Below are 112,125 nucleotides of genomic sequence, written 5' to 3'. Positions count from 1 at the left end.
GACTACATCGCGTTGCTCAAGCCGCGGGTGATGTCGCTGGTGATCTTCACCGCGCTGGTCGGAATGGCGATGGCGCCGGGGCATTTCCATCCCGTGCTGGCAATCACCTCGCTGCTCTGCATCGCGGTCGGCGCCGGCGCCTCCGGGGCGCTCAACATGGCGCTCGAAGGCGACATCGATTCCAAGATGTCGCGGACGGCGAACCGGCCGATCCCGCGCGGCCGCATCACCCGCCCTGAAGCGATGGCGTTCGGCATGACGCTCGCCTTCTTCTCGGTGATGACGCTCGGCATCCTCGTCAACTGGGTCGCGGGCGCGCTGCTCGCCTTCACCATCTTCTTCTACGTCGTGATCTACACCATGTGGCTGAAGCGCTGGACCGCGCAGAACATCGTGATCGGCGGCGCCGCCGGCGCGCTGCCGCCGGTGGTGGCCTGGGCCGCGGTGACGGGCACGGTCGACGTCGAGCCGCTGCTGCTGTTCGCCATCATCTTCTTCTGGACCCCGCCGCATTTCTGGGCGCTGGCGCTGTTCCGCTCCGACGACTACGCGCGCGCCGGCATTCCGATGCTGCCCAACGTCGCCGGCCCCGACGCGACGCGCCTGCAGATCCTGCTCTACACCATCGTGCTGATCGCGGTCGCCGCCGCGCCCTGGGCGCTCGGCTATTTCGACGCCGTCTACGGCGTGGTCTCGCTGATCCTCGGTGCCGGCATGCTGGTGCTCGCCATCAACGTCTATCTGCGCCGTGAGCGCAGCCAGTCGCTGCGCGCGACGCGCAAGCTGTTTGCCTTCTCGATCCTGTATCTGTTCGCGCTGTTTGCGACCCTGCTGGCCGAGGTCGTGTTCCGCGCGCTGGCTCCGATGGTTGGGGGCGCATGATCACCGCGATGGCCGACAAACGCGAGCCAGAAGGAATCGTCCTCACCGAGGCGCAGCAGAAGAGCCGCCGTCATCGCTCCATCGCCATCGCTTTGGCGCTCGGCGTGCTGGTGGTGCTGTTCTTCGCCGTCACCATGGTCAAGGGGCCGGCAGTGCTCGTGCGGCCGATGTAGGAAACATGGATCACCAGCGGACCATATCGCAGGACGTCAGCGCCAAGCCGGGCCATCGCAAGCCGGGCAAGGCACGCGGGCTGGGCCGCGATGTGGTGGTTGCTTCGATCTGCGGCGGCGTGGTCGCGCTGATGGTCGGCGCCTCCTACGCGGCGGTGCCGTTCTACAACTGGTTCTGCCGCGCCACCGGCTTCAACGGCACGACGCAAGTGGCGACCTCCGCGCCGGCCACGGGCCCGATCGCGCGGAAGATCTCGGTGCGCTTCGATTCCAACGTCGCGCCCGGCCTGCCCTGGAAGTTCGAGCCGGAGCAGAGCGAGATCGAGGTCAATATCGGCCAGGTCGTGACGGTCTTCTATACCGTGACCAACCAGGCGGCGCGCGCCACTGCAGGCCAGGCCGCCTACAACGTCGCGCCGCTGACGGTCGGCGCCTATTTCCAGAAGATCAACTGCTTCTGCTTCACCGAGCAGACCATGGCGCCCGGTGAGAAGCGCGAGATGCCGGTCGTGTTCTACGTCGATCCGGCGATCGCCGACGACCGCGAGAACGACGGGCTGAACACGATCACGCTGTCCTACACGTTCTATCCGGTGCGCGATCCGGTGGTGAAGCCGCTGGCATCGGGCGAGGGCGACAAGCGCAAGGGAAATCTTTGACCGCAGGGCTCACGCTCAGGCGGTCGGACACAAGGGGATAAGTGCCTGACAGGCACGGGATTGAGGAGAGAGACGGAAATGGCCACGGCGCACACCAAGCATCACGACTATCATCTGGTCGATCCCTCTCCCTGGCCGGCGGTCGGCTCGCTCTCGGCTTTCATCATGGCGGTCGGCGCCATCGCCTGGATGCACCACATGTTCTCCGCGGCGCCGATCGTGTTCGGCGTCGGCACTGTGGGCGTGCTCTACACCATGGCGAGCTGGTGGGCCGACGTGATCAAGGAAGCCCAGTACAAGGGCGACCATACCCGCGTCGTGCAGCTGCATCACCGCTACGGCATGATCCTGTTCATCGCCTCCGAGGTGATGTTCTTCGTTGCCTGGTTCTGGGCTTACTTCAACGCGGCGCTGTTTCCGGCCGATGCCGTTCACGCCACCCGTGACGCCGTGTTCGGCTGCGGCCTCGGCACGCAGCCCGGCGCTTGCGCGGTCCCCGGCACCTGGCCGCCGAAGGGCATCGAGACCTTCGATCCCTGGCATCTGCCGCTGCTGAATACGCTGATCCTGCTCACCTCAGGCACCACCGTGACCTGGGCGCACCATGCGCTGCTCGAGAACGACCGGCAGGGCCTGAAATACGGCCTGATCCTCACCGTCGTGCTCGGCGCGCTCTTCACCTGCGTGCAGGCCTATGAATACAGCCACGCGGCGTTCTCCTTCGCCGGCAACGTCTACGGCGCGACGTTCTTCATGGCGACCGGCTTCCACGGCTTCCACGTGCTGGTCGGCACCGTCTTCCTGCTGGTCTGCCTGTTCCGCGCCTATGCCGGCCACTTCACGCCGAAGCAGCATCTCGGCTTCGAGTTCGCCGCCTGGTATTGGCACTTCGTCGACGTGGTCTGGCTGTTCCTGTTCCTCTGCATCTACGTCTGGGGACGCGGCGCCGAGACCATGGCCCACGCTGCGCACTGAGCCGTATCGAAGCGATCGGGAAGGGCGGCCGCAGGGCCGCCCTTTCGTTTTCCGGCCGCCGGAAGCTTCTCCGGAAACTGTGATAGAGTCCGTCCTCATGAACGACAGTGCCGGCACACCCCAGTCCGAAACCACGGTCCTGCAAAGCGCGCTGCGCGGGCTTGCCTGCAGATGCCCGCGCTGCGGCCAGGGCAAGCTCTACGCGGGCTTTCTGACGCTCGCGCCCGCTTGCGACCGTTGCGGGCTCGACTATGCCTTCATCGATTCCGGCGACGGTCCGGCGATCTTCATCATCATGCTGGCCGGCGGCATCGTCGTCGCCTGCGCACTCATCGTCGAAGTCAAATACCAGCCGCCATACTGGCTGCATGCCGTGCTCTGGCTGCCGCTGATCCTCGCCACCACGCTGTTGCCGCTGCGCTCGATGAAGTCGCTGCTGATCGCGCTGCAATTCCATCACAAGGCGGCGCCGGGCCGGTTGGTCGATCGCGCGAAATGACCGAGCCTGCGCGCAAGGCCCGCGTGACCGGCTTCGCGCTGTTCACGCTGTTCCTGACGGCCGTGTTCGTCGCCCTCGGTGTCTGGCAGCTGCAGCGCCGCACGGCCAAGCACGAGCTGATTGCGGCACTCACCGAGCGGATTGCGGCGGCGCCCGTCGCGCTGCCGCCGTCCGCGCAATGGGCCGCGCTCAATCCCGCCCGCGATGAATTCCGCCGCGTCAGCTTCACCGCGACTTACGCAGCCCTGCCCGATGCGATGGTCTATTCCTCCGGCTCGGCAGTGCGCAAGGACGCCTCCGGCCCGGGCACCTGGGCGTTCCTGCCGGCGCGGCTTCCCGGCGGCGAGATGCTCGTGATCGACGCCGGCTTCGTCGAGAATACGATGCAGGACCGCGGCGTCGAGGATCGCGCGGTGAAGAAGCTCGTCACGGGCGAACCGGTGTCGCTTACCGGCTATCTGCGCTTTCCCGAGGCGCCAAGCTGGCTGACACCGGCGGAGAATCGCGACAAGCGGCTCTGGTTCGTGCGCGATCATCTGGCAATCGCAAGCGCGCTGGGCTGGGGTGCGGTTGCGCCGTTCTATATCGATCTCGAGCAGCCCGCGCCGGCGAACGGCATTCCGCGCCCGGGGCCGCTCGTGGTGAATCTCAAGGACGATCACCTGCAATACGCGATCACCTGGTTCACGCTCGCGGGCGCGGTGTTGATCGCATTCGCGGTCTGGCTGCGAGGACGGCGGCAGAGTTCCGTCACTCCGTAGATTCCCTGATGTGGAACCCGGAATCGCCCGGACTTTATTATTCAGCGGACATTCACGAGTGTGGTCCTAAGCCGTCTTCAAGATTTCTCGCGGCAGACAGGATTTCGGCGTGAGCGATTTCGATCAGATGGGAATTGTCGTCGACTGGGTGGATGCCTGTCGGAGAGGCGATCTTGCGACGCTGCTCGACCTCTATGCCGACGATGCCGAGCTCGAATGCACGTGCAACGGCACGGAACGCTATCGCGGCCGCAGCGAGCTTGAAATCTATTGGCAGCCGCGGCTCAGCACCTTCTCGCTGGCTGGCTTCGGGCTGGAAGAGATCCATCCCGCGTCCCACGGCGTCGACCTCGAATATTCCGTCGCCGGCGCGCTGCGCATTCAGGCCTCGTTCCGCTTCAGCCCGGATGGCAAGATCCGCAGCACGCTGTGCGAGCCGGCGCGACAGAATGCGCATCACGGCTGCGCGTGCTGAACTAGCCTGGTGCTGGCGCGTCCCGCATCGTCTCCGCCGGAAGGCGACAGCGCACGTAAGTTCGCTCATCCACGCGCAACAGCGATAGCGATCCGCTGAGCGCGCGCACGCGCTCGTGCATGCCGGTCAGGCCGCGGCCGAAGACATTGCCCGCAGGAAAACCGCCGCCGTCGTCGGAAATCTCGACGACGAGCGTCTTGTCGGCGACCGTCGCCTGCACATGGGCGTTGCCGGCGTTGGCATGTCGCAGCACGTTGGTCAGTGCCTCCTGGATCACCCGATAGACGGTCTGCGCCAGCGGTCCGCCGATCCCGCTGAGATCGGGATCAATCGCGTCCGTCAGGACGATATGAGGTGCCTGCTTGCGAAAATTCCGCAGCAGCGTCTGTACGCTGCTCGAAAGGCCGAGTTCCTCGATATAGAGCGGTCGCAGCTGGTCGAGGATGCGGCGGTTGGTCTGCTGCAGTGCCTCGACCGATTGCAGCAGGTCCTGTGCCGAATTGCCGAGATGTCCCTGCGGCTGGGAGGCCTCGCTCAGCGCGATCGTGCCGGCGCGGATGCTGAACAGCAGGGGGCCGAGCTCGTCATGCAGCTCGCGGGCGAGATCGCGCCGCTCGTCATCCTGGAGCGACACCAGGCGGTGCATCAGATCGCGATTGTCCTGGCTCAAATGCGCCAGCGTTGCAGCCAGCGCATTCGCCTCCTCGCAGCTCTGCCGGATTTCCGGCGGGCCCCCGACCGGTATCGGTCTGGTGTAGTCGCCCCGTCGTATTCGCGTGAGACCTTCGCCGAGATCCTGCAGGGGGCGCAGCACCGATCCCGACAAGACATAGGCAATCGTGCCGATAAGAACCATGAGCGCGGCGAGCAGGCTGGCGAGCGCTAGAAGGCCAATCCATTTCTCGAACAGATCGGCCGACAGGTCCTGCAGAAATACGATGTCGCCAACGCGCTTACCGTTGATCATCACCGGAAATGCCGTGTCCATGTTGGGAACAGCGAGAAGGTCGATGAACCATTGCGGCACGCCATGCGGCTTGCGCAGGTCGTCCTTCGCCGGTGGCGCGGGACCTGCTCCCAGGCGGCGGAATTGGATATCGGAGGAGGTGTCCAAAGAATGGACAAAGGCGTCGAGGGTCTGCCGCGGATTGTCCGAAGCGCTCAAGGCGTTGTTGAGCGCGGCGGCGACCGCCTCCGTCGAACGCCGTCGCGGCTCGCTCTCCTCCGCCAACTGGCCGGTCGCGAAAACCTGGAGCAGCACGCCGCCCAGGACCAGCGCCGCGAGAAAACTGGCGCCGAGCGGGAGAAACAATTGTGTCCGGAACGAAAGTCGGTGCCACATTAGGTCAATTCTAACGCGCATCGGCGGAATTTGCTCTTTCCATTTATTCCCGCCGGTCTAAGAGTCGAGAAAACAGAGAGTGCGCGATGCAAGATACCGCCAAGCTGGCGACAAGGGTCCTGATCGTCGACGACCATCCCGTGGTGTTGTCCGGCTGCCGCACCCTGTTCGCATCCGACCATTCAATCCGCATCGACGAGGCGACCGACGCCAAATCCGGGCATCGCGCCTATGTCAGCAAGCGGCCCGACGTCACCGTGATCGACATCAGCCTGCCCGACGTCTCCGGTTTCGAGCTAATGCGACGCATCCGCAAGGATGATCCCGACGCCAAGATCATCATGTTCAGCATGAACGACGATCCGGCCTTCGTGGTGCGGGCCGTCGAGCTCGGGGCGCAAGGCTATGTCTCCAAGGGCGACGACCCCAGGATCCTGCTGAAAGCGGTGCGCAAGGTGGTGGCGGGCGACAATTTCATCTCACCGCAGCTTGCGGAAGCCGTGACGTTTTCCGGCGCGGCGATCAAGGCCAACCCGGCTTCGCAGATGACGCCGCGGGAGCTCGAAATTCTCCGCTTGCTCGGACGCGGCGACAAGATCGTCGAGGTCGCCGAGGCGCTCGGCATCTCCTACAAGACCGTCGCCAACACCACGTCCCTGCTCAAGCAGAAGCTGGGCGCCAAGAACCATTCCGACCTGATCCGGATCGCAGTGGAAATCGGGTTGAACTGACCTTTGCCAGCGACCGAACCGGCTGCTTCAGGATGCAGCGGTTCGGCCGACGGATCGACGCCGCCGCTGGCCGGGCAATGCATGGACAACGGGCTGACACCCATCCGCCGACACAATGGGCCGAGGCTGTATTCGTTCCCATGGCTCATGCGGGAAAAAGCGGAATTCATTGCCGAGATTGGGCTGTGCCTGCGTCGGACGAGCCCTGAGCCGAGTCGGGAAGAATAGGAACATTTTCGAGACGTGCGGTTTTGGCCTTGACGATTTCGTGACAGGCGACGAAAGCTTGCCGGAACAGTTTTGAGGGGCGACGACGCCGACGAAGCAAACCGGTCTGCACACAACGACAGACCTTCCAAGAGAAGGGCTGCGGCAATGCCGCAGCCCTTTTTCATTGGGCGAGGGGAAGGCCGGAAGCGGTTTCCCGATGCCGCAAAACACTCTATGGTGGCTCAAAGCCTCTGGCTGTTGACAAGTAACTACGTAGAATCAAAGGCTTAAGGGTCGAGCTTCGGACCGGCCGGCCTTTGGAGGGCAGTTTGACTCGTTATATCTCGACCCGGGGCGAAGCCCCCGAACTCGGCTTTTGTGACGTGATGCTGACCGGCCTTGCCCGCGACGGTGGCCTGTATGTGCCGGCGGCGTGGCCGCAGCTCCCGAGCGAGACGATCGCCGGCTTCTTCGGCCGTCCCTATTGGGAAGTCGCGGTCGACGTGATTCGTCCCTTTGCCGGCGGCGAGATATCGGACGCCGAGCTCGGGCGCATGGCGAACGAGGCCTACGCCACCTTCCGCCATCCTGCGGTGGTGCCGCTGCGCCAGATGTCGCCGCACCAGTTCGTGCTGGAGCTGTTCCACGGTCCGACGCTCGCCTTCAAGGACGTGGCGATGCAGCTGATCTCGCGGCTGATGGACCACGTGCTCGAAAAGCGCGGCCAGCGCACCACGATCGTGGTCGCGACGTCAGGCGATACCGGCGGCGCCGCGGTCGAAGCCTTTGCCGGCCTCGAGAACGTCGATCTCATCGTGCTGTTTCCGCACGGCCGCATCTCAGAGGTGCAGCGGCGGATGATGACGACGACAGGCGCGGCCAACGTCCATGCGCTCGCCATCGAAGGCACCTTCGACGACTGCCAGGCGCTCGTGAAGGGGATGTTCAACAACCATCGCTTCCGCGATGCGACCTCGCTTTCCGGCGTCAATTCCATCAACTGGGCGCGCATCGTCGCCCAGGTGGTCTACTATTTCACCTCCGCCGTCGCGGTCGGTGCGCCGGCGCGCGCGGTCGATTTCGTCGTTCCCACCGGCAATTTCGGCGACATTTTTGCCGGCTACGTCGCCAAGCGCATGGGGCTGCCGGTGCGCACCCTGCGCATCGCCGCCAACGTCAACGACATCCTGGCGCGCACGCTGAAGACCGGCATCTACGAGGTGCGCGAGGTGCACGCGACGGCATCGCCGTCGATGGACATCCAGATCTCCTCGAACTTCGAACGGCTGCTGTTCGAGGCCGGCCGGCGCGATGCCGCCGGCGTGCGCCGCCTGATGGAACAGCTGAAGCAGTCCGGGCGCTTCGTGCTGCCCGATGCGACACTCGCCGCGATCCGCGAGGAGTTCGATGCCGGGCGCGCCGACGAGACCGAGACTGCGGCTGCGATTCGCGCTGCCTGGCGCGAAGCCGGCGAGCTGGTCGATCCCCATACCGCCGTGGCGCTCGCCGTCGCGGACCGTGACACCACCGATACGAGGGTGCCGAGCATCGTGCTCTCCACCGCGCATCCGGCCAAATTCCCCGACGCCGTCGAGGCGGCCTGCGGCCAGCGGCCGCAACTGCCGGCCTGGCTCGACGGCCTGATGACCAAATCCGAACACATGAGGGTGATGAAGAACGATCAGGCCGAGGTCGAGCGGTTCGTGCTGTCCGCCAGCCGCGCCGCAAAGCAGGGAGTTGCCGGATGAGCGTCGAGATGTCCAAGCTTGCCTCCGGCCTCACCGTCGTCACCGACGAGATGCCCCACCTCGAGACGGCGGCGCTCGGCGTCTGGGCCGGTGTCGGCGGACGCGACGAGAAGCCGAACGAGCACGGCATCTCGCATCTCTTGGAGCACATGGCGTTCAAGGGCACGACCAAGCGCTCCTCGCGCGAGATCGTCGAGGAGATCGAGGCGGTCGGCGGCGACCTCAATGCCGGCACCTCGACCGAGACCACGTCCTATTATGCGCGGGTGCTGAAGGCCGACGTGCCGCTCGCGCTCGACGTGCTCGCCGACATCCTCGCCAATCCCGCCTTCGAGCCCGACGAGCTGGAGCGCGAGAAGAACGTCATCGTGCAGGAGATCGGCGCCGCCCAGGACACGCCCGACGACGTCGTGTTCGAGCATCTGAACGAGCTCTGCTATCCCGACCAGCCGATGGGTCGCTCGCTGCTCGGCACCGCCAAGACGCTGCGCGCCTTCAACCGCGACATGCTGCGCGGCTATCTCTCGACGCATTATCGCGGGCCGGACATGGTGGTGGCGGCGGCCGGCGCGGTCAATCACGCCCAAGTCGTCGCCGAGGTCGAAAAGCGTTTTGCGAGCTTCGAGGGGACGCCGGGGCCGAAGCCGCAGGCCGCTCAATTCGGCCAGGGCGGCACCAAGGTGGTGCATCGCGAGCTCGAGCAGGCGCATCTGACGCTGGCGCTCGAGGGCGTGCCGCAGTCCGATCCGTCGCTGTTCTCGCTCCAGGTCTTCACCAACATCCTCGGCGGCGGAATGTCGTCACGCCTGTTCCAGGAGGTGCGCGAGAAGCGCGGCCTCTGCTACTCCATCTACACCTTCCACGCGCCCTACACCGACACCGGCTTCTTCGGCCTCTATACCGGCACCGATCCCGCCGACGCTCCGGAGATGATGGAGGTCGTGGTCGACATCATGAACGATTCGGTGGAGACGCTGACCGAGGCCGAGATCGCCCGGGCCAAGGCGCAGATGAAGGCGGGTCTGCTGATGGCCCTGGAGAGCTGCTCCTCCCGCGCCGAGCAGCTTGCCCGGCATGTGCTGGCCTATGGACGGCCGCAGACGGTGCAGGAACTGGTCGCCCGGATCGATGCCGTCAGCATCGAATCGGCGCGGGACGCGGCCCGTGCGCTGCTGTCGCGCAGCCGGCCAGCGGTTGTCGCTTTGGGCAGCGGCAGGGGTCTGGACACGGCGGTGTCTTTTGCGGAAGGATTGACCCGGGCGCGCGCCAAGGCGCGGCTGCATTAGGAGCCGCGCGCGGGCTGCCTCGCCCCGGGAAGCATCACCATGGCCCTCTTTCGCCTGCCATCCAGTGGACCCGCCGCCCTCGCGCCGCGCGGCAACGGGCTGCTCCTGCGTGCGCCGCAAATGTCCGACTTCCTGCAATGGGCGCATTTGCGCGAGACCAGCCGCGACTATCTCACGCCTTGGGAGCCGATCTGGCCGTCTGACGATCTCACCCGGTCCGGCTTCCGCCGCCGCCTGCGCCGCTATGCCGAGGACATCGCCGCGGACCGCTCCTATCCCTTTCTGATCTTCCGCGAGCTCGACGGTGCCCTGGTCGGCGGCATCACGCTCGCCAATGTCCGGCGAGGCATCGTGCAGGCCGGTACCATCGGCTATTGGGTCGGCCAGCCCTATGCCCATCGCGGCTACATGACGGCCGCACTGCGGGTGCTGCTGCCGACGCTGTTTGGCGAGCTCAACCTGCACCGGGTCGAGGCCGCCTGCATCCCCACCAACGCGCCGTCGATCCGGGTGCTGGAGAAGTGCGGCTTCTCGCGCGAGGGCCTGGCGCGCCGTTATCTCTGCATCAACGGGGTCTGGCAGGATCACCTGCTGTTCGGCCTGCTGCACGAGGATTTCCGCGGCTGAGCGGCCGTCTGGTGCGGCCGAGTCCCCCTTTTTGCTGCCTTGGGTTCGCCGATTTTGGCGATATAACCGCGTGCCGCGGCCGGCGATCGGCCGGGCAATTGTCATGGAGTACGGGCGTCGATGGTGCAGGAGCTTCGGTCATCGCGGAATGCGTTGCGACTGGGAACGGGGATCGCACTGGCGTTGTCGGTTGCGCTGGCGTCTGTCTCGCCTGCGGCGGCGCAGTCATTGAGCGACCGCTTCAAGAGCCTGTTCGGCGGCAAGTCCGACGAGCCGGCCGAGCCGAAGCCGGCGCCTGCGCCCGGGCAGCCGGCCGAAGACGACCTCGATTGCCCGCAGGTCACGGTGCGCGCGGGGGCCTCGACCTACGCGGTCGGCGCCAGTGGCAAGCCGGCCGTCGGCAATGACATCCGCTTCCAGGCCTCGATCACCAAGATGGCGCGCGAATGCTCCCGCAGCAGCGCTGGCATCACGGCCCGGATCGGCATCCAGGGCCGCGTCATCGCCGGCCCCGCCGGTGCGCCTGCCTCCGTCGAGGTGCCGCTGCGCATCGCCGTCGTGCAGGGCGGCGTCGGCGAGAAGGTGATCGCCTCGAAAGCCTACCGGACCACGGTCGCGATGTCGGAAGGCGGCAGCGTGCCCTTCACCTTTGTCGCCGAGGATCTAGCCTATCCGACACCGGCGCCCGCCGTCGCCGATAACTACATCTTCTATGTCGGTTTCGACCCGCAGGCGCTCTCGCCCGAACCGAAGGCGCGGAAGAAGAAGTAACCTGAGGTCTTGCGGCAATCTCAGCTGTCATTGCCCGCGAAGGCGGGCAATCCAGTATTCCAGAGGCCGCGGTGCTTGAACCGAGAAACCTCGGCGTACTGGATCACCCGCCTCCGCGGGTGATGACACCGCGATTGTGGATGCTGTTACCCGACAAACAAAAAAAGCCGGCGCTCATCGCGCCGGCTTTTTGATTGGGTGAGGCAAATTCCTCAGTTCAGCTTCTGCCGGACTTCGTTGATGCCCTTGGCGAGCAGGTCGTCGGCAACTTGGCCCTTGACCGATTGCGACAGGATGGTCGAGGCAGCCTGGACGGCGGCTTCCGCGGCTGCCGCGCGGACGTCGGCCAGTGCCTGGGCTTCGGCCAGCGCGATCTTGCTCTCGGCGGTCTTGGTGCGGCGGGCGACGAAGTCTTCCATCTTCGCCTTGGCGTCGGCAGCGATGCGCTCGGCTTCGGCCTTGGCGTTGGCGATGATGTCGGCAGCCTCGCGCTCGGCCGTGGCACTGCGCGCCTTGTAGTCGGCGAGCACCTTGGCCGCCTCCTGCTTCAGGCGTGCGGCGTCGTCGAGCTCGGCCTTGATGCGGGCGGCGCGATGATCGAGCGCGGTCATCGCCGACTTGAAGACGCCGAGATAGCCGAACACGATCATCAGGATCACGAAGGCGACGGCGACCCAGGTTTCAGGATCGAAGAACATCTCGACTAACCCTTCAAGGACGCGTCAACGGCGGCATTGACCGAGGCGGCATCCGGAATGACCCCGGTGAGCTGTTGCACGATCTGGCCTGCCGCGTCGGCCGCGATGCCGCGGACGTTGCTCATGGCGGCCGTGCGAGTCGAGGCGATGGTCTTCTCCGCCTCGGCGAGCTTGGCCGTCAGCTGCTCTTCCAATGCCTTGCGTTCGGCGTCCGCCTGCGCATTCGCCTTGTCGCGGGATTCGTTGCCGATCGCCTGCGCCCGCGAACGCGCCGAGGCGAGCTCGCTTTCATAGGCCTTCAGCGCAGCTTCGGACTGGTCCTTCAGCTTCTGCGCCTCGCCGAGGTCGCCCTCGATCTTGTTCTGGCGTGCTTCGATCGCACCGCCGACCTTCGGCAGCGCGAGCTTGGACACGATCACGTAAAGCAGGACGAAGAAGATCGCGAGCGACACCAGCTGTGAAGCAAAGGTGCTGCTCTCGAACGGCGGAAAGCCGCCGCTGTGATGACCGCCATCGGCTTCAGTGTGGGCACCTGCCGCCGGTCCTTTTGCCCCGCCATGACTCTCGGCCATGGAGTACTCCTGTTGCTGTCACGCGCCGCTTCGGATGAAGCGGCGCGGAAGAAGTCGTTCCTTTAGAAAACGAACAGCAGAAGCAGCGCGATCAGCAGCGAGAAGATGCCGAGCGCTTCGGTCACGGCGAAGCCGAAGATCAGGTTGCCGAACTGGCCCTGAGCGGCCGAGGGGTTGCGAACGGCCGCTGCGAGGTAGTTGCCGAAGATCACGCCCACGCCGACGCCCGCACCGCCCATGCCGATGCACGCGATGCCCGCGCCGATAAGTTTTGCTGCTGCCGGATCCATTTTAGACTCCTTGGAAGAAAGATTGGGTTGTGGGTGGAAATTCCCCGGACCGCTCAGTGTCCCGGATGAATGGCGTCGTTGAGGTAGATGCAGGTCAGGATCGCGAACACGTAAGCCTGCAGGAACGCGACCAGGATCTCGAGCGCGTACAGCGCGACCGTGAGCGCCAGCGGCAGCACGCCGCCGACCCAGCCGATGGCGCCGAGCGAGAAGCCCAGCATGGCGACGAAGCCCGCGAACACCTTCAGCGCGATGTGGCCGGCCAGCATATTGGCGAACAGACGAATGCTGTGCGAGACCGGCCGCAGGAAGAACGACAGGACCTCGATGAACATGACCAGCGGCAGGACGTAGCCGGGGACGCCGTGGGGAACGAAAATCTTGAAGAACTTCATGCCGTTCTTGGCGACGCCGTAGATCAGCACGGTGAAGAAGACCAGCAGCGCCAGTCCGGCGGTGACGATCAGGTGGCTCGAGACCGTGAAGGTGTAGGGGATGATGCCGACCAGGTTCGAGACGCAGATGAACATGAACAGCGAGAAGATCAGCGGGAAGAACTTCATGCCTTCCGCGCCGGCCGTCGAACGGATGGTCGAGGCCACGAACTCGTAGGAGATCTCGGCGACCGACTGCAGGCGCCCGGGAACCAGCTGCGAGCCGCTGGCGAGCATCAGGATCGAGATGATCGCAACCGCGACCAGCATGTAGAGCGACGAATTGGTGAAGGCGATCGTGTGATTGCCGATATGGCCCAGGGTGAAGAGAGGCTCGATGTTGAACTGGTGGATCGGATCGATTTTCATCGGCGCGGCATCTCTTGGTCTGCCGGACATGCCGGCGGGTCTCGGTCTGCCGGCCGGGCCGGCCCGTACCGGCGAGGCCGGCACGATCATTCCTCTCCTGGTGGACCAGCTTACGAACCACCGCGCCTGTTTTGACCCGCGCCTGCCGATCTCACCACATTCACCACGCCGGCGACGAAGCCCAGCAGCAGGAACACGATGAATCCGAAAGGCGACGTCGACAGCAAACGGTCGAACCCCCAGCCAATCCCCGCTCCGACAGCGACACCGGCGACCAACTCGGAGGATAACCGAAAACCAAGCGCCATCGCCGAGGCTCTGGCCGCTTTGTCTCCATCGTCACCTGCGGGTTGCTCGGTCTTGGCCCTTCGGTCGCGAAATTCGGACAACCGCTGATCAAGATTTCCGAGCCGATCGGAAAGCGCGGCTTCCTCGGACGATTTATCGCGATCTCCATCTTCGCCGTGTCCCGTGCCCTGTGTCATGCAACGAAGACCCGAAACGCTGAATGGAAATTACGCCCGTCACCCTCAAAAGCCGCGCGGACCATACTGATGGCCCATAATCAAGTCAAGCCAAGTCACGATTGCGTCGCTTTCAATTATGTCTTTGATTTTCTTGACGATATTGACGCGCGCAGCAGCGCTGCACACAGCGTGACGCCGCACCGCAGCAGGTCTGCTCATGATCTGCGAATGCAGCCGTGCTTTCGCCGCGCTGGTGGGATCAAAGAAGCCGTCGCGTTCGTTGATTTCAGGGGCGGGTTTTTTGGCGGCGGATTGCCGGCTCAAGGGTGTAGACTTGCACAGCAGCCCAAGCACCGCCGGGGCGGAGACAATGAAGAGACCTGCGACGTCATCCACGACATCATGGCTCGCGGCGGCGGCCGCGGGGATGGTCGTCAGCGGCGGCCTCGTGGCCGCGCAATCGGCGCCCGACGGCGAAAATGGCCGCTACAGCATGACGCCCATTCCCGAGGGCGTGCTGCGGCTCGACACGCGCACCGGCACGGTATCGACCTGCACCAAGAACGGCGCCGGCTGGGCCTGCTACGCAGTGCCTGACGAGCGGACGGCACTCGATGCCGAGATCGGCAGGCTCCAGGCCGAGGTCGAGAAGCTGAAGGGACAGCTCGCGGCGGGACCGCCGGTGTCGGGCAAGATCGACGAGGCGCTGCCGAAATCCGATCAGCTCAAGAAAGCCGAGCCCAAGGTCGCCGAGGGCGAGCGCAAGATCGAGATCCCGCTGCCGAGCGACAAGGACGTCGACCGCGTGATGTCGTTCCTGGAAAAGGCCTGGCGGCGGCTGATCGACATGGCCAACCGCGTGCAGAAGGACGTGTCAGGGAAGATTTGACGCGTGACGAGCTGCCGTAGGGTGGGCAAAGGCGCAAAGCGCCGTGCCCACCACCTTGACATCGTCACGCGGAATGGTGGGCACGCTTCCGCCTTCGCTCTTCGAGCTACTGCGGACAAGCCGCTTTGCCCACCCTACGGCAGCTTCCCGAGTTGAGAGACCCGCCATGACATCAGCCAGATCCGTCAGACGCTCCGCACCGTCGTCGGTGCAGGCTACCACCGTCACATCGTCGCTGCTCACCGTGCAGACGCCCGGCCGCGGCTTCACCGATCTGACCAGCGAGGCCGCGAAATTCATCGCCGAGGCGCACGCAGGTGAGGGCGCGTTGACGCTGTTCATCCGCCACACCTCGGCCTCGCTGACGATCCAGGAGAACGCCGACCCTTCCGTGCTCGTCGATCTCACCACGGCCCTGTCACGGCTCGCACCGGAGAACGCCGGGTGGACCCATGACACCGAGGGACCCGACGACATGCCGGCCCACATCAAGACCATGCTGACGCAGACGTCGCTCCAGGTCCCGGTCCTGGACGGCAGGCTCGCGCTCGGCACCTGGCAGGCGATCTATCTGATCGAGCATCGCAGCCGCCCGCATCGCCGTGAGATCGTGCTGCAATTCATTGGCAGCAACCGCTAACCAGACAAAGCAAAACCGGCCGCGGAGACCGCGGCCGGTTTCGTGTCGTCGATCTCTGCTTCGGATCAGGTCGCCTTGATGTCGACGTCCTTGGTCTCCGGCAGGAACAGGAAGCCGATCACCACGGTAATCGAGGCGAAGATGATCGGGTACCAGAGGCCGGCATAGATGTCGCCGGTCGAGGCCACGATGGCGAAGGCGGTGGCGGGCAGGAGGCCGCCGAACCAGCCGTTGCCGATGTGGTAGGGCAGCGACATCGAGGTGTAGCGGATGCGGGTCGGGAACAATTCGACCAGCATCGCGGCGATCGGGCCGTACACCATGGTGACGAACAGGACCAGGATGAACAGCAGGCCGATGATGGCCGCCACCTGCGGACGGAAGATGTCGAGCGGGTGTGACATCTTCACGATGCCGGCGTCACCCGCCTTGGGATAGCCAGCCGCCTGCACCGCGGCGAGAACCGCCGGGTTGCTGTCCTTGGCGTTGGCGTAGGGCACGTCCTTGCCGTTGACCACGACCTTCACGCCCGAGCCGGCCGGACCCGGCGTCGTCGCATACTTGACCGACGATTGCGACAGGTAGGCGCGCGCGGTGTCGCAAGGCGCGGTGAAGACGCGGGTGCCGACCGGGTTGAACAGATCGCCGCAGCCGGCGGGATCGGCCACCACCTCGACCTTGACCGACTCGATCGCCTTCTCCAGCGCCGGATTGGCGTTGGTGGTGATCATCTTGAAGATCGGGAAGAAGGTCAGCGCCGCGATCAGACAGCCGCCGAGGATGATCGGCTTGCGGCCGATCTTGTCGGACAGCATGCCGAACACGATGAAGAAGCCGGTGCCGAGCAGCAGCGACCAGGCGATCAGCAGGTTGGCGGTATAGCCGTCGACCTTCAGGATCGATTGCAGGAAGAACAGCGCGTAGAACTGGCCGGTGTACCAGACCACGCCCTGGCCCATCACGCCGCCGAGCAGGGCGAGCAGCACGAGCTTGCCGTTCTGCCAGTTGCCGAAGGCCTCCGTCAGCGGCGCCTTCGAGCCCTTCCCTTCCTCCTTCATCTTCTGGAAGATCGGCGATTCGTTCAGGCGAAGCCGGATCCAGACCGAGATGCCGAGCAGCAGCACCGACACCAGGAACGGAATGCGCCAGCCCCACGCTGCGAAGTCGGCCTCGCCGAGCGCGGTGCGGGTGAACAGGATCACCAGCAGCGACAGGAACAGGCCGAGCGTCGCCGTGGTCTGGATGAAGGAGGTGTAGAAGCCGCGCTTGCCGTTCGGCGCATGCTCCGCGACGTAGGTCGCTGCACCGCCATATTCGCCGCCGAGCGCCAGGCCCTGGGCGAGGCGCAGCGCGATCAGGATGATCGGAGCCGCGATGCCGATGGTGGCCGCGTTGGGCAGCAGGCCGACGATGAAGGTCGACAGGCCCATGATCAGGATGGTGACGAGGAAGGTGTATTTGCGGCCGACAATGTCGCCGACGCGGCCGAACACGATGGCGCCGAACGGACGCACCAGAAAGCCCGCGGCAAACGCCAGCAGCGCGAAGATATCGCGGGTTGCCGGCGGATAGGCCGAGAAGAACTGCGCGCCGATGATCGAGGCGAGCGAACCGTAGAGATAGAAGTCGTACCACTCGAACACGGTACCGAGCGAGGAGGCGAGAATGACGAACCGTTCGTCCTTCGTCATCCCTCCCGCGCCTGCTTGAGACACAGCCATTGTCGACATGTTGAGTCGCTCCCCGAAATACGTTTCCTCGCGCCCCCAGAATGTCCGGACGTGCCGGATCAGCCCAGGTCTTGACCACAAGGTAACATCGGCGTGAAACCCGCCCCAATACGACTTTCGGCCTTGCGCACTGGCGCTGTGGTATCCGGGGCCGGTGCGCAAGCGCCGAGACCAGGGATTAACCCCTTTGCAGCAAAGGGATAATGTGCACTTGCATGCCACGGCCGCTCGGGGAAGAATTGACCCGCCCGGGATCTGTTCGCCGACCCGGCGCGAACGACAGCAAGAGAACGATGAACGCTCCTTCTAGCCACCTCGTCATCGCCGATGATCATCCCCTGTTCCGCGATGCGCTGCGGCAGGCGGTGGCGGGCGTCCTCCCCTCGGCCCGGATCGACGAGGCCGGATCCTTCGAGGACCTGACCAAGCTCCTGGAACAAAACTCCGAGGTCGACCTCGTCCTGCTCGACCTCTCCATGCCCGGGATCTCCGGCTTTTCCGGCCTGATCTATCTGCGCGCGCAATATCCGGCGATTCCGGTCGTCATCGTCTCGGCTTCCGACGACAGCGCCACGATCCGCCGCTCGCTCGATTTCGGCGCGTCCGGCTTCATCCCCAAGCGGTTCGGGGTCGAGACCCTGCGTGACGCCATCCTCAAGGTGATGGAAGGCGACATCTGGGTTCCCGCCGATACCGACCTCTCCGCCGCCGCCGACCCCGACATGACGCGCCTGCGCGACCGCCTGGTGACGCTGACGCCGCAGCAGGTTCGCGTCCTCATGATGCTGTCGGAAGGTCTCCTCAACAAGCAGATCGCCTACGAGCTCGGCGTCTCCGAGGCCACCATCAAGGCCCATGTCTCGGCGATCCTGCAAAAGCTCGGCGTCGAGAGTCGGACGCAAGCGGTGATTGCCGCCGCGAAGATCGCCGGCGGCCAATGGAAGCAGGGCACGCCGACGGGGTGAGCCGCTACAGCGTGGTCAGAAGCAGGTTGGCCGCTCTGATATCCGCCGTCTCGGAGCCCTCGGCAAAGCCCTCGAGCGCCGATTGGAGCCATCGCTTCGCCTCGTCGCGCTGCCCGCGTTCGGCAAACAGCCCGGCGAGATCGATCGCGGCGCGCAGCTCCCACGCTGTGGCGCCTTGGCGGCGACACAGATCCAGCGCTTGCATCAAGTAGACCTCTGGTTGCTCGGCTCTCGGCTCTGGCAGGTGCAACAGGACCTTGGCCTTCATCCGCAGCAACTCGGACATGTAAAGATGATCGCCGCTCTGAGCGACGAGGCGGATCGCATCGTCGATCAGGCGCGCGCTCTGCTCGATCTGTCCAAGCGCCAGCAAGCCATGAACCAGCGCGATGTTGAAGGTGGTGGTGAGCAATTCGTAGCCGGCCTCGTGGAGCTCGCATAGGCAAGCCTTGATCGTCTCGACGCCATGTGCGGCGTCTCCCCGCCGGATCGCCAGTTCGCCTTTCACGCCGCGGCCCACCACGAGATAGGGACCCATCGATCGAGATTCGGCATGCGCGATGAACTGGTCGATGCGCTGTTCCGCGCCGTCGAGATCACCGTCCCAGAGCGACATCGAGACCGCCCAGATCAGCGCGATGCAGAGCGTGATCGGATGCTCCATCTGCGCGGCTTCAGCCACCGTCTGTTGCGCCAGCTGCCGCGCGTCCGCGGGCCGGCCCTGCAACCAGAGTTCGCGCGCCAGCGTGATGCCGGCCCGGTTGCGATGGTCGAAGCCATGGATGGTGCTGATTCGTTCCGCGCCCGGCCCTTGCCATGCGACCTCCAGCATCTTCAGCGCGTCGCGGTGCTTGCCGGCCAGATGAAGCGAGACCCCGAACAGCGAATGGGCGAGGACGATCGAGCCGGGATCGCCGAGCGGCTGCGCGACCGCAAGGCTCTGCTGCGCATAACCAAGCGCAGCGTCGAACTGCCCCATCCGTTCGTGGAAGATATGCATGCGGCCGAGCAGCTGGAGCTGGTTCGGCGCGTCGCCGCGCGCCTCGGCGATCGCAAGGCTCCGGCTCAAGGCCACGCGCGCCGCCTCGCTGCCGCCGCGCGTGAACATCAGGGTCAGTCCGAGGGCGGCCTGGATGTGCATTTCGGCGGCGCTGCCGCGCGCGGACGGGGTCATCGCAAGCAGTGCCCGTTCCGACCAGCGCCGGCATTCGACCAAGAGCGACATCGCGAGGAAGATCGGCGCTGCCGCGGCGGCGAGCGCAATGCCGTCGTTGGCGTCGCCGCCCGCGCCAAAGCACCAGTCCAGCGCGGCACGCACGTTGTGGAGCGCGGAGAAGTGGATCGCCCGTTCGTCGGCGTTCGGTGTTGCCGCCCATGTGCTGCCGGCCTGCTCCAGCCATCGCCGGTAGTAGGTCGCGTGGCGGGCGGCGAGCGCGGCGTCGTTCGGCTCGATCTCGAGCAGATAGGCGCGCGTGGTATCGAGCAGACGGTAGCGCATCATGGCGCCGATCGGCCGTGGCGCAACCATCGATTTGGCGACGAGACTGTCTATGGCAGCGAACAAGCGGGAGCGGTCGGCACGTTCATCTGGGACGACCTCGAGGGCCGCGTCGATGGTGAAGTGACCCACGAAGACCGCGAGCCTCCGCAGCACGAGGCGCTCAATGTCGGACAGCAGCCCATAGCTCCAGTCCAGCGTCGCCCGCAACGTCTTCTGCCGCGGCGGCGCGGTGCGCTGGCCCTGCCAGAGCAGATTGAGACGCTCGTCGAGCAGCGCGGCCGTCTGCTCCAGGCCGTAAGCTTCGACGCGGCCGGCGGCGAGCTCGATCGCCAGGGCCATGCCATCGAGATTGCGGCAAATCCTCGCGATAGTCGCGGCGTTGGTATCGTCGAGCGTGATCTGCGCGCCGCCGGCCGTGGCACGTTCGAGGAAGAGCTGAAGCGCGGAATAGGTCTGCGCAGCCGCCGCGGTCAGCCCGGCACTGTCAGGCGGAACGGCGAGCGGCGCCAATCGATAGACCTGCTCGCCCTCGACGCGCAGGGCTTCGCGGCTGGTGGCGAGAATGTGGACATCCGGCGCAGCGTGGAAGATCGCCGAAGCCAGCGGTGCCGCCGCGGCGATGACATGCTCGCAATTGTCGAGGATGAGCAGCATCCGCTTGTCCCGGAGATGCGCGAGCAGCGCGGGCAGGGGATCGTCGGTCTCGGCCGGCAAGCCGAGCATCAGCAGGATCGAGGTGATCACGAGATCGGGATCGCTGAGCGCGGCAAGGTCGACGAAATGCGCGGCGTCGGAGAACGCCGCGAGCAGGTCGTGGGCGATCGCGACCGCGACGGCAGTCTTGCCAACGCCGCCCGGACCGACGATCGTGACGAAGCGGGAGGTGAGAAGCTTGTCGGAGATGGCGGCGACCGCCTGGTCGCGTCCGACCATCCGCTGCAGCCGGTTCGGCAGCTTGACCGGCGGCAATTCCATGGACGGGGGCGAGCGCCGCGCTGCCGGAAGCTCCGTCTGGGAGATCGGCGCCACGAAGCAATAGCCGCGCCCGGAAAGCGTGGCGATGTATCGCGCGCCGTCCTTGCCGTCGCCGAGCGCCTTGCGCAGAGCGGCGATGTGAAAGCGCAGACTGGCCTCTTCGACGGTGATGCCGGGCCACACCAGGGCCATCAGATCCCATTTGCTGACGACCTCGTTCGGCCGCGACATCAGCGCGATCAGCGCGTCGAAGGCCTTCGCGCCCAGCGGCACCGCGACGCCGTCGCGCGTCACGAGCCTTTCATGTGGCGCTACGGTGAATGGTCCGAACGAGAGCCTTGGCCCGGCCGGCGTGGTCATCGCGAAATCTTGCTCATTTGCGAACCGGATAGCCAGAGGGCAGCCATCCGGCAAGGCCTGCGTTGCATCGGCATCAGACCACGTTTGCAGGCCTCGCAACAGCTTCTGCGCCGGCCTCACAATTTCTCACAAGTCCAAACGGGTTTCCGGAGCACGTCGCTGCTAGTCAGGTGCGCGACGGCAAGGAGCTCTCCATGACAGAAACGGCAAAACTGCTCTACACGGCCCGGACGCACACCAACGGCGGCCGCCACGACGGCATGTCGCGCAGTTCCGACGGTCGCCTCGACGTCAAGCTGTCGCCGCCGGGCGGGGCCGGCATCGGCACCAATCCCGAGCAGTTGTTTGCGGCCGGCTGGTCGGCCTGCTTCGAAGGCGCGATGGAACTCGCCGCGCGCAAGCGGAAGGTGATGCTTCCCAGGAAAAGCGCGATCGATGCGGAGATCGATCTCGTGCTCGACGAGGGCGCCTACTCGCTGAGGGCGCGCCTCAATGTCAGCCTGCCGGGGCTCGACCCCGAGATCGCACGCGGCATCATCGATGAAGCGCATCAAACGTGCCCCTACTCCAAAGCCGTCCGCGGCAACATCGACGTCACGATCGCGCTGATCTGACGCACCATCATCAACCACGACGAGGTCACACCATCATGAAGCAGATCATCGATCAGCACCGCCGCCAGTTTCTCGGCATTGCAACGGGAGCCGCCGCCGTCGGTCTCGGCATGGTCGCGTTCGCTCGTGCCGAGACGGAACCGCAGCGAACCTCCGCATCGAATACATCCTTCGGCGCGATTAGGCAGATCGATGCCGGCGTTCTCAACGTCGGCTATGCGGAGGTGGGGCCCTCGAACGGTCCGGTGGCGATCCTGCTGCACGGCTGGCCCTACGACATTCACGCCTTCATCGACGTCGCGCCGCTCCTGGCGAAGGCCGGCTATCGCGTGATCATCCCATACTTGCGCGGCTACGGCACGACGCACTTCCTCTCCAGCGAAACGCCGCGCAACGGCGAGCCTGTGGCCATGGCCGCGGACATCATCGCGCTGATGGACAAGCTCGAGATCAAGAAGGCCGTGGTCGCCGGCTTCGACTGGGGTGCGCGCACCGCCGACATCATCGCCGCGCTGTGGCCGGAGCGTTGTCGGGCGCTGGTATCGGTCAGCGGTTATCTGATCTCCAGCCAGGCTGCCGGCAGCGTGTCGTTGCCGCCGCAGGCGGAGCTGCAATGGTGGTACCAGTTCTACTTCGCGACCGAGCGCGGCCGCGCCGGATACGAGAAGTACACGCACGATTTCGCTAAGCTGATCTGGAAGCTCGCCTCGCCGCAGTGGAAGTTCGACGACGCCACCTTCAACAGGAGCGCGGCGGCGCTCGACAACGGGGATCATGTCGCGATCACCATCCACAATTACCGCTGGCGGCTCGGGCTTGCCCAGGGCGAGGCGAAATACGAGCACCTCGAAAAGAAGCTGGCTGCAGCTCCGCAGATCGAGGTGCCGACGATCACGATGGAGGGCGATGCCAACGGCGCGCCCCATCCCGACCCCAGCGCCTATGCCAGGAAGTTCTCGGGCCGATACGAGTTTCGCCTGATCACCGGCGGCGTCGGCCACAATCTGCCGCAGGAAGCGCCACAAGCCTTCGCCAAAGCCGTCATCGACGCCGACGGCGCCTGATCGTTCATGCAATGCCTCGGTCCAGCTTGGCTGGACCGGGGATGTGCCGCGATCCAACTAGAAGAAACCTCATGCCATCTATCGAAGCTGAAAAGAAAGAGCACTCCTACGTCACGGCGATCACGCTGGCCGTGCTCCTCCTGGTCGTTCTCCTGACTTGCGTGCCGTATCTGGTCTCGATTGCTCTTGCCGAGGGGCCTCCGCAAAATACCGCGGACGCCTCGCCGATCTTCGGCGTCACCATTCCGCCCGGCTACAAGCAATGGGAGCTGATCGCTCCGGCCGAGGAGGCCGCCCCGCTCGACGAACTTCGCGCTGTCGTGGGCAACCAGACCGCCATCGACGCCTATCAAGCCGGCAAGCTCCCATTCCCGGACGGCACCATCCTGGTCAAGCGCGCCTGGAAGCGCAAACAGTCGCCGGAGTTTGCGTCCGCGACCATTCCCGGGGCCGCCACAACGGTCCAGGTGATGGTCAAGGATTCCAAGAAATATGCCGCAACGGGCGGCTGGGGCTTTGGCCGCTTCATCGACGGCAAACCGGTCGACGAGGCCCAGCACCGCACGTGCTGGGGCTGTCACGAAGCCCGCGCGAGGAGCCGCGACTACGTCTTCACGCGGCTTGCGCCCTGAGCGCAGCTTGGCCGCGCAATCATTCCGCCCCCACCGTCTTGTGCCATCATCCACTCTCTTCCTTGCTCGGTTCGGGCTCGAAGCCCATGCAACTGTTCGGGTTGAGGAAGACACCGGATCTGTCCCACGCTCCCGGACAGGCTCTCAAGGCCTTTGAGCACGGTCGGGCTCAGATCCAGCGACGGGCGGTTGGTCAGAACCGCCCGTTCGCGTTTTTTGGCATAATTTGCAGACACAAGAGCACGGCATAAGCCGTCCGACCATCGCGCAGGAAGGCCGTGTGTTCGGCTTCACCTGTATGCTGCTGTGCGGTTCTTCCTGCGTGTGCATTTCGCGCAGCGGACCGCGGGTGCCAGCCAGCACCCGGCCTTCCCTGCGCCCTTTCTCCAAGAGGGCGCGACGAGAAGCGCAAAACTCGGGCGAAACGCGCCGCGAGAAGGCGAAGCCATGTCTGCGAGTCGAGATGCTGGTTTGAGGACGACAACGGCTGCTCCGTCATTGCGAGCGCAGCGAAGCAATCCAGACTGTCTCCGCGGAGGGGTTCTGGATTGCTTCGCTGCGCTCGCAATGACGATCTCGAGAGAGCAGTGCGTCTCACTCCGCCGCCACCATCTGCTGCGTGCGCCACTGCCCAAGGAGAGCACGCAGCGAAGCCGGCTTCACCGGCTTGTTGAGCACCGCGATCTTCTCGTCGCGCGCGGCGACCTGCACGGCGGGGCTGCGATCGGCGGTGATCAGGATCGCGGGGATGCCGTCGCCGAAGCGGCGGCGGATCTCGCGGATGGCGGCGATGCCGTTGCCGCGATCGAGGTGATAGTCGACCAGGAGGCCGGTGACGCGCCGTCCGGCGGTTTCGATGGCGGCGATCGCCCCTTCGGGATCGGCGACCGCGATCACCTCGGCGTCCCAGGCCTTGAGCAGCGTGCGCATGCCGTCGAGGATCGCCGCATCGTTCTCGATGCAGACGATCAGCGCGCCCGAGATCGGCGTGCGCGCCAGCGGCGTCGCGCTGGTCACGGCCGCGGTGTGGGTCACCGCCTTCGCCGTCGGCACCGTCACGGAGAACACCGAGCCGCCGCCGGCATTGGCCTCGATGGCGATGCCGTGATTGAGCACGCGTGCCAACCGTTCCACGATCGAGAGCCCGAGGCCGAGACCGCGCGCGATCCGCGCACCCTGCTCCAGGCGATGGAATTCCTTGAAAATCTCGCCGCGCTTGACCGGGGGGATGCCGACGCCGGTGTCGTAGACGCAGATCTTGAGCGAGGCGCCGCGGCGGCGGCAGCCGACCAGCACGCGGCCGCGCGGGGTGTATTTGATCGCGTTCGAGATCAGGTTCTGCAGCAGCCGCCGCAGCAGCAGGCGGTCCGACTGCACCGGCAGCGAGCAGGGCACGAAGGCGAGTTCCAGGCCCTTGGCGCGCGCGATCGGCGCGAACTCGATTTCCAGCGAGCGCATCAGATCGGCCATCTTGAAGCTCGAGATCGAGGTCGTCATCGCGCCGGCATCGAGCCTGGAGATGTCGAGCAGCGCGCCGAGGATTTCCTCGATCGCCTGCAGCGATTCGTCGATGTTCTCGACCAGCCGCGTCTCTTCGCCATTGTGCTGGCGTTCGACGAGGCTCGTGACGTAGAGCCGCGCCGCGTTCAGCGGCTGCAGGATGTCGTGGCTGGCGGCGGCGAGGAAACGCGTCTTGGAGATGCTGGCGTCCTCCGCCGCGCTCTTGGCGAGGGCCAGCTCGGAGTTCAGCCGCGTCAGCTCTTCGGTGCGGTCGCGCACGCGCTTTTCCAGCGTCGCATTGGCGCGCTCCAGCGCTTCCGCGGCTTCGAAGGTGGGCGTGACGTCGGTGAAGGTGATGACGAAGCCGCCGCCGGGCATGCGGTTGGTGAGCACTTCGATCACCATGTGGCGCTCCGGCAGGCGCTCGAGATAAGGCTCGCTGTCGGTGGTGTAGGCGGCAAGGCGCCGCTTCAGCAGGGCCTCGCGCTCGAGCGGATCGTTCGGATCGCCGAGGCCGATGAACTCCAGGATCTCGTGCAAGGGCGTGCCGAACTGGATCAGATGCAGTGGCACATTGAGGAGATCGCCGAACTGCCGGTTGGAGCAGATCAGTTGCAGATCGGCGTCGAACACCGCGATGCCCTGGCGCACATGGTTGAGCGCGGTCTGCAGGATCTCGCGGTTGAAATGCAGCGCCGCGTGGGAATCGTCGAGCAGCTTCAGTGCGGCCTTGGCGGAGACCGTTCGCTTGCGCAACAGCAGCGACATCACGAGGCGGGAGGAGGCCGCGCCGATCGAGGAGGCAATCAGGTGCTCGGCGTGTTGCAGCAGCTCGAAATCGGCGGGCGCACCGGGCTCCAGCCGCACGTTGCGCCGGGCCGAGAAGGCCTCGAAGGATTGCCGCGCGCGGTCGGGCCCGAGATATTGCGCCACCGTGGTCTGGATGTCCTGCACGGTGACCGTGGTGCGCCAGCGCCGGAAGCTCGGCGAGATCGGTGCGAGCGTATTGGGCACGAACAGATCGGCCTGCAGCAGCTCGATGGAGGACGGCCGGCGCGCCAGCGACAGCAGCACATAGGTCAGGATGTTGAGCGACAGCGACCAGATCACGCCGTGCATGAGGGGCGGCAGGTCGGCGCCGAACAGTGCCTGCGGCCGCAGCGCCTCGATCCCGAACGGGCCGTGCTGCAGCAGCAGGATGCCTGATGTCGAGGAATCCATGAAGCTCGGCATGAACAGCGTGTAGAGCCACACCGCAAAGCCGACCAGCATGCCGCCGATCGCCCCGCGCGCGGTCGCGCGCCGCCAGAGCAGCCCGCCGAAGAAGCTCGGGGCAAGCTGGGCAATGGCGGCAAAGGAGAGCAGGCCGATCGCCGCGAGCTGGGTGTTGCCGAGCGCGCGATAGTAGAAATAGGCCATCACCATGATGGCGAAGATCGCGAGCCGGCGCGAGCGCAGCAGGAAGTTGCTGAAATCGGCTCCGCCGGCGCGCCCCTCCGGCCGACGTTTCAGCACCAGGGGCACCACGAGGTCGTTCGAGACCATGATGGAGAGCGCAACGCATTCGACGATCACCATGGCGGTCGCCGCCGACAGTCCGCCGACGAAGACGGCGACGCTGAGCAGGTCCGCGTCGCCCTCGATCGGCAGGGCAAGCACGTACATGTCAGGGTCGGCCGCGCCGAACGGGAAGGTCACGAGGCCGGCGAGCGCGATCGGGATCACGAACAGGTTGATGGCAACGAGGTAGAGCGGGAACAGCCAGCGCGCGCGGCCGACCTCGGCATCGCTGGAATTCTCCACCACGCTGACGTGAAACTGGCGCGGCAGCAGCATGATCGCGCACAACGACAGCAACGTCATGGTCAGGAAGTTGCCGATCGACGGGGAATAGTTGATGGCGCGCACCGCTTCCGGCGTCCTCATCGCACGCTCGATCAGTTCATGCGGCGAGAACATCCAGAAGGTGACGAAAATGCCGGCGGCGAGAAAGGCGACCAGCTTGACGATGGATTCGGTCGCCACCGCCAGCATCAGGCCGTGCTGGTGCTCGGTCGCGTCGGTCTGCCGCGTGCCGAACAGCACCGCGAAGGCCGCCATCGCCAGCGTCACCATCAGCGCCATGTCGCCGAGGATCGGGATGTGCGAGAAAGCCTGGTCTTCGCTCAGGATCGTGCCCAGCGAGGAGGCCACCGCCTTGAGCTGGAGCGCGATGTAGGGCACCGAGCCGATGATCGCGATTGCGGCGACGGTCGCCGCCACCGCCTGGCTCTTGCCGTAGCGGGCACCGATGAAGTCGGCGATCGAGGTGATGTTGTGGGCCTTGGCGAGCTGGATGACGCGGCGGAGCACGCCGGCCCCTAGCCCGATCATCAGGATCGGACCGACATAGATCGCGAGGAAGTCGGTCGAGGTGCGGGTGGCGAAGCCGACCGAGCCGAAGAAGGTCCAGGACGTGCAGTAGATCGCCAGCGACAGCGGATAGATCAGCCCGGAGGCGCGGCCGCGCCCCGCCGGCGAGCGGCGGTCGCCATGGCTCGCCACCAGGAACAGGAAGCCGATATAGCCGAAGGCGGCGGCGATCACGCCCCAATCGTGCAGCATGGGTCGGGGGGCTTTCTCCCTGGGCGCCGGCGGCGCGCGAGCTCATTTTCCCCGTAAATCTAGCGCGTTGAGCGGACGCAAGCGACAGCGAAATGCCCGGCGCGCGCGGGAACTGCGGGCGTCGTTAAGCGGTGGAGCGAGCTGTCCGCTCTCTTACCCTCCCCTGGAGGGGGAGGGTCGATCGCGCGCAGCGCGAGCGGGGTGGGGTGATCTCTCCGCTCGGGCAGTTTCGGATGTGGAGAGACCGTCACCCCACCCCGTCTCACATTTCGCTCCGCTCCATGTGAGCCGACCCTCCCCCTCCAGGGGAGGGTAAGAAGTAGCCCTATTCCGCTGCCAGCGACTTGGCGCGCAGCGGCAGGCCGAGGCGGTCCCACACTTGCAACAGCGCTTCGGCGAGCTGATCGATCAGGCCGTCGTCATGATAGGGCGAGGGCGTGATGCGCAGGCGCTCGGTGCCCTTGGCGACGGTCGGATAGTTGATCGGCTGGATGTAGATCCCGTGCTCTTCCAGCAGCAGGTCGGAGGCCTGCTTGCACTTCTCGGGATCGCCGACGAACAGCGGTACGATGTGGGTGTCGCTCGACATCACCGGCAGGCCGGCGGCATTGAGGATCGCCTTGACGCGGGCGGCGCGGTCCTGGTGACGCTCGCGCTCCCAGCTCGACGTCTTCAGGTGCTTGATCGCGGCGGTCGCGGCCGAGCAGACTGCCGGCGGCAGCGCGGTGGTGAAGATGAAGCCCGGCGCATAGGAGCGCACGGCGTCGATGATCTGGCCGTTGGCGGCGATGTAGCCGCCGAGACAGCCGAACGCCTTGGCCAGCGTGCCCTCGAGAATGTCGATGCGATGCATCACGCCGTCGCGCTCGGCGATGCCGCCGCCGCGCGGGCCGTACATGCCGACGGCGTGGACTTCGTCGACATAGGTCATCGCGCCATATTTCTCGGCGAGATCGCAGATCCTGGCGAGCGGCGCGACATCGCCGTCCATGGAATAGAGGCTCTCGCAGACGATCAGCTTCGGCCGATCGGGACCGGCCGCTTTCAACAGCTCTTCGAGATGCGCAACGTCGTTGTGGCGGAACACGATCCGCTCGCAGCCGGACTGGCGGATGCCCTCGATCATCGAATTGTGGTTGAGCTCGTCCGACAGGATGAGGCAGTTCGGAATGAGCTTTGCGATGGTCGGGATGCCGGTCTGGTTCGAGACATAGCCCGAGGTGAACAGCAGCGCGGCTTCCTTGCCGTGGAGATCGGCGAGCTCGGCTTCGAGCTGCACCAGCGGATGATGCGTGCCGGCGATGTTGCGGGTGCCGCCGGCGCCGGTGCCCACGCGCGTGGCGGTCTCGACCATGGCGCCGACCACCTTCGGGTGCTGGCCCATGCCGAGATAATCGTTGGAGCACCAGATCACGACGTCGCGCTTGCCCTTGGGCGAGTGCCAGACCGCGTGCGGGAACCGGCCGGCCGTGCGTTCGAGGTCGGCGAACACGCGATAACGCCGCTCGGTGTGGAGACGATCGAGGGCGGAATCGAAGAATTGGGCGTAATCCATCGGCAAAACCTGCAACGGAACCTGACCAAGGGGACGCATCTACTTAGAGCTTTTCCAGCTCTAATGTCTATGCGCTATCCCACATTTGGATCTGTGGAGCATTTGGGCAAAATGCCCTATCCGGCGCGTCGCAGTTTGATCCCGATCAACCCTGCGCGACATATAATGCTGCTCTGCACCATCTGCCGGGCGAGGATCCGGCCCCTCGGCCTCTCGTCTTCCGTCGCGGCCCGGCACGCGCTTTCCTTGCTCAACCAGGTCTTCGAAAGGGCCCTTCCATGAAGCGCGTGATGATCCTCAACGGTCCCAACCTCAACATGCTCGGTATCCGCGAGCCGCACATCTACGGCACCACGACGCTCGCGGAGGTCAACGCGAGCTGCGAGGAAGCGGCTGCCAAGCTCGGCCTCAAGCTTGCCTTCCACCAGTCCAACCATGAAGGCGTGCTGGTCGATCTGATCCAGTCGGCGCGGCAGGACGCCGATGCCATCGTCATCAATCCGGCCGGCCTGTCCTTCACCTCGGTCTCGATCATGGACGCGATCAAGACGTTCGAGGGCCCGGTGCTGGAGGTCCACATCTCCAACATCCACGCCCGTGACGAATATCACCGGCACTCCAAGATCTCGTTCGTGGCGACCGGCGTGATCTGCGGGCTCGGGCCGTTCGGCTACGTCGCGGCGCTGCACGCGATCGCGAATATGAAGTGAGGTGATTGCCGCGGGGGTGGTCTACTCCCTCGCCCCGCTTGCGGGGAGAGGGTTGGGGTGAGGGGGACTCTCCGCGGGGACGGTGAGAGTTGGACTCGCAGACCCCCTCACCCGGTCGCTTCGCGACCGACCTCTCCCCGCAAGCGGGGCGAGGTGAAGAAAGAACTCACGTCGTCCGAAACTGCAGCACGCCGTCCTGCATCTCGGCCGTGAGGCGGCCCTCGACGATCATGTAGTTGACGTGGGCGACGAGCTCGCCGGCGGCAAAGCCCATCTGGTGCTCGTCGAGCACGTGCTTGTTGAACACGACAGGCACCAGGGCGCGCGAGGTTTGCGGCACCTCGCGGCAGGCTTCCGCGATCAGGCGGCAGCGCTCCTCGTGGTGGTCGGCGAGCTGCTTGATGCGGGTCTTCAATCCGTAGAACGGCACGCCGTGGCCGGGCAGCACCAGCACGTCATAGGGCAGCGTCGTGGTGAGGCTGGCGAGCGAGGCCAGATATTCGCCGAGCGAGTTCTGGTCGGGCTCGACCGCCCAGACGCTGACATTCGGCGAGATCTTGCTCAGCACCTGGTCGGCGGAGAGGAACAGCTTGTCGTCGGCGCAATACAGCATCACCTGGTCGAGCGCGTGGCCGCCGCCGGTGATGACCTTGAAGCGGCGCGTGCCGATCACGACGTCGTCGCCATGCGAGATGCGGCGGTAGGACGGCGGCAGCACCGAGACGCGCTTGAGATAGTCCTGGCCGCGGCCGAGCAGCTTTTCCGTGAGCGACTCGTCCATGCCATGGCGGCGGAAGAACAGCCGCTGCGCCTCGCGCCGCTCCTCGGTGCCGCGGTTCTGGTGATAGACCGATTGCAGATATTCGACCTGCGACATCACCAGCGGGCAGTTGAAGCGCTCCACGATCCATCCGGCGAGACCGACATGGTCGGGGTGCGAGTGGGTGACGATCAGGCGCGTGATGGTGACGCCCTTCAGCGGGCCGTCGAACAGCTTGGTCCAGGCCTCGATCGTCTCCTCGTTGCCGAAGCCGGCATCGATCATCGCATAGCCGTCGCCATCGGCGAGCAGGTAGATGTTCACGTGGTTGAGGCGAAACGGCAGCTTCAGCCGCGCCCACAACACGCCGGGCCTGACCTCGACCACCTGTTCGGGGCCGGGATGCTGTTCCCAGGGGTAGCGCAGGGCCTCGGCCGAGGACGGCGCGGTATCGGTTTTTGAGCTCATGCTACCGGCTTAAACCCAGCGCGCGCGGGGCGCCAGCCGAAAAAGGATGCTGGGCGGCGACCGCATGGCGGTCATACCGAGGAGGGTTTTTCCGTGATGTGGGACGGTCGTGCCCAATACTCGCTGCACCTCTCCCGCTTGCGGGGGAGGTCGGCGCGTAGCGCCGGGTGGGGGCTCTCTCCCCACGGGGATAATTCTCGGGATGCCGCGAGTATCCCCTTGTGGAGGCACCCTCACCCCAACCCTCTCCCGCAAGCAAGCGGGAGAGGGAGCGCAGCCTCAATGCCGCGTGCCTACGCCGCCCGCATGTCGTTGAGGAAGGCGTCGATCTCCCCGCGCAGCATATCGGCCTCGCGCCGCAGCGCGTCTGAGGCGCCCAGCACTTCGGTGGCCGCAGCGCCGGCTTCGGCGGACGCGGTGGAGACGCCGACGATGTTGCTGGAGACCTCGCTGGTGCCGCCGGCGGCATGCTGGATGTTGCGGGCGATTTCGCGCGTGGCGGCGCCTTGCTCCTCGACCGCGGCTGCGATCGTCGTGGTGACGTCGTTGATCTCGCCGATGATCCGGCCGATGCCCTGGATGGCGCCGACCGCGGAGGTCGTGACCTCCTGCATGCTGGCGATCTGGGTGCGGATCTCGTCCGTCGCCTTGGCGGTCTGGCTCGCCAGGCTCTTCACCTCGGAGGCGACCACCGCGAAGCCGCGGCCGGCCTCGCCCGCGCGCGCCGCCTCGATGGTGGCATTGAGTGCGAGCAGATTGGTTTGCGAGGCGATGGTCTGGATCAGGTCGACGACGACGCTGATGCGGCTTGCGCTGTCGGCAAGGCTCTGCACCGTGGCGTCGGTCGCTCCCGCTTCGTCGACCGCCTTCTTGGCGATGCCGGCGGAAGTCACGACCTGGCGGCTGATCTCCTGGATCGAGGAGGACAGCTGCTCGGTGCCGGCCGACACGGTCTGCACGTTGACCGACGTCTCTTCCGCGGCGGAGGCGACCGCGTTGACCAGCGCGTTGGACTGGTCGGCGGTGTTCGACATGCTCTGCGCCGTCGATTGCATCGAATTGGCCGATTGCGCCAGATTGTCGAGCGCGGAGCGCACCGTGCTTTCGAACTGGGCGATCTTCGCTTCCATGCGCGCGGCACGCTCGGCCTTGGCGATACGGTCCTTGTCCTGCTCGCTCGTCAGCGCGCGGGTCTCGATCATGCTCTCCCGGAACACCTGCAGCGTGTTCGCCATGACGGAGATTTCGTCGTTGTGATTCTTCGAGCGGTAGATCTCGGTTTCGAGATCGCCGTTGGCGAGCAGCTGCATCGACTGTTGCAGGGCGCCGATCCGGCGCAGGATGTTGCGGCCGACATAGAGCCAGACGAACAGCGCCGAGCCGACCAGCATCAGCGCGCCCAGCGCCAGCATGACTGAGGTCGCGAGCGAAATCTCCTGCCGCGCCTGGAAGGTCGAGGTGTTGGTCTCCTTCTGCACGCCTTCGACCAGCTGCTGCACGCTGATGCCGAGGCCGACATTGAGCTTGCGGGTCTCGTCCAGGATGGTCTGGCCGTAGTCGATGGAATCGAGCTCCTTTTCGCGCAGATTGAACACGCCGGACTTGCCGGTGCCGAGCGCGAGCAGCTTTTCCGCGGTGTCGCGCAGCATCTTGTTGCCCTGGTTGTCCGGCAACAGATCGAGGTTCGACCGCAGGCGGCCCTGCGCCGTCTTGAATTCCTTCTGGATGTCATCGAGCTTGTCGCTGGTGCTCGCCGAAAGCGCCGCGCTCATGTTGGCGGCCGCGAGATTGCCGCTGGCGACGACGTTGCCGAGCTGACCGACGGTCTGCGCGGCGTCGTTCGCATCTGCGGCGGACAGGTCGGCTGAACCGAGAATGGCATTGACGCGGGTCTGCGCGTCCAGCATCGCCGGGCTCGCTGCGCCGACGAAGGCGCCCTGCGCGTTGCGAAGCGCGTCATATTGCTTCTCGTGCAGGGCCGCGACGTCGAGCCGTTCGCGGGCGGCCTTGGTCAGGCTCTGAGCCGCCTCGTTGATGCTCTTCATCGTGTCGCTGAGTCCGGAGACGACGCTCTTGTCGCCGCCGAGCTCGATGATCTCGTTGAGCTTCTGCTGCGTTTGCTCCTGCAATTCCCTGAGCTTCTTGGTGCGTTCGTTCAGGGCGTCTTCGCTTTGCGCCGCAAGCAGGGCCGGTCCCTGTGCCGCGAGGCTCGCACTCAGCGCCGACAATTGCAGGCTGGCGGAAAGGCGCGGAATGTCTCGTCCGCTCAGTTCAGAAATGCGTCCGCCGAGATTCTGCAGCGCAAGGCCTGCGCCGGCCGCGATCACGAGGCCCATGCCCGCGATGACCGCGAAGGCCGCGAACAGGCTGCCGCGCACGCCCCATTTCGGCATTTTGAAACGCGGCTTGAAACGGCCGAGACTGAAACGGATGCCCATCGAAATTCCCCCACGCCCTTGCTTATGTTTTGTGGCCGGGAGTATCGGGCGGGGCGGTTAAAAAATCGCAATTGCTGCAACCGGTTGCGCGCGTTCCGCACAGCGAAAAAAGAAGGGCCGGCAACGTCGCCGGCCCCTCATCGCGATAACGTCTTGCTAACGATCAGTAGCGCGCCACAGCCGGGCTTGCCCAGTTGAAGCGGTAGTTGACGCCCGCCTTGAAGGTATGGTCGTCGGTGGTGAAGCTGCCGGTGCCCGCGAGCGGACCGCCGGTGAAGCTCGCCTCGCCGAAATTGTAGTACTGGTACTCGGCCTTGGCCGACCAGTTCGGGGCGAACATGTATTCGAGGCCGGCGCCGACGGTGTAGCCGTTGCGGTGATCGCCCGTGATGACGAAGGCGGTCGGCACGCCGCCGACGGTGACCTTCTCGTTGTTGTCCGAATAGGCGTAGCCGCCCTTCACGTAGACCAGGCCGGGACCCCAGGTGTAGCCGACGCGGCCGGTGATCGAGCCGAGGCCGCGCTGGTCGTTGGTGTAGGCGATGCCGCCCGGGAACACTGCGCCGACGCTGCCGGAGAGCCAGGAATACTGGCCTTCGACGCCGACCACGAAGTTGGGGTTGAACTGCCAGTCCGCACCGACCTGCACGCCGCCGAGGAAGCGGCCGTTGCCGTTGTTGCCGGTGGAGAGGCCGTTGAAATTGTTGTCGCTGGAGAACGCACCGCCGACATGGGCGCCGAGATAGAAGCCCGTCCAATTGTAGATCGGCGCGGCGTAGGCCGGCGCGGGCGTCTTGTAATAATTGCGGTTGCCGAGATCGGCGCCGACGGCCGGCGCAGCCGCGCCCAGCACGAGCAGCGCCACGGTCGCAAACAGAATCTTCTTCATGGTCTTGAACTCCAACACGTAAGGTCCCCGGCAGGCGCGTTCTCTGCGCCGCATTGGTTTTGCAGATAGCTCGCTTTTGACGAAAATGCTGTCACATCCGTGGCACAGCGAGACCCAACGTAACTTGTTGGGGTGCAAATGATTTTCGTGCTTAATGGCGACTTAAGAAGTGGTGAAGAAAGGCTTAACGGCGCGCCTTGTCGGTAACTTGCGCGCGTCTTGTGTTAACCAAGGCGCCGCCGCGCCTCATCGCGCATCTGCGCGCGAAAGGCGGCGCGCTTCGCCGGCCTGTCTTCCTCACGCACGTCGTGTCGATCGAAGATGTCGAACTTGTCCAGGATCGGATAGCGCTCGCTCGCCATCGCGAGCACGCGCAAGATCCTGGTCGCCTCCGGCGTCGGGCCGCTGACCTCCCAGCGCCGGATGGTGTCGGCGCCGCTCGTTCCCGGCAAACCGCAAAGCTTGGCCATGTCGGCCGCGCTGAGCTTGCGCTCGAGGGCATCGGAGAGGTCGTTGCGAAGCTGCTTCAGTTCGGCGCCGGTCATGCTTGCGTCCAGGGAAGTCACTGAAAGCAATGCACTAGCGCTGATTCGGGTCCATCCGAAGGCGGCCGAGTGCGCCGCGCCGCGGCACCTCCGTCCGCTCGCGGAGTTATGAAGGCAGACCCATGGAAATTTCCCGATCCATGAACACTTGGCATATCGGGGTGCGTAGCGTGCGAAAGGATCAGCCATGAAGACAGTCAGACTTGCCATCGCCGCGCTCATCACTACCGGACTTCTTGCCGCGCCTTTCGCGGCTGAAGCAAAAAAGGTCCGGTCGAGCCGGCATTACAGCACTGGCGTGATGGCGCCGACCAATAGCGGAGCCGGAGCGCCGGCCGCACAGCCGGGGGCGTCGTATGGATCGTCCGGACAGACGGTCGGCACCGTCACCGCGCCGTCGGTCGGATCATACAATTGGCCCTCGGTCGGCGTGACCAACTCGGTTCCGACCTGGAGCAATACCACGAGATAGAAAGGGCTCCGGGTAAGGCGCAAGCCACTGGCGGATCAACGCATGCCGCGCGCCGATCCCGAGAGCAGGTAAAGCGCGATCAGCAATGTTGCGACCGACAGCATCGTCGTGATCGACACCGTGGCGGCAACCAGCTTTTCCTCGACCTTGTGCTCATGCGCGAGGACGTAGACGGTTTTCGCCGTCGGCACGGCCGCGCAGATGACGGCCGCAACCGTGTAGAGAGGGGTAAGGCCGATCATGACGGAAAGTCCGTAGACGATGAGCGGCATGACCACGAGTTTCACCGCCGCGAGCGCAAACGACGCTTTCAGGTTGGACCTCAGGCCCTCCACGGAGAGACCGAGCCCGATGGCAAACAGCGCGCACGGCGTGAGCGCGGCAGCGATCATGTTGAGGTAGGCCGCGACCGGTGCCGGAATCGGCAGTCCCGTCACCGCCCAGGCGAGGCCGATGAGCGTCGACAGCACCATGGGATTGAGCAGGATTTGCCTTGCCAGTCCCGTGGAGTGCACGGAGGCTCCGCGTGCATCGTGCTTTTCCAGCAGGATCACCGTGATCGGAAACATCACCGCGGCAACGAACACCGTCGCGACTGCCGCGGGCAGCACGGCGGGTTGACCGTAGATCGCATGCAGGATCGGTAGCGCGACGAATCCGGTGTTGGTCATCGCCGCTGCCATCCCATGGATGGTGCTGCTGGCAAGATCGTGTGTACCGCCTGCGCGGACCGGCAGGAACACGAGCGCGAAGCAGATCAGCGAGCCGCCGCCGAATGCGAGCAGAAAGCGCCATTCCAGGAGATTGCGCGCCGGCTCCTGGGCGATCGTGACGATCAACAGCGCCGGCATCGCCACGTTGTAGGCAAAGTGGACCAGGGCATCGGCAAGCGAGCGCGAGAGATAGCCAAGCTCGCCTGCGAGCCAGCCGGTGACGATGATCGCGAAGACCGGAAGAACGAGACTGGCGACTTCCATCCGGCGTCCCCCTTGCTGCGAACGGCCGCAACGAGAGGTTACTCCGGGGATGGAGTGCCGTCACTGCCCAACGTTCAGCGAGGCGCAGGCTTGGTGCCGTGTCCCGGACGCGCGAAGTGCCGTGTCCCGGACGCGCGAAGGTTAGCCGGGGCCCATCGCGAACGGCTTACTCCGCCGAATCGAGACGTCCGGGCCTAGATCCCGCGGCCGGTCTGTTGACCGATCACGCAGCGCCATGCCGCAAGGCGCTCCGCCGGATGCTGGTTCATCCATTCGGCGAGCTGCGGCGCGCCCATCAGGCACGACTGCACCGAGACTTGCGCGAAGTCCGACGTGGTGACGATCTGCTCGTGACAATTGGAGGGAGAGGCGAGGCTGCAAAGCACGGCGATGATCTTGATCACGATACGTTACCCCCGTCGCGGCCGATGAACGGGCGGCCGATCGCCGGCTTTCCCTGGCCGTCGTTGGCCGGATCGGCCGGCGGGAAGATGCTGTCGTAGATCGCGCGTGCCTCCTCGATGAGGCGTGCTCGCTCGCGCTCGGATTTTGAGACAAATCGAATAACTTCGCCCATGTTGGCTCCGAATATCAGTGTGAGTCCGTCATGAGATGACGTCGATCATTTCAATCGTCATCTATGGTGCCGCCTTCGGCTTTGAAGCGGCAGGCCCGGTCACGACCGGATAAAAAGCGCGTGACTGCGCTGTGCGATTCCCAGCATCCCGGCGTGTCTCATTTGCTGGGTTGTGAAGCTGCCCACCACGTCACGTTCGTTGTACGGCGGCAGCCGCGACGAGCGAGTATTGGCGTCAACTCACCCCTTGCCGACATGAGCAAGGATGGTCTCACAAAAGCAAATGCTGCTGGATCGAATAGGTTTCTCCCGCTCAGCGTGCAAGTTTTTGGAACCATCACGGAGATCGATGAACGAACACGCGCCGTCTCAGGCCGCCGGCGCGTGCTCCTTCCGTCCGGGCACGGCTGCGAGCAACTCGCGCGTATAGGCATGCTCGGGCGCGGCGAACAGTTGTGCAGTCGGCTTCAGCTCGACGATGGCGCCGCGCTGCATCACCGCGATGCGGTCGCAGATCTGGGCCGCGACCCGCAGATCGTGGGTGATGAACAGCATCGACAGGCCGAGGCGCGCCTTGAGATCTTCCAGCAGCTTCAACACCTGCGCCTGCACGGAGACGTCGAGTGCGGAGACGGCCTCATCCGCGACGATGATCTCCGGCTCGAGCGCGAGCGCACGGGCAATGCCGATGCGCTGGCGCTGGCCGCCGGAGAATTCGTGCGGATAGCGTTCGAGCGCGCCGGCGTCCAAGCCCACCATTTTGAGGAGATCGCGGGCGCGGTCGAACGCAACTTTCGGATCGAGGCCGGCTGCAATCGGGCCGTCGGCGATGATGTGGACGATCTTGCGCCGCGGATTGAGCGAGGCGAACGGATCCTGGAAGATCATCTGGATGCGATGGCGCTCGGCACGCAGCGCCTTGCCGGACAGAGACGTGAGGTCGGTCTCGCCGATCCGCACCGTGCCGCGGTCGGCTTCGATCAGCCGCATCACCAGGCGCGCCACCGACGATTTGCCCGAGCCGGATTCGCCGACGAGGCCGAGCGTCTCGCCCTTGAGGATGTTGAAATTGACCGCACGCGCCGCATCGACGCGGCGATCCTCGCGGAACCAACCGCCGGACGTGACATAGGTCTTGTCCAGCCCGATCACATCGACGGCCCTGGCCCGATCGTCGAGTGGCTCTCGCGGCGGCGGATCCATCGAGGGCACGGCGGTAAGCAATGCCTTGGTGTAGTCGTGCTGCGGCGCGTTGAAGACGACTGTGGCCGGTCCTTCCTCGACGACCTTGCCATGGCGGAGCACCACGACCTGGTCGGCGATATCGGCAACCACGCCGAAATCATGGGTGATGAACATCACCGCCATGTTGCGGCTCTGCTGGAGATTGCGGATCAGCTTCAGGATCTGGGCCTGCGTGGTGACGTCGAGCGCGGTGGTCGGCTCGTCGGCGACCAGCACCGCCGGCTCGAGCGCGAGCGCCATCGCGATCATGGCGCGCTGGCGCTGGCCGCCGGAGAGCTGGTGCGGATAGGCGCGGACGATGCGCTCGGGGTCGGGCAGGCCGACCTCGCGTGCCAGCGACAACGCCTTGGCGCGCCGCTCCTTCGGCGTGAGCAGGCCGTGGGCCTCGAACATCTCCGCCATCTGGTCGCCGATCCGCATCAACGGATTGAGCGCGGTCATCGGCTCCTGGAAGATCATCGCGAGCCGTCGGCCGCGCAGATCGCGCCAGCCGTCGTCATCGAGCTTGAGCAGGTCGCTTCCCTCGAACTGGATCTCGCCCGAGGCGACCGACACCGTGTCCGGCAACAGGCCCATCAGCGCATGCGCGCACATCGACTTGCCGGAGCCGGACTCGCCGACGACGCAGACGATCCTGCCGGGCTGCAGATCGAGCGAGACGCCGTCGACCGCGAAGGGGCGCTCGGCGCCCTTGGGCAACGCGATCCGCAAGTTCTTGATGGAGACGGCGGGCGAGGCGGTCATCGTCAGCGGCCCTCCCGCGACAGGCGCGGATTGAGCGCATCGTTGAGGCCTTCGCCGATCAGGTTCAGCCCGAGCACCGAGATCAGGATGGCGACGCCCGGAAACACGGTGATCCACCAGGCCTGCCGGATCACGGTGCGGCCGGCGCCAACCATGTAGCCCCAGGAGATCAGATTGGGATCGCCGAGGCCGAGGAAGGACAGCGAGGATTCCAGCAGGATCGCGGTCGCCACCATCAGCGAGGCCAGCACGATCACGGGCGACAACGCGTTGGGGAGGATTTCGCGCAGGATGATCCAGCTGTTGCTCTGGCCGGTGACTACGGCGGCCTGGACATATTCGCGCGTCCGCAGCGACAGCACCTCGCCGCGCACGAGGCGGGCGACCGGCGGCCAACTCACCACCGCGATCGAGGCGACGATCGAATAGATCGAGGGCTGCAGGATCGCGACCAGCACGATCGCGAGCGCGAAGCTCGGAATGGTCTGGAAGAACTCGGTGAAGCGCATCAGGGCGTCGTCGACCTTGCCGCCGAAATAACCGGCCATGGCGCCGATCGGCACGCCGACGATCAGCGCCACCAGCGTGGAGACGAGGCCGACCAGAAGCGAGACGCGGGCGCCGAAGATCATGCCGGCGAAGATGTCGCGGCCGAGCGCGTCGGTGCCGAGCGGCACGGTCGAGAGCGTGAACGGCGGCAGGAACGGCCGCTGGACCATGCGCCAGGGCGAGTTCGGGAACAGCATCGGCCCGAACACCGCGACGGAGACTGCGACCAGGAGGATGACGAGCCCGATGACGCCGCTCGGGCTCCTCAGCATCGATTTCCAGAACTGTTTCATGAGGCGTATTCGATGCGCGGATCGACCAGGCGATAGACGAGGTCGGTGACAAGGTTGAAGATCAGGACCATGGCGGAGCAGATCACGAACACGCCGAGCAGCAGATTGTAGTCGCGCTGCAGCAGGGCGTCGTACATCAGCCGCCCGATCCCGGGCCAGGCGAACACGGTCTCGGTGATGACGGCGCCGCCGATCAGCGTGCCGGAATGCACGCCGGCGAGCGTCACCACCGGCAGCAGCGCATTGCGCAGCACGTGGCGGCGCTGGATCACGGCGTCGCTGAGGCCCTTGGCGCGCGCGGTCTTGACGAAGTCGAGCCGCTTCACCTCCAGCATCGAGGCGCGCGTCATGCGGGTGTAGGTCGCCATGAAGAACAGGCCGAGCGTCATTGCCGGCATGATCAGGTGCTTTGCGACATCGACCGCATGGGCAAGGCCGGTGAGGTTGGCGCCGACCGTCTCGTAACCGAAGCTCGGTAGCCAGTCGAAGGTGACCGAGAACAAGAGGATGCCCATCAGCGCCACCCAGAAGATCGGCATGGCGTAGAAGATCAGCGCGAACACGGTGATGCCGGTGTCGAGAAAGGTTCCGGCAAAGCGCGCGGCGAAGGTGCCGCAGAGGATGCCGAGCATCAGCGAGATCGCGAATGCCGTCAGGGTCAGGAGCAGCGTCGCCGGCAGCCGCTCGCCGATCAGCTTCGCAACCGGTGCTTGCTGGCGGAAGGAAAAGCCGAGGTCGAGGCCGACGACGCCCTTGACGTAGATGAAGAGCTGCTCGGGCAGCGGCTTGTCGAGGCCGAACTTCTCCCGGAGCTGCTTGACGAAGACCTGGTCGCTGGCCCCGGCTTCGCCCGCCATCACGATCGCGGGATCGCCGGGCGCCAGGCGGATCAGGAAGAAATTGAGGACGACGATCGCGAGCAGGACGATCACGCCCTTGAGGATACGCTGGGCGACGAAGGAGAGCATGATCAAACGGCGATGATATCGGGGTGGCCGCAACCGCAGCGGCGGTGCGCTCCCTCTCCCGCTTGCGGGGGAGGGCAGGGGAGGGGGTGCTTCCGCAAAGGGATTGCCAAGAGGAGAGAGCCCTCACCCGCTACGCTCTTCGAGCGTAGCGACCTCTCCCGCAAGCGGGAGAGGTAAGGGGAGTTCGGAGCGCCTGCCGTCACTTGTCGAGCCATGCGTCCTTGAAGCCATCGTTGACCCCGATCCCCGTGGTGATCAGGTTCTTGACCTTGCAGCGCGTGATGGTCGGGAATTGCAGCTCGAGCATCCAGGCCACCGGCACGTCCTCGACCAGGATCTTCTGCGCCTTCTCGTAGATTTCCTTGCGCTTGGAGTCGGGCGTCGCCACCGCGCCGTCGGCGAACAGCTTGTCGATCTCAGGGTTGGAATAGCCCTCGACGTTGTTGAAGACCTGGCCCTTGGCGATGTTGCTGGAGATGTAGTTGCGCCCCACGCCGAGCGCGGGGTCGCCGTACTGGTAGAGATAGGTGAAGGCGATGTCGTAATCCCAGTCGCTGATCTTCTGGTTGCCGCCGGCAACGTCGGTGGCGATCGTCTCGATGGTCATGCCGACGTCCTGGAGATTCTGCTTCACGGCTTCACCCCAGCGCTGCCAGGTCTCGCCATAGGCCAGCGGCAAAAGGCGGATCTTCTCGCCCTTGTAGCCGGCTTCCTTCAGCAGCGCCTTGGCCTTGGCCGGATCGTAGGGATACTTCTTCACGTCGTCGGTGTAGTACTTGATGGTCGAGGCCGACGGGCCGGTGGCGACCTTGCCGAGCCCGTTCCAGATCACGTCCTTGGCGAAGTCGCGATCGACCGCATACATGATCGCCTGCCGCACCCGCTTGTCGGCGAGCGGACCCTGGCGGTTGTTGAGCCACAGCCAGGCCAGCGGCGAGAAGAATTCCCAGCCGGCGCCGGTGACGCAGGTGTCCTTCAGCTTGGACAGGCGCGGCACGTCGAAATTCTCGACCGAGCCGCCGGGCAGCACGTCGACCTTGCCGGTCTCGTACGCCACCGAGCGCGCCGCGGCGTCGGGAATGATCTGCCAGTAGATCTCGTCGAGGTAGGGCTTGCCCTTCTCGTGGTAGTTCGGATTCTTGACCAGGCGGATGAACGAGCCCTTCTGCCATTCCTTGAACATGAAGGGCCCGGTGCCGATGGGCGCGTTGTTGTAGGGATTGGTCTTCCAGTCGGTGCCGTCGTAGAGATGCTTCGGCACCATCGGCATCGAGCCGACCTCGAAGATGCCGAGGAACGGGCCGAACGGCTGCTTCAGCGTGAACACCACCGTGTAATCGTCCGGCGTCTCGATCTTGTCGACCTGCGCCAGATTGGTGCGGGCGCGCGCATGGGTCTGCTTCAGCATCTCGATCGAGAACAGCACGTCGGCGGCGGTGAAGGGCTTGCCGTCATGCCAGGTCACGCCCTTCTTCAGCTTGAAGGCGTAGGTCTTGGCGTCCTCGCTGACGCTCCAGCTCTCGGCAAGCTCCGGCAGCGGGTCGAGCTTGGGGCTGTAGCGCAAGAGGCCTTCGAAGATGTTGCCCGAGACCATCTGGACCGGGCCGTTCTGGACCATCGCAAGCATCAGGCCCGGCGGCTCGGGTTGGATCACGGCATTGATCACACCGCCCGTCTTCGGTTCTTGTGCCAGCGCAGGGGCCGCAAGGCCGCAAGCCAGGAGGAGACCAAGCAACACTCGTTTTGGCATGTCGTATCTTTCTCAAGCGAGACCGGCCGCAAGCACTTCGCAGGCGCCCTGGCGCGCAAAGCGACGGTCGGTCCATCCCAGTCCCCATCCGCCATCGAGGCTCACACAGTCCCGTTCGGCGCGGCAAGATGAAAGTCGCGACAGTGCGCGCACAAAAAATGTACAGCGCGTCCTGTTTTGATGAGTTGGGCTTGTATTGCTGGGCGTCCGTCACGTTCGTCGTGCGTCGACATGACGGCTGCGAATAGCGACACAGCGTCGCGGCATGGCGGCGGCGAGAGCGCCCTCGCGCTTACCCGCCAGGGCAAGACGTCTCACCGCAACCCGGCGCGGCGGAATCCCTCCAGATAGTGGTCGCGATCTCGCTCGTCGGCCCACGGCAGCTGCGTCGCGATCCAGTGCAGCGAGATGCCCGGCTGGGTGCGGCGGAGCTCTCCGAGTGCCATGTCCGCAAGCGCGCCATCGCCGGACATGCCGGCGGAGACGGCGAGCACGCGGTAGGCGCCGGTGAGGTCGCCGCGGTGCCGGATCGCCTCGCGAGCGAGCGCGATGGCCTCGCCATAGCGCCGCTCGGTGAAGCGCGCATAGGCGGCGATGCCGTGATAGATCGCCAGTGACGGATCGCGCGGTGACAGCCGGATCGCCTTTTGCGCGGCCTCGAACGAGTCGTTCGAGCGTCCGGCATAGGACAGCGCCAGCGCGTAATAGCCCTGCGCCAGCGAGAAGTTCGGATTGAGCGCGAGCGCCTGCTCGAATTCGGACAGCGCGTCTGTGAGCCTGCGGGTCGAGAAGCAGACGCTGCCGAGCGCGGCATGCGCCCAGGAATCCTCGTGGTCGCAGCGCACCGCTTTGAGCGCGGCGGCTTCCGCGGCCGGCGCAACCGCGGCGAGCTCGACCCAGCCGAGATGCACGCCGAACATGTCGTTCACGGCCAGCAGCGACAGCGCCTGGCCGTAATTCGGATCGATCGCGATCGCGCGCGCGAGCAGCGCCTTCGCGGCCTCGTGATCCTGGCGCGTCACGCGCCAATAATGCGACAGCGCGCGCATCAAGAGGTCCCAGGCGTCGAGGCCCGCCGGCGGCTTGCGATGGCTGCGGAAATTCTCGGCCGCGTGGATCTGCGGCTCGATCGCCGCGGCGATCGCGTTGGTGATCTCGTCCTGCACGGCGAAGACATCGACGAGCTCGCGGTCATAGCGCTCGGCCCAGAGATGGCTGCCCGAGACGGCGTCGTTGAGCTGTGCGGTGATGCGCACGCGGTTGTTTGCCTTGCGCACGCTGCCTTCGACGATGTAGCGGACACCGAGCTCCTCGGCGATCTGCCTGATATGGACCGCACGCCCCTTGTAGGTGAAGGAGGAGTTGCGGGCGATCACCATGAACCAGCGCTGCCTCGACAGCGCGGTGAGGATGTCCTCGCTGATCCCGTCGCCGAGATAGTCCTGGGCGGGATCGCCGCTCATGTTCTCGAAGGCGAGTACGGCGATCGCCGGGCGGTCCGCCGCGCGCGGGGGAGCGGGCTTGGCTTCCGTCCGCGCAGGCGACGCCGCCACCTCTTCCCGGACCTCGCCGACGAAACGAAAGCCCTTGCGCGGAATGGTCTTGATCAGGCGCTGGGTCGCACCGTCATCGCCCAGCGCCTTGCGCGCGGCGTTGATCCGGCTGTTCAGCGCGGAATCCGACACGATCCGGTCGTTCCAGATCTGGCTGATCAGGTCATCCTTGCTGACCACTCGCGCCCGTTGCGCGACCAGATAAAGCAGCAGATCGAACACTTGCGGCTGCAACGGAACGATCGTTCCCTCGCATGTGAGCTCCCGAAGGTCACCGTCCAGCACGTTGTTTTCAAAGCGAAATCGCACGTTTTCGTCGTCTCAAGCAAAAATCAAAGTCGTCTCAGGCGAAAATCAATCGTCTGCAAAGCCGCGGGACGTCCGATCCGGCACGGTGCGAAGACCAAACCGTGTCGATGCCTCGGCACAACGGAGCGTTCTATGACCCAACTCGATCACCAGGTTCATTCCATCGGCCCGGAGATTACGGGCTCTCGCATTTTCAGGTTCATTGCCTTTCTGTACGGAATTGCGGCGTATCTCGTGTTTTTCGTCACCATTCTCTATGCGATCGGCTTCGTCATGGGGGTGATGGTGCCCAAGACCATCGACACCGGTGCCGAAGCGCCCGTCGTCCGCGCGGTCCTCATCAATCTGCTGCTGATGTCGCTGTTCGCGGTTCAACACAGCGTGATGGCGCGCCAGCAATTCAAGGATTGGTGGACGCAGTTCGTCCCCAAGCCGGTCGAGCGAAGCACCTACGTGCTGTTCGCGAGCCTGTCACTGCTCCTCCTGTTCTGGCAGTGGCGTCCGCTGCCGTCGGTCATATGGAGCGTGGAGAACCCCGATCTTGCCGTGACACTGGTCACGTTGTCCTTCGCCGGCTGGGTGCTGGTGTTCACCTCGACCTTCATCATCAACCATTTCGAATTGTTCGGCCTGCATCAGGTGACCAATCATCTCGTCGGCAAGGAGATGGAGCCGCCGCGCTTCAAGACGCCGCTGCTCTACAAGTTCGTCCGCCATCCGATCTATCTCGGCTTCATCGTCGCGTTCTGGGCGGCGCCGGTCATGACCGCGGGTCATCTTTTGTTCGCGGCCGTGACCACGCTCTACATCTTCGTCGGCATCGCGCTGGAGGAGAGCGATCTCGTCGATCTCTTCGGCGACGAGTACCGGCAGTACAAACAACGCGTCTCGATGCTTATTCCCTGGCGCCGATCGGTATAGTCTCGGCCAAGCCACGCGCGTCCAATCGAAAGAAGGGCGCGCGGGGCGCCGATGCGCAATAACAATCCTTCAGAAAAACGGAGAGGTTCCAGATGAAACATGTCGGAAACTGCTTCTGCGGCGCGGTCACGGTCGAGGTCACGGGCGAGCCGGAGGCGATGGGCTATTGCCATTGCCGCTCCTGCCGCTCGTGGTCGGGCGGTCCGGTCAACGCCTTCAGCCTGTGGAAGCCGGAGGCCGTGCGCATCACCGAAGGCGCTCAGAATGTCGAGACCTTCGCCAAGACGCCACTCAGCCAGCGCAAATTCTGCAAGCAGTGTGGCGGCCATCTCATGACCAACCATCCGCCGCTCGGTCTGGTCGACGTCTTCACCGCCACCATCCCCACGCTCGCGTTCACGCCCGGAGTTCACGTCAATTATGCCGAGACCGTGCTGCCGATGCGCGACGGCCTGCCCAAGCTGAAGGATTTTCCGGCCGAGTTCGGCGGCAGCGGCGAGATGATGCAGGAATAGCGGCGCGCCTTCGGCATTTATCGAGAGGGCGGCAGAGCGCCGCCCTCTCTGTCTTCTCCCAAGAGAGGGGCGAACGACTAGCCGCCGCGCGATTCAACCACCTTGCGGCAGGAGTCCGAGAGCTTCGACTTGTTCTCGCGCAGGCAGGCATTCATCTGCGGCGGCTTGCCGATATGCTCGGCGCAGAATTTGCTGGCGTCGCCGCGGCAGGCCATTTGCTCCTGGACGGATGGACCGGACTGCGCCGCAGCGGGTAGGGCGGCAGCTGCGAGCAGCAGCGCGGCAAGAACCGAAATCTTCATGAAGCACCTCTTTGCAATCGTCGTTGGTCCCGACCGGGATCAATCGGGCCGGACCATCTCGCAAGGCCCGGCCGCGGGTCCATGCCATGTTCATGGCACCGGCCAGTCCTCCCGCCCGCGGTACCCCCATCTTCATGGCATGTATCCGCGCGCCCACTTTTGTCATTCAGGCTGCACCTCGGCTGCGAAACCCGGTGATTGCATCGGGACGCCGAACGGGAAGCAGGAGAGCAAGAATGTCGAAGAGAGCTGGAGCGCTGGGCGCAAGGCTGACGGTCATGGCGCTGACGGTCATGGCGCTGGCGGGCGCGGCGATGGTGTCGCTGGGCACGAGCCCGGCGCAGGCTGTGGTCTATTGCAAGACCGTCGGCGTGCCGAAGGGCTGCGTGGTGCGGCCGACTGGCGCCGTGGTGGTGGGAGCGCCGGTCGCGGCGGCGGCGGTCGCAACGCCCGGCGTCGGCGCGCCTGGCGTCGGCGTGCGCGCGGGAACGCCGATGAATCGCGGCGGCCCGGTCAATCGCGTCGGCGTGCGCTGATATTCTCCGTTCGATTGAATTGATTGGATCGCTTCGGGCCAACGGGGCCTGCGGACGAACACCCCCCGTCCTCCGCAGGAAATTTTAACCTGGCCCGTCCCCTCTCTCCGTGCGCCCCACACGTTCGGGGAGGGGGCCTTTCAGCCCGCGGCCATGTCGCCGTCGGGAAAACGCTGCGGCAATTTCAGCCGCACGCGCGTGCCGGAGGAATCAGACGTCAGGTCGAGCACCGCGCCGCAGCGCGCGGCGCGGCTTTTCATGTTGCGCAGGCCGCGCGCGGTCTGGCCGGTGCCCGCGGCCTCGCCATTGCCTGTCAGCGCAAAGCCGCTTCCGTCGTCCGTCACGCTGATCACGCCGTACGGCCCCTGGCCTGCGTCGAACGTGTCGATAGTGACTGCGATGCGGCGGGCCTGCGCGTGCTTGACCGCATTGGTCACGGCCTCGTCGAGGATACGCACGATCTGGATGACGTGCCATGGCCTCAGCTCGGGATGCAGCGGCAGGCCCTGCGGCGTCGCCACGCGCCACTCGAGTGCGATGTCGTGCGGCCGCAATTGGGCCGTCGCGCGCTCGCGCCAGGAGCCGAGCGCGAGCATCAGGTCGCCGCCAATGTCGTCCATGGAATCGATGACGAGGCGCAGATCCTTCAACGCCGCGCGCGCGGCGTCCGTGATGGTCGCGCCGACGCTGCCACGCTCGGACAGCGCGACGATGCTCACGAGCTGGCCGCCGAGACCGTCATGCAGGTCTCGCATCAGGCGCGTGCGCTCATTGGCGAGCGCCGCCGCGCGGGCGCGCTCCTCCTCGCGGGCAAAGCTCGCCTTCAGCCGCTCCTCGGCTTCGCGCACGCGCGTCACCAGCTGGCCGGCAAAGCTGTCGACCTGGTTCAAGGCGCGGGCAAAGCGCCAGGTCAGCCCGGCGCCGATCGCGACCAGCATCGCCGAATAGGACAGGCGCGAGACGAAGATGCGATCATTGCTCGCGATCTCGAGCACCGTGAGCATGTCCTGGGCCCAGCAGACCAGCACGATGGTCACCGCGCAGCCGATCGTGAAGCTCGCCGCGTCCTGCCGCCGCACCACCGCCGTGGCCGTGACGCAGGCCATCAGGAACAGGCAAATGCCGACGGTGGGAATGCCGAGGACCAGGAACAGGATGCGCGGCAGCGGCGGGCCTCCGATCAGCCCGACCACGAACACGACGATTCCAGGCACGAACAGCAGCGTGGCGTAACGCGGCCAGCGCCAGCCGAAGAACAGCACGCCGAACGCGACGACCAGCGCGCTCTCGATCGGTGCGGAGGCCAGCAGCACCGCAGCCAGCCGCGAGACCGTGGCCGGCGGCACCGGCGGCGGCGCGAATGCCTGCGCCACGCCGAGCACCATCGCCGCGGCAAGCACGCCGTAGACCGGTTCGTGGCGCCGCATCAGCCACATGATCGCAAGGATGACGGCCAGGATCGCCTGCCAGGCGGAGAACACCACCGGCAGCGTGACGAACAGCAGCGTGCGCGTCTCATGGGCCGGGCGCAAGGCGGCATCCGGCCCGAGATAGACGGTGTCGAGGAAGCCCTTGAGCGGTCCCCACACGAAAAGCCGCACCGTGATCTCGTTGGCGCCGTCGCGCAGCAGCGAGGCGGGGATGGCTGCGATCTGCGGCGTGTTGCGATCGGGCCGGTTGGCGTTGGCATCGCGCCGGGAGTCGAGCACGACGACGCCGTTGACGGCGACCTCCACGGCATTGCTGAAGCGCGGCAGGTACACCGACCAGCCCGAGGCCGCATCGCCGCTCCGGAATGTGAAGGTGCCGGTGTAGAATGGCGGGTCGGCCAGCGCGTAGCGCGACGAGGTGAAATGCGGCAGCGTGACGGGGCGCGTCAGGGCGTCCTCCCGCGCGGAAAAATCGCTCACCGCGTAGTCTTCGGGATCGCTCGGCTGCAGCAGCCGAAGCCCCAGGATCGTGACGATGACGATCAACGCCTGCAGCAGCAGATATGGCACGAGACGCGACGCGATCAGGCGGCGCCGCGGGCGTGCCGGTGCCTTCGTGGGTGCTTTGGCCGCGATGTCGCTCACAGCTTGATCAGGCCCTGCTGCACCGCCTCGAACACCGCCTCGCTGCGCGTGTGCACCTCGAGCTTGCGATAGATGTTCTTGATATGGCCGGGCACGGTCTGCTTGGACAGACCGAGATGGCTTGCGATCTCGGCATAGCTGAAGCCTTTGGCGATGCCCCAGAGAATGTCGATCTCGCGCGGGGTCAGCCTCGCCGTGTTGAGCGCGGGGCCGGGCGGCGGCTCCGCTGAACTCTGCGCGGCACCTTGTGTCCGGCGCACGATGAAGCGGGCGATCGAGGCCGAGATCGGCGAATGTCCGGCGACCAGGTCGCGCACGGTGGTGGCGATGTCGGTGGGGAAGGCGTCCTTGAGCAGGTAGCCGGTGGCGCCGACCGTGATCGCGGAGATCACGCTCTCCTCGTCGCCGAGCGCGGAGATCACCATGATCTCGGTGTCGGGAAAGCGCTGCCGCATCTCGCGGATCAGCTCGATGCCGTGGCCGTCGGGCAGCCGCAGATCCGTCAGCAGCACGCGCGGCGCGCCGGCGGCGAGGGCCTGCCGCGCCTCCGCGAGCGTACCGGCGCTGCGCACCTCGTAACCGGCCTTGGCCAGCGCATCCTGCAGCCGCCAGCAGGTCGGCGCATCGTCCTCGACGAGGAGGATGGTGATGGCGTCACCCGTCTCGCCCTGTTCGGTCATGTCCATGGTCCCGCGACCCGCGTGTCCCCCGCGGCGCCAGGCAAGTCTAACCGCAGCGCGAAGGCCGCGACACCCATAATCATGGGGGCGGCGATAACTTGGTCCCGCGTCAGGCACGCATGCACGGTCCTAGGATTGCGCCTAAGCTAGAGCGCGGGCTCATAATCCGCGCTGGACTTGGGGTGCGTATGACGTCCGCTCTGCCTCCGGCACCGCCCCATTGCGGCATCTCACCAGATGTCCGAGTCGGGACAACAGGCGACATCATTCGATCACCTCGTCAGCTTGGGCGAGCAAGGTGGGCGGCACTGTAAGGCCAAGGGCGTTCGCAGTCTTGCTATTGATGACAAGCTCGAACGTGGTTGGTTGCTCGACGGGAAGATCGGCAGGCTTGGCGCCCTTCAAGATTTTGTCCACGTAGGTGGCGGCGCGTCGGAACAAGACGACGAAGCTCGCACCGAACGACATTAAGCCTCCATCCTTCGGAAACTCGCGAAGTCCGTACACGGCCGGAAGTCGGTGAGCGGCAGCGAGAGCAATGATGCGGGGTCTATGCACAATAGTCAGAACGTCATCGAAGACGATGAGAGCTTGGGCGTTGCCTCCTGTGGCAGCGGCGAACGCCGCATCAAAATCCTCCGGCCGTCCCACTTCGAGAGGTTGTAGCGATACGCCCAGAGTGCGTGCCGCCACCTCAGCGGTCCGCCAGAAGGTGGCGTGGATAGAGACTGTCGAGTTCTTCATCACAGCGATCCGCGCAAGGCCTGGCGTCATCTCCTTCAGGAGTTGCAGACGCCTTGCGATCATTGCCTCATTGAAATAGCTCAGCCCCGTCACGTTTCCTCCGGGTCGCGCCAAATTTTCCACGAGCCCAAGTCCAACCGGATCGGCCGCCACCATAACGATGGGGATTGTGTGAGTAGCGTTCTTGGCCGCTATGGCAGCTACGCTGTTGCCCGCCACCAGCACATCCAATTTGAGACCGATAAGCTCGGTCACCAGGCCGGGGAGCCGCTCGGCACGTCCCTCGGCCCAGCGCACCTCCAGCGCGATAAATCGACCCTCGACGTACCCTAGTTCGGTAAGCCGCTGCCTGAATGCCGCGAAGATATGTCCCATCGTGGCCTCATCGGCGCCGGCAATGTACCCGACCCGCCGAACCCTTGCCGGCTCCTGCGCGCCCACCGCGACAGGCCATGCCGTAGTGGCCGTTGCACGGCCCAGGAGTGCCATGAATTCTCGTCGCCGCATGCTCTCCCCCGTCGACAACAAGCAAATCCTAACACGTCCTCTTGCCGATCAGACAGTGGGCTTGAGGCTGGCGGGCTATTCGATGACTTCGTCGGTAAGGGCAAGCAGCGTCGGCGGAATTGCAACGCCGAGCGCGTTTGCAGCCTTCAGATTTATCGCGATCTGATCCTTGGTGTGAAATTCGACGGGCAAATCTGCAGGAAAAGCCGCCGATCACGCTCAAGCCGGGGGACTTCCGCTTTCTCTTCGGAGCTGACGGTCATGAGTACACACCCTAGCCCGGCTTACGAAAGATCGACTCGCGGCGGCGGATATCGCCGCGCCAGGACCGATAGCGACAGCGGCCGTTCGTCTTCCGGCAGCTCCAGATAGGCCAGCACGAGTGGCCGCTTCCAATCGCCGACGCCGAAATCCATCGCCGTCCATTTCTGCGGCTCGGGCCCTTCGAGCCCCCGGACCCAGACGAAGTAGCGGGGGAGGTCGTCGGCGTCGGTGCCTCTCGTGCGTGTTCTGGCCATCGAAGCTGTCCGCTGCGTCAAATCGTTTCCGCAGGATATAGGGATTGGCGCGGGGAAGTCGAATGGCCCCGGTCGCGTAATCCTCCTCGTCATTGCGAGCGCAGCGAAGCAATCCAGAGTGTCGCCGCGGAGGCATTCCTGGATTGCTTCGCTGCGCTCGCAATGACGATGTGGAGACAGGCGGGCCAAGAAGACGCTCCTGGGCCCGGCCGATAATTCCCGCCAGGAGCACCTTCTGACCGCCTGTCGCATTGTCCTAAGATATTCTGCTTGACCGAAATTCGGAAATATCGTATATGCGTCGGCATCCTGGCCCAAGGATAAGGGGCGTTTCGCGACCGTCACGATACGCGGGCCGGGTGGCGGTGGACGTGGAGTTCATCGGCGCGCCAGCAATTGCAGGGCGGGTTTGGCCCGTGAGCGGTTGAGCAGCGCGCACACGACCGGTGCGTTCCGCGTACGGCAAAAGCGTGTCGTCCTGACGCCCGGGGTCTGTGCGTCAAGGCTTGCGGTGGTGAGGCGGCCCGACCGGGTGCGCGCATCAGTCATCCGCAAGGCGACGGGGGCAATAGTGCATCGCTCCCCGGGGAGAGCGCGCCATAAGCCGTCAAACCACTGCGCAGGGAAGGCCGGGATGTCCAGGCTGCCCTGTATGCCGCTGTGCATCCGTCTTCGCGCAATCTGCGCACAGCGGACCGCGGGTGCCAGCCGGCGCCCGGTCTTCCCTGCGCCCTTTCCGATGAAGGGGCGTCGAGAGCAGCGCAAAACTCGGGTGTGATGCGCCGCGAGACTGGAGAGGTGTGTCTTGAGTAGTTCGAGTTTGCTGAAAATGCGTCAACGGCTGGCAAGCACAGAATCCCCGTCGGACGTGGGAATAGGTCCGTCGCCTCAGCCCTTCTCGTCCCATGCTCACAGCTTCAGCTCAGGGCGTGACCGGCCAATCCGTAGACCCACGGCTCGTTTTCCTTTCGGTTCAGGAATCGCCGTCCCTTGGACATGGTTGTGACCGTGTCGTTCATCCCGAGGCGGCTCTGTTGAAGAAAGTCCGCAAACAGACCGGTCTGCTCCCGCGTATCCACGCGGGCGAACCTTCCGGCGAGATCCTTGAGATGCACGGCCGCAAGATGGATCGCGTCAGAATCATTGCTGGCAACGATCGGGCCAATCACATGACCGCGCCCGAATTCGCGCTTCATGGAATAACCGACGGTCGCACCGCCACGGCGCAGGACGCAGATTGACGCACCTTCAGAAAGCAATGCAAGCAACTTCTGACGGCTGGCTCCAAACGCGCGTTCGTCCAGTGCCGCGATCTCTCCGATGTTCGCCGTGGACAGCGAGCTCAATTCGCCCTCCAGGGTCGGCACCGGCGGAGTTGGTGAGGCGACCTCACCTTGCCACTGATACACGGTGGCTTCCTTCGTGAACCCCAGCGACAGATAGAGGTGATAGGCGGCGTGGGTTGAGTTGAGGGTCAAATTCCGGTCGCGACACCGCTCGAAAACCTGCTCCATGAGCCAGCGGCCAGTCCCCTGAGCCTGGGTCCGAGGCGATGTGATCACCAGGCCAATGGTCGCGAATTCGCGGTCACATGGGAACCACATCGCGCTGCCGAAGACGCGTCCAATACCATCGACGGCTACGATGCCCTGACCTGCGCGGCGCAAGAAATCCCAATCCTTGGGTCGATGCGGCCAGCCAACGCCGGTCGAGAGGGCGTGGAGCAGCGTCACATCAACGTCGTTGATGTCCTTCGCGGCCAGCTCAAAGGACTTCACGCGTACCGTTCGTCCCATCTCGACTCGTCCGTTTCTTCGCGGGGTGCCAATCGGCCGCACATCGCGCCTTTTCTCTTCCGCAACAATAGGGTAGCGGCGTATTTCGCCGCACTATTGCACGAAAAGCCAGCAGGTTTCCCCTGTTTGGGCTTTCTTTTCGAAATCTTCGGCCTGTATTGCAACGTAATTCGGCAGGGAAAGCTCCGGCGTGCAGCTACCCTCTCGGTGTTCGGCAAGAAACTGTGCCGGCAGAGCGGATCGCCGGGAATCCCCAAGAAAGTCTTGCAAGGCTAATCGCTCTTCCTGGCGTCGTCGACATGCCGAGCGAGGCGGAGGCGTGCATCGATGGCATTTCTTTTCAATTCTGATGCTGCCAGGGGGGCAGTCTTCCGCAAGGCCTTTGCGTGCGAGCTGCCTGACCTGGAATTTTACCATTGCAGCGAATCCATCGACCCGGAAAAGATACGGTACCTGCTGACCTGGAACGTGCCCGACGATGTCTCGCGTTTTTGTAATCTGGAGGTGCTTTTTTCCATCGGGGCTGGCGTTGACCAGTTCAAGCCGGAAACCATACCCGAGCAGGTGAAGCTCGTGCGCATGGTCGAGGATGGCATCATACGCATGATGCAGGAATACGTCGTCCTTGGTGTGCTGACGCTCCATCGCGAGATGCTTGCGTATCAGGAGCAGCAGAGACGGGGCCTATGGCAAGCGCTTGCAACGTCCCAGGCTACCGATCGGCGTATTGGCTTCCTCGGCCTTGGCATGCTTGCGCAAGCTTCGATCGACCGCCTGAAGCCGTTCCAGTTTCCACTCGCCGCGTGGAGCCGCAGCGAAAAAACTGTCGAGGGAGTCGCTTGCTTCCATGGCGACGACCAGCTTGGCGACTTCCTGCGAGGAACGGATATCCTCGTCTGTCTTCTTCCCCTGACGGAGCAAACGAGCGGCATCCTGAACGCAAGGCTTTTCTCGCTTTTGCCAGTCGGAGCGAGGCTGCTGCATGTCGGCCGCGGCCCGCAGCTTGACCAGGGCGCGCTCATCGAGGCACTGGACAGCGGGCATTTGGCAGCAGCGATGCTCGACGTCACCGATCCCGAGCCGCTGCCGGAAAATCATCCACTTTGGTGCCATCCGAAGGTGATCATCACGCCGCATATCGCGTCGGTGACGCAACCGCACACGGCGGCACAATCCGTCATAGAGAACATCCGGCGCTACCGCGCCGGACGAAATCCGATCGGCCTCGTCGATCGAACACTCGGCTACTAACAGGAAAGGCGCCATGTCACTTCTAGTCACCATCGACACCAATCCGGACTTCACACCAAAGAACGCATTGCCTGCCCCGGAGCGGCTCATTTCGGGCAATCCATCGTTCAAGACCTGGGCACAGGACGCCTCGAAAGGCGAGAAGGTGCTGACCGGCGTCTGGGAAGCGACGCCGGGCGAGACCCATTCCATCAAGGGCACCACCTTCGAGTTCTGCCACATTCTCTCGGGCCTGATCGAAATCGAGGAAAAGGGTGGTGAGATCAGAAGATACCGTGCCGGCGACAGCTTTGTCATGAAGCCTGGCTTTGTTGGGATCTGGCGCACGATCGAGACCGTGCGAAAGATCTACGTCTGCCATTACGACTGAGGCGATGCTGAGGGCGGCCGTTGGAATATTCAACTTTCAAGCCAGCATCTGACGAGATTCAGCGCGGCCAGGCACTTCATGATCAATGAAAAATGCGGCGTGCGGGCATGTACTGCTCGCATGAGAGGGCTTCGTCCCGTCACTCGCAAATCCAGGCAGTGACGGCGGAGTCGGGCACGAAGCAAGGAGCAAGGCGATGATTGCATTGAAGGACAAGGATCTGTTTCGCCAGCAAGCGCTGATCGGCGGCACTTGGCGGGATGCGAGCACGAAAGCCTGCGTTGATGTCATCGATCCTGCCAGCCAGAAAGTGCTTGGCACCATCCCCGATATGGGCCGAATTGAGACCAGGGCAGCAATCGAGGCGGCGGCCGCTGCGTTCAAGCAGTGGAAGACCAAGGCTCATGCGGAGCGTGCTGCGCTGCTGGAGCGTTGGTACGAGCTCATGCGACGCCATGAGCAGGATTTGGCTCTTCTGCTCACGCTGGAACAGGGCAAGCCGCTTGCTGAATCGCTCGGAGAGATCCGTTACGGGGCATCCTTCGTCAAATGGTTTGCGGAAGAGGCCCGCCGCATCAACGGATCGACAATCCCGGCGCCCACCGTTGATCGCCGCATTCTGGTGCTGAAAGAACCGGTCGGCGTCTGCGGGATCATCACGCCCTGGAATTTCCCCAACGCGATGATCACGCGCAAGGTGGCACCAGCGCTTGCCGCGGGCTGCACAGTCGTCATCAAGCCATCCGAGTTTACGCCTTTTTCAGCTCTCGCCATCGCTGTTCTGGCTGAACGGGCCGGAATTCCAGCGGGCGTGATCAACATCGTGACGGGCATGCCGACGGAAATCGGCGCGGAGCTGATGGCCAACGAAACCGTCCGCAAGATCTCGTTTACCGGATCGACCCGCGTCGGTGCCTTGTTGATGAAGGGTGCTGCTGACAACATCAAGCGGCTGAGCCTCGAGCTCGGTGGCAACGCGCCGTTCATCGTCTTCGACGATGCCGATATCGACCTAGCGGTCGAGGGGGCAATTGCGTCAAAATTCCGCAATGGCGGGCAGACGTGCGTCTGCTGCAATCGCATTCTCGTTCAATCCGGCATTTACGACGCCTTCGCCCAGAAGCTTGCCAGCCAGGTCGCAAGAATGAAGGTCGGTCCCGGCACGGAAGACGACGTTGCGATTGGGCCGATGATCAATGGCGCGGCAATCGAGAAGATCAAGCGGCACGTCACGGACGCCCTGAACAAGGGCGCAAAGCTCATCGCGGAGAGTGAGTCGGTGCCGGAAGGGCGGCAATATGCCCGCCCTGTCGTGCTCGGCGGGGCGACCACGGAGATGCTCCTCGCTTCAGAGGAGACCTTCGGGCCGGTCGCGCCGCTGTTCCGGTTCGAGACCGAGGACGAGGCGATTGCGATCGCCAACGGCACGCCGTTCGGCCTTGCCGCCTATTTCTACACTGAAAACCTCAAGCGCTCTTGGCGTGTTGCCGAGGCGCTCGAGTTCGGCATGGTCGGCCTGAACACCGGCCTGATCTCGACCGAGGTGGCGCCTTTCGGCGGTGTCAAACAGTCGGGCCTCGGACGCGAGGGATCCCAGCTCGGGATCGAAGAATATCTCGAGACCAAGGCGCTTCATGTCGGCGGACTAGACTGAGCGGCCCTTCAGATCGATATCCGAAACAAGAAAAGGGGGCGGTCGAACCGCCCCCTTTTTCCGTCACAACGCAAGTCGTGAAAGGCCGAAAAGAACTGCGCTCACGCGCTCTTGCGAAGAGGCTCCAAGCCGACGGCCGCGGCAAGCCCTCCGATGTCAGCGACCTCGGTGTATTCATAGAAGGGGTTCGCGGGCTCGTGACCGCGGTTCACCCAGACCTTGCTCTTGATGCCCAAGTCATAGGCCGTCATCAGGTCGTAGCGGAAGGAGGAGGAGACGTGGGTGATGTCCTCCGGGCCGCAGCCCAGCTTGTCCAGCATATACTCGAAGCCCTTCATATGCGGCTTGTAGGCGCCGGTCTCCTCCGCGGTGATGACCATGTGGAACGGAGCGCCGAGCTTCTCCACGTTCGACATGATGAGGTTCTTCATGGAGTTCGACAGGATGACCAGCGGAATCTCCCTGGCAACTTTGGCCAGACCCGCCGGGACGTCGGGATGTGGACCCCATGAGTGGATCTCTTCATTGATGCGCTGGGCATCCTCCGGCCGAAATACGATACCGTTGCGCTTGCAAGCGCGCTCTACCGAATTATGCACGACCTCGAAGTACGGCTTCCATGCGCCAAGAACCTCGTCCAGGCGATAGGCAGCGAAATCCTTGATGAAACTTGCCATCGTCGTGGCAGAAAGTTGAGAGCCATAGACTCTCCTTGCCGCGCCGGCCATGTCGAAATTGGTCAGCGTGCCGTAGCAGTCGAAGGTGATGTACTTGGGTCTAAACGTTGCCATGGCTCGATCCTTTTCGGTCCTCACGCACCGTGTTCCGGTACGACAGGGATCATAGCGGGCAGGCGGCCGGATAAAGCACCGCTGTCGCGGCGACCGGGAGCAGATTGTGTCGTATCGGATCGGCGCTGTGGCAGAGAGTTGTGTGAAAAGGTGCCTCCGACTTGTGCCTTGCGCGGCCCGATGCCCGCATAAGATGCGGCGCCGGTCGTCAATGATAGTCAAAATGCCCTTCGTCCATGGTCAGCCCGGGAGCAACTGCTGTCCTGGGCGTCTTACGTTGAGCTCCATCGTGGTGGCCGCACAAGCAGTGCGGTTGAGCTGGAGGGCGACATGTTGAGCAACTCGCTGATTGAACTCGATCGCGCGCATCTGATTCACCCGGTCTCATCGTTTCGCAGCCACGAGGCGACGGGCGTCCGCGTGCTGAAGTCAGGGAAGGGCGCGACACTGACCGATGTCTCGGGCCGTCAATTGCTGGACGGCTTCGCCGGCCTGTGGTGTGTCAATGCCGGTTACGGACAGGACAGCATCGTCGAAGCGGCTTTGAGGCAGCTGCGCGAACTGCCTTATGCGACGGGTTATTTCGGGTTGGGCTCCGACCCGGCCATCCGGCTGGCCGCAAGGCTGGCTGAACTGGCGCCTGGCGATCTGAACCATGTCTATTTCACCTTGGGCGGCTCCGATGCCGTCGACAGCACGATCCGCTTCATCCGGTACTATTATCATGCCGAGGGGAGGCCGCAGAAGGATCAGTTCATTTCCGTCGAGTCCGGCTACCACGGATCGTCGACGGCAGGGGCCGGCTTGACCGCGCTGCCGGCCTTTCATGCAGGCTTCGGGGTGCCATACGACTGGCAGCACAAGATCCCATCGCACTACGCCTATCGCAATCCCGTTGGTTCGCATCCCCAGGCGATCATTGCGGCATCGGTCGCGGCCCTGCGGGCCAAGATCGCCGAGCTCGGCGCCGAACGCGTCGCGGCCTTCTATGTCGAGCCGGTACAGGGGTCCGGAGGCGTCCTCGTTCCGCCGCCGTCCTGGCTGAAGGCCATGCACGCTGTTTGCAAGGAGTACGACATTCTGTTCGTTGCCGATGAGGTCATCACCGGCTTTGGCCGTGTCGGTCCGCTGTTCGCCTGTGAAGAGGATGACGTCGTGCCGGATCTCATGACCACGGCAAAAGGCCTGACTTCGGGCTATGTGCCGATGGGGGCCGTTCTGATGTCGGACCGCGTCTACGACACCATTGCAGACGGCGCCGGCAAGGCGGCCGTCGGCCACGGCTACACCTATTCCGCACATCCTGTCAGTGCTGCCGTCGGGCTCGCGTGCCTGGACCTTTACGAAAACGGCCTGCTGGAAAACGGCCGGAAGGCCGGGCACCGCCTGATGCAAGGCCTTCGCGCGTTGTCCGATCATCCGCTCGTCGGCGATGTCCGCGGTCGCGGCATGCTGGCGGCAATCGAGCTCGTCACTGACAAGGAGCGCAAGACGCCGCTGCCGGCGGAAGCCGATCCAGCGCGCCGTATTTTCGACCGCGCATGGGACAACGGCCTCGTGATCCGCGCCTTTGCCCAGGGCGTGCTGGGCTACGCGCCGCCGCTCTGCTGCACGGAGGCGGACATCGACGGCATCATCGAGCGGACGAGGACCACGCTGGACCAGACGCTCGAAGACAAGGACGTCCGCGCGGCCATGAAAGGATAAGGACCGAGCCTGTCCTTTAGCCGTTGAATATGCTTTCGAGAGGCAGATGGGATTTCACGATCGGGGACTTCAGCACGACAAAACTGAAATATTTGTCGATGCCGATATCCATCTCGACCAGGCGCTCCATCACCGCCTGGTATTCGCTGATCCCCGCCGTGATGAACTTGACGAGATAGTCGTACCCGCCGGAAACGAGATGGCATTCGACGACGGAATCGATCTTTTCAATGGTCGTGAGAAAGCGCGCGAAATCGATCTGCCGGTGATTCTTCAGGGTGATTTCCGCGAACACAGTCAGAGTTTGTCCGAGCTTGGCAACATCGATCTGGGCCGAATAGCCGGTGATGAAGCCCTCCGTCTGGAGTCTCTTGACCCGCATCAGGCACGGGCTTGGGGAAAGATTGATCAGCTCGGCGAGCTCGACGTTGGAAATCCGCCCGTTCTTCTGCAGTTCGCATAAAATCCTGATGTCGATCTTATCGAGCTTCATAGCAATGCCATCAGATGGGGCCGATAACGGCGTGAGGGCTTTGAGATTTCAGCGTCATATGCATTGTCATAGCATCAACCAGCACCTTTTCCCACCGAGGCAGAAGCTGCAATTCAGAACTCGCTGACCTTGCCCCAGGCGCTCATTTTCAGCCGCTCCGGCCTGTAGGGGCGCGGGTCGACGATCGGCGGACTGCCCGTGATGATGTCGGCGATCATATGCCCCGCGCCTGGGCCAATTCCAAAACCGTGGCCGCTGAATCCCGCCGCAAGGATGAACCCTGGAATGGACTCAACTTCACCGATTGCGGGAATGCCGTCCGGCGTGCTGTCGATGTAGCCGGCCCAGACGTTTGAGATTTCGACGCGCTGGAGTTCCGGCACGAGCTCACAGGCTCGTCGATGCGTCAGCCGAATCTGCCTCATGTCAGGGCGAGGATCGAGCGTCCGGTTCAGCTCCATCGGGGTCACCGCGTCGAGCCGCCACTTCGCCAGAGATTCATGACGCTGCCTCAAGCCTTCAAAGGCCCCAGGGCCGAGACTTCGCCACCGGCGGGCGAACATGGGCAGGAATTCGCGGCTGAACCTGAACTGCTGCGGCGTCGGATCGACTCGCGCGCGCCCGCTGATTGCCAACGTGTATCCGCCGTTGCCGCGTCGCGTCGCCGATACGAGCCCGGCGTACAAGGCGTCAGGCAGGCCGGCTGGGCCCGGGGCCAGGGACAGAATGGAAGAGCGTACGGATGCCTGTGGGAAGCGAATGCCGAGCTGGTTGCAAAACGACGAAGCCCATGCACCGCCTGCCATGACAGCCGTCTTCGTCCGGATCGTGCCCGCCTCGGTCACCACTGCACTGACCCGGCCGGCAGTGAGCTCCAAACCGCGCGCCGCGCATTGCTGGTGCACCGTGCCGCCCGACGCCATGATTGCGCGCGCGGCAATGGGCACGGCCCTTGACGTGTCTGCCGTCCCGTCTGTCGGCGAGAAGACGCCGCCCTTCCACTTGCGACCGGTCGCCCTGCCTCGCTCGTTCGCTTCTTCCGCACTCAGCATGTGCGTCGTGACCCCGACGGTCCTGGCGAAGTCGCGCCACTTTGCCCAGCCGGCCAGCTCATTCTCGTCGTTCGACAAGTACAACAGGCCGCAACGGCGAAAACCGGCATCTTCACCGGTCTCTTGGGCAACTCGCTCCCAGAGATCCAGGCTCTTGGTGGCAAGCGGTAACTCGCGCGCATCGCGGTTCTGTTGGCGGCACCATCCCCAGTTGCGACTGGACTGCTCGGCGGCGACGCGGCCCTTTTCAAGCAAAGCAACCTTGAGGCCGCGACGAGCGAGATAGTAGCTCGTGAACACGCCCACGACGCCGCCGCCGATGACCACGACGTCTGCCTCACGAGGTAGGGATGGACTGGATTCGATATGCAGGAGCGGCGCGCTCATCGGACCAAGGATCTCCGGTGGTTGCCGTAGCGTAACCGAGGAATTGCCGCAGCCCCCGCGGACTTTCGTCGTGAGACCGAATATCCTGCGGTTTACCGTCTTTGACACAGGCAATTGTTGCGAAAATAACTTTGCTTGCACCGCACTTGCAGGCGGCGAGACCGACGCTCGCGCTCCCGCAATCCATTGCGCGCCTTCCCGGCAGGGGCCACGGCGACTTGGCGGCGCAGACTGAAATGCCAAATCGGACTTCGTTTTCAGAAGTTCCTGCTGCTTCGATGCCGGCTTTCGGCGACTCCGGGGTGATCGACATCGTCAAGATCGGCAGAACCAACCGATCGATGGTCGAAGTTCAAAGAGGCAACTTGCATGAGCCTTGTCCAGGAGCAGGCCTTCGCGGAAGGGATCAAGCCATGAAGGAGCTTCGCTTCGATCGAGGTAGCCGAACGGGTCGGCGCGGCGCTCTGAGCAACGGCTCTTGCTTCTTGCGCGAAGAGGCCTGAACCATGTCGCAGCCTCCAATGAAGGAATGGCAAGTTGAGCGGCGAATTATTGACCTGTCCAAGGAGCGCGGAGACGCAAGGAGCCGAAGGCGCCGGCCGCAGCAAGATGACGGCACTGGCTTGAAAAAGGAGGATGCTCTCATGGCCTCTGGCATCCAGGTGGCAAGCCCCGTCGATGTCGCGCTGTCGGTGCGCGAGCTGACCGTGAGTCTGCCGGAAGGAATGGAGCGGGCATACGCCGTCGAGAACATCTCATTCGATCTGAAACGCGGACAGATTCTCTGTATCATCGGGGAATCCGGATCGGGCAAGTCGGTCACCGCGAATGCGATCATGGGGCTTCTACCGAAAGCGATCCGGGTCTCCTCGGGTGCGATCCACCTGGACGGGATGAACATCGTAGGTCTCTCGCCCAACAAGCTCCGCAGCCTGCGCGGCCGCATCGTTTCAATGATCTTTCAAGACCCTCTCTCGGCGCTCAACCCGCTGATGACCGTGGGCGCGCAGATCGAGGAGGTGATGGCTGCGCACGACGTTGGAACACCGGCCTCCCGTCGCAGCAGGGCAATTGACCTGTTGATTGAAGTGGGTCTGCCAGATCCGCAGCTCATGTATCACCAGTATCCATTCCGGCTTTCAGGCGGACAGCGGCAGCGCGTGATGATCGCCATGGCTCTGGCTCTCGAGCCCGCGATCCTGATTGCAGACGAGCCGACCACCGCCCTGGACGTGACGACCCAGGCGCAGATCCTCAAATTGATCCGCGACATTCAACGCCGCAAGGGGATGAGCGTCATGTTCATCACTCATGACTTCGGTGTCGTGGCTGAGATCGCCGATTACGTTGTGGTGATGGAGAAAGGCCATTGCGTGGAGCAGGGCAGTGCCGAGCAGGTGCTGAAGTCGCCCAGCCACCTCTATACGCGCCGCCTGATCGCAGCCGTCCCGCACCTGACCGGCAAAAACCGTGTGCCCTTGGAAGCTGCTGAGCCAGTGGCCATTCTCAAGGTCGAGTGCCTCGCAAAGACCTATCGCAGCGGCAGCGCGCTTTTCCGCACGCAGCGCATCGTGCCTGCGGTCAATGGGGTCAGCTTCGACCTCACGTCGGGCCGCACGCTCGGCGTCGTGGGGGAGAGCGGTTCGGGCAAGTCGTCGCTCGGTCGGCTGCTGATCAAGCTCATGGCGTGCGACAGCGGCTCGATTCTGTTCGAAGGGCGCGACATCGCTGCGCTTTCCGAGGCCGAGTTTCGATCGCTGCGGCCCAGGATCCAGATGATCTTCCAGGACCCATTTGCCTCGCTGAATCCGCGATCGACTGTCGGACATATTCTCACGGTCGGGCCCGTCGCGCATGGGGTGCCATACAGCGAGGCTGCCGAGCGGGCGCGGGAGCTTCTGTCCCATGTCGGCCTCGATTCAGGAGCCTTCGACCGCTATCCGCACGAGTTCTCCGGCGGGCAGCGCCAGCGCATCGGTATCGCGCGGGCGCTGATGTTCAAGCCGAAGCTGCTGATTGCCGACGAAGCCGTCTCCGCGCTCGACGTATCGATCCAGGCCCAGATCTTGAAGCTGCTGGATCAGATTCAGCGCGAGACGGGCGTCTCGATGATCTTCATCACCCATGATCTGCGCGTCGCAAGCCAGATCTGCGATGAAATCGCCGTCATGCATCGAGGACAGATCATTGAGCGCGGACCGCCGTCCCAGATCTTCCTCGACCCGAAATCCAGCTACACCCGAGAACTGGTGGCCGCGATCCCCGGCGAGCAGCCCGGGAACATGCCCCAGGATGAAAGCCGCGTCGGACACCACAGGCAAGGAGAGACGTTATGACCAAGCGTTCTGCGACGACATCGAACTACTCGCGGCGCGATGCCCTGCGCATGGTGGCGATTGGTGGAGCTGCCGGCCTCTTCGCGCCCAATCTCTTGGGCAAGTCGGCCTTCGCGCGTACTTCTTCGGCAAAGCCAACCGGCCGCGTCATCGTCGGACTTGGACAGGAGCCGACCGTTTTCAATCCGCTGATGGCCCACATTGAAGTCGACGATGGCGTGCATTTCTCGGTTTTCGACGCGCTTTTCCGCATCGATCCCCAAGGTGTCATTCAGCCCAACCTCGCCCAGGAAGTGCCGAACCAGAAGAACGGCGGCATTTCGGAAGACGGTCTCAAATGGCGCATTCGTTTGCGTGACGATGTCCGCTGGCACGACGGCAAGCCTTTCAGCGCCGAGGACGTGAAGTTCACGCTCGAACTGATCACGAACCCCAACTTCCGGGCTTGGCGCACGTCCGGTCACACTCTCGTGCGCGACATTACGGTGGTCTCGCCCACGGAGATCTCGTGGCGAATGGAAGAAGCCTTTGCGCCGTATCTGTCGTTCCTCACCGAAACCTTCATCGTGCCCAAGCACATCCTGGAGAAAGAGGCCAATCCGAACAACGCGGCCTTCAACCAGGCGCCGGTCGGCACCGGCGCGTTCAAGTGGGGGAAGCGGGTTGCTGGTGATCATCTCGAGCTCGTGGCCAACACCGAATACTTCGGTGAAGGCCCCCATATCGAGCGGCTGGTCTTCAAATACATTCCCGATCTCACCGTCCTCTACACCCAGTTCAAGAGCGGCGACATCGATCTCGTCGGTCAGCCCTACATCACTCCCGATCACTATGGTGAAGCCAAGACGCTGCCGAACCGCGTGGTGACGCTGGTCCCAAGGGCCTCGTTCGAGTCCTTCTACCTGAACCTCGAGCGCCCGCAGTTCAAGGAACTTGCGGTCCGCGAGGCGCTTTATGCGGCGATCGACAAGGAGGCGATCATCCAGGGGCTCTACTACGGCGTGCCCACTCCGACGGAGACCTTCATGCCGCGGCAGTCCCTCTACTTCAACGCCAATCTGCCGCTGCACCAGTTCGACCTGAATCGCGCGCGCAAGATCCTCGATCAGGCCGGCTGGGCCCCGGGACGGGACGGCATCCGGACCAAGAACGGTGTTCGTCTGTCCTTCACCAATTCGACCACCTCCGGCGATCCGCTGCGCGAGCAGGTGCAGCAGTTCCTGCAGCAGACCTTTGCGCAGCTGGGCGTCGAGATGAAGATATCGAACCTGCCCGCCGCCGTGATGTGGGGCGAGTTCTGGATGCAATCGCAGTTCGATTCCGTGATCGTCGGTAGCTCGTATCTGATCGGCGCCGATCCCGATGTCACCAATCGCCTGCACTCGCGCTCGATCGGAGCCAAGGGCGGCCGCGGCTCGAACAATGCGCAGTTCGCAAATCCGGAAGTCGACGCCCTGCTCGACAAGGGCGCGCGCACCTTCGATCCTGAGGCCCGGCGCGCGATCTACTCTCGCGTCCAGGAACTCGTTCGTCGCGACCTGCCGTTCCTTCCGTTGTACCAGAGCAATGCGGTCGAAGGGCTCAAGAAAGGCATCAACGGCTTCGTGCCGAACGGAAATACGCGCACGGAATCCTGGAATGCGCTGGCCTGGTACTGGGCGAGCTGATGTCTTGCCGCCGAACCTGCAAGCCGGCGGCAGCGCTGTCACGCTAACGGAGGGCTCGAATGTCCGCCTTTCTGCTCAATCGTCTCTCGCAGAGCGTCGTGCTGCTGGTGATCGTCTCGATCATCGGCTTCACGGTCCTCAACCTCATGCCTGGCGGTCCTCTCGCGCAATTCGGGCTCGATCCCGGCATGACCCAGAAGGACGTCGAGCGCCTCGCAGCGCAGCTTGGGCTGAACCGGCCCCTGTGGCTTCAGTATCTCGACTGGGCCTGGCGACTGATCCGGGGCGACTGGGGACACTCCTTCCGCGATGGCTCTGCGGTGCTGGCGGTGATCGGCCGACATCTGTCGGCGACGCTGCTGCTGATGGGCACGTCCACTGTATTGGCGATCGCGGCCGGCACCTGGATCGGCATCCGCGGTGCTACCCACCGCTACTCCCTGTTCGACTATTGCGCGACGGTGGGTGCCATGGTGGCACTTTCGGTCCCGACGTTCTGGTTCGGCCTCATCGGCATCTACATCTTTACGCTGAAGCTCGGGTGGGTTCCTGCGGGCAACATGTACACGATCGGCGACGGCTCGGTGCTGGATTATCTGCACCATCTGATCCTGCCCAGCCTGGTGCTGTCGCTGGTTCATGTCGCGATCTGGAGCCGCTACATGCGCACGGCAACGCTCGAAGCGCTGAGTCAGGATTTCGTCAAGACCGCCCGCGCCAAGGGCGTGAGCGAACGACGCATCCTGCTGAAGCACGTCGTCGGCAATGCGCTGTTGCCGATGATCACGCTGGCCGGGATGCAATTGCCCAGCATTCTGACCGGCGCATTGGTGACCGAGACTGTCTTCACCTGGCCGGGAATGGGTCGGCTGTTTCTCGATAGTCTCGGTTACAGCGACTATCCCGTCGTGATGGGGCTGCTGATATTCTCGGCCATCCTGGTCGTGTTGGGCAACCTGATCGCAGACATCGTCATCGCCACCGTCGACCCGCGCATTCGCCTGGGCTGAGCCCGCCGGCTCACCCTGTTACCAGGAGGCAGCAGATATGACCGCCATCGTCGTGCACGCAGCTCCTACTCGCTGGTGGCACAGCCGTGCGGTGGCGCGCTTCATGCGCCATCATCTGGCACTCGTCGGGATCGCGATGATCACCCTGCTTGTGCTGGCGTGCGCCATTGGCCCTTATGCCTTACCTTACGACACGCTCCAGATCGATTTGCGCGCCCGCTTTGCGCCACCTCTCACTGGTCACCACTATTTCGGCACCGACCCTTTGGGTCGTGACTTGGCCGCACGGCTGTTGATGGCCGGGCGCGTCTCGCTGCTGGTGGGATTCTCCGCGATGCTGCTATCGACGCTGATCGGCACCCTGGTCGGCGTGACCGCAGGCTATCGCGGCGGCTGGGTCGGGGCTGCGCTGATGCGCACGGTGGACGGCTTTCTTTCCTATCCCTCGATCTTCCTCGTGCTGGCGCTGGCCGCAATGCTGCGGCCGAGCCCGGTGATGATCACCGTCATCATAGCGGCCACGAGCTGGATGGAGACCGCCAGAATCGTCGAAGCCGAGGTCCGCTCGCTGCGCGAGCGCGAGTTTGTCCAGGCTGCACGCATGGTGGGACTGAGCCGAAGGCACATCATGTTCCGCGAGGTCCTGCCCAATGCCATCGGCCCGATCATCGTCGCCGCAAGCCTGGCGGTCGCCCGTGCGATTCTTCTGGAAGCCTATATCAGCTTTCTCGGCTACGGCATCCAGCCGCCGCTGCCGAGCTGGGGCAACATGCTCAACGGCGCCCAGCAATATCTGGCGAGCGCTCCATGGCTCGCCATCATTCCCGGCGCCGCGATTACGATCGCGGTGACGAGCTTCAACTTCATCGGCGATGGCTTGCGAGATGCCCTCGACGTTCGAAACGACCATATCTGATCAGCGCGAGCCAAGGCTCGGCTGAACACGACAAGACTTTAGAAAAGCAAACGCCATGCATGCGCCCAGAGTAGACGAGAAGGCGACGCCATACTGGTGGGAAGCCGCCCCGCTGAAGCCGCTGCCTCCGCAACCCTTGCCCACGAAGCTCGACGTGCTGATTGTGGGCGCGGGCTACGCCGGGCTGTCGGCTGGTTTGGTGCTCGCGCGCGAGGGGCGCTCGGTTGCAGCCTTTGATGCAATGGATCCGGGCGAAGGAGCCTCGACGCGCAACGGCGGAATCACCAGCGGATCCATTCGTCCGGATTACGCGGCGCTCACGCGACGGTTCGGTGAAGAGAAGGCGCTGGCGATCGAGGCGGAAGGCAAGGCCGCACGCGAGTTCCTGTACGATTTCATCAAGACGGAAGGCCTCGCCTGCGACTTCCAGCCGGTGGGGCAATTCAAGGGCGCCTTCGGCTATGAGCAATACGAAGCCATGGCGCGCACTGCTGAGAGGCTGGCGAACAAGCTGAAGATCGAGGCTTATGCGGTTCCCTATGCCGAGCAGCGCAAGTACATCGGCACGGATGTCTATCGCGGCGGCACGGTTCGGATGGATATCGGCGGGCTGCACCCGGCCAAATTCCACGCCGAGCTGCTGCGTGTCGCGCTGGCTTCGGGATTGGCGGTCCACGCGCGGACGCCGGTGATTTCGATCGAAAGAGATGGTGCCGAATTCCGCGTCGTCACCGCGGCGGGCACGGTGACGGCGCGTCAGGTGCTGGTTTGTACCAACGGCTACACCGATGGTGCCGTGCCCTTCCTGCGCCGCAGATTGGTCCCGGTCCGCAGCCGGATCATTGCAACCGAGGAGCTCGCGCCCGACGTCATGGCGCGGCTGATGCCGAAACGGATGATGATCATCGAAAATCGGGAGGTCGGCTTCTATTACCGACCTTCGCCGGACGGCAAACGCATTCTGCTCGGTGGCCGCGACAGCTCCCGCGTCGGCGATCCAATCGCTCCGAAGCTGCTGCTCCGCAAGGGCCTGGTCAATCTGTTTCCGGAACTGGAGAGCGTTCGCCTCTCGCACAGCTGGTTCGGCAACGTGGCGATGAACCGCGACATGATCCCTCGCATCTTCGAGAAGGACGGCATCGTCTATGCCACCGGCTTTTGCGGCTCGGGCGTGGTTTGGGCCCCATGGATCGGTATGCATGCAGCCCACAAGCTCATGAGGCATGAGGAGCGGGCACGCACGGCTTTCGACTTCCGCCCTCCGGCCTTCATCCCGTTCTATCGTGGGGATCCGTGGTTCATGCCGGCCTTCATCCAGAGCTATCGCATGCGGGACCGGATCGCGTTGTGGCGCGCCAGCCGCTGATGAACGTCCGCAGCTTACCACCCGACCTCTCAATTCCGGGCGATCGCGCCTCTCGAAAGAAGATCGATGCACTACATTTCGACGCGTGGCCATTCAGGCCGCAAGCAGTTCTGCGAGGTACTGCTTGAGGGTCTCGCTCAGGATGGCGGGCTGTACGTACCTGAGAGCTACCCGCGCGTAGATCGCGCGACGCTCGATGCGTGGCGTAGCTTGCCGTACCGAAGTCTGGCGTGGGAAGTTCTATCACTTTATGTCAGCGATATTCCCCCGGCCGACCTGAAGGCAATTTGCGAAAAGACCTACACGCCGGCGATCTTCGGAAAGCCTGATATCGCGCCGCTGCGGAAGCTGGAGAGGGGGCTTTACCTCCAGGAATTGTCGAACGGTCCGACGCTGGCGTTCAAGGACATGGCCATGCAGCTGCTCGGCAATCTGCTCGAGTACGAATTGGCGCGACGGCATCAGGAATTGAACATTCTGGGCGCGACCAGTGGCGACACCGGCAGCGCCGCAGAATACGCGATGCGCGGCAAGAAAGGGGTGCGGGTGTTCATGCTGTCGCCCCGCGGGCGGATGAGCGCCTTTCAGCAAGCTCAGATGTTCAGCCTCCAGGACCACAACATCCATAACATCGCGATCGATGGCGTCTTCGACGATTGCCAGGACATCGTCAAGCGCGTGTCCGGCGATCTCGAGTTCAAACGGCGATACAAGCTCGGTGCGGTCAATTCGATCAACTGGGCGAGACTGCTTGCTCAGGTCGTCTACTACTTTTCCGGCTACCTGCAGGCGTCCGACCACGCGTCGGCAGGCATAAGCTTTACCGTGCCTTCAGGCAATTTCGGAAACATCTGCGCCGGCCATGTTGCGCGGATGATGGGGCTTCCGATCTGCCGCCTCGTCGTTGCGACCAACGAGAACGACGTGCTCGACGAATTTCTCCGCACCGGCGTGTATCGCGTTCGGAGCCGGGCTGATACGCTCGAAACGTCGAGCCCCTCGATGGACATTTCCAAGGCATCGAATCTCGAGCGTTTCGTCTTTGACTTGGTCGGTCGCGACGCCGCTCGGACTAAGGCGCTGTTTGATGGTCAGCTCGGGGAGCGGGGCGGGTTCGACCTGAGTGGAGATCCCCGTTTCGCGGAGGCGGCCGCCAGTTTCGGCTTTCGAAGCGGCAAGAGCAGCCATGCCGACCGGTTGGCGACGATCCGAGACACCTGGGAGCGCTACCACACCGTGATCGACCCACACACGGCGGATGGTGTCACAGTCGCGCGCGCGCACACCTCACCCCGGGAGGCAATGATCGTGCTCGAAACTGCACTGCCAATCAAATTCGCTGCGACGATCAAGGAAGCGTTGGGCCGCGAGCCGGATCTTCCGGACCGGTTCAAGGGCCTGGAAGAACTGCCGAGGCGCGTCAAAGTCCTTCCGCCGGACGCACAGGCAGTCAAGAACTACATCGCCGAAATTGCGACCAGCTGAGCGGCCGCTTGGGATCGAGGACTGCTTCAACCATGGCCGTGTTTACGGAATTGTCATTCCACGAGGTGACGTCGTTCTTCCGAGCGCTGGGACTCGCCGCGCCTCGTTCCCTTCGTGGGATCACCGGCGGAATTGAGAACACGAACTACTTCGTCGACACGGATGACGAGGCCTATGTGCTCACCTTGTTCGAGCGCCTTACATCCGAGCATCTGCCGTTCTACCTGTACTTTATGAAGCATCTTGCGGTACGAGGCATGCCCGTCCCGGATCCGGTTGCTGACGCACGGGGCGTGATCCTTCACATGCTGAAAGAGCGGCCCGCGGTGGTCGTCAACAGGCTTCCTGGTGCAAGCGAAACAGAGCCCACGGCGGCCCATTGCCGTTCGGTCGGCGAGTTCCTGGCGCGTTTGCACGTGGCCGGGAGCGAGTACCAACGACAGCAGGCCAATCCGCGGGGCCTTCAATGGTGGAATGAGGTTGCGCCGGTGCTCGGCGGCCGCCTCCCTGCCGGACCGCGCTCGCTGCTCTCGACTGAATTGGTCTTTCAGAACGAGCTCGCTTTATCCTCCAGCTACAGGCAACTCCCCACGGGGCCGATCCACGCCGATCTGTTTCGCGACAACGTGTTGTTCGAGAGGGGGCGCCTGTCCGGCGTCATCGATTTCTATTTCGCCGGGTGCGACACGTTTCTGTTCGATATAGCAGTGTGTCTCAACGACTGGTGCGTCGATGGCCTCACCCGCCGCGCCAATGTCGAGCGAGCCGCCGCTTTCCTGGATGCTTATGAGAGCGTTCGGCCGCTGACTTCCTCCGAACACAAGCTGCTTCCTGCGATGCAGCGCGCTGCGGCATTCCGGTTTTGGCTGTCGCGTCTCTGGGATGTGCACCTGCCTCGGCAGGCTGCGCTCCTTAAACCACATGATCCCGGCGACTTCGAGCGCATCTTGCTCATGCTCCGGGGAGAGTTCGCGTGATCATGATCGTCCAATTTGCGGCAGCAAGGGTGGGGGTACGATGGCGCCAACCCTAGAAGGCCGAACTCGCGAGCTTCTTTCGCGGGTCCAGGCGGAGGGCCTCTATAAGCATGAGCGGATGATCACTGGCGCGCAAGCGGGCCGGATCCGTGTCGTTTCGCAGTCTTCCGAGCGGGACAGCAGATTGATCCTGCTGCCGCATCATCAATGAAATTCTATGCCGAACTTTGCGGCAGTCCGCTGCGTAATGCTGTCGGACCCAAGTTACGCTGCGAACTGCGCGGGGATCATGAGATGGCCTCGCGCTGTCTGGCGCTGGCGATTAGGCCTGCAACCCGAGCAAGAGACGTCGACCGATCATGACAGCCGCATTTTACCCAGCCGGGCAGCGCGACAACGAAGACGTGGCCCTGCTTCCTTTCTCCAGAGCGCATCTGGAAGGCGCCCTGAAGCTCTCGCAGGAGATGTCCTGGCCCTACCGCATTGAGGATTGGGACGTTGCGCTGCAGCTGGGTCATGGGTTTGTTCTGCAGCGCGAGGGGACGGTGATCGGAACCGCGGCGTGGTGGCCATACGGCGAGACTCACGCGTCCGCCGGCATGATCATCGTCGCGAAGGCCGCTCAGGGCCGCGGCTATGGGGCGCGGCTGATGGATGCGTTGCTGGCGTCCGCGCGCCCACGGACCATCGCGTTGAATTCGACGGCCGAAGGCATCACGCTTTATCGCCGCCGCGGTTTTCTGCCGACCGGGATCATCCATCAGCATCAGGGAATTCCACGCCAAAGCCACGAGACGCCGCGATCGGGCCTCCTCAGACCGATGGCCGCATCGGAGTTCGAGGCGATCGCGCGGCTCGACCGCACTGCTACCGGGTTGGAGCGGCGGCAGTTGCTGAATCGGCTGTTCGATAGTGGTGACGGTTATGTCCTGCTGCGTGACGGCATACTTTGCGGCTACGCCATCTCTCGGCTCTTCGGCCGAGGGTATGTCATCGGTCCCGTGGTGGCCGAGAGCCCGACCGATGCACGCGCGCTGATCGAGTTCGCGATCGCGCGGCTCGGGCCTGTCTTCGTCCGGATCGATACTCCGGCCTCCTCGCAGCTCGGGGAATGGCTCGAAAGCATCGGCCTGCAGCAGGTTAGTGATGCCACCACCATGGTGCTGGGGACGCCGGCTGCATGGACTGGACCGGCCCGCATGTTCGGGCTCGCCAACCAGTCATTCGGCTAAGGGATATCGGGATGCTACACGTGGAGATAGACAGGACGGATGTCCCGAACGCCGGGCCGGGCGAGACGGCCGCAACGATTGGTGCGCTGGCAACACCGGCGCTCCTGCTCGACAAGGACCGGCTGGACCGCAATCTGGCGCGCCTGTCCTCTCGTATGGCCCGGCAAGGCGTCGTGCTGCGTCCCCATATGAAGACGGCGAAATCCATTGACGTCGCCCAACGCGTCTATCCATCGGGGGCGGGACCAATCACTGTCTCGACCTTGGCGGAGGCGGAGTACTTCGCGCAGCATGGATTCCGGGACATCACCTATGCCGTGGGTCTGGCGCCCCACACAGCTGGAAGAGCGATGCGTCTGCGCAAAGCAGGCATCGACCTCAAGGTGCTGCTCGATTCGCCGGAGCAGGCGATCATCCTCGGCGCGGCCGCTCGTGCCGCCGGCGTAGCGCCGTCTGCTTTCATCGAAATCGATTGCGACGGTCACCGTGGCGGGCTGACCGCTGAGGATCCCAAGCTCATCGCCGTCGCGGCCGCCGTGGTCAAGGCCGGCGTCGACCTCGTAGGCATTCTCACCCATGCCGGCGAATCCTACGGCCTCAGCACGCCCGCGGCCCTTGTCGCGGCTGCGGAAAACGAGAGGGCCGTGGCCGTCGCTGCGGCGGAGAGGTTGCGCGCGGCGGGGCATGAGTGCCCGGTCGTCAGCGTCGGCTCGACGCCGACCGCCCATTTTGCCGAAGACCTGACCGGCGTCACGGAAATGCGAGCCGGCGTCTACATGTTCTTTGATCTGGTCATGCACGGTGTAGGTGTCTGCACGACCGACGACATCGCGATCTCGGTGCTTGCTACCGTGATCGGCAAGAAGCCCGAGAAGGGCTGGATCCTGGTCGATGCCGGGTGGATGGCGCTGTCGCGCGATCGCGGCACCGCGGCGCAGCGGGTCGACCAGGGCTACGGTCTGGTCTGCGATGTGGCCGGCAAGATCTATCCCGACCTGAACGTTTCGCAAGCGAGCCAGGAGCACGGCATCCTCGCCATCAAGTCGGGGTCGGCGCAGGCTTTGCCCAATCTTCCGATCGGCGCGAAGGTCCGCATCCTGCCCAATCATGCCTGTGCGACGGCGTCGCAACACGAGTTGTACAACGCCGTCTCCGCCGGCAGCGACGCGATCGCAGCGCGATGGCCGCGGATGCGCGGCTGGTAGGTTGTCGAAAGGATCGCTTCCAATGACCTCTCCTCTTCGACACCTGACGGAAGCCGGCTTCCTCGGAAAATTCTACATCGACGGAGGATGGCGGAAGCCGGTCGGATCAGTCGTGGCAGCAGCAACCGTCGTCAATCCGGCGACGGAGCAGCCGATCGCTGACGTCGCGCTCGGCGATGACGATGATGTGGACTGCGCCATAGGAGCTGCCAGACGAGCCTTCGCAGGCTGGTCCATGACGCCGCCTGCTGACCGAGCGGTGCTGCTCGACCGGATTCACGGTTTGCTGCTCCAGCGGCTGGAGTTGTTCGCGCAGGCGCTCACGTGCGAGATGGGAGCTGCCATCACCTATGCGCGTCGAGCCCAGGTGCCGCTGGCTGCCGAACATATTCGTGTCGCTCGCGACAATCTCGCGAATTATCAGTTCATCGCCGCGCGCGGCAGCACGGCGATCATGCGCGAGGCGATCGGTGTCTGCGGTCTCATCACCCCCTGGAACTGGCCTCTCTACCAGATCACAGCCAAGGTCGGTCCCGCGCTCGCAGCCGGTTGCACGGTGGTGTTGAAGCCGAGCGAATTATCGCCGCTGAGCGCCTTGCTATTCGCTGAGGTGATGGACGATGCCGGCTGTCCGCCCGGCGTCTTCAACCTCGTCAATGGAACAGGTCCGATCGTGGGCGCTCGTCTGGCGTCGCATCCCCAGGTCGACATGATCTCGATCACCGGCTCGACCCGGGCCGGCATTCTCGTCGCGCAGGCCGCGGCGCCCACCGTCAAGCGCGTTGCCCAGGAGCTCGGCGGCAAGTCGCCGAACATTATTTTGCCGGACGCCGATCTCGGTCGTGCCGTTCCGCTCGGCGTCGGTGCCGCCTTCCGCAATCTCGGCCAATCCTGCAGCGCGCCGACGCGCATGCTTGTGTCCCGCTCACAGCTGGAGGAGGTCGAGATCCTGGCGGCGGCGGCCGCTTCTGAATTGGTGGTCGGCGATCCCCTTGCGGAAAGCACGACCCATGGCCCGATTGCCAACCGGCCGCAGTTCGAGCGCGTGCAGACCATGATTGGTGTCGGCCTGGATGAAGGCGCCAAGCTCGTCATCGGCGGGCGAGGTCGGCCCGACGACCTTCAGATTGGTTTCTATGCGCGGCCGACCATCTTCTCGAACGTCCGTCGCGACATGAGGATCGCGCAGGAGGAGATCTTCGGCCCGGTGCTGTCGATCATTCCCTACGATACCGTGGACGAAGCGATCGCGATCGCCAATGACACCGTCTACGGACTCGGCGCCCATGTGCAGGGCACCGATATGGAGACGGTGCGGGCCGTCGCCAGGCGGATTCAGTCGGGTCAAGTGCATCTCAACCATCCCGACTGGGACCCCAACGCACCTTTTGGCGGCTACAAGCGCTCCGGCAACGGACGCGAATACGGCCGTGAGGGCATGGAGGAGTATTTGGAGACCAAGGCCGTCCTCGGATTTTACCGATGAAGGCCAGCGATCTACTGGAGCAATCGATGCAGATCGGGGAATTTCCGAGGGCCACAAGCGCGATCCAGCGGACGGGCAGGTCCCGCCACCTTCCGCCGAACTGGGACTGGTCGGGCCTGAGCAGCTCGTATCATTCAAGCGGCCAAAAACCCGAACATCTTGCGAGGTCCGAGATGATTTCAGCACATTCTATTTCGCGCACGATGCGATGATGGGCTGATCGGGACTTCGCTTTCGTATTCCCGGCACCCGAGGTTCGTTGAAACATGTCGCCCCACGTCGAGCGCATTCACAGCGATGAGCGTCTCCCAGCCGAAGCCGATGTCGTCATCGTCGGCGGCGGCATCCTCGGCTCTACGGCCGCCTATTACCTGGCGAAGCGCGGCCTCTCTGTGGCGCTGCTCGAGAAGGGCCACGTGGCCTGTGAGCAATCGAGCCGAAACTGGGGTTGGTGCCGCCAGCAGAACCGCGACCGGCGCGAACTGCCGCTCTCGGTGATCTCCATGCGGCTATGGGACGAGCTCACGCGCGATATCAATCGGGACCTCGGATTTCGGCGCTGCGGTCTCGTCTATGCGACTCACGACGAGGCTGTGCTCGCCGGCTGGGAAAGGTGGCGCGAGGTCGCCAGGGAGTACGACGTCGACACCCGCGTGCTGAGCCGGGCGGAGGTGGCCGAGCGCGTCCCCGAAGCGCGCGACAGCTGGGTCGGCGGGACCTATTCGGAGCGGGACGGCAAGGCCGAACCTGCGCTCGCCGCGCCGGCTATCGCCGAGGGGGCCAGAACTCTGGGCGCCACAATCCACCAGGAATGCGCTGCGCGGGGGCTCGACCTGGCCAACGGCAAGATCGCGGGCGTGCAGACGGAGAAGGGCTATATCAGAACCAGCGCGGTGCTGTGCGCCGCCGGCGCCTGGTCGTCGCGCTTGCTTCGGCCGCTCGGGATCAGCTTCCCCCAGGCGAGCATCCGTCAGACCGCGCTGCGTTCTACCCCGACAATCAACATAGGCGAGGCGGTCTCCACTCCCTACTGCACGATCACGCGCCGACTGGACGGCAGCTATACGCTTGCGATCAGCGGCAAGGCGAACCTCGAAATCACGCCCCAGGCGATCCGATACAGCCGGGAATTCATGCCGCAGTTCTTGCGTCGGCTGAAGAACGTCAGGCTCGGCGTTGGCCGATCGTTCGTTTCGGGACCGGATTCGATGTCGGCGCTGCTGACCGACGACGATCGGATCTTCGAGCAGAATCGCGTGCTGGATCCACCGCCCTTGAAATGGCTGGTGAGCCAAGTGGTGGAGAGTGTCCGGAAAACCTTCCCCCAACTCGGGGAAATCAAGATCGATAGCGCCTGGGGCGGCTTCGTCGATTGCACGCCCGATGCAGTGCCTGTTGTGTCGCAGGTGGACGGGGTGAAGGGCCTCGTCCTCGCAGCGGGCTGCTCGGGTCACGGCTTCGGTCTGGGCCCAGGGCTCGGCTATCTGGCCGCACAGCTCGTCGTCAACGACACGCCTTGCGTCGATCCCGCACCGTTCCGGCTGTCGCGTCTGACCGACGGCTCGAAGCTGGATATCTCCGCGATCTGAGATCGAGCCGGAAGTCAGGCCCTGCAGTCCCTAAGGAGCGTTTCCTCCCCAACTCGAGCCACTCCTTCGGAGTGGCTCTTTCTTTATGGACACAAGACGATTTGGCTGATCGAGGTGCATCGAAGCCCACCGTTTGGAAAGCATCGCCAGCTCGCGGCCCATGGTTCAACGGACAGACTTCTCTCCCAACGGACGAACGACCGCGCCGGCGTTCATGATGTCCGCCGGATCAAAGGCAGTCTTGATCCGGCGCATCGCCGCGATACGCCCGACATCGCCGTACCGCTCCAGAAGGTGCTTCTTGAAACGACCGACGCCGTGCTCCGCGCTGAACGTGCCGCCGAGCGCCGCGGCCGTGTCGTAGAGTTGCAGCGAGAGGCTGCCTTCGATCCGCTTGGTGAATTCCAGCCGGTCGACATCGCGAGGAACGAGCACGTTGTAATGCAGATTGCCGTCGCCCACATGACCGTAGACGGACAGTTCAAGGTCGGCGTCATACGATCGCACCTGCGAGCCGGCAAGGTCCAGAAAGCGCTGAATGCAGGAAAGCGGCACCGAGATGTCGTGCTTGACCGATCCGTTCCGGCGCTTCTCGCCCTCGGGGATGGTCTCGCGGAGCCGCCACATCGCGGTCCGCTGTGATCCGCTCTGCGCCAGCAATGCGTCATCGATCCAGCCGGACTCGATCGCCTCGGCCAGAACGGCTTCCATCAGTTCGTCCAGATCGATATGCCGTGAGGAAGAGGCGATCTCGACGAGGACGGCGCCTGCTGGGCTTGTTCGAAGGGAGGGCGGGTCGGTCATTGCTTCGGTCGCGAGCGCGATGGATTTGGCCGCCATGAATTCGAACGTGGTCAGCAGGTCTGCGGATTCGCGGCGGACCAAGGCGAGAAGCTCGGCGAGCGGTGCCCCGTTCGCGAGCTTCAGCCAGGCAGTGGCGCGGCGGGTCGGCAAGGGCGCGAGACGCAACACTGCGCCGGTGACGATGCCGAGAGTCCCCTCGCTTCCGACGAAGCACTGCTTGACGTCGTAGCCGGTGTTGTTCTTCCGCAGCTTGCGCATGTCGGAGACGACCGTGCCGTCCGCCAGGACCGCCTCGATCCCGAGCAGCAGATCGCGCATCATCCCGTACCTGACGACTGACAGCCCGCCGGCGTTCGTGCCGATGTTGCCCCCGATCCGGCAACTGCCTTCCGCGCCGAGGCTGAGCGGCAACAGAAGGCCGGCAGCCGCCGCGGCGTCCTGTACGTTCTTCAGGATGGCGCCGCCATCGACAGAGATGCTCATGGACACGGGATCGATTTCGCGGATCCTGTCCATCCGCTCGAGGCTCACGATAATCTGGCGTCCGGATGCGTCCGGCGTAGCGCCGCCGCAATAGCTGGTGTTGCCGCCTTGCGGAACGATTCCGATCCCGTGGTGCGCCGCCAGCCGTACCACGTCAGCGACTTGCTGTGTCGTAGCCGGCTTCAGCACGGCAAACGTCGACCCCGTGAAGAGCTGGCGTTGATCCGTTGTGTAGGTAGCGATCCCCTCTGGGTCGTCAACGACACCTCGGTCGCCTACAAGGTCGCGAAAGGCCCGAACGTGTACTGACTGGGACATGCTCAGCTCCCGATTGGCATCGGGTGATCTTTGCGGGTTTGTGCCGCATTGGCTGCCGTTGAGAGGGCATTCCGAAGAAAACAATGCCGAATTACCACCGATGCCGGCAGCTTGCAGCGGGTGTCGAACGCCTTCATCGCCTATGCCGTTCCGGACTCCACAATTCCTCCGACGGGAGGCGCCGCCGCGGCGCGGGGCATGGGAGTTCCTATACGCCTAAATATGAATCGCATGTCCCAGCGACTTCAGCGCGGCCTCGTGAAAGGCTTCGCCTTGGGTCGGATGCGCATGGATGGTCATGGCGACATCCTCGAGGCGCGCGCCCATCTCCAGCGCAAGACCGAAGGCTGCCGAGAGCTCGGCGATGCCTGCGCCAACGCCCTGGATTCCCAACAGGAGATGATTGTCGGCTCGCGCGACGGTTCGGATGAAGCCGTCTTCCCGATCCAGCGTCAGTGCGCGGCCGTTGGCCTTGAACGGGAAGAGGTCCGTCTTGACCTCGAAACCCCTGCTGCTCGCCTCGTTGGGTGACAGGCCGACCGTGACAATCTCGGGGTCAGTGAAGCAGATCGCCGGGATCGAAATGCGGTCCCAGGCGCGACGGCGACCGGCAACGATCTCAGCCACCATTTCGCCTTGCGCCATGGCGCGATGCGCCAGCATCGGCTCTCCCGTGACGTCTCCGATCGCGGAGACGCCGTGCATCGAGGTACGGCATCGGTCGTCGATTCTGATAAAAGGTCCATCCATGTCGAGATCGAGAATCTCGAGCCCGAAGCCGCTTGTCGCGGGTCTGCGGCCGACCGTAACAAGGATCTTGTCGGCTTCGAGTGACGTCTGCTCCCCGCTGGCGGTCTCGATCGCCAGCGCCGCGCTTTCCGTGCCGAGTGCTTGCACCTTTGCGCCAGTCAGAACCGTGACTCCGAGCGCGGTCAGGCGCCTTGCGATGGGCTCACTTAGGTCGACATCATATTGCGGGAGAATGTGCGGCGCAGCCTCGACGACCGTGACGGCTGCGCCCATTTTCGCGAGCGCAGTGCCGAGCTCGAGGCCAATGTAACCGCCGCCGACCACGACAAGCTTCTTCGGGATTTCGGTGAGCGCCAAAGCCTCGGTCGAGGAGATCACGCGGCCTCCGAAGGGAAGGAACGGCAGCGCAACCGGCTCGGAGCCCGTCGCGATCACCACCGTTTCGGCACGGATCACCTGCCGGCCGGATGGCGTTTCGACCTCGACGGTCTTGCCGTCGCGAAAGGAGGCGCGACCAGCCACGTATCTGGCGCCGGCTCTTTTCAGTAGACCAGCCACGCCGCCGTTCAGGCGCCTGACGATATCATCCTTCCAGGCGATGGTCCTCGCGAAGTTGAGTGATGGCGGCGCAGCGGAAATGCCGAAGGCATTCTTGCCATCGGCGGCCCGCGCGATGATTTCATACTCACCGGCCGCATGGATCAAGGCCTTGGAAGGAATGCAGCCGACATTGAGACAGGTTCCACCCGGCTTTTCGGCCTCGACGATGATCGTATCGATGCCGAGCTGGCCGGCGCGGATCGCGCAGGTGTAGCCGCCGGGGCCCGCGCCGATGACAAGGAGCTTGCAGGTGATTTCGGTCATTGTCTTATGCGTCAATGAAGATCATGGCCGGTGTCTCCAGCTGTGTCTTGATCCGCTGCACGAACTGGGCTGCATCGAACCCATCGATCACCCGGTGATCAAAGCTGGACGACAGATTCATCATCTGACGCGGAACGAAGACGGCGCCATCCCAATGCGGACGGATGGCGATGCGGTTGACACCGACGATTGCGACCTCCGGATGATTGATGATGGGCGTCGTCGCGAGCCCGCCCAGTGCGCCGAGCGACGTGATCGTGATGGTCGAGCCGGTGAGTTCGTCGCGGGTGGCGCTGCCGTTCCGCGCCGCTTCCGCGATCCGCGCGACCTCGGCGGCGCAATTCCAGAGGTCGCGCGCTTCCGCATGCCGGACGACGGGGACCACCAAGCCGGTCGGCGTTTGCGTGGCAATCCCGATATGAACGCCCGCGTGCTGGTGAACGATCCCGGCCTCGTCGTCGAAATGGGCATTGAGATGCGGCAGCCCGGTGATCGCGCGCACCATGGCGCGCATCAGGAACGGCAACAATGTCAGTTTGGGCCTGCCCGGCTGCTTCTGGCTGTTGAGCTTCGCGCGCAAATCCTCGAGCGCGGTGACATCGACCTCTTCGATATAGGTGATGTGCGGAATGCGCGAGTTCGCAATCGACATCTTCTCGGCGATCTTGCGGCGTAAGCCGACGATCTTGATGTCGGTCACCGCGGTTTGCGCGGGATACGGCGTCGCTGTCGTTCCGATACCGCCGCGCGCGAAATGGGCGTCAAGATCATCGTGGGTGACCCGCCCCGCCGGGCCCGTTCCGCGAATCTGACGCAAGTCGACGCCTGCTTCCCGCGCGCGGAGCCGAACCGCCGGGGCGGCCAAAGGCCGATCGCTTGCGTGGCGGAGTAGCGCCGCTGATGGCTGCGTCCTCCGCGCATTGGGCGGATCGCTCGCCGGCACGCGCGGGGCGCTTGCGGCATGATCAGACTTTTTGGCCGAAGCGCTTGCCGCGGACGATGCGAGCTTCACCGCTTCCGTCGCGGGCGCGCTCTTGCCGTCGACCTCCAGCCGAACGAAGTCCGAGCCGATGGCGAGAACGTCGCCCACACTGCCGGCGAGCCAGATGACCCGTCCCTCGGCGGGCGAGGGAATTTCCACCGTCGCCTTGTCGGTCATGACTGCGCCGAGCACGGCGTCCTCGCGCACGACGTCGCCGACCTTCACGTGCCATTCCACGAGCTCGGCTTCCGCAATGCCTTCGCCGACGTCGGGCAGCTTGACCACGCGCTCGGCCATTTCAAGCCTCCAGCGTTTCGATCAGCGCACGACTGACTCGCGCCGGGCCCGGAAAGTAGTCCCATTCCTGTGCGTGTGGGTAGGGCGTGTCCCAGCCGGCGACCCGCGCGATGGGGGCTTCCAGATGATAGAAGCATCGCGTCTGGACCAGTGCGCAGAGCTCAGCACCGAATCCGGAGGTCAGCGTTGCCTCATGCACGATCACGCAGCGTCCGGTCTTCTTGACCGAGGCTTCGATGGTGTCGAGATCGAGCGGCAGCAGCGAGCGAAGATCGATAATCTCGGCATCAATACCGGCTTCGGTCGCGGCGGTCTCGGCGACATGAACCATCGTGCCGTAGGCGAGGATGGTGACGGCCTCGCCGTGCCGGCGGATCGCGGCGCTACCGAGCGGAATTGCAAAATGTCCGTCGTCGACTTCGCCGAGATCATGCTTCGACCACGGCGTCACCGGCCGGTCATGATGACCGTCGAATGGACCGTTATAGAGCCGCTTCGGTTCGAGAAAGATCACGGGATCGGGGTCCTCGATGGCGGAGATCAGCAGACCCTTGGCGTCGCGCGGGTTCGATGGCACGACGGTCTTGATGCCGCAGACATGGGTGAACAGAGCTTCCGGGCTCTGGCTGTGCGTCTGCCCGCCAAAGATGCCGCCGCCGGTCGGCATGCGCACGACGAGCGGGCAGGTGAACTGGCCATTCGACCGATAGCGTAGCCGCGCGGCCTCGGAGACGATCTGGTCGTAAGCCGGATACATGTAATCGGCGAACTGGATTTCGACGCAGGGTTTCAGGCCATAAGCTGCCATGCCGACCGCGATGCCGACGATGCCGAGTTCGCTGATCGGGGTATCGAAGCAACGGCTCGTTCCGTATTTCGCCTGTAGACCCTGGCTGGCGCGAAACACACCGCCGAAATAGCCGACATCCTCGCCGAACACGACGACATCGTTGTCGCGCGACATCATCACATCCATCGCGTCGCGAATCGCCTCGATCATGGTCCGCCGTGTCATGATTCAGACTCCGGCTTCCTGGCGCTGACGGCGCAGATGTGGCGGCATATCTGCGAATACGCCCTCGAACATGTCGCGCGCCGAAGGACGTTGCTCGGAATGAAGCGTGCCGTAGCTCTCGGCTTCCTTTTGGGCCGAAACGACTGTGTCCAGGATCTCCGCCTCAGCCTGCTTGTGCCGCTCCTCCGACCAGGCGCCGCGGACGATCAAATGGTTCTTCAGCCTGATCACGGGATCTCCGAGCGGCCACGCTTCGGATTCTGTCTTCGGCCGATAGCCCGCTGGGTCGTCCGAAGTAGAATGCGCACCGACGCGATAGGTTACGTGCTCGATCAGGGTAGGGCCGAGGTTGCGGCGTGCGCGTTCGCAGGCCCATTTCGCGACCGCATGGACTGCAAGGTAGTCGTTGCCGTCGACACGTAGTGCCGGAATGCCGAAGCCGAGACCGCGCGCTGCAAACGTGCCGGAGCCGCCGCGTGCGATGCCCTGGAAGGTCGAGATGGCCCATTGATTGTTGACGATGTTGAGCACGACCGGCGCGCGATAGGTCGAGGCGAACACCAGTGCGGCATGGAAGTCGGATTCGGCAGTTGCCCCATCGCCGATCCACGCAACTGCGATCTTGGTGTCGTTCTTGATCGCAGACGCCATCGCCCAGCCGACCGCCTGGATGTATTGGGTGGCGAGATTGCCGGAGATCGAGAAGAAGCCGTGCTCCCTGGAGGAATACATCACCGGTAGCTGGCGCCCCTTCAGGGGATCGTGCGTGTTGGAGTAGATCTGACAGGCCATCTCGACCAGCGAGTAGCCGCCGGCGATCAAAAGCCCCGCCTGGCGATAGGTCGGAAAATTCATGTCGCCCGGAAGAAGCGCCTTGCGGAAGGCGCAACTCACGGCCTCTTCGCCCATATGCTGCATATAGAACGACGTCTTGCCCTGACGCTGTGCTGTCTGCATCCGCGCGTCAAATGCACGCAACGTCATCATGTGACGCAAGCCCTCGAGCAGTTCGCTGTCCGAGAGGGTGCCTGCCCAGGGACCCACGGCCTCGCCATCGCGATTGAGCACGCGAATGACGGAGAAGGCGAGATCACGAATCGTCTCGGCGTCCACGTCGACTGCGGGACGATTGACCTGGCCTGCGCGCGGAATGCGGATGTTCGAGAAATCTGGCGTGCCGCCCGGGCGCACCGCTGGTTCCGGCACGTGCAGCCTCAGTGGCGGATGCTCGGCGGATTGAGCCGCCTCGCCTTGCGGGATCATGTCATGGATGAGGTCGGGGTCGGGCATTGGCTTTCACCTCTCACCTCGATTGCATCGATGCAGAATAACGCACCAACGCGGCGAACGAGCCGGTCGACGACGTCGCGGTCATCGATATCTATGGAAGCCGAGATGCGGCAGGCGTTCGAATCCACGCGCGCGCTGACGGCGGCAAGCCGCAGCCCCGCGACACGGGTCTGGTCGAGCAGGCGGCCGAGTGCGGCGTGCATATCGCTGGTCTGGAGTTCGAGAAAAAACACCGCATACGTCTCGTTTTGTAAGTACATCGTACTGGCAAAGACCAGGATTGTTGTTCTTTTGATCTGGGTATAGCCTGAATAGGCGATAAGGATTTTCCACATATCAGCCGTAAGGCCAGAATGGAGTTCTTGGTATGGTGCCGATCGGACGTGCCTCGAGGCCGGTCAAAGCCCCGCGCAAGGATGCGCTTCGGCTAGACGAGATCGATCGCAAGATTCTGCGCGCCTTGCAGCAGGATGCACGCCTGACGACGGCGCAACTCGCCGACGGGATTGGGCTCTCCACCACGCCATGCTGGAACAGGCTGAAGCGTCTCGAGACGCAGGGCTATATCGATGGCTACGTCGCGCTGCTCAATCAGGACAAGCTTGGCCTGCCCGAAACGGTCATCATAGAGCTGACGCTCGATCGTCACGACGAGGAGATGCTCGAACGCTTTGGCCAATTGCTGACGAATTTGCCGGAGGTGATCGAGGCCTATCTCACCACCGGCGATTACGATTACATTGTGAAGGTCGCGGTCGAAAGCACCGCCGGCTATGAACGCTTCCTGCGCGAAAAGCTCTATCGCATCCCTGGCATCCGGCACAGCCGGTCGTCATTTGCGTTGCGCTGCCTGAAAAAGCTAACCTCGGTCCAGGTCTAGCAAAGGATCGGGGCACTCCAGTCGAGCCCTCATCGCTCCTGACGGCAGTCGTCGAGTCTCCCCATCCCCAAAGTTGGGAATGGGGCTAGGATTTACCGGGCGTGCTGGAAAGGCTACCGTCCCGGCTCGCCGAACTCGTGCTTGCTGTCGTGGCCGCCGATGAACACCAGGACCCCGGCGATCAGCGGCAGGACCGCAAGCACGAGCAGGCCGGTCGAGGTTTGCCCCGTCGCTTCCTTGACCCAGCCGATCAGATAAGGACCGCCAAAGCCTGCGAGGTTGCCGATCGAGTTGATCAGCGCGATGGCGCCGGCGGCCGCCGTGCCGGAGAGCCAGGCGGTCGGCAGGGTCCAGAACACGCCGAAGCAGCAGAACACGCCGATCGCCGCCACCGTCAGCGCCACCATCGTTAGCGTGGGATCGGTGAGATAGGAGGACACCGCGAGCGCAATCGCCGTGAGCAGCAGCGGCGCGCCGACATGCATGACGCGCTCGCGGCTCGCATCCGAATGCCGCGCCCACAGGATCATGGCGATGGTGCCGAACAGATACGGGATCGCGGTGACGAATCCGGTCTGGGCGTTGGTGAGGCCGAACGCCTTGACGATCTGCGGCAGCCAGAACTGCATGCCGTAGAGCGCGCCGACGAAGCCGAAATAGATCAGGCTCAGCGTGATCACCTTCGGCGAGGTCAGCGCTTCGCCAAGAGACAGATGTTTGGCCGCCTTCTTGGCCGCAGCCTCCGCATCAAGCTTGGCCTTGAGCCAGGTCTTCTGCTCGGCCGAGAGCCAATCCGCCTTCTCCGGCTTGTCGGTGAGATAGAACCAGGTGGCGATGCCGAGCAGCACCGACGGGATGCCCTCGATGATGAACAGCCATTGCCAGCCCTTCAACCCCATGAGGCCGTCGAGCCCCAGCAGCAAGCCCGAGATCGGTGCGCCGATCACGGTGGATACGGGGACCGCGATCGCAAAGGCCGCGATGAAGCGGCCGCGGTACTCGGCCGGGTACCAATAGGTGAGATAGAGGATGATGCCGGGGAAGAAACCGGCCTCGGCGACACCGAGCAGAAAGCGCAGAATGTAGAAGCTGGTCTCGCCGCTGACCATCGCCATCAGCGCCGAGATGATGCCCCAGGTCACCATGATCCGGGCGATCCAGCGGCTGGCGCCGAATTTCTCCAGCGCCAGATTGCTCGGCACCTCGAAGATGAAATAGCCGATGAAGAAGATGCCGGCGCCCCAGGCGAACACCAACGGGGAAAATTTCAGGTCCGCATTCATGGTCAGGGCGGCAAAGCCGAGATTGACGCGATCGAGGTAGGAGAAGAAGTAGGCCAGCACCAGGAAGGGAATCAGGCGCCAGGAGATGGCGCGAATGGTCGAAGTCTCGATCGCCGACTTGGCAGCGCCGGCGGCACCGGCATAGGTGGTGGTCTGACTCATCGCGGTTCCCCCGTCTGTCCGCCAAGTCGACTTGGCTTCGTTATGATTGATGTTTGCGGATCTAATTCTCGGCAGAGTGCTGAGGCAATGCTGGCGTAGCGCAGTAATTCTGAACGGGGTGTCAGTTTTTCTCACGGGCCGATGTCCGGGTGACACTGCGGCCCTCGTTGGGCCGTCGACGTGCCTCGGCATGACGGAAGTAAACCCGTGGGTTTTTCCGACCACCGGGGGAAAGGCCGGCAGATCAGAAAAACCAAACGGGAGTTCAGAAAAAGCGCCTTGCATGGAACCGGACGACGCCGCTCATCTTGCGCCATCAAGAAAGAAGCCTGTCGCAGGCGAGGAAACGATGATTGCAAGCGGCCTATCCAGCGCAAGAGCATGGCTCGGCCTTCAAATCCGGTCGCGCCGCCACGCGTCGGTGCCGCAACGTTGCGCCGACCAAATGAGCCGCGGGGAGCATCTGCGGATGCGGGCTCGGCTAGCGTCGTGATCCGCTCTTACTTGCCAGAATTGCTGGCGCTGTCCATCGGATCGTGGTCGCCAAGCGCGGGAAGATCGTCGACGCGATCAGGCGACAGAGCAACAGATCATCTACGCCGCCATTCACGAGAGGCTTGCATGAACGATGAATGAGATGACCAAGCTGAGAGTCGGAATTGTCGGTGTAGGTCTGATGGGCCATGGAATCGCAAAGAATGTCCTGGCGCGGGGCAGCTTTCCTCTGGCCTTTCTCGACCATCCGGGCAATCAACCCGTTGACGATCTCCTCAGCCTCAGGGCCACGGCCTGCAAGACGCCCGGTGAGGTCGCGAGCGCGTCGGATGTTATCATCCTCTGCGTAACGGGTTCGCCTCAGGTCGAAGCGATCCTGACGGGCGAAGCGGGCGTTCTGTCTGGCCTCCGTAAGGGCGCCATCATTGTCGATTGCTCGACGGCGCTGCCGGACTCGACATTGCGGATGGCCGCCGCGGTCGAGGCGGCGGGTGGACGCTTTCTCGATGCGCCCATGACGCGCACCGCCAGGCACGCGGAAGAAGGAACGCTGAACCTTCTGGTTGGCGGCGACGAAGCCGACCTTCGCAGCGTCCGCGCGGTTCTTGCCTCTTTCACCGAGGGTGTGGAACATGTCGGCCCGGTGGGGTTCGGCCACCGGCTCAAGCTGCTCCATAATTATGTATCGATCGGCTTCATGGCGCTGCTTGGCGAGGCCGCGGCGCAGGCCGCCGATGCAGGCGTCGATCCGGCGGTCTTCGTCGACGTCCTTGCCAAAGGAGGCGGGGCTGGCGTTGCGCTCCAGCGCATGGCGCCCGCAATCGTGACGGGCGATACCGGCACGATCCCGTTCTTTATCGATAATGCGCTAAAGGATATCTCCTACTACCGGATGATGGCGAGCAACTCCGGCGCATCCAAAGCGATCGCAGACGGTGTCGGCACTGCGATCGCGGCTGTGGTCGAGAGCGGCCATGGCCAAGCCTATATTTCCGACCTGGCGCGGCTCCTTCGAAAAACGAAGCCGGCAGCCTAGACCGAGAACGAGTGTTGAGACAGGGACGACCGATCCAATGACAATGACCGATATCCGATTTCCCGTAGATGGCCGAACTCGCAAGATGTTCGTCGATGGCGCGTGGGTTGAGGCCCGCTCGGGAAAAGTCCTCGAGACGCGCAATCCCGCGACTGGCGAGGTGATCGGCCGTGTCCCGCGTGGCGATGCTGGCGACATCGACATTGCCGTTAGCGCCGCCCGGCGCGCCTTCGTGGGACCGTGGAGCCGCTTCAAACCGTTCGAGCGACAGGCTCTGCTCCTGCGCATTGCCGATCTGTTCGAGAAGCATTGGGAGGAGATCAGTCGGTCCGACACCGCCGACATGGGTATGCCGATCGTCAGGACGCGGGCGAACAAGCTTCGCGTGCTCGGCATGCTCAGATACTACGCCGGCATGGCGACGGCGATTCATGGGCAGACGATCGACAATTCGCTTCCCGGCGACATAGTTTCGTTCACGCGGAAGGAGCCGGTCGGCGTGGTCGGCGCGATCATCCCGTGGAACGCGCCCACCGCTGCGTCGGTTTGGAAGATCGGACCTGCGCTCGCGACCGGATGCACCATCGTGCTCAAGCCTTCCGAAGAGGCGCCGCTAACGCCCCTCCTGATCGCGGATTTGATGAACGAGGCAGGTGTGCCGCCCGGCGTCGTCAACGTCGTGACCGGGACCGGCCCGGAGGCCGGCGCGCCTTTGGCCGAACATCCCGGTGTCGACAAGATCGTCTTCACGGGATCCACTGCCACTGGCCAGGCGATCATCCGAGCGTCGGCCGGCAATCTCAAACGGGTATCCCTCGAGCTTGGCGGAAAGTCGCCGGTCATCGTCTGCGCCGACGCGGACCTCGACAAGGCTGTCCCGATTGCCGCGATGGCAGCGTTCGCCAATTCGGGCCAGATCTGCATCGCCGGCTCCCGCCTGTTCGTCGAGCGAGCGATCCACGACGAGTTGGTCGAACGGCTGGGAAAGTTCGCTTCGGCCCTCAAGATCGGCGACGGAGCTGATCCCATGACGGAGATCGGACCCCTCGTTTCCGAGAGACAGCTCGACAAGGTCGAAGGCTTCCTGAACAGCGGACGCGACCAGGGCGCGAAGGTCGTGACCGGAGGCCGAAGGCTGAGAGAGGGGAGTTTCGCGAAGGGCAACTTCGTCGAGCCGACCGTGTTCGCCGGCGTCTCCGACGACATGCAGATCGCCCGTGACGAAATCTTTGGTCCGGTCATTTCCGCACTGCCGTTCGACACGCTCGATGAAGCCGTGGAGCGCGCCAATGCGACACCATACGGGCTCGCGGCGGGTGTCTTCACGCGTGACGTGAGCAAGGCCCACATCATTTCGCGCAGTCTCCGGGCGGGATCGGTCTGGGTGAACACCTATCACGCGATCGATCCTGCATTGCCTTTCGGCGGCTACAAGATGAGTGGATATGGCCGTGAAGGCGGCACCGAACAGCTCGACGAGTACCTCAATACGAAGGGAGTCTGGATCAAGCTGGACTGACCCGATCATTCTCTCGGCTTCGCGATCAGTCGCGACGATACACATCTGATCGACGCTTCACCCAACGTGGCGCGCCGATGCCTGACCTTGCGCATTCGTGGCTGCGAGGGAAGAGACGAGACCACTACAATCAACCGAGCGAGTATCATGAAGGACAGTTACAAAATTGCGGTCGTGCACGGAGATGGCATCGGACCGGAAGTCGCTCGTGCGGCGGTTGCGGTGCTGCAGGCTGGTGTCCAGACCGGCACGCTCCAGTTCGTGGAATACCCGGCGGGTGCCACTCACTTTCTCGAAACGGGAGACTCTTTTCCGGCGACCTCGTTCGAGGGCTGTCGCGGGGCCGACGCCATTCTCCATGGTGCGGCTGGCATTCCCGGTGTGGTTCACCCTGACGGAACCGAAGCCGGACTTGATTTCACGCTCTCACTTCGCTTCAAGTTGGATCTGTATGCCAACGTGCGGCCCATTAGGCTCTACAAGGGCGTGCCGTCTCCGCTCGGGCATCCGGGGTCGATCGATTACGTCATCGTCAGGGAGAATAGCGAGGGGCTCTACGCCGCGCGCGGCGCGGGTGCGCTGCTGAGGGAGGAAGTCGCAGTCGACACGCTAATTCAGACTAGGAAAGGTATCGAGCGTGTCGTCCGGTTCGCGTTCGACCTCGCCAGATCGCGTAACGGCTCGCCAAAGGACGGCCGGCGCCGGGTCACCTGTTGCGACAAGGCCAATGTCCTGCGCACATATGCGTTCTTCCGTTCCGTCTTCGACGAGGTGGCCAAGGACTATCCCGACATTGAAGCCGAGCACGTCCTTGTTGATGCGATGACCGTTCATCTCGTCAACAAGCCATCGCACTTCGACGTCATCGTCACCGAGAACATGTTCGGCGACATCATTTCCGATCTCGGTGCCGCGACGGTCGGCGGCATGGGCATGTCCCCGTCGGAAGAAGTCGGTGATGGAATCGGCTTCTTTCAAGCTTCGCATGGCTCGGCGCCCGACATAGCAGGAAAGGGGCTCGCCAATCCCTATGGAACGATCCTGGCTGCGATACTGATGCTGAGACGCCTGGACCGGCGCTATCGCGATGATCGGCTGCGCCTTGGTGCCGACAGGATGGAAGCTGCCGTGTGCGCCGGGTTGGAGGATGCAGCGCTGAGGACACGGGACATCGGCGGCAATGCGACGACCAGTCAGGTCGTGGATGCGCTCCTGAAGCTGCTCTGAGCGGGAGGGCGTCAGCGCAGCTGGGAAAGACTTGAGCGGATCAAAGAGATCAGCTGCTCGGTGTTCGGGCGCCTGACCGAGCTGCGCGTGGTAATCAAGCCAATCTGGCGAAGCTTGATTTGATCGGAGAGCGGGACCACACGAAACCGCTGCACGCCGGCCTGCACCAGCGCGACTCGTGGCACGATCGCGATGCCGAGGCCGGACGCGGCCAGTGCCACCGCTGTCGTGGCGGCCTGAACTTCAAATTGAACATCGAGCCGGACGTGGAGCGTCTCCAGCGTCTCGTCGATCAACCCTCGCACGGCTGTCGTTTTCGACAGCAGGATGACCGGCTTGTCCACCAGATCGGCGAATCCTGTGCTTGCTTGCCCCTCGTCGAACACCGGCGGTACGCAGGCAAAAAGGGGGTCCTCAAGCATCGGCTCGAACTCATAGTCCCCCATGTCGGGGACTTGCGGACCAATACCGAACTCGACATCCTGCCGCTTGAGGAGTTCAAGCATAGGCGTCGTGGAGAGCTCCATGAGCTGGACCTGGCTCCGCGGATAGCGGACCTTGAATGTCGCCAGGATGTTGGGCAGCCATCCGGACGCGAGCGTCGGAACGCAGGCCATGCGAATGTGACGGCTGCGGGACTGTGCTGACTCGCTCAGCAAATCCAGCCCGGACTGAACTTCCTGGAGGGCGCGCTTTGCCTGCTCGAACAGAATTCGCCCCTCAGATGTCAGCAATACTTTCTGCGGCGTTCTGCGAAAAAGGAGGACGCCGATCTGCTCCTCCAAGTCGCGGATCTGCATGCTGACCGCAGAAGGAGACCGGTTCGATTCCTCGGCGGCCTTCCGGAAGCTTTCGTGCTCAGCTGCAAGCAGGAAGGTATGGAGAAGCTTGAGATTGATGTTCGACAAGTCCTATGCCCTGCTTCTGCGTTTCCGCGCATGTGACGGGGAGGGACAAAGCCCCCGTGCGCCGGAAGACCGATCTGTTCACAATATCCAGCGGCGATTGGTACGTATATCGAGTGGAAAGTTCAGCCGTCGTTCCTGGGGGCCATCTGCTCAATTCCCTCGTCGGGAATAGCGAAATTCGCCATGAACGTTTGTTCGCCCGATACCGACAAAAATGCCAACAAAACGGACGGCCGGAGCGAACTTTTACTTGTGGTTTCAATGCATCGCGAAGATTTTCCGGAGAAATCCGGGATCGAACCGACGGCTTAAGGCATAGTTATTATTAGTGTTTTATCGTGGTGCCCCTGGCCGGAATCGAACCAGCACTCCTTGCGGAACTCGATTTTGAGTCGAGCGCGTCTACCAGTTCCGCCACAGGGGCCCTCGGTCGGCCCCATAGGCGGCGTCGCGAAGCCGGCGGACTATAGCCATGGACGGGGCGGGGTCAACCCGCGCCAAAGTGATGTCAGCCGTTCTCGACAGCCGCATGGGCCGGGGCTAGAGGCTGGGGCGCGAGAGATGCCAAAGAGGCTGCCGTGACCACCGAGAGTGCCGCCATACCTGCGTTCAAGCCGGCCGCCACGAGCCCCGCGCTGACCGCCTCGGCGATGGTCACGCTGGTCGCCGTAGCCACGATTGCGGGCGCCTGGTTCTTCCAGGTCGTCCTGGAGATCCTGCCCTGTCCATTGTGCCTGGAGCAGCGCTACGCCTACTACCTCGCAATACCGCTCGGTGCGCTCACGGCGCTGGCGGCGCGGAGCGGCGCGCCGCGGCCGCTGCTGCTGGCGGGGCTCGCGATCCTCGCCCTGGCGATGCTCGTCAATGCCGGTCTCGGCGCCTACCATTCCGGGGTCGAATGGGGGTTCTGGAAGGGGCCGACCGACTGCTCCGGGCCCGTCGTCAATCTCGGCAGCGCCGCCGATCTCTTGTCGAAGCTCGACACCGTGAAGGTGGTGCGCTGCGACGAGGTGCAGTGGCGCTTCCTCGGCCTCTCGCTCGCCGGCTACAACGTGCTGATCTCGCTCTTGATGGCCGCGATCGCCGCGTGGGGATTGGTGCGGACGGCGAAGCGCTAAAGCTCAATCGTCCACGTCGTCCTGCGTGCGCCCGAACAGGTGCACGATGCCCGGCGTTGCGATCGTCACGAAAACGAAACGCGACAGGTGATGGGCGCCGACGAAGATCGGGTCGATGTGCAGCGTCAAGGCCAGCGCCAGCATCGCATCCATCGCGCCGGGCGCGAAGGCGACGATGACGTCGGAGAATTTCACCTGGGTGGTGAGCGCCACGATGCCGACGAAGATGGCGGAGACGGCGATGGCCACGGCAAACGAGCCCAGGGCCGCGCTGAGGTGGCCGGCGAGCGTCTTGATCCGCATCCGCGCGAAACGGCTGCCGATCAGTGCGCCGATCCCGATCAGCGCCACGCCGCGCACCCAATCCGGCAGGCCGCCCTCGACCCATCCGGCACCATGCAGCACGCTGGAGGCGATCATCGCGCCGAACATCCAGCTTGCGGGAAACCTGATCAGCCGCAACACGAGCGCTGCCGCCAGCGACGCGGCGGCCAGCTCGAGGAGATCGAGCGGCGAGGCGATGGTCGTTGCCAGCGACGGCGCAGCCGAGGGCGCGACGCCTGCAATCGCCAGCACCATCGGCAGCGCGGCGGTCAGGATGATGACGCGCATGGTTTGCACCACCGCAATGCCCGGCAGGTCGGCGCCGCGCTCGACCGCCAGGATCGTGATCTGCGACAGCGCGCCGGGGCTGCCGGCCAGGAAAGCCGAGGTGCGGTCCCAGCCATGGATGCGCTGGAGGTAATAGCTGGAGCCGAACGTGGAGCAGAAGGTGGCGAGCGCCAGCAGGCCGATCGTGAGAGGATAGGCGCTGACCTGCTGAAGCAAATGGCGCGAGACGACCGAGCCCAGCGAGATGCCGAGCAGCACCAGCACGGTCTGGGTCAGGATCGGCGGCAGGCTCAGCTGGCGGCCGGCGATTGCGGCGATCCCGACCGCGATCATCGAGCCGGAGATCAGCCCGCCGGGCAGGCCGGCGAGCAGAAACGCGAGGCCGCCGGCGGTGCCGATGACGAGCGTCTCCACCGTGCTCAGGATCTTGGCACGGCTCGGCCATTCGAACGACAGGGAGGCGGTGATTTGCTTCACGCCATCTTATCGCAAATCCGCCCGAGCCGCACAATTGCAGGCTCGTCATGCCGCAATGCGCGACGCCTTCCGCGGATGCTCGGAAGGAAGCGTGACGGGCTTATTTCTTGTCGGCGGCGGGAGCTGCGGGAGCGGCGGCTGCGCTGCCGGCCTTCGCCTCCTTTTTGCATTCGCGACGGAATTTCTTGCGCTCCTTCCCCTTCAATCCCTTGGCGTCCGCTTGCTTCGAGCATTCCAGCGATTCCGCCGATCGCTCCTTCGTTGCCTTTTTGTCGGGGACAGTGGCGGCAGTGTCGGTCTTGGCGGCCGGTGCGGTGGTCTGCGCGAAGGCGGTGCCGGTGAGGAGCAGGGAGGCGAGCGCGACGGCGGCGAGGCGGGACGTGAAGGTCATGTGGTGCACTCTGCTTGCGAGAATTGCGAAGGGCTGAAACGTCGGCTCGTGTTGCTGAACGCGACATGAATGAGTGAAGCGGCGGGATCACTATATTTTGCCGGCGCAACTCATCGCATCCTTGTCGCAAGCGGCCGGCACGCTAGGATAGCAATCCTCAATTCACTTCCGTCAGGGAAGACCAAGCAGGAGACCGAAGGATGACCATTCAGACGAAATTGTTGTGTGCGATCGCAGCGTCGGGTGTCGCGGCATTGCTGGCGAGCGCGCCGGCGCAGGCATTGACCGCGCAGGAGTGTAGCGCGAAGTACCAGGCCGCCAAGAAGGACGGCTCGCTCGGCACCATGAAGTGGAATGACTTCCGCAAGGCCCAATGCGGTGCCGATGCGACGCCCGCCGCTGCGCCGACCGCGGCAGCGCCCACGGCTCCCGCGGAGCCGAAGCAGGCCAAGAAGGAGGCGGCGCCCGCCGCGGCGCCGGCCCTGCCGGCGGGACCTGCGATCTACCCGAACGCGGTCGATCCGAAATATGCCAAGGAGCCCGCCGGCAAGGCGCGCCTGCACACCTGCGTCGACCAGTACAATGCCAACAAGACCACCAACGGCAACGGCGGCCTGAAGTGGATCCAGAAGGGCGGCGGCTATTACAGCGAATGCACCAAGAAGCTGAAGGGGGCCGCCTGAGCTTCGAATGCTACGAAGGCCGGAGCAACGCTCCGGCCTTTTCGCCTGTATTTTGGCGCACGATCTTTTCGGAAAACCGCTGCACCCTTGACGCTTACGCGGCCCTTCGGGTCCGGATCTGGCTCAGTCGAGCAGCTTCTCGGCCGATTTCGCCACGAGCTGCGACCGCTTGCGCGGACCGCTCTCGACGAACAACAGGCTCTGGCCGAAGATGAAGCAGTAGAACAGGAAGGCCTGCGCGTCGGCCTCCTCGGTCGCAAGGCCGTTGGCGCGATAGAGGTCGCCGACGTGCTTGAGCCGCGCCGCATCGACGCTCGCCACCGCTGCCGCGGCGTTCTCGTCCGAGCGGGCCCATTGCCGGATCGCAAGCTCGATCGCCATGCCTTCCGGATTGAGCCGCTCGGAATAGAGCTGGATCACCGCCTTCAGCCGTTCGCGCGGCGCTTGCCCGTCAAGGCTTGTCTGCTGCGCGATCGCGGCAATGCGGCCCTTGCGCCAGGCTTCCAGCATGGCCTCGAGCAGCGCGGCGCGATCGGCGAAGCGCCGGTAGAACCCGCCCTTGGTGACGCCGAGGTTCTTGGCGAGCACCTCGACCCGTACGCCCTCCACCCCCGCACGGGCGAGCTCGGCAAATCCAGCCTCGACCCAGACATCGCCCTTGCCGTCGCTCATGAAGGAAGCCTCACCCGGACTTGATACGGTGCCGTATTGCTAACGCGACACGGGTTTGATACGCTACCGTATCAACGATCAAGGGCGAAATTGCGGGAGGAATTGCGATGGAGCAGGAGGCAACCTATCGCGGCACGGTCTATCCATGGCAATGCGACCATGTCGGGCACATGAACATCATGTGGTATGTCGGCAAGTTCGACGAGGCCAACTGGAATCTGTTCGCTCGCATTGGCCTGACGCCGAGCTATTTGCGCTCCTCCGGCCGCGGCATGGCCGCGGTGCAGCAGAACATCGCCTACAAGCGCGAGCTGCTCGCCGGCGACATCGTCGAGATCCGCAGCCATCTGCTCGAGATCAGGGACAAGTCGATCCGCTTCCGGCACGACATGACGAATGCCGAGACTGGCGAGCTCGCCGCGACATGCGAGATCACCGGCGTGCACATGGACCGCCAATTGCGGAAGTCCGCGCCGTTCGCCGATGCCATTCGCGAAGCGGCCTCGAGGCATCTTGCGGAACCTGCCGAGGTGTGAGCCATGACAGCCTTCGAGCCGAAAAACCCGGGCTACCGCGCGGCGGCCATCGCCATGTTCGATGGCCAGCCGGCCATGCGCACGCTCGGCATCGTGATCGTCCGCCTCGCACCGGGCGAGGTCGAGCTGGCGATGCTGCATGCACCGGCCCTCACACAGCAGAACGGTTTCATCCATGCCGGCATCATCACGGCCGGGCTCGACAATGCCTGCGGCGTTGCGGCCTTCAGCCTGATGCCGCCGGAGGCCGGTATCCTCACCGTCGAATTCAAGACCACGCTGCTCGCGCCCGCCCGCGGCGAGCGCTTCGTCTTCAAGGCCGAAGTGGTCAAGCCCGGCCGCACGCTGACCTTCTGCGAGGCAAAGGCCTACGCCGAACATGACGGCAAGACCACGCTGATCGCCACGATGAGCGGGACGTTGATGGCGATGCTGCCTCGCGCGGCGGCTTAGCTGGACCGGGTGCGATTCGCGTGGCAATCCCGCCCGCGCCATTCTATATGACCCGTAACAATGGCCGGTCCGCGGGCATATATCCGCAAGATGGGGCCGGAACGGGACGAGATATGACCGGATTTGGGAAGAGTGGCCTTGCGCCGACGCGGCGCGCAGCCTTGACGCTGATCGGAGCGGGTGCTCTCGCGGTGGGTGGCATCGTCCCGGCGCGCGCGGCGGCCGGCGATGACGAGGTGCTGACCGAAGCCAAGGTGCTGCGCGATCCCGACACGCCCGTCGCAGGCAATCCCGACGGCAACATCACCATCGTCGAATGGTCCGACTACAATTGTCCCTATTGCCGCAAGCTCGAGCCCGAGCTGCGCCAGGTGGTCCAGGACGACGGCAAGGTGCGGCTGGTGATGAAGGACTGGCCGATCCTCGGGCCGGTTTCGGTCACCGCGGCGCGGAGCGCGCTGGCGGCCAAATTCCAGGGCAAGTATCACCAGGCCCATGACGCCATGATCGGCGTCAGCTCGCGCCTGACCGAGCCGCGCATCAACGAGCTGCTGGCGGCCGCCGGGGTCGACATGGACCGGTTGAAGCGCGATCTCACCGGGCACGCCAAGGACATCGACGCCATCCTCAAGCGCAACAACGAGCAGGCTGAAGCTTTCGGCTTCCATGGCACCCCGTCCTTCATCGTCGGCAAGTATCGCGTGCCCGGCGCGCTCAGCATGACCGAGTTCGAGCAGGTCATCGCCGACGCCCGCAAGGCCAAGATGAACTGAGCCGCCGATATTTCAGGACGCAACAGAAAGGCGCCGTCGCGGAGTTCGCGACGGCGCCTTGTTCATGTCGATCGGACGAAATTACTTCGACGAGATGCGGACCCAGTCCTTGTGCGCGCGATCGCGCAGCGCATCCCAATCGGCCTTGGCGACGTCCCAGTTCACGATGGTACGGTTGGTCGTCGCGACCTCACCCTTGGCGACCGACGACGTCTGCATGGAATCATAGATGTAGACGCCGCACGCAAGCAGCAGCGCGCCCAGGATCATTCCAAAAAAAGTCTGCATGGCGAACCTCCGGTGACGGGCAATAACGTCGGCCCGGAGTGATGGTTCCGCGACCATGCGGCGCATCTAAGGAGAGATTGTTCATTCTGCATTCAGCCACTCCATCAGCTCCGCATTGATCTCGCGCGGATAGGTGTGGCTGAGGTCGTCGACCTCGCGATAGATGACGTCGGCACCGCCGGCGGAGAGTGCCGCCTGCGTCTGCCGTGCGGTCTGCACCGGAAACATCCAGTCGAGCTTGCCGTGAGTGATGAAGACCGGCAGGCCTTGCAGGCGCGTTGCGTCGGCCATTTCCGCCATCAGCGGATGGAAGGTCGCCGCAACAGGCGCGAGATGCGTGAAGGGCGAGGCGCCGTCGAGGCCGGTGACGTAGCAGAAGGTGCCGCCATCGCTCATGCCAGTTAGTAACATGCGCGAGGGGGTGATGCTCCAGCGGCTGCGCACCGCCTCGAGGATGCGCATGAGGTTCGGCGTGTCGGTGTCGTCGCCCATCAGCGCCCAGGTGGGCCCGGTCGCAGTCGGCGCCACCAGGATCGCGCCAAGACTGCGGGCGTCGCGGAGCCAGCTCCACAGAAAGCCGCGGCCGTTGCCGCTGCCGCCATGCAGCGCCATCACCAGCGGCATGGCACACTTGGGCGTGTAATATTCGGGGACATAGACCGAGAAGCCGCCGCGACTGCCGGGCTCGTTGTGGTCGTGGAAGATGCCGGTATCTTCGCTCGCGCCGGCTTCGAGATTCGACAACAAATCCGCATTGTCGCGATTGGCGGCGTTGAGGAAGAAGCCGCTCACGGGCGGAAACTTAACCGCCAGCGGATAAAGCGCCTCCTGCGCGCGCGGGACATGGCGCAGGGCGCGGAACACCGCGACGAGATCGCCATGGCCCCGCTCGACTTCACGAATGCCGGCAAAGGCAGCGAGCGTCTCGCCGCAGGCGCGATCGAGCCGCTCGCGCAGGCCAGCGAACTGCTCCGGCCAATCCCCGATTGCGGCGTGCGCCGTCTGCAGCGCCTCGTCCGGCGTGCCGATCGCATCCATCACCGAGGCGAAAGCTGGCGGATGCAGATGCCGTTGGAAGAAGCCGAGTGCTTCCAGCGCGTTGAGCAGCGGCGGCAGCACGGCCACGATGTCGTCCACCACGGCCTCGGTCATCGCCCGCTTCCTCAAAGCCCTTGGGATCAGTGCAGCTTCGGCGCCTTCAAGAGCTTGAAGCGATCGGTCGACGTCACCGTGACGTCGAAGGTGACGCCTTCATGATGAACGGTGAGCGGCACGTCGACGCCGGCGGCGCCGAGCGCCCACATTTTTTTGTAGAAGGCGGTCTGGCTCGTCACCTTGTCGCCGTTGACGGCGAGGATGACGTCGCCGGTCTTCAGCTCGGCGCGAGCGGCCGGGCCGTTGGCGGAGATCCCGATCACCACCACGCGGTTGTCGATCTCGGTCGAGTACAGCCCGAGCCAGGGCCGTGCCGGCTTGTTGACGCGGCCGAATTTGCGCAAGTCCTCCAGGACCGGCTTCAGGAGGTCGATCGGCACGATCATGTTGACGTGCTCGGCCTTGCCGTCACGTTCGCGCTCGAGCTGGAGCGAGCCGATGCCGATCAGCTCGCCGCGTTCGTTGAGCAGTGCCGTGCCGCCCCAGTTCGGATGTGCGGGAGAGGTGAAGATGGCCTCATCCAGCAGATATTCCCAGTAACCGGCGAATTCCTGTTTCGCCACGACCTGGCTCGCGACCGAGCGCGTGCGTCCGCCGGCGCCGCCGACCACGACGCGGTCGCCGATCCGCGTCGCCGCCGACGAGCCGAGCGGCAGCGGCGCAATGTCGAGCTGGCCGAGCGCCTGCACCAGCCCGAACCCGGTCTCGGAATCGAAGCCGAGCGCATGGCCCTCCACCACGCGCCCATCGGCGCGGTGCAGCCAGACTGAATCTGCCTCGGTGATGAGATAGCCTATCGTGAGAACCAGGCCGTCGTCGATCACGACGCCGTTGCCGGCGCGTTCGGTGCCCAGCGTCTCGGCACTGAACGCGTCCGGGGGGATGATGGCGTGCAGGCCGACGACGGAGCCGAGCGCGCGGTCGAGATCGAAACCGTAGTCGCTCGCCCGCGGCTGGTTCGCCGGCGGCACTCTCCATTCGGTCAGGGTGCTCATCGAGTTCTCCTGGCTGAGGGCATCGCTCCGGCAAGTCTGGCGGAGCGACGCGCGAAGCACGCCTAATTTAGGCCGGAGCAGGCGGTCTTGAAAGCCTCGTTCCCAACTATTCGGGAGAACGCTGCGTGAAATTTTCGAAAGGCCTGGAAACACCTCTTGCACGGGTCGTCATGTCATCCGGCCGCCGCCGCATGGCTGCTGTCCGGCGCGGTGCTAGGCGCCGTGCAGTGAAGCTGCTAACCATTGCCGCTTCGTTGGACCAAGGGATCACGGACGACAAGCATGGACAACCGCAGCGACATCTGGCGTGGCATCGATACGATCAAGGAACGTTTCGTCGACCTCAGCGACAGGGTCTGGGGCATGCCTGAGGTCTGCTACACCGAGGCGCGGTCCGCCGCCGAGCATCTCGCCGAGCTGCGCCATCAGGGATTCCGCATCACCGAGAACGTCGCCGGCATCCCGACGGCGCTGATCGGCGAGTGGGGCGAGGGCGGTCCGGTCATCGCCTTCATGGGCGAGTACGATGCGCTGCCGGGCCTCAGCCAGGAGGCGGGTGTTGCCGAGCATCGTCCGATCGAGACCGGCGGCCATGGCCATGGCTGCGGTCACAACCTGCTCGGTTCCGCCGCGCTGCTCGCCGCGACGGCGGTAAAGGACTGGCTGGCGGAGAACAAGGTGCCCGGCCGCGTGCGCTATTACGGCTGCCCTGCGGAAGAAGGCGGCGCCGCCAAGGCCTTCATGGTGCGCTCCGGCGCGTTCGAAGACGCCGACATCGCCATCACCTGGCACCCTCACAGTTTCTGGGAAGTGGCGGTGACGCCGTCGCTCGCGAATACGCGCGCCGATTTCACCTTCACCGGCCGCACCTCGCATGCGGCGGCCTCGCCACATCTCGGCCGTTCGGCGCTCGATGCGGTGGAATTGATGAATGTCGGCGTCAACTACATGCGCGAGCACATGCCGAGCGACGCGCGCGTGCACTACGCGCTGCTCGACACCGGCGGCATCGCGCCCAACGTGGTGCAGGCCCATGCGCGCGTGCGCTATTCGATCCGCGCGCGCGATCTTCCCGGCATGAACGAGCTGGTCGAGCGCGTGTCGAAGATCGCGCAAGGCGCGGCGTTGATGACCGAGACCAAGGTCGAGATGAAGATCATCTCCGCGGTCTCCAACATCCTGCCGAACGGGCCGCTGGAGCAGGCGCTGCACCAGGTCATGGAAGAGCTCGGACCGCCGCATTTCGACGATGCGGACAAGAGCTTTGCTGGCCAGATCCGTGCGACCTTGAGCGACAAGGACATCGCGTCCGTCTATTACGCGATCGGCATGGAGCCGACCGATCGGCCGCTGGCCGACTTCCTGGTGCCGCTCGATGCCAAGCGCAACCCGCTCGTCGGCTCGACCGATGTCGGCGACGTGAGCTGGGTGGTGCCGACGGTGCAGGTGCACGCACCGACGGTTGCAATCGGCACGCCCTTCCACACCTGGCAGGTGGTGGCGCAGGGCAAGAGCCCGCACGCGCACAAGGCCATGGTGCAGGCGGCCAAGGCCATGGCCGGTCTCGGCATCAAGGCGCTGACGGAACCGGAGCTGATCAAGGCCGCCAAGACCGATCTCCAGAAGCGGACGGCCAGGACACCTTACGTCTGTCCGTTGCCGGATCAGGTCGCGCCGCCGCTCGACATGTCCGTGGCGTAGAATCGGCCTCGATACTTCGTCTGATCCAGCGAACAAATTTTCCGCAGTGCAGCGCGCAATCCAGCAGATTTTGCTGCTGGATTGCCAAACGGATGGGCTGCTGAGCGCAATTTTGCCCAACGGACAGCCAGAAGACCGTTTGCATACACACGGTCCCAGTTGACGTGCACCCCATTCGGTGTGCCATCTACCGCCAGCCAAACCCGGCGGTCGCGAGCGGCCGCCTGCATCCATGCCGGAACCAGACGGGGGACAACCATGCTGGACAAAGAGCTGCGTTCGATGATCGGTCAGGTGAAGGACGGACGGATGGACCGCCGCGCCTTCGTCAAGCGCCTCGCCGCGGTCGGTCTCACCGCTCCCCTGGCCAACCAGCTCCTCGCGCTCGGCGGCGTTGCCATGGCGCAGAGCCCCGCGGTCTACAAGCCGACCAAGCGCGGGGGCGGCGGCCCTCTCAAGGTGCTGTGGTGGCAGGGGCCGACGCTACTCAATCCGCATTTCGCCACCGGCACCAAGGACCAGGACGGATCGCGGGTTTTCTACGAACCGCTCGCGAGCTGGGACGCCGACGGCAATCTCAACCCCATCCTCGCTGCAGAGATTCCCTCGGTTGCAAACGGCGGTCTCGCCGCCGATGCCAAGTCGGTGGTCTGGAAAATCAAGCCGGGAGTCAAATGGCACGATGGCAAACCGCTGACTGCCGACGACTTCGTGTTCACCTGGCAATACGCCAGCGATCCTGCCACGGCTGCCGTCAGCATCAGCACCTATGGTGACATCACGGTCGAGAAGGTCAGCGATCTTTCGATTCGCATCCTGTTCAAGACCCCGACGCCGTTCTGGGCCAACGCGTTCGTCGGCGCTTATGGATGCGTTATCCCGAAGCATCTGTTTGCCGACTACAAGGGCTCGAAGTCCCGCGAGGCGCCGAACAATCTGTCCCCGGTGGGCACCGGTCCCTATAAATTCGTCGAGTTCAAGCCGGGCGATGTGGTCCGTGGCGAGCTCAATCCCGACTATCACATGCCCAATCGTCCGCATTTCGACACCATCGAGATGAAGGGCGGCGGCGATGCCGTCTCGGCGGCGCGCGCGGTGATCCAGACCGGCGAATTCGATTTCGCCTGGAACATGCAGGTCGAAGACGACGTGCTGCTGCGTCTGGAGAAGGGCGGCAAGGGCAAGACCGTCTATGCCACCGGCGGCGACATCGAGTTCATCGCCATCAATTTCACCGACCCCAACGTCGAGATCGACGGCGAGCGATCCTCGATCAAGACCAAGCACCCGATCCTGTCGGATCCGAACGTGCGCAAGGCACTCGCCCTGCTCGTGGACCGCGAGTCCGTCAAGAAAGCGATCTACGGCCGGGCCGGACGCACCACGGCCAACTACCTCAACGGTCCCGAGAAGTTCGTCTCCAAGAACACCTCGTGGGAGTTCAACGTCGAGAAGGCGTCGAAGATGCTCGATGACGCCGGCTGGAAGGTCGGCGCCGACGGCATCCGCGAGAAAGACGGCAAGAAATTCAAGCTTCTGTACCAGACCTCGACCAACGGTCCGCGCCAGAAGACCCAGGCCATCGTCAAGCAGGCCTGCCAGAAGGCCGGCATCGACGTGGAACTGAAATCGGTGGTTGCCTCGGTCTTTTTCTCGTCCGACGTCGCCAACCCGGACACCTACCCCAAGTTCTATGCCGACATCGAGGAGTTCCAGATCCCAATGACGCAGCCGGATCCGGCCCTGCACATGCGCCGCTACATCTCCGCCAATGTGGCCACCAAGGAGAACAAATGGCAGGGGCAGAACTTCCCGCGCTATGTCAACAAGGAGTATGATGACGCCATCGCTGCGGCCGAGACCGAGACCGATCCGGTCAAGCGCGCCGCGCTCTACATCAAGTGCAACGACCTGTTGTGGCAGGACACCGTGTTCATTCCGGTAATGCATCGTCTGCTGGTGGATGCCTGCTCCAACACGTTGCGGCCGGCGCTCTCGGGCTGGGCCAATCGGACCGACAACATCCAGGACTGGTACCGGGAGGCATGAGCGCAGGCTAAACGGGATTCTTCCCTATGAGTCAGTATGTCCTGCGTCGCCTCCTGATTGCCGTTCCGAGCCTGCTGGCGATTTCGCTGGTGCTGTTCGTCGTGCTCGCGCTCGCCCCCGGCGATCCGTTCTCCGAACTGGCCACCAATCCGAACGTGCCGCCCGAAGTGCAGGCGGCGCTTCGGGCCAAGTTTGGTCTCGACGATCCGATCTACCTCCGGTACCTGCACTGGCTCAACGCCATGCTGCACGGCGACTGGGGCTTCTCCTTCGTCAGCCGGATGAACGTCGACACGCTGATTCTGCAGCGCCTGCCGGCCACACTCTATGTGATCGGCTCGGCGCAGATCCTGGCGCTGCTGATCGCGATTCCGGTCGGCGTCTACGCCGCGACCAGGCCGTATTCGCTGTTCGACCAGATCGCGAATACGCTCGCCTTCGTCGGTTTCTCGCTGCCGACCTTCTTCACCGGCATCCTGTTCATCCTGATCTTCTCGGTCACGCTGGACTGGCTGCCTTTCGTCTACACCACCGACATCAAGGCGACCGGCATCCGCTGGGTGCTTGAGATGATCCGTCAGGCGATCATGCCGGTGGCGGTGCTCGGCCTGTTCCAGGCGGCGTCGATGACGCGCTTCGTGCGCTCGGCGATGCTCGACGTCATTCGGCTCGACTACGTCACCACGGCGCGGGCCAAGGGCCTCGGCCAGGCCACGGTGATCGTCAAGCACGTGATGCGCAACGCCATGATCCCCGTGGTGACGTTGATCGCGTTGCAGATGCCCGCGGTGTTCGGCGGCGCCATCGTCACCGAGCAGATCTTCCGCATTCCCGGCATCGGCTCGCTGCTGATCTCCTCCATCCTTTCCAACGACACGCCGGTGGTGATGGCCGTGACCTTCGTCTTCGCGTGCCTGGTCGTGCTGTTCAATCTCATCGCGGACGTCCTTTATGGCTGGCTTGACCCTCGCATCTCCCTCCGCTGAGCGGCGCGCCTATTCGCCCTGGCGCGAAGCATGGCGACGCTACAGCCGCCACCGGCTCGCGGTGGTCAGCGCTGTCCTGCTCCTCATCCTGGTGCTCGCCGTCTTGCTTGGGCCGTTCGTGTGGCGCGTGAAGATCAACGAGATCGACATCGTCGCGGGCCTGCAGGGTCCGTCGCTCGCTCATCCCTTCGGCACCGACGATCTTGGCCAGGACATCCTGGCGCGCATGATCTATGGCGGCCGCATCTCGCTCGCGGTCGGGCTCGCCGCGATGCTGGTCGCCGTCATCATTGGCACGCTGATCGGCGCGCTCGCCGGCATGTCGCGCGGCGCGCTCGGGCACGGGCTGATGTGGCTCACCGATCTGTTCCTGTCGCTGCCGCAATTGCCGCTGCTCCTGCTGCTGATCTATCTGTTCCGCGACGGGCTGAAGCAGGTGTTCGGGCCCGAAGGCGGCATCTTCATCCTGATCGTGCTCGTGATCGGAGGCCTGCGCTGGATGCCGGTGGCGCGGCTGGTGCGTGCCCAGTTCCTGTCGCTCCGCGAGAAGGAATTCGTCGAAGCCGCGCGCGCGCTCGGCGCCAGCCCGGTGCGGCAGGTGGTGCGGCACATCCTGCCCAATGCAGTCGGGCCGGTGATCATCGCCGGCACCATCGACGTCGCCGCCGCGATCATCGCGGAATCGACGCTGTCCTTCCTCGGCCTCGGCTTCCCGCCGGATACCCCGACCTGGGGCCGGCTGCTGTTTGATGCCAAGGATTTTCTCGACATCGGCCCGCACTGGGCGCTGTTCCCGGGCGGCGCGATCTTCATCGCGGTGGTGGCCATCAACTTCATGGGTGATGGTCTGCGCGACGCGCTCGATGCGCGACGGGTGATCTGATGGCGCCGCTGCTCGAGATCAAGGGCCTGAAAACCCACTTCTCCACCGACGACGGCATCCTCCAGGCCGTCGACGGGGTCGACATCTCCATCAACAAGGGCGAGACGCTTTGCGTCGTCGGCGAATCCGGCTGCGGCAAGACCGTGACCGCGATGTCGATCCTGAAGCTGATCGCGATGCCGCCGGGGCGGATCGCGGCAGGCCAGATCATCTTCGAGGGGCGCGATCTCGTGCCGCTGACCAGCAATCAGCTCGACGAGATCCGCGCCAAGGAGATCGGCTTCATCTTCCAGGAGCCGATGACCTCGCTCAACCCGGTGCTCACGATCGGCGAGCAGATCGCCGAGAGCCTGCGGCGGCACGAAGCGGTGACCAAGAAGCAGGCGCTCGAGCGCACCATCGAGATGCTGAAGCTGGTGCAGATCCCCAATGCCGAAGGCCGCGTGCACAATTATCCGCATCAGTTCTCCGGCGGCATGCGCCAGCGCGTGATGATCGCGATGGCGCTCGCCTGCAAGCCGAAGCTGATCATCGCCGACGAGCCCACCACCGCGCTCGACGTCACCATCCAGGCACAGATCCTCGACCTGTTGCAGGACATGAAGGACCGCTTCGGCATGGCGGTGATGCTGATCACCCATGCCATGGGCGTCGTCGCCGAGACCGCGCAGCGGGTCGTCGTGATGTATGCCGGCAAGGTGGTGGAGGAGGCGCCCGTCGACGATCTCTTCGGCGATCCCCGTCACCCCTATACGCAAGGCCTGATCCGCTCGATCCCGCGCATCGATCTCGACAGCGAGCACAAGACGCGGCTCGAGGCGATCGGCGGCTCGGTGCCGATCCTGATCAACCCGCCGGTCGGCTGCCGCTTCGCGCCGCGCTGCAAGTTCGCCATGAATGTCTGCACCGAGAAGGAGCCGCTGCTGCGCGAGATCGCGCCCGGTCACCGCATGGCCTGTCATCTCGGCGATCCGAACCTGGGAGCCGCGTCATGAGCGAGCCCTTGCTCCGCGTCAGCGGCCTGAAGAAACATTTTCCTGTGCTCGGCGGCCTGCTGTCGCGCCAGGTCGGCACTGTCTATGCGGTCGACGGCGTGTCGTTCTCGGTCAACCGCGGCGAGACGCTCGGTCTCGTCGGCGAATCCGGTTGCGGCAAGTCGACGACCGGGCGCTGCGTGCTGCGCCTGATCGAGCCGACCGACGGCGAGGTCGTCTTCGACGGCCAGGACGTGCGCAAGCTCGGCGGCAACGATCTGCGCGCCATGCGGCGGAACATGCAGCTGGTGTTTCAGGATCCGTTCGCCTCGCTCAATCCGCGCATGACGGTCGGCGCCATTCTCGGCGAGGCCTTCACCATCCACAATCTTGCCTCCTCCCCGAAAGAGCGCGAGGAGCGCGTTGCGGGCCTTCTGGTCAAGGTCGGGCTCAAGGCCGAGCACATGCGCCGCTATCCGCACGAATTCTCCGGCGGCCAGCGCCAGCGCATCGTGATCGCCCGTGCGCTTGCGGTGGAACCGAAGCTGATCGTCTGCGACGAGCCGGTCTCCGCGCTCGACGTGTCGATCCAGGCGCAGGTGATCAACCTCCTGGAGGACCTCCAGGCCGAACTGAACCTGACCTATCTCTTCGTCGCGCACGACCTCTCGGTGGTCGAGCACATCTCCGACCGCGTCGCGGTGATGTATCTCGGCCGCATCGTCGAGCTCGCCAAGGCCAGCGATCTCTACCGCAACCCGCAGCATCCCTACACCAGAGCGCTGCTGTCGGCGGTGCCGGTGCCCGATCCCAAGCTGAAGCGCGAGCGCATCCGCCTCAAGGGCGACGTGCCGAGCCCGATGAAGCCGCCCTCCGGCTGTCACTTCCACACCCGCTGCCCGATCGCCCAGCCGCGCTGCGCGGAAAGCGCGCCGGTGTTGAGGGAGGGCGCGGGCGGGCACTTCGTGGCGTGCCATCTGGCGTAGTGCCATGAATCCGCAGGGCGGCCATTAGCGCTTGCGCGCGCTTCCGCACCCTACGCTTGTTCATCCATGAAGCAGTCCATGTTCCGAAAGAGCCTGCCTGAAAGCCTCCACGGACGTGTGATGATGCGCGAAAAGGCCCGCCTTTCGCGCGCCGGCGACGTTGGCCGCGAGGTCGTCGACGAACAGGACGGCTTCCGGCCTCACGTCGAGATCCGAAAGGCAGAGGCGATAGCAGCGCGGGTCCGGCTTGGCCGTCTTGAATTGGGCCGAGGCATAGATCCGCGAGCCGAACAGTGGACGCAGGTCCGGCAGCAGCGTGTCGATGTGGTCGGCGACCAGCGTGGTATTGTTGGTCAGGACCGCAATATCGACGGTTTGCCGCAAGCTCCCAGCAATCTCCAGCATCGCGCGATCCGCCTCCATTGAGCGGCGCCGCGCCTCGACCCACTCGTCGAGCGACAACGGATAGCCAATGCGCTCACCGAAGCCCCGCAGATAGTCCGCGGCCTCGAGCGCGCCGGAATCGCCGAGCGCTTCAAAGCCACTGTCCCAGATTGCCGCGTGGACGGCTTCGCTGGTCGTCCCCGCAAGCTCGGCGAGACATGCGACGCGCTTACCCCTGTCGTAATCGCATAGGACGTTGTCCATGTCGAACAGGACGAGCTTGATGACGTCAGTCACGGCGGCACTCGCGGATTGGCCGAACATCGGCCGTGAGTGCACTCATATCCCGCCGGAACGCGGGCGACAAATCCCGCTACGGCCGCGATCCGCGCCGCCGTGCGAGTTGATGCAGCACCGTGTCGACGGCCGGCACCGCTCCGGTCTCACGCAGCCAGGCGTCGGCCAACTCCCTGAGTTCGCCCGGCGTCAGGCCGAACTTGCGGCGGAATGCGCGAATGAAGGTGGAATCGCTGCTGAAGCGCATGTCGACGGCGAGCTCGATCAGGCGGCCGTCCTGCGCGGACGGCGATATCAACCGCCGAAACGCGAGATTGAGCCGCTGCTCCCGCACATAATGGGCAAGTCCGCCCTCGGCCTCGAACAGCCGGTAGAGGGTCGCGCGCGAGATCTGGAAATGGCGGCAGAGCTCTTCCGCGGTGAGCGCATCGGTTTCGAGATTGTTCGCGATGTGGCGCTTGATCAGCGTGATGTAAAGATGGCGCTCGGCGCGCTCGAGGCCCGCGACGATTTCAGCCGTCCCGCCGGCTGCGGCCGCGACGAGGTCGGCGATCGCCTCGACCGTGGCCTCGGCATGGCCGGTCGCGGTGTCTGTCCCGGGCCCGGAGCGCAAGGCGAGCGCGGCGTAGTGGCTGGCGAGCAGGCGGGCATGAGGATGGTCCGAGGGCAGCAGAGTTGCCGTCGCCGCATCCGGATGGGCGAGCCGCGGTGCCAGCATCGCGCGTTGCAGGACGATCGACATCAGGCGGGTGCGGCCGCCCGCGGCGCGCAGCGCGGTCCGGTTCGGTTGCGCCATGTCGATGAGGACGATGTCGCCGGGCCGCAGCGTGACCTCGCGCCGGCCCGAGCCGAACTTCATCTCGCCCTCAAGGCAGAGGGTGATCTGAAAATGATCCATGACGCCGCGGGCGACGTGTGCGGCCGAGCGGTCATAATCCTGGTCGGTGGCACGCGTGTCGATCAGCAACGCGTTGCGAGTCATCATCGTCACGGTGGTGACATGAAAATCGTCCTCCGCGGTATGCGGAATGACCTCGCAGATGTCGATCGTCATCGCGCGCAACCGCGCGAGCGCCTCCGGGCCGCGCCCGGGAATGTCTGCCGCCATGCTCACGTTCAACGCTGTGTCGTCCACATCCCCTCACGACGCGGAAGAACCGCACGCAACTGAATTCCCGAGATCGGCGGCAAGCCAATGTCGCGTCTGGATGTAGCCATTCGGAAATCGGTGTGCAAGCGAGGCGAGGTAGAGGGAGTGAATGACATTGTGCAACTATTACGAGATTTACGTGGATTTTGCCTCGCGCTGAGACGTTGGGCAAGGACCCGGGTCTATGTCGCCAACGAGAACTCTTCAAACATCTCGATCATCGACGCCGCGTCGAAGACCGTCATCGGCACGGTCGGGGTCGGAAGCGCCCCCTCCGGCATCACGATATCTTCGGACGGAAGCCGGATCTATGTGGCCAATCAAGGCAGTGGCAGCGTCACGGTGATCGATGCAGCGTCGCAATCGGTGGTGACGACGGTTTCGGTCTCAGGAGCCCCCTTGAGTGCTGCGGCCAGCCCGGACGGGTCGCGGATCTACGTCACGACGCAGTCCAGCCAACTCGTGGTCATCAATGCTCTGACGAACACGGTCACGGCAAACGTGACCCTGTCCGTAGTCGCACAGGACGTTGTCCATGTCGAACAAGGACGAGCTTGATCGCATCGGTCACAGCAGAATCTCTCGGACCGGCCAAGTATCGAGCCGTTGCCTACGGTCATATCCTGCCGGATCGCGAGCGGCAAATCCGGCCGTGCAGCTCACGCGGTTTTCGCGGGCCATGGGATCACCTGGCCCGACATCACCAGCCGGTCTCGGCCGCTCTCCTTGGCGGCGTAGAGCGCACGGTCGGCGGCGGCGACCAGCGTGCTAGAATCCATCGCAGTCTGGGACGGAAGAGCCGCGGCGCCGCCGACGCTCGCAGTCACGAGCCGGGAAGGCGGATTTTGCGCATGCAGCATGGCGAGATCGTGCAACGCCTGGCGAATCGCTTCTCCAACCTCGGCGCAGCCTTCGGGGCCGGTGTTCGGCAGCAGCACGGCGAATTCCTCGCCGCCATAGCGCGCCGCGAAGTCGGCTGGACGCCTGGCCTGGGCGGATAGAATCCGGGCCAGCGCGCGCAAGCAGGCGTCGCCCGCCAGATGCCCGTAGAGGTCGTTGAATTTCTTGAAATGATCGACATCGATCAGCAGCAGCGAGAGCTGCGTTCCGTCGCGGCGAGCCCGCGCCCATTCGTCGGCAAGGCGGTCGTCGAAGGCGCGGCGGTTGGCGAGGCCGGTGAGACCGTCGGTGGTTGCCAGCGAGGCGAGCCTGTCCTGAAGATCCTTCTGCTCGGTCATGTCGCGCACGACTGCGACGACGCCGTCGACCACGCCGCTGTCGGACGCCACGGTCACATGTAGCGCCGCCTCGGCCCAGATCTCGCCCCTGTCGCGATGACGCTGCCGATAGACGAACCGCGCTTCCTCCGCCTCGCCTTTCTTCAGCGCGGCGATGGCCTGCTCAACCCGTTCCATGTCGTCCGCGTGAATGCCGGCGAGGGCCGAGGTGCCCAGCAGTTCTTCGGCCGACCGGCCGGTGATGCGCGCGCAGGAGGGAGAGACGTAGAGCAGCCGGTTATCGAGCCCGATGCGGGTTACCATGTCGCTGGATTGTTCGGCCAGTAGGCGGAAATTGGCTTCCTTGGCGACCAGGGCCTGTGCCGTGCGCTGCCGCTGTAGTAGCTGACGGACGAGATAGTAGCCGATCACCGCGATCAAGAGCACGAGTCCGAGAACGAAGCTCATGCGTGTTGCTGCTGCGCGCCGCCAGGGGGCGAGTACGTCGTCCTGCGACTTGCTCGCCAGCACCATCAGCGGATAGCGGCTGCTGCGCTGGTAATAGCTCAGCCGCGCCACGCCATCGAGCGGCGATTTGAAATAATAAACCGCCGCGGCGGGGCGGCTCTTCCAGCTTTTGAACAAGGGCGCATCGGACAGGTCGCGTCCGACGAAGGCGCCGCTCTCGTCGCGACTGCGCGCCAGCATGATGCCGCTGCCGTTGAGCAGAGATGCCGAGCCGTTCGACCCGATGTCGAACCGCTCGTAGAACTTGACGAAATAGCTGACGTCGATCGTGAGCAGGGCAACGCCGGCGAAGCCGCCGTCGGAATCGTTGATCCGGCGGGATGCAGTGATGATCCACTGGCCGCCGGAGCGGCTCTTGATAGGCCGCCCGATCAGCGTGCCCGTCTCGGGAGAATCGCGATGGCGCTGGAAATATTCGCGGTCGTTGTTGTTGAGCTTGGAAAAGTCGAGGCGCTCCGTCGTGGCGAGCCAGCGGCCGGTCGCATCATAGACGAAGATGCCGCGGATGCGGTCCGATGATTTGCGGGTCGGCAGATAGGCCTGGAGCTTCGTAATCGTGTCCGGACCCGTCCCGTCGAGTTCGAGCCGGTGGACCAGCCCGACCAGAATCGTATCGGCAAGCTCGAACGTGTCGTCCGCATGCTGGATCAGCGAATGAGCAACGTTCGCCACGTCGATCTCGGCGTTCCTCAGATCGGCGTTGCGCGCCTCCCATTCGCGCCAGGCACTCAGGCCGAGGATGGTCACGCAAATCAGCACGACGAATCCGGCCGCCCAGAGCGGAAGGCGCGTCTTGCCGAGTTCGCGGCTCGTGACCATCAGGCTTGCTCCAAATCGGAGCAAACCTCTCACTTTCGCCTTAACGGCCTATTGCAATATCCGCGATGATTGTGCGGGGTCTGTACTGGACCGGGGGAACCATCGATATATCTTGGTTCATTCGCGTCAGCGGATGTTAACCTCGCTCCAGCCTAAGGCTTCATCCTTCCAACGTGAAACCGACGCGCAGCGTCACCTGAAAATGACGCACGGCGCCGTTCTCGACATGGCCGCGCGTCTGCACGACCTCGAACCATCTTATCTCGCGAACAGTCTTCGAGGCGCGGCTGATGGCGTTCTTGATCGCATCCTCGATCGAGGTCTCAGACGATCCGACGAGGTCCAGGATCTTGTAGACGTGATCGTGCTCGGGTGTGGGCATGGCCTTTCCCTTGTTTGATATGTTGCCATCCGAAACATGTATGGCGGAAGCGCAGGCGAGCGTGCCTGGCCCACGGTCTGAACGGTCGTCGAAGCTTCGGGTTCCTTGCTCCGCGATGGCCCGCATCCAGCCGAGGTGGAGCGGCCCGCGCCGGCCTGCTAAGCGTTGGGGATGGACACGGCGCGACGCGACGATCGGCTCTCTCTGCCTCTGCGTGACGCTGGCGTTGCAGCGAGGAGAGCAGAGCGCGCTGCTCGAACCCTACGGATCCAGCTCCGTATCCCAGTACAGATAGTCCAGCCAGCTGTCGTGCAGATAGTTCGGCGGGAAGAGGCGACCGTTGCGGTGGAGCTGGTGCACGGTCGGTGCGAACGCGGTCTGGCGCGGAAACATCTTCGCCTGCGCCGGCGTGAGATTGCCCTTGCGCAAATTACACGGCGAGCACGCCGCGACCACGTTCTCCCAGGTAGTCTGGCCGCCTTTGCTGCGCGGGACGATGTGATCGAAGGTGAGGTCTTCGGGCGAGCCGCAATATTGGCAGGCGAAACGATCGCGCAGGAAGACGTTGAACCGGGTGAAGGCGGGGTGGGTGGTCGGCTTGACGAAGGACTTGAGCGAGACGACGCTGGGCAGCTGCATTTCCAGCGTGGGACTTCGAACCGCCTGATCGTAATGTGCGACGATGTTGACGCGGTCGAGGAACACCGCCTTGATCGCGTCTTGCCACGACCACAACGACAGTGGGTAGTAACTCAGCGGCCGGAAGTCCGCATTCAGCACCAACACCGGCCAACTGCCTTGCGAGACATGTGCGTTCAAGTAACGCTCCCGGCCTCCAATGTACGCTGCGAAGCAGCATGTATTGACATACTACATGCAGCGTGACGGGATTGTGAAGCCCGTTGAGCGACTTATTCAGCCGCGGCCAATGCGGCGGCGGGGTGGCGAACTGCCCAAAAACGCCGTGATTCGGAGAGGGCCGGGCGAGGCCTGGCGCGGAACCGCCGGGCAGGCGCCGATCCTCATTCCGGTACCCGCTCCAGCTTCTGCAGGCATCGCGTTGCGCGCACCGCGGCCGGCATCTCCTCGTCCGGAAAGCTGGTCTCCCAGTTGGTGACGCCGACCTCGCCGACATAGATATCGCCCTTCGAGTCCAGCGCGATGCCGTGTGGCGCCAGGAATTTGCCGCTGGCGACGCCTGGTCCCTCCTCGCCGCCGAGCCGCGCGATGCGATTTCCCCTGGCGTCCACGATCGACAGCCGCGGGCCGAGATTGGGCACATTGCGGTTGATGGCGAGGCCGGGGCCGAGCTCGCCGATCACGAAAGTCGGGCTCTTGGCCCCGCCGCAGCGGCACAGCGCGCAGGGGCGGTGCAGATTGTTCCACTGCGTCTCGTACTTGCCCTCGCCGTCGAACACCTGGACGCGGTGGTTCTCGCGATCGGCGACATAGACCCAGCCGTCGGCATCGGTCGCGATATTGTGCACGAT

The 112,125-nt window shown here is 64.2% G+C and carries 106 protein-coding genes and 1 tRNA gene (2 of these 107 cut by a window edge); 54 read left to right on the top strand and 53 right to left on the bottom strand.

Annotation, left to right across the window (positions count from 1 at the left end):
- The 7 genes from ACNJYA_RS36570 to ACNJYA_RS36540 all read left to right on the top strand — a co-directional run.
- Positions 1-882, top strand: the 3' portion of a protein-coding gene (locus tag ACNJYA_RS36570) for a heme o synthase (RefSeq protein ID WP_172786067.1). It extends 63 nt beyond the left edge of the window; the window shows 882 of its 945 coding nt (coding positions 64-945); the start codon falls outside the window, past its left edge; its stop codon occupies positions 880-882.
- Positions 879-1,055, top strand: coding sequence for a CoxF protein (locus tag ACNJYA_RS36565; RefSeq protein WP_212256145.1), 177 nt, complete (start codon positions 879-881; stop codon positions 1,053-1,055). The genes ACNJYA_RS36570 and ACNJYA_RS36565 overlap by 4 nt, the downstream gene beginning before the upstream one ends.
- 5 nt (positions 1,056-1,060) lie before the next feature.
- Positions 1,061-1,714 carry a cytochrome c oxidase assembly protein gene (locus ACNJYA_RS36560; protein WP_439364830.1) on the top strand — a complete coding sequence of 218 codons (654 nt, stop codon included), beginning with the start codon at positions 1,061-1,063 and terminating at the stop codon, positions 1,712-1,714.
- Positions 1,715-1,792: 78 nt separating this feature from the next.
- Positions 1,793-2,689, top strand: coding sequence for a cytochrome c oxidase subunit 3 (locus ACNJYA_RS36555; protein ID WP_172786065.1), 897 nt, complete (start codon positions 1,793-1,795; stop codon positions 2,687-2,689).
- A gap of 97 nt (positions 2,690-2,786) precedes the next feature.
- On the top strand, positions 2,787-3,188 hold the full coding sequence (locus ACNJYA_RS36550; protein WP_172786064.1) for a DUF983 domain-containing protein: 402 nt from the start codon (positions 2,787-2,789) through the stop codon (positions 3,186-3,188).
- Positions 3,185-3,949: an SURF1 family protein gene (locus ACNJYA_RS36545; protein ID WP_212256147.1), complete on the top strand. Its 765-nt coding sequence runs from the start codon at positions 3,185-3,187 to the stop codon at positions 3,947-3,949. Before ACNJYA_RS36550 ends, ACNJYA_RS36545 begins: the two co-directional genes overlap by 4 nt.
- Before the next feature lie 109 nt (positions 3,950-4,058).
- Entirely contained in the window at positions 4,059-4,424 is a 366-nt protein-coding gene (locus tag ACNJYA_RS36540; protein ID WP_172786062.1) for a nuclear transport factor 2 family protein, read from the top strand.
- 1 nt (position 4,425) lies between these two features.
- Here ACNJYA_RS36540 and ACNJYA_RS36535 read toward each other — a convergent pair whose 3' ends face one another.
- Entirely contained in the window at positions 4,426-5,766 is a 1,341-nt protein-coding gene (locus ACNJYA_RS36535) for a histidine kinase (protein ID WP_439401679.1), read from the bottom strand.
- Positions 5,767-5,852: 86 nt separating this feature from the next.
- Here ACNJYA_RS36535 and ACNJYA_RS36530 point away from each other — a divergent pair, with 86 nt between their 5' ends.
- The 5 genes from ACNJYA_RS36530 to ACNJYA_RS36510 all read left to right on the top strand — a co-directional run bounded on the left by ACNJYA_RS36530 (position 5,853) and on the right by ACNJYA_RS36510 (position 11,139).
- Positions 5,853-6,497 (top strand): response regulator transcription factor, encoded by a 645-nt coding sequence (locus tag ACNJYA_RS36530; RefSeq protein WP_172786060.1) that lies wholly within the window; start codon positions 5,853-5,855, stop codon positions 6,495-6,497.
- Between the two features lie 539 nt (positions 6,498-7,036).
- Positions 7,037-8,455 (top strand): threonine synthase, encoded by a 1,419-nt coding sequence (thrC, locus tag ACNJYA_RS36525; protein WP_212256149.1) that lies wholly within the window; start codon positions 7,037-7,039, stop codon positions 8,453-8,455.
- Positions 8,452-9,741 (top strand): M16 family metallopeptidase, encoded by a 1,290-nt coding sequence (locus ACNJYA_RS36520; protein WP_172786058.1) that lies wholly within the window; start codon positions 8,452-8,454, stop codon positions 9,739-9,741. Before thrC (ACNJYA_RS36525) ends, ACNJYA_RS36520 begins: the two co-directional genes overlap by 4 nt.
- Positions 9,742-9,780: 39 nt before the next feature.
- Positions 9,781-10,368 (top strand): GNAT family N-acetyltransferase, encoded by a 588-nt coding sequence (locus ACNJYA_RS36515; protein ID WP_035996611.1) that lies wholly within the window; start codon positions 9,781-9,783, stop codon positions 10,366-10,368.
- Between the two features lie 120 nt (positions 10,369-10,488).
- Complete coding sequence (locus ACNJYA_RS36510; RefSeq protein WP_439364828.1) at positions 10,489-11,139, top strand: hypothetical protein; 651 nt, start codon at positions 10,489-10,491, stop codon at positions 11,137-11,139.
- Positions 11,140-11,351: 212 nt separating this feature from the next.
- Here ACNJYA_RS36510 and gspM read toward each other — a convergent pair whose 3' ends face one another.
- The 6 genes from gspM to ACNJYA_RS36480 form a co-directional block, all read right to left on the bottom strand.
- Positions 11,352-11,837 (bottom strand): type II secretion system protein GspM, encoded by a 486-nt coding sequence (gene gspM, locus ACNJYA_RS36505; RefSeq protein ID WP_172786056.1) that lies wholly within the window; start codon positions 11,835-11,837, stop codon positions 11,352-11,354.
- A gap of 5 nt (positions 11,838-11,842) precedes the next feature.
- On the bottom strand, positions 11,843-12,409 hold the full coding sequence (locus tag ACNJYA_RS36500) for a F0F1 ATP synthase subunit B (protein WP_172786055.1): 567 nt from the start codon (positions 12,407-12,409) through the stop codon (positions 11,843-11,845).
- Between the two features lie 62 nt (positions 12,410-12,471).
- Entirely contained in the window at positions 12,472-12,699 is a 228-nt protein-coding gene (locus ACNJYA_RS36495) for a F0F1 ATP synthase subunit C (RefSeq protein ID WP_018643436.1), read from the bottom strand.
- A 53-nt stretch (positions 12,700-12,752) separates the two neighbouring features.
- Positions 12,753-13,502, bottom strand: a complete 750-nt coding sequence (locus ACNJYA_RS36490) for a F0F1 ATP synthase subunit A (protein WP_439364827.1) — start codon at positions 13,500-13,502, stop codon at positions 12,753-12,755.
- A 110-nt stretch (positions 13,503-13,612) separates the two neighbouring features.
- Positions 13,613-13,987 (bottom strand): AtpZ/AtpI family protein, encoded by a 375-nt coding sequence (locus ACNJYA_RS36485; RefSeq protein ID WP_439364826.1) that lies wholly within the window; start codon positions 13,985-13,987, stop codon positions 13,613-13,615.
- 45 nt (positions 13,988-14,032) lie between these two features.
- The gene (locus ACNJYA_RS36480; RefSeq protein WP_439364825.1) at positions 14,033-14,365 is read right to left on the bottom strand and encodes a hypothetical protein; all 333 of its coding nucleotides are present in this window, start codon (positions 14,363-14,365) and stop codon (positions 14,033-14,035) included.
- Between ACNJYA_RS36480 and ACNJYA_RS36475 the strand changes: the two genes are divergently transcribed.
- Positions 14,340-14,858, top strand: coding sequence for a hypothetical protein (locus tag ACNJYA_RS36475; protein ID WP_439364824.1), 519 nt, complete (start codon positions 14,340-14,342; stop codon positions 14,856-14,858). The genes ACNJYA_RS36480 and ACNJYA_RS36475 overlap by 26 nt on opposite strands.
- A gap of 166 nt (positions 14,859-15,024) precedes the next feature.
- Complete coding sequence (locus ACNJYA_RS36470; protein ID WP_439364823.1) at positions 15,025-15,498, top strand: secondary thiamine-phosphate synthase enzyme YjbQ; 474 nt, start codon at positions 15,025-15,027, stop codon at positions 15,496-15,498.
- Between the two features lie 65 nt (positions 15,499-15,563).
- Here ACNJYA_RS36470 and ACNJYA_RS36465 read toward each other — a convergent pair whose 3' ends face one another.
- Positions 15,564-17,189: an MFS transporter gene (locus ACNJYA_RS36465; RefSeq protein WP_172786051.1), complete on the bottom strand. Its 1,626-nt coding sequence runs from the start codon at positions 17,187-17,189 to the stop codon at positions 15,564-15,566.
- A 332-nt stretch (positions 17,190-17,521) separates the two neighbouring features.
- On the opposite strand from ACNJYA_RS36465, the gene ACNJYA_RS36460 reads away from it, so the two are divergent.
- Positions 17,522-18,193, top strand: a complete 672-nt coding sequence (locus ACNJYA_RS36460; RefSeq protein ID WP_439364822.1) for a response regulator transcription factor — start codon at positions 17,522-17,524, stop codon at positions 18,191-18,193.
- Positions 18,194-18,197: 4 nt separating this feature from the next.
- Here the strand turns inward: ACNJYA_RS36460 and ACNJYA_RS36455 are convergent, their stop codons facing one another.
- Positions 18,198-21,029, bottom strand: a complete 2,832-nt coding sequence (locus ACNJYA_RS36455; protein WP_439364821.1) for an ATP-binding protein — start codon at positions 21,027-21,029, stop codon at positions 18,198-18,200.
- Between the two features lie 194 nt (positions 21,030-21,223).
- Here ACNJYA_RS36455 and ACNJYA_RS36450 point away from each other — a divergent pair, with 194 nt between their 5' ends.
- From ACNJYA_RS36450 to ACNJYA_RS36440, 3 genes are all read left to right on the top strand, one after another.
- Positions 21,224-21,643 (top strand): organic hydroperoxide resistance protein, encoded by a 420-nt coding sequence (locus tag ACNJYA_RS36450; protein ID WP_212256167.1) that lies wholly within the window; start codon positions 21,224-21,226, stop codon positions 21,641-21,643.
- A gap of 35 nt (positions 21,644-21,678) precedes the next feature.
- Complete coding sequence (locus ACNJYA_RS36445) at positions 21,679-22,707, top strand: alpha/beta fold hydrolase (RefSeq protein ID WP_212256169.1); 1,029 nt, start codon at positions 21,679-21,681, stop codon at positions 22,705-22,707.
- Between the two features lie 71 nt (positions 22,708-22,778).
- A complete protein-coding gene (locus ACNJYA_RS36440) occupies positions 22,779-23,339 on the top strand; it encodes a cytochrome P460 family protein (protein ID WP_212256171.1) in 561 nt (186 codons plus the stop codon).
- A gap of 594 nt (positions 23,340-23,933) precedes the next feature.
- Here ACNJYA_RS36440 and ACNJYA_RS36435 read toward each other — a convergent pair.
- Both ACNJYA_RS36435 and hemA read right to left on the bottom strand, forming a co-directional pair.
- A complete protein-coding gene (locus ACNJYA_RS36435) occupies positions 23,934-27,443 on the bottom strand; it encodes a PAS domain-containing hybrid sensor histidine kinase/response regulator (RefSeq protein ID WP_212256173.1) in 3,510 nt (1,169 codons plus the stop codon).
- Between the two features lie 325 nt (positions 27,444-27,768).
- The gene (hemA, locus tag ACNJYA_RS36430; protein ID WP_212256174.1) at positions 27,769-28,998 is read right to left on the bottom strand and encodes a 5-aminolevulinate synthase; all 1,230 of its coding nucleotides are present in this window, start codon (positions 28,996-28,998) and stop codon (positions 27,769-27,771) included.
- Between the two features lie 278 nt (positions 28,999-29,276).
- Here hemA and aroQ point away from each other — a divergent pair, with 278 nt between their 5' ends.
- Entirely contained in the window at positions 29,277-29,708 is a 432-nt protein-coding gene (gene aroQ / locus ACNJYA_RS36425; protein WP_212256176.1) for a type II 3-dehydroquinate dehydratase, read from the top strand.
- 166 nt (positions 29,709-29,874) lie between these two features.
- On the opposite strand, the gene ACNJYA_RS36420 is transcribed toward aroQ, so the two are convergent.
- The 4 genes from ACNJYA_RS36420 to ACNJYA_RS36405 form a co-directional block, all read right to left on the bottom strand.
- Positions 29,875-30,936 carry an MBL fold metallo-hydrolase gene (locus ACNJYA_RS36420; RefSeq protein WP_172786042.1) on the bottom strand — a complete coding sequence of 354 codons (1,062 nt, stop codon included), beginning with the start codon at positions 30,934-30,936 and terminating at the stop codon, positions 29,875-29,877.
- Between the two features lie 293 nt (positions 30,937-31,229).
- Complete coding sequence (locus ACNJYA_RS36415; RefSeq protein WP_439401678.1) at positions 31,230-33,374, bottom strand: methyl-accepting chemotaxis protein; 2,145 nt, start codon at positions 33,372-33,374, stop codon at positions 31,230-31,232.
- A gap of 163 nt (positions 33,375-33,537) precedes the next feature.
- Positions 33,538-34,263: an outer membrane protein gene (locus tag ACNJYA_RS36410; protein WP_439401677.1), complete on the bottom strand. Its 726-nt coding sequence runs from the start codon at positions 34,261-34,263 to the stop codon at positions 33,538-33,540.
- A gap of 224 nt (positions 34,264-34,487) precedes the next feature.
- Positions 34,488-34,808, bottom strand: coding sequence for a hypothetical protein (locus ACNJYA_RS36405; protein ID WP_172786039.1), 321 nt, complete (start codon positions 34,806-34,808; stop codon positions 34,488-34,490).
- 187 nt (positions 34,809-34,995) lie between these two features.
- On the opposite strand from ACNJYA_RS36405, the gene ACNJYA_RS36400 reads away from it, so the two are divergent.
- A complete protein-coding gene (locus ACNJYA_RS36400) occupies positions 34,996-35,280 on the top strand; it encodes a hypothetical protein (RefSeq protein WP_246708859.1) in 285 nt (94 codons plus the stop codon).
- A 35-nt stretch (positions 35,281-35,315) separates the two neighbouring features.
- Here ACNJYA_RS36400 and ACNJYA_RS36395 read toward each other — a convergent pair whose 3' ends face one another.
- The 8 genes from ACNJYA_RS36395 to ACNJYA_RS36360 all read right to left on the bottom strand — a co-directional run bounded on the left by ACNJYA_RS36395 (position 35,316) and on the right by ACNJYA_RS36360 (position 44,245).
- Positions 35,316-36,257, bottom strand: coding sequence for an AEC family transporter (locus tag ACNJYA_RS36395; protein WP_439401676.1), 942 nt, complete (start codon positions 36,255-36,257; stop codon positions 35,316-35,318).
- Positions 36,258-36,451: 194 nt separating this feature from the next.
- On the bottom strand, positions 36,452-36,661 hold the full coding sequence (locus tag ACNJYA_RS36390) for a hypothetical protein (RefSeq protein ID WP_080133401.1): 210 nt from the start codon (positions 36,659-36,661) through the stop codon (positions 36,452-36,454).
- Entirely contained in the window at positions 36,658-36,834 is a 177-nt protein-coding gene (locus ACNJYA_RS36385) for a hypothetical protein (RefSeq protein ID WP_439401675.1), read from the bottom strand. The genes ACNJYA_RS36390 and ACNJYA_RS36385 overlap by 4 nt, the downstream gene beginning before the upstream one ends.
- 369 nt (positions 36,835-37,203) lie before the next feature.
- Positions 37,204-38,823 carry an ABC transporter ATP-binding protein gene (locus ACNJYA_RS36380; RefSeq protein ID WP_439401674.1) on the bottom strand — a complete coding sequence of 540 codons (1,620 nt, stop codon included), beginning with the start codon at positions 38,821-38,823 and terminating at the stop codon, positions 37,204-37,206.
- Positions 38,824-38,825: 2 nt separating this feature from the next.
- Entirely contained in the window at positions 38,826-39,665 is an 840-nt protein-coding gene (locus ACNJYA_RS36375) for an ABC transporter permease (protein WP_260372967.1), read from the bottom strand.
- The gene (locus ACNJYA_RS36370) at positions 39,662-40,633 is read right to left on the bottom strand and encodes an ABC transporter permease (protein ID WP_172786033.1); all 972 of its coding nucleotides are present in this window, start codon (positions 40,631-40,633) and stop codon (positions 39,662-39,664) included. Before ACNJYA_RS36370 ends, ACNJYA_RS36375 begins: the two co-directional genes overlap by 4 nt.
- A 199-nt stretch (positions 40,634-40,832) precedes the next feature.
- Positions 40,833-42,383 (bottom strand): ABC transporter substrate-binding protein, encoded by a 1,551-nt coding sequence (locus tag ACNJYA_RS36365; RefSeq protein WP_439401673.1) that lies wholly within the window; start codon positions 42,381-42,383, stop codon positions 40,833-40,835.
- A gap of 314 nt (positions 42,384-42,697) precedes the next feature.
- On the bottom strand, positions 42,698-44,245 hold the full coding sequence (locus tag ACNJYA_RS36360) for a winged helix-turn-helix domain-containing protein (protein ID WP_439401672.1): 1,548 nt from the start codon (positions 44,243-44,245) through the stop codon (positions 42,698-42,700).
- Between the two features lie 132 nt (positions 44,246-44,377).
- Between ACNJYA_RS36360 and mddA the strand changes: the two genes are divergently transcribed.
- Entirely contained in the window at positions 44,378-45,166 is a 789-nt protein-coding gene (gene mddA / locus ACNJYA_RS36355) for a methanethiol S-methyltransferase (RefSeq protein ID WP_439401671.1), read from the top strand.
- Positions 45,167-45,258: 92 nt separating this feature from the next.
- On the top strand, positions 45,259-45,681 hold the full coding sequence (locus ACNJYA_RS36350) for a GFA family protein (RefSeq protein WP_212256198.1): 423 nt from the start codon (positions 45,259-45,261) through the stop codon (positions 45,679-45,681).
- 77 nt (positions 45,682-45,758) lie between these two features.
- On the opposite strand, the gene ACNJYA_RS36345 is transcribed toward ACNJYA_RS36350, so the two are convergent.
- A complete protein-coding gene (locus ACNJYA_RS36345) occupies positions 45,759-45,983 on the bottom strand; it encodes a hypothetical protein (protein ID WP_036020653.1) in 225 nt (74 codons plus the stop codon).
- Between the two features lie 236 nt (positions 45,984-46,219).
- Here ACNJYA_RS36345 and ACNJYA_RS36340 point away from each other — a divergent pair, with 236 nt between their 5' ends.
- Positions 46,220-46,519: a hypothetical protein gene (locus ACNJYA_RS36340; RefSeq protein ID WP_439364812.1), complete on the top strand. Its 300-nt coding sequence runs from the start codon at positions 46,220-46,222 to the stop codon at positions 46,517-46,519.
- Between the two features lie 140 nt (positions 46,520-46,659).
- On the opposite strand, the gene ACNJYA_RS36335 is transcribed toward ACNJYA_RS36340, so the two are convergent.
- The 5 genes from ACNJYA_RS36335 to ACNJYA_RS36315 form a co-directional block, all read right to left on the bottom strand.
- Positions 46,660-48,594 (bottom strand): sensor histidine kinase, encoded by a 1,935-nt coding sequence (locus ACNJYA_RS36335; protein ID WP_439401670.1) that lies wholly within the window; start codon positions 48,592-48,594, stop codon positions 46,660-46,662.
- On the bottom strand, positions 48,591-49,274 hold the full coding sequence (locus ACNJYA_RS36330) for a response regulator (RefSeq protein WP_439401669.1): 684 nt from the start codon (positions 49,272-49,274) through the stop codon (positions 48,591-48,593). The genes ACNJYA_RS36335 and ACNJYA_RS36330 overlap by 4 nt, the downstream gene beginning before the upstream one ends.
- Positions 49,275-49,538: 264 nt before the next feature.
- The gene (locus tag ACNJYA_RS36325) at positions 49,539-50,507 is read right to left on the bottom strand and encodes an ABC transporter substrate-binding protein (protein WP_439401668.1); all 969 of its coding nucleotides are present in this window, start codon (positions 50,505-50,507) and stop codon (positions 49,539-49,541) included.
- Positions 50,508-50,809: 302 nt separating this feature from the next.
- Positions 50,810-51,043 carry a hypothetical protein gene (locus tag ACNJYA_RS36320; protein ID WP_172786026.1) on the bottom strand — a complete coding sequence of 78 codons (234 nt, stop codon included), beginning with the start codon at positions 51,041-51,043 and terminating at the stop codon, positions 50,810-50,812.
- A gap of 917 nt (positions 51,044-51,960) precedes the next feature.
- Positions 51,961-52,839, bottom strand: coding sequence for a GNAT family N-acetyltransferase (locus tag ACNJYA_RS36315; RefSeq protein ID WP_439401667.1), 879 nt, complete (start codon positions 52,837-52,839; stop codon positions 51,961-51,963).
- Between the two features lie 327 nt (positions 52,840-53,166).
- Between ACNJYA_RS36315 and ACNJYA_RS36310 the strand changes: the two genes are divergently transcribed.
- The 3 genes from ACNJYA_RS36310 to ACNJYA_RS36300 all read left to right on the top strand — a co-directional run bounded on the left by ACNJYA_RS36310 (position 53,167) and on the right by ACNJYA_RS36300 (position 56,114).
- Positions 53,167-54,090 carry a 2-hydroxyacid dehydrogenase gene (locus ACNJYA_RS36310; protein WP_212256210.1) on the top strand — a complete coding sequence of 308 codons (924 nt, stop codon included), beginning with the start codon at positions 53,167-53,169 and terminating at the stop codon, positions 54,088-54,090.
- 13 nt (positions 54,091-54,103) lie between these two features.
- Positions 54,104-54,460, top strand: a complete 357-nt coding sequence (locus ACNJYA_RS36305; RefSeq protein WP_212256212.1) for a cupin domain-containing protein — start codon at positions 54,104-54,106, stop codon at positions 54,458-54,460.
- Positions 54,461-54,656: 196 nt separating this feature from the next.
- Complete coding sequence (locus ACNJYA_RS36300; protein ID WP_212256214.1) at positions 54,657-56,114, top strand: NAD-dependent succinate-semialdehyde dehydrogenase; 1,458 nt, start codon at positions 54,657-54,659, stop codon at positions 56,112-56,114.
- A gap of 101 nt (positions 56,115-56,215) precedes the next feature.
- On the opposite strand, the gene ACNJYA_RS36295 is transcribed toward ACNJYA_RS36300, so the two are convergent.
- The gene (locus ACNJYA_RS36295; protein WP_212256373.1) at positions 56,216-56,905 is read right to left on the bottom strand and encodes a haloacid dehalogenase type II; all 690 of its coding nucleotides are present in this window, start codon (positions 56,903-56,905) and stop codon (positions 56,216-56,218) included.
- A gap of 330 nt (positions 56,906-57,235) precedes the next feature.
- On the opposite strand from ACNJYA_RS36295, the gene ACNJYA_RS36290 reads away from it, so the two are divergent.
- The gene (locus ACNJYA_RS36290; protein ID WP_212256216.1) at positions 57,236-58,612 is read left to right on the top strand and encodes an aspartate aminotransferase family protein; all 1,377 of its coding nucleotides are present in this window, start codon (positions 57,236-57,238) and stop codon (positions 58,610-58,612) included.
- A gap of 16 nt (positions 58,613-58,628) precedes the next feature.
- Here ACNJYA_RS36290 and ACNJYA_RS36285 read toward each other — a convergent pair whose 3' ends face one another.
- Positions 58,629-59,105 (bottom strand): Lrp/AsnC family transcriptional regulator, encoded by a 477-nt coding sequence (locus tag ACNJYA_RS36285; RefSeq protein WP_027544593.1) that lies wholly within the window; start codon positions 59,103-59,105, stop codon positions 58,629-58,631.
- Between the two features lie 113 nt (positions 59,106-59,218).
- Positions 59,219-60,544 carry an NAD(P)/FAD-dependent oxidoreductase gene (locus ACNJYA_RS36280; RefSeq protein ID WP_212256217.1) on the bottom strand — a complete coding sequence of 442 codons (1,326 nt, stop codon included), beginning with the start codon at positions 60,542-60,544 and terminating at the stop codon, positions 59,219-59,221.
- 644 nt (positions 60,545-61,188) lie between these two features.
- On the opposite strand from ACNJYA_RS36280, the gene ACNJYA_RS36275 reads away from it, so the two are divergent.
- From ACNJYA_RS36275 to ACNJYA_RS36225, 11 genes are all read left to right on the top strand, one after another.
- Entirely contained in the window at positions 61,189-62,880 is a 1,692-nt protein-coding gene (locus tag ACNJYA_RS36275) for an ABC transporter ATP-binding protein (protein ID WP_439401666.1), read from the top strand.
- Complete coding sequence (locus ACNJYA_RS36270) at positions 62,877-64,547, top strand: peptide ABC transporter substrate-binding protein (protein WP_439401665.1); 1,671 nt, start codon at positions 62,877-62,879, stop codon at positions 64,545-64,547. The genes ACNJYA_RS36275 and ACNJYA_RS36270 overlap by 4 nt, the downstream gene beginning before the upstream one ends.
- Before the next feature lie 59 nt (positions 64,548-64,606).
- On the top strand, positions 64,607-65,557 hold the full coding sequence (locus ACNJYA_RS36265) for an ABC transporter permease (protein WP_172786017.1): 951 nt from the start codon (positions 64,607-64,609) through the stop codon (positions 65,555-65,557).
- Between the two features lie 37 nt (positions 65,558-65,594).
- Entirely contained in the window at positions 65,595-66,473 is an 879-nt protein-coding gene (locus ACNJYA_RS36260; protein WP_172786016.1) for an ABC transporter permease, read from the top strand.
- Between the two features lie 55 nt (positions 66,474-66,528).
- On the top strand, positions 66,529-67,839 hold the full coding sequence (locus ACNJYA_RS36255; protein WP_172786015.1) for an NAD(P)/FAD-dependent oxidoreductase: 1,311 nt from the start codon (positions 66,529-66,531) through the stop codon (positions 67,837-67,839).
- Positions 67,840-67,905: 66 nt separating this feature from the next.
- Positions 67,906-69,324 carry a threonine synthase gene (gene thrC / locus ACNJYA_RS36250; RefSeq protein ID WP_439401664.1) on the top strand — a complete coding sequence of 473 codons (1,419 nt, stop codon included), beginning with the start codon at positions 67,906-67,908 and terminating at the stop codon, positions 69,322-69,324.
- Positions 69,325-69,356: 32 nt separating this feature from the next.
- Positions 69,357-70,301 (top strand): homoserine kinase, encoded by a 945-nt coding sequence (locus ACNJYA_RS36245; protein ID WP_439401663.1) that lies wholly within the window; start codon positions 69,357-69,359, stop codon positions 70,299-70,301.
- 359 nt (positions 70,302-70,660) lie between these two features.
- On the top strand, positions 70,661-71,533 hold the full coding sequence (locus ACNJYA_RS36240) for a GNAT family N-acetyltransferase (protein ID WP_212256229.1): 873 nt from the start codon (positions 70,661-70,663) through the stop codon (positions 71,531-71,533).
- 11 nt (positions 71,534-71,544) lie between these two features.
- Positions 71,545-72,738, top strand: a complete 1,194-nt coding sequence (locus tag ACNJYA_RS36235) for an alanine racemase (RefSeq protein WP_439403514.1) — start codon at positions 71,545-71,547, stop codon at positions 72,736-72,738.
- Between the two features lie 22 nt (positions 72,739-72,760).
- Positions 72,761-74,224: an aldehyde dehydrogenase family protein gene (locus tag ACNJYA_RS36230; RefSeq protein ID WP_439401662.1), complete on the top strand. Its 1,464-nt coding sequence runs from the start codon at positions 72,761-72,763 to the stop codon at positions 74,222-74,224.
- Positions 74,225-74,490: 266 nt separating this feature from the next.
- Positions 74,491-75,813 (top strand): NAD(P)/FAD-dependent oxidoreductase, encoded by a 1,323-nt coding sequence (locus tag ACNJYA_RS36225; RefSeq protein WP_439364805.1) that lies wholly within the window; start codon positions 74,491-74,493, stop codon positions 75,811-75,813.
- 165 nt (positions 75,814-75,978) lie between these two features.
- Here the strand turns inward: ACNJYA_RS36225 and ACNJYA_RS36220 are convergent, their stop codons facing one another.
- The 6 genes from ACNJYA_RS36220 to ACNJYA_RS36195 all read right to left on the bottom strand — a co-directional run bounded on the left by ACNJYA_RS36220 (position 75,979) and on the right by ACNJYA_RS36195 (position 82,951).
- Complete coding sequence (locus tag ACNJYA_RS36220; protein WP_439364804.1) at positions 75,979-77,418, bottom strand: FAD-binding oxidoreductase; 1,440 nt, start codon at positions 77,416-77,418, stop codon at positions 75,979-75,981.
- A gap of 216 nt (positions 77,419-77,634) precedes the next feature.
- Positions 77,635-79,032: a dihydrolipoyl dehydrogenase gene (lpdA, locus tag ACNJYA_RS36215; RefSeq protein ID WP_212256241.1), complete on the bottom strand. Its 1,398-nt coding sequence runs from the start codon at positions 79,030-79,032 to the stop codon at positions 77,635-77,637.
- Positions 79,033-79,036: 4 nt separating this feature from the next.
- Positions 79,037-80,311 (bottom strand): dihydrolipoamide acetyltransferase family protein, encoded by a 1,275-nt coding sequence (locus ACNJYA_RS36210; protein ID WP_260381154.1) that lies wholly within the window; start codon positions 80,309-80,311, stop codon positions 79,037-79,039.
- 1 nt (position 80,312) lies between these two features.
- Complete coding sequence (locus ACNJYA_RS36205) at positions 80,313-81,326, bottom strand: alpha-ketoacid dehydrogenase subunit beta (protein WP_260381153.1); 1,014 nt, start codon at positions 81,324-81,326, stop codon at positions 80,313-80,315.
- A gap of 3 nt (positions 81,327-81,329) precedes the next feature.
- Entirely contained in the window at positions 81,330-82,589 is a 1,260-nt protein-coding gene (locus ACNJYA_RS36200; RefSeq protein ID WP_172786220.1) for a 3-methyl-2-oxobutanoate dehydrogenase (2-methylpropanoyl-transferring) subunit alpha, read from the bottom strand.
- Positions 82,586-82,951, bottom strand: coding sequence for a hypothetical protein (locus tag ACNJYA_RS36195; RefSeq protein WP_439364803.1), 366 nt, complete (start codon positions 82,949-82,951; stop codon positions 82,586-82,588). Before ACNJYA_RS36195 ends, ACNJYA_RS36200 begins: the two co-directional genes overlap by 4 nt.
- 32 nt (positions 82,952-82,983) lie before the next feature.
- Between ACNJYA_RS36195 and ACNJYA_RS36190 the strand changes: the two genes are divergently transcribed.
- Complete coding sequence (locus tag ACNJYA_RS36190) at positions 82,984-83,496, top strand: Lrp/AsnC family transcriptional regulator (protein ID WP_439364802.1); 513 nt, start codon at positions 82,984-82,986, stop codon at positions 83,494-83,496.
- Positions 83,497-83,609: 113 nt separating this feature from the next.
- On the opposite strand, the gene ACNJYA_RS36185 is transcribed toward ACNJYA_RS36190, so the two are convergent.
- Positions 83,610-84,941, bottom strand: a complete 1,332-nt coding sequence (locus tag ACNJYA_RS36185; protein WP_439364801.1) for an MFS transporter — start codon at positions 84,939-84,941, stop codon at positions 83,610-83,612.
- A gap of 637 nt (positions 84,942-85,578) precedes the next feature.
- Here ACNJYA_RS36185 and ACNJYA_RS36180 point away from each other — a divergent pair.
- From ACNJYA_RS36180 to ACNJYA_RS36170, 3 genes are all read left to right on the top strand, one after another.
- Positions 85,579-86,472, top strand: a complete 894-nt coding sequence (locus ACNJYA_RS36180) for an NAD(P)-dependent oxidoreductase (protein WP_439364800.1) — start codon at positions 85,579-85,581, stop codon at positions 86,470-86,472.
- A 37-nt stretch (positions 86,473-86,509) separates the two neighbouring features.
- Entirely contained in the window at positions 86,510-87,991 is a 1,482-nt protein-coding gene (locus tag ACNJYA_RS36175) for an aldehyde dehydrogenase family protein (protein ID WP_172786003.1), read from the top strand.
- Between the two features lie 147 nt (positions 87,992-88,138).
- Positions 88,139-89,218 carry an isocitrate/isopropylmalate dehydrogenase family protein gene (locus ACNJYA_RS36170; protein ID WP_439364799.1) on the top strand — a complete coding sequence of 360 codons (1,080 nt, stop codon included), beginning with the start codon at positions 88,139-88,141 and terminating at the stop codon, positions 89,216-89,218.
- A gap of 11 nt (positions 89,219-89,229) precedes the next feature.
- On the opposite strand, the gene ACNJYA_RS36165 is transcribed toward ACNJYA_RS36170, so the two are convergent.
- The gene (locus tag ACNJYA_RS36165) at positions 89,230-90,126 is read right to left on the bottom strand and encodes a LysR family transcriptional regulator (RefSeq protein WP_212256254.1); all 897 of its coding nucleotides are present in this window, start codon (positions 90,124-90,126) and stop codon (positions 89,230-89,232) included.
- 339 nt (positions 90,127-90,465) lie between these two features.
- Positions 90,466-90,550, bottom strand: a tRNA-Leu gene (locus ACNJYA_RS36160).
- Positions 90,551-90,704: 154 nt separating this feature from the next.
- On the opposite strand from ACNJYA_RS36160, the gene ACNJYA_RS36155 reads away from it, so the two are divergent.
- A complete protein-coding gene (locus tag ACNJYA_RS36155) occupies positions 90,705-91,244 on the top strand; it encodes a disulfide bond formation protein B (protein WP_439364798.1) in 540 nt (179 codons plus the stop codon).
- A gap of 3 nt (positions 91,245-91,247) precedes the next feature.
- Here the strand turns inward: ACNJYA_RS36155 and ACNJYA_RS36150 are convergent, their stop codons facing one another.
- Both ACNJYA_RS36150 and ACNJYA_RS36145 read right to left on the bottom strand, forming a co-directional pair.
- Complete coding sequence (locus ACNJYA_RS36150) at positions 91,248-92,333, bottom strand: AbrB family transcriptional regulator (RefSeq protein WP_172785999.1); 1,086 nt, start codon at positions 92,331-92,333, stop codon at positions 91,248-91,250.
- A gap of 100 nt (positions 92,334-92,433) precedes the next feature.
- Positions 92,434-92,724, bottom strand: coding sequence for a PsiF family protein (locus tag ACNJYA_RS36145; protein ID WP_172785998.1), 291 nt, complete (start codon positions 92,722-92,724; stop codon positions 92,434-92,436).
- A 200-nt stretch (positions 92,725-92,924) separates the two neighbouring features.
- Between ACNJYA_RS36145 and ACNJYA_RS36140 the strand changes: the two genes are divergently transcribed.
- Positions 92,925-93,407: a hypothetical protein gene (locus tag ACNJYA_RS36140; protein WP_439364797.1), complete on the top strand. Its 483-nt coding sequence runs from the start codon at positions 92,925-92,927 to the stop codon at positions 93,405-93,407.
- Between the two features lie 123 nt (positions 93,408-93,530).
- On the opposite strand, the gene ACNJYA_RS36135 is transcribed toward ACNJYA_RS36140, so the two are convergent.
- Positions 93,531-94,079: a TetR/AcrR family transcriptional regulator gene (locus tag ACNJYA_RS36135; RefSeq protein ID WP_212256262.1), complete on the bottom strand. Its 549-nt coding sequence runs from the start codon at positions 94,077-94,079 to the stop codon at positions 93,531-93,533.
- A 107-nt stretch (positions 94,080-94,186) separates the two neighbouring features.
- On the opposite strand from ACNJYA_RS36135, the gene ACNJYA_RS36130 reads away from it, so the two are divergent.
- The 3 genes from ACNJYA_RS36130 (at position 94,187) to ACNJYA_RS36120 (ending at position 95,841) form a co-directional block, all read left to right on the top strand.
- The gene (locus tag ACNJYA_RS36130; protein ID WP_172785995.1) at positions 94,187-94,615 is read left to right on the top strand and encodes an acyl-CoA thioesterase; all 429 of its coding nucleotides are present in this window, start codon (positions 94,187-94,189) and stop codon (positions 94,613-94,615) included.
- A gap of 3 nt (positions 94,616-94,618) precedes the next feature.
- Positions 94,619-95,068 (top strand): PaaI family thioesterase, encoded by a 450-nt coding sequence (locus tag ACNJYA_RS36125; RefSeq protein ID WP_172785994.1) that lies wholly within the window; start codon positions 94,619-94,621, stop codon positions 95,066-95,068.
- Positions 95,069-95,181: 113 nt separating this feature from the next.
- Positions 95,182-95,841, top strand: a complete 660-nt coding sequence (locus ACNJYA_RS36120; RefSeq protein WP_439364796.1) for a DsbA family protein — start codon at positions 95,182-95,184, stop codon at positions 95,839-95,841.
- 81 nt (positions 95,842-95,922) lie between these two features.
- Here the strand turns inward: ACNJYA_RS36120 and ACNJYA_RS36115 are convergent, their stop codons facing one another.
- From ACNJYA_RS36115 to ACNJYA_RS36105, 3 genes are all read right to left on the bottom strand, one after another.
- Positions 95,923-96,129, bottom strand: coding sequence for a hypothetical protein (locus ACNJYA_RS36115; protein ID WP_172785992.1), 207 nt, complete (start codon positions 96,127-96,129; stop codon positions 95,923-95,925).
- 81 nt (positions 96,130-96,210) lie between these two features.
- Positions 96,211-97,281 (bottom strand): phospholipase, encoded by a 1,071-nt coding sequence (locus ACNJYA_RS36110; protein WP_439364795.1) that lies wholly within the window; start codon positions 97,279-97,281, stop codon positions 96,211-96,213.
- A gap of 26 nt (positions 97,282-97,307) precedes the next feature.
- Entirely contained in the window at positions 97,308-98,279 is a 972-nt protein-coding gene (locus ACNJYA_RS36105; protein WP_439364794.1) for a S1C family serine protease, read from the bottom strand.
- A 282-nt stretch (positions 98,280-98,561) separates the two neighbouring features.
- On the opposite strand from ACNJYA_RS36105, the gene ACNJYA_RS36100 reads away from it, so the two are divergent.
- The 6 genes from ACNJYA_RS36100 (at position 98,562) to ACNJYA_RS36075 (ending at position 105,858) form a co-directional block, all read left to right on the top strand.
- Positions 98,562-99,980 carry a M20 family metallopeptidase gene (locus ACNJYA_RS36100; protein ID WP_439364793.1) on the top strand — a complete coding sequence of 473 codons (1,419 nt, stop codon included), beginning with the start codon at positions 98,562-98,564 and terminating at the stop codon, positions 99,978-99,980.
- Positions 99,981-100,238: 258 nt separating this feature from the next.
- Entirely contained in the window at positions 100,239-102,029 is a 1,791-nt protein-coding gene (locus ACNJYA_RS36095) for a peptide ABC transporter substrate-binding protein (protein ID WP_172785988.1), read from the top strand.
- Positions 102,030-102,055: 26 nt separating this feature from the next.
- On the top strand, positions 102,056-103,015 hold the full coding sequence (locus ACNJYA_RS36090; RefSeq protein ID WP_172785987.1) for an ABC transporter permease: 960 nt from the start codon (positions 102,056-102,058) through the stop codon (positions 103,013-103,015).
- The gene (locus ACNJYA_RS36085) at positions 102,981-103,898 is read left to right on the top strand and encodes an ABC transporter permease (RefSeq protein WP_172785986.1); all 918 of its coding nucleotides are present in this window, start codon (positions 102,981-102,983) and stop codon (positions 103,896-103,898) included. The genes ACNJYA_RS36090 and ACNJYA_RS36085 overlap by 35 nt, the downstream gene beginning before the upstream one ends.
- Positions 103,898-104,893, top strand: coding sequence for an ABC transporter ATP-binding protein (locus ACNJYA_RS36080; RefSeq protein WP_172785985.1), 996 nt, complete (start codon positions 103,898-103,900; stop codon positions 104,891-104,893). The genes ACNJYA_RS36085 and ACNJYA_RS36080 overlap by 1 nt, the downstream gene beginning before the upstream one ends.
- Positions 104,890-105,858, top strand: a complete 969-nt coding sequence (locus ACNJYA_RS36075) for an ABC transporter ATP-binding protein (RefSeq protein WP_439364792.1) — start codon at positions 104,890-104,892, stop codon at positions 105,856-105,858. Before ACNJYA_RS36080 ends, ACNJYA_RS36075 begins: the two co-directional genes overlap by 4 nt.
- Before the next feature lie 60 nt (positions 105,859-105,918).
- On the opposite strand, the gene ACNJYA_RS36070 is transcribed toward ACNJYA_RS36075, so the two are convergent.
- Both ACNJYA_RS36070 and ACNJYA_RS36065 read right to left on the bottom strand, forming a co-directional pair.
- A complete protein-coding gene (locus tag ACNJYA_RS36070; RefSeq protein WP_439364791.1) occupies positions 105,919-106,566 on the bottom strand; it encodes an HAD family hydrolase in 648 nt (215 codons plus the stop codon).
- Between the two features lie 49 nt (positions 106,567-106,615).
- Complete coding sequence (locus ACNJYA_RS36065; RefSeq protein ID WP_439364790.1) at positions 106,616-107,647, bottom strand: helix-turn-helix domain-containing protein; 1,032 nt, start codon at positions 107,645-107,647, stop codon at positions 106,616-106,618.
- A gap of 147 nt (positions 107,648-107,794) precedes the next feature.
- On the opposite strand from ACNJYA_RS36065, the gene ACNJYA_RS36060 reads away from it, so the two are divergent.
- Positions 107,795-108,247 carry a YncE family protein gene (locus ACNJYA_RS36060; protein WP_439364789.1) on the top strand — a complete coding sequence of 151 codons (453 nt, stop codon included), beginning with the start codon at positions 107,795-107,797 and terminating at the stop codon, positions 108,245-108,247.
- Positions 108,248-108,348: 101 nt separating this feature from the next.
- Here ACNJYA_RS36060 and ACNJYA_RS36055 read toward each other — a convergent pair whose 3' ends face one another.
- The 4 genes from ACNJYA_RS36055 to ACNJYA_RS36040 form a co-directional block, all read right to left on the bottom strand.
- Entirely contained in the window at positions 108,349-110,253 is a 1,905-nt protein-coding gene (locus ACNJYA_RS36055; protein ID WP_439364788.1) for a sensor domain-containing diguanylate cyclase, read from the bottom strand.
- Positions 110,254-110,413: 160 nt separating this feature from the next.
- Entirely contained in the window at positions 110,414-110,635 is a 222-nt protein-coding gene (locus tag ACNJYA_RS36050) for a dodecin (RefSeq protein WP_172785980.1), read from the bottom strand.
- Between the two features lie 261 nt (positions 110,636-110,896).
- Positions 110,897-111,454: an HNH endonuclease gene (locus ACNJYA_RS36045; protein WP_172785979.1), complete on the bottom strand. Its 558-nt coding sequence runs from the start codon at positions 111,452-111,454 to the stop codon at positions 110,897-110,899.
- Positions 111,455-111,657: 203 nt separating this feature from the next.
- A protein-coding gene (locus ACNJYA_RS36040; protein ID WP_439364787.1) for a peptidyl-alpha-hydroxyglycine alpha-amidating lyase family protein crosses the window boundary here: on the bottom strand, positions 111,658-112,125 show its final stretch. The gene runs 510 nt beyond the window's last position; 468 of the gene's 978 nt are visible here — the last part of the coding sequence; the start codon falls outside the window, past its right edge; it ends in the stop codon at positions 111,658-111,660.

Origin of the sequence: Bradyrhizobium sp. BLXBL-01 (assembly GCF_051853025.1) — a bacterium.
Classification (GTDB): domain Bacteria; phylum Pseudomonadota; class Alphaproteobacteria; order Rhizobiales; family Xanthobacteraceae; genus Bradyrhizobium.
The sequence above is the reverse complement of the archived record's forward strand: the minus strand, read 5'-3'. Positions and strand labels throughout refer to the sequence as shown.

Coding starts and splice junctions, on each gene's coding strand:
- ACNJYA_RS36565 (WP_212256145.1), top strand. CDS start 879: ATGATCACCGCGATGGCCGACAAACGCGAGCCAGAAGGAATCGTCCTC.
- ACNJYA_RS36560 (WP_439364830.1), top strand. CDS start 1,061: ATGGATCACCAGCGGACCATATCGCAGGACGTCAGCGCCAAGCCGGGC.
- ACNJYA_RS36555 (WP_172786065.1), top strand. CDS start 1,793: ATGGCCACGGCGCACACCAAGCATCACGACTATCATCTGGTCGATCCC.
- ACNJYA_RS36550 (WP_172786064.1), top strand. CDS start 2,787: ATGAACGACAGTGCCGGCACACCCCAGTCCGAAACCACGGTCCTGCAA.
- ACNJYA_RS36545 (WP_212256147.1), top strand. CDS start 3,185: ATGACCGAGCCTGCGCGCAAGGCCCGCGTGACCGGCTTCGCGCTGTTC.
- ACNJYA_RS36535 (WP_439401679.1), bottom strand. CDS start 5,766: ATGTGGCACCGACTTTCGTTCCGGACACAATTGTTTCTCCCGCTCGGC.
- ACNJYA_RS36530 (WP_172786060.1), top strand. CDS start 5,853: ATGCAAGATACCGCCAAGCTGGCGACAAGGGTCCTGATCGTCGACGAC.
- ACNJYA_RS36520 (WP_172786058.1), top strand. CDS start 8,452: ATGAGCGTCGAGATGTCCAAGCTTGCCTCCGGCCTCACCGTCGTCACC.
- ACNJYA_RS36515 (WP_035996611.1), top strand. CDS start 9,781: ATGGCCCTCTTTCGCCTGCCATCCAGTGGACCCGCCGCCCTCGCGCCG.
- ACNJYA_RS36510 (WP_439364828.1), top strand. CDS start 10,489: ATGGTGCAGGAGCTTCGGTCATCGCGGAATGCGTTGCGACTGGGAACG.
- gspM (WP_172786056.1), bottom strand. CDS start 11,837: ATGTTCTTCGATCCTGAAACCTGGGTCGCCGTCGCCTTCGTGATCCTG.
- ACNJYA_RS36500 (WP_172786055.1), bottom strand. CDS start 12,409: ATGGCCGAGAGTCATGGCGGGGCAAAAGGACCGGCGGCAGGTGCCCAC.
- ACNJYA_RS36495 (WP_018643436.1), bottom strand. CDS start 12,699: ATGGATCCGGCAGCAGCAAAACTTATCGGCGCGGGCATCGCGTGCATC.
- ACNJYA_RS36490 (WP_439364827.1), bottom strand. CDS start 13,502: ATGAAAATCGATCCGATCCACCAGTTCAACATCGAGCCTCTCTTCACC.
- ACNJYA_RS36485 (WP_439364826.1), bottom strand. CDS start 13,987: ATGACACAGGGCACGGGACACGGCGAAGATGGAGATCGCGATAAATCG.
- ACNJYA_RS36475 (WP_439364824.1), top strand. CDS start 14,340: ATGAAGAGACCTGCGACGTCATCCACGACATCATGGCTCGCGGCGGCG.
- ACNJYA_RS36470 (WP_439364823.1), top strand. CDS start 15,025: ATGACATCAGCCAGATCCGTCAGACGCTCCGCACCGTCGTCGGTGCAG.
- ACNJYA_RS36465 (WP_172786051.1), bottom strand. CDS start 17,189: ATGACGAAGGACGAACGGTTCGTCATTCTCGCCTCCTCGCTCGGTACC.
- ACNJYA_RS36460 (WP_439364822.1), top strand. CDS start 17,522: ATGAACGCTCCTTCTAGCCACCTCGTCATCGCCGATGATCATCCCCTG.
- ACNJYA_RS36455 (WP_439364821.1), bottom strand. CDS start 21,029: ATGACCACGCCGGCCGGGCCAAGGCTCTCGTTCGGACCATTCACCGTA.
- ACNJYA_RS36450 (WP_212256167.1), top strand. CDS start 21,224: ATGACAGAAACGGCAAAACTGCTCTACACGGCCCGGACGCACACCAAC.
- ACNJYA_RS36445 (WP_212256169.1), top strand. CDS start 21,679: ATGAAGCAGATCATCGATCAGCACCGCCGCCAGTTTCTCGGCATTGCA.
- ACNJYA_RS36440 (WP_212256171.1), top strand. CDS start 22,779: ATGCCATCTATCGAAGCTGAAAAGAAAGAGCACTCCTACGTCACGGCG.
- ACNJYA_RS36435 (WP_212256173.1), bottom strand. CDS start 27,443: ATGCTGCACGATTGGGGCGTGATCGCCGCCGCCTTCGGCTATATCGGC.
- hemA (WP_212256174.1), bottom strand. CDS start 28,998: ATGGATTACGCCCAATTCTTCGATTCCGCCCTCGATCGTCTCCACACC.
- aroQ (WP_212256176.1), top strand. CDS start 29,277: ATGAAGCGCGTGATGATCCTCAACGGTCCCAACCTCAACATGCTCGGT.
- ACNJYA_RS36420 (WP_172786042.1), bottom strand. CDS start 30,936: ATGAGCTCAAAAACCGATACCGCGCCGTCCTCGGCCGAGGCCCTGCGC.
- ACNJYA_RS36415 (WP_439401678.1), bottom strand. CDS start 33,374: ATGGGCATCCGTTTCAGTCTCGGCCGTTTCAAGCCGCGTTTCAAAATG.
- ACNJYA_RS36410 (WP_439401677.1), bottom strand. CDS start 34,263: ATGAAGAAGATTCTGTTTGCGACCGTGGCGCTGCTCGTGCTGGGCGCG.
- ACNJYA_RS36405 (WP_172786039.1), bottom strand. CDS start 34,808: ATGACCGGCGCCGAACTGAAGCAGCTTCGCAACGACCTCTCCGATGCC.
- ACNJYA_RS36400 (WP_246708859.1), top strand. CDS start 34,996: ATGAAGACAGTCAGACTTGCCATCGCCGCGCTCATCACTACCGGACTT.
- ACNJYA_RS36395 (WP_439401676.1), bottom strand. CDS start 36,257: ATGGAAGTCGCCAGTCTCGTTCTTCCGGTCTTCGCGATCATCGTCACC.
- ACNJYA_RS36385 (WP_439401675.1), bottom strand. CDS start 36,834: ATGGGCGAAGTTATTCGATTTGTCTCAAAATCCGAGCGCGAGCGAGCA.
- ACNJYA_RS36380 (WP_439401674.1), bottom strand. CDS start 38,823: ATGACCGCCTCGCCCGCCGTCTCCATCAAGAACTTGCGGATCGCGTTG.
- ACNJYA_RS36375 (WP_260372967.1), bottom strand. CDS start 39,665: ATGAAACAGTTCTGGAAATCGATGCTGAGGAGCCCGAGCGGCGTCATC.
- ACNJYA_RS36370 (WP_172786033.1), bottom strand. CDS start 40,633: ATGCTCTCCTTCGTCGCCCAGCGTATCCTCAAGGGCGTGATCGTCCTG.
- ACNJYA_RS36365 (WP_439401673.1), bottom strand. CDS start 42,383: ATGCCAAAACGAGTGTTGCTTGGTCTCCTCCTGGCTTGCGGCCTTGCG.
- mddA (WP_439401671.1), top strand. CDS start 44,378: ATGACCCAACTCGATCACCAGGTTCATTCCATCGGCCCGGAGATTACG.
- ACNJYA_RS36350 (WP_212256198.1), top strand. CDS start 45,259: ATGAAACATGTCGGAAACTGCTTCTGCGGCGCGGTCACGGTCGAGGTC.
- ACNJYA_RS36345 (WP_036020653.1), bottom strand. CDS start 45,983: ATGAAGATTTCGGTTCTTGCCGCGCTGCTGCTCGCAGCTGCCGCCCTA.
- ACNJYA_RS36340 (WP_439364812.1), top strand. CDS start 46,220: ATGTCGAAGAGAGCTGGAGCGCTGGGCGCAAGGCTGACGGTCATGGCG.
- ACNJYA_RS36330 (WP_439401669.1), bottom strand. CDS start 49,274: ATGACCGAACAGGGCGAGACGGGTGACGCCATCACCATCCTCCTCGTC.
- ACNJYA_RS36325 (WP_439401668.1), bottom strand. CDS start 50,507: ATGGCACTCCTGGGCCGTGCAACGGCCACTACGGCATGGCCTGTCGCG.
- ACNJYA_RS36320 (WP_172786026.1), bottom strand. CDS start 51,043: ATGGCCAGAACACGCACGAGAGGCACCGACGCCGACGACCTCCCCCGC.
- ACNJYA_RS36315 (WP_439401667.1), bottom strand. CDS start 52,839: ATGGGACGAACGGTACGCGTGAAGTCCTTTGAGCTGGCCGCGAAGGAC.
- ACNJYA_RS36310 (WP_212256210.1), top strand. CDS start 53,167: ATGGCATTTCTTTTCAATTCTGATGCTGCCAGGGGGGCAGTCTTCCGC.
- ACNJYA_RS36305 (WP_212256212.1), top strand. CDS start 54,104: ATGTCACTTCTAGTCACCATCGACACCAATCCGGACTTCACACCAAAG.
- ACNJYA_RS36300 (WP_212256214.1), top strand. CDS start 54,657: ATGATTGCATTGAAGGACAAGGATCTGTTTCGCCAGCAAGCGCTGATC.
- ACNJYA_RS36295 (WP_212256373.1), bottom strand. CDS start 56,905: ATGGCAACGTTTAGACCCAAGTACATCACCTTCGACTGCTACGGCACG.
- ACNJYA_RS36290 (WP_212256216.1), top strand. CDS start 57,236: ATGTTGAGCAACTCGCTGATTGAACTCGATCGCGCGCATCTGATTCAC.
- ACNJYA_RS36285 (WP_027544593.1), bottom strand. CDS start 59,105: ATGAAGCTCGATAAGATCGACATCAGGATTTTATGCGAACTGCAGAAG.
- ACNJYA_RS36280 (WP_212256217.1), bottom strand. CDS start 60,544: ATGAGCGCGCCGCTCCTGCATATCGAATCCAGTCCATCCCTACCTCGT.
- ACNJYA_RS36275 (WP_439401666.1), top strand. CDS start 61,189: ATGGCCTCTGGCATCCAGGTGGCAAGCCCCGTCGATGTCGCGCTGTCG.
- ACNJYA_RS36270 (WP_439401665.1), top strand. CDS start 62,877: ATGACCAAGCGTTCTGCGACGACATCGAACTACTCGCGGCGCGATGCC.
- ACNJYA_RS36265 (WP_172786017.1), top strand. CDS start 64,607: ATGTCCGCCTTTCTGCTCAATCGTCTCTCGCAGAGCGTCGTGCTGCTG.
- ACNJYA_RS36260 (WP_172786016.1), top strand. CDS start 65,595: ATGACCGCCATCGTCGTGCACGCAGCTCCTACTCGCTGGTGGCACAGC.
- ACNJYA_RS36255 (WP_172786015.1), top strand. CDS start 66,529: ATGCATGCGCCCAGAGTAGACGAGAAGGCGACGCCATACTGGTGGGAA.
- thrC (WP_439401664.1), top strand. CDS start 67,906: ATGCACTACATTTCGACGCGTGGCCATTCAGGCCGCAAGCAGTTCTGC.
- ACNJYA_RS36245 (WP_439401663.1), top strand. CDS start 69,357: ATGGCCGTGTTTACGGAATTGTCATTCCACGAGGTGACGTCGTTCTTC.
- ACNJYA_RS36240 (WP_212256229.1), top strand. CDS start 70,661: ATGACAGCCGCATTTTACCCAGCCGGGCAGCGCGACAACGAAGACGTG.
- ACNJYA_RS36235 (WP_439403514.1), top strand. CDS start 71,545: ATGCTACACGTGGAGATAGACAGGACGGATGTCCCGAACGCCGGGCCG.
- ACNJYA_RS36230 (WP_439401662.1), top strand. CDS start 72,761: ATGACCTCTCCTCTTCGACACCTGACGGAAGCCGGCTTCCTCGGAAAA.
- ACNJYA_RS36225 (WP_439364805.1), top strand. CDS start 74,491: ATGTCGCCCCACGTCGAGCGCATTCACAGCGATGAGCGTCTCCCAGCC.
- ACNJYA_RS36220 (WP_439364804.1), bottom strand. CDS start 77,418: ATGTCCCAGTCAGTACACGTTCGGGCCTTTCGCGACCTTGTAGGCGAC.
- lpdA (WP_212256241.1), bottom strand. CDS start 79,032: ATGACCGAAATCACCTGCAAGCTCCTTGTCATCGGCGCGGGCCCCGGC.
- ACNJYA_RS36210 (WP_260381154.1), bottom strand. CDS start 80,311: ATGGCCGAGCGCGTGGTCAAGCTGCCCGACGTCGGCGAAGGCATTGCG.
- ACNJYA_RS36205 (WP_260381153.1), bottom strand. CDS start 81,326: ATGACACGGCGGACCATGATCGAGGCGATTCGCGACGCGATGGATGTG.
- ACNJYA_RS36200 (WP_172786220.1), bottom strand. CDS start 82,589: ATGATCCCGCAAGGCGAGGCGGCTCAATCCGCCGAGCATCCGCCACTG.
- ACNJYA_RS36195 (WP_439364803.1), bottom strand. CDS start 82,951: ATGTGGAAAATCCTTATCGCCTATTCAGGCTATACCCAGATCAAAAGA.
- ACNJYA_RS36190 (WP_439364802.1), top strand. CDS start 82,984: ATGGTGCCGATCGGACGTGCCTCGAGGCCGGTCAAAGCCCCGCGCAAG.
- ACNJYA_RS36185 (WP_439364801.1), bottom strand. CDS start 84,941: ATGAGTCAGACCACCACCTATGCCGGTGCCGCCGGCGCTGCCAAGTCG.
- ACNJYA_RS36180 (WP_439364800.1), top strand. CDS start 85,579: ATGACCAAGCTGAGAGTCGGAATTGTCGGTGTAGGTCTGATGGGCCAT.
- ACNJYA_RS36175 (WP_172786003.1), top strand. CDS start 86,510: ATGACAATGACCGATATCCGATTTCCCGTAGATGGCCGAACTCGCAAG.
- ACNJYA_RS36170 (WP_439364799.1), top strand. CDS start 88,139: ATGAAGGACAGTTACAAAATTGCGGTCGTGCACGGAGATGGCATCGGA.
- ACNJYA_RS36145 (WP_172785998.1), bottom strand. CDS start 92,724: ATGACCTTCACGTCCCGCCTCGCCGCCGTCGCGCTCGCCTCCCTGCTC.
- ACNJYA_RS36140 (WP_439364797.1), top strand. CDS start 92,925: ATGACCATTCAGACGAAATTGTTGTGTGCGATCGCAGCGTCGGGTGTC.
- ACNJYA_RS36135 (WP_212256262.1), bottom strand. CDS start 94,079: ATGAGCGACGGCAAGGGCGATGTCTGGGTCGAGGCTGGATTTGCCGAG.
- ACNJYA_RS36130 (WP_172785995.1), top strand. CDS start 94,187: ATGGAGCAGGAGGCAACCTATCGCGGCACGGTCTATCCATGGCAATGC.
- ACNJYA_RS36125 (WP_172785994.1), top strand. CDS start 94,619: ATGACAGCCTTCGAGCCGAAAAACCCGGGCTACCGCGCGGCGGCCATC.
- ACNJYA_RS36120 (WP_439364796.1), top strand. CDS start 95,182: ATGACCGGATTTGGGAAGAGTGGCCTTGCGCCGACGCGGCGCGCAGCC.
- ACNJYA_RS36115 (WP_172785992.1), bottom strand. CDS start 96,129: ATGCAGACTTTTTTTGGAATGATCCTGGGCGCGCTGCTGCTTGCGTGC.
- ACNJYA_RS36110 (WP_439364795.1), bottom strand. CDS start 97,281: ATGACCGAGGCCGTGGTGGACGACATCGTGGCCGTGCTGCCGCCGCTG.
- ACNJYA_RS36105 (WP_439364794.1), bottom strand. CDS start 98,279: ATGAGCACCCTGACCGAATGGAGAGTGCCGCCGGCGAACCAGCCGCGG.
- ACNJYA_RS36100 (WP_439364793.1), top strand. CDS start 98,562: ATGGACAACCGCAGCGACATCTGGCGTGGCATCGATACGATCAAGGAA.
- ACNJYA_RS36095 (WP_172785988.1), top strand. CDS start 100,239: ATGCTGGACAAAGAGCTGCGTTCGATGATCGGTCAGGTGAAGGACGGA.
- ACNJYA_RS36090 (WP_172785987.1), top strand. CDS start 102,056: ATGAGTCAGTATGTCCTGCGTCGCCTCCTGATTGCCGTTCCGAGCCTG.
- ACNJYA_RS36085 (WP_172785986.1), top strand. CDS start 102,981: ATGGCTGGCTTGACCCTCGCATCTCCCTCCGCTGAGCGGCGCGCCTAT.
- ACNJYA_RS36080 (WP_172785985.1), top strand. CDS start 103,898: ATGGCGCCGCTGCTCGAGATCAAGGGCCTGAAAACCCACTTCTCCACC.
- ACNJYA_RS36075 (WP_439364792.1), top strand. CDS start 104,890: ATGAGCGAGCCCTTGCTCCGCGTCAGCGGCCTGAAGAAACATTTTCCT.
- ACNJYA_RS36070 (WP_439364791.1), bottom strand. CDS start 106,566: ATGTTCGGCCAATCCGCGAGTGCCGCCGTGACTGACGTCATCAAGCTC.
- ACNJYA_RS36065 (WP_439364790.1), bottom strand. CDS start 107,647: ATGGCGGCAGACATTCCCGGGCGCGGCCCGGAGGCGCTCGCGCGGTTG.
- ACNJYA_RS36055 (WP_439364788.1), bottom strand. CDS start 110,253: ATGGTCACGAGCCGCGAACTCGGCAAGACGCGCCTTCCGCTCTGGGCG.
- ACNJYA_RS36050 (WP_172785980.1), bottom strand. CDS start 110,635: ATGCCCACACCCGAGCACGATCACGTCTACAAGATCCTGGACCTCGTC.